Here is a 98,622-nt window from a genome sequence, read left to right as displayed (position 1 = left end):
ATACCATCAAAGAACATTTCAGCATCATCCGTGACGAACGACAAAGCGCAAAAGTGGACTACCCTCTGTTTGATATTTTGTTTGGCTCGATCTGCGCCGTGATAGCCGGAGGCCAAGGCTGGACCGATATTCGCGAATACGTTCTTGACCACCATGAGTGGTTTCTTAAACAGAACCTGTTTGAAAATGGGGTACCCGTTGATGATACCTTTGCTCGTTTGATTGCGAGTATAGATCCCGCTGAGTTTCGTGACTGCTTTCTTGCCTGGATGAAAGCGGTGTACAAGTTGACCAGTGGTGAGGTGGTTGCCATTGATGGCAAGACCTTGCGCGGCTCCTATGACAGAGACGACAGACAAAGCACCATCCATATGGTGAGTGCCTACGCCAGCGCCAACCAACTGGTATTGGGCCAACTCAAAACCGACAACAAGAGCAATGAAATCACCGCAATACCGGCGCTGATTAAGATGCTCGACTTGCGAGGCGCTATCGTGACGATTGATGCGATGGCCTGCCAGACCAAGATTGCAGAAGCAATCACCAGCAAGGGCGGAGATTACTTATTGGCGGTTAAGGGCAACCAGGGCAAGTTAGCGGCAGCCGTACAGACCGCTTTCGCCCCACACCGCCGCGCCCCAATAGAGAAGACCACGTGTCAAATTGAGAAGCAAAAGGGGCGGGTTGAAGCGCGTACTTGCCATGTATTGAATGCCAGTGAGTTGAAGGGGGACTTCTCCACTTGGAGCGGGCTGACCAGCATCGTGATGGTCGCAAACTACCGTGCGGCAAAAGGCAAAGAGCCAGAGTTGGAGTATCGCTACTACATCAGTTCAGCCGAACTGACCCCAGAGCAGGCCGGGAATGCCATCCGCGCCCACTGGGGCATTGAGTCAATGCACTGGATATTAGATGTGAGTATGCGAGAAGATGCTTGTCAGATTTACCGAGAAAACGCGGCTGAAAACCTGGCAGGGTTAAGGCACATGGCACTTAACATGCTCAGAGCTGAGCCAACCAAAATTAGCGTGCCGATGAAACAGAAACGCTGCATGATGAAACCCGCCTTTTTGGAGCAAGTCCTTGTGGCTGGATTTACGTCAATGGCTAAACCTTAACCATTCATGCGGACGCCCTGGTATTCAAACGAATCCACTAATAATCATCACACTAAAAAGTATGGCCGCGGTTGCGGCCATTTTTGTATTCAGACGTCGTACTCAATCATCCGGTGTACAGACCCGGATCCGGTGGCCGTCCGGATCCAGTGCGACAAAGGTCAGGCCGAAAACGGCTTCATGCAGGGGCTGTTCAATGGTCACGGACGGCTGCCATTGGTCGTAAAGCGCTTTTACGGTTTCGTCATCCGGCACCATGAACGACAGTTCGCAACGGTGGCCGCTTCCGCCGGAGACAAAGTTTTTCGCTTCTTCTGACCAGAGTCCCAGGCTCAGGCCATTTTCAAAATCGAATGCGGCATAGGTGGAAAGAACGGCAACCGGTTCGCAGTTGAACAGTTTCTGATAGAAAACAGCACTGGCTTCCGGGTTTTTCACATAGAGTAGCAACAGGTTCGGGATTAGCATGGTTGGTTTTCCTCGTATTCAGCGTTGGTTAGGAATGACCTCAGTCTAAACCGGCGGACTGTCAGAAACTGTCAGTAGCCTATTGCATATCTGTCACGTGATGATTACAGTCGAAGTTGTTCGCAATCCCCCCTGAACTGATGAAAAGGAAGTGATGAAAATCAGTGAATTACAGGCTCATGTTCGTGCCGTCGATCACCATCCGGAGAACCCGTCAGGCTATTTCCTCAAGCTGATCGAGGAGGTCGGGGAATTATCGGAAGCGATCCGAAAAGGCAAAGAGGGTCAGCCTGATCCTGACCATCTGAAAGGGACGATTGCCGAAGAATTGTATGACGTTCTTTATTACCTGTGTGCGCTGGCCAATTTGCACGGGGTTGATTTAACACAGACGCATTTTCTGAAAGATCAGCTCAATCAGCAAAAATACCGCAGCTTAATAGCTGCACCCACCCCATAAAACAAGGATGTATCGGTTCTCATGAACATTATTTTACCGCCAGCCCTGAAACCCGGGGATAAAATTGGATTTTTTTCGCCTTCCGCACCCGCGACAGTCTTTGCGCCGAAGCGATTTGAGCGGGCAAAACACTTTCTCGAAAGTAAAGGATTTCAGCTTGTGGCTGGCAGCCTGACCGGGTGTGCTGACCATTACCGCTCCGGTTCGATTCAGGCCCGGGCGGCAGAACTGAATGCCCTGATTCGTGACCCGGAAGTACGCTGTGTGATATCGACGATTGGCGGCAATAACAGTAACGCGCTGCTGCCTTATCTCGACTTTGATGCTCTGAAACGCGATCCCAAAATTATCATCGGCTATTCCGATGTCACGGCGCTGTTGATGGGAATTTACGCCCAAACCGGGCTGATCACTTTTTATGGCCCTGCGCTGGTGGCTTCGTTTGGCGAGTTGCCGCCCTTGGTTGAGCAAACCTATGACTCATTTTTTGATCTGCTCTGTTGCCCGGGAACATCCTCGTACCAGTACCAGATGCCGCCAGCCTGGACAGATGAAATGATTGACTGGGAAACGCAGTCTGAAGTGAAACGCTTATCGCAGAATAACTGGCAGTTTCTGGGAGACGGTGTGATCAAAGGCCGGGTGATAGGTGGCACCCTGAATACGATGGCTGGGATCTGGGGCAGTCCGTACATGCCGGCGATTCAGCCCGGCGATATTCTGCTGATTGAAGATTGCATGCTCGGTATCGAAACCATTGAACGTTCACTGACTCACCTGAAACTCTGCGGCGTGTTTGAGACGGTGTCCGCTGTGGTTCTGGGGAAACACGAGTTGTTTAACGACAGAGGCACGGGCAGAACCCCGCTGGATGTTTTACTGGAAGTGCTGAACGGCCAGCCGTTGCCGATTCTGGCTGGTTTTGATAGCTGCCATACCCACCCGATGCTGGTCACGCCGCTGGGTGCGACGGCAGAAATTGATTTTGATCGTGAAAGCATCCGTCTGACAGACCCATGGCTGGCAAAGTGATTCCAGGGAGAAAAAGATGTCATTTGTGATTCGAAAAGCAGTCAAAGCGGACGCAAAGGCTGCACATGAGATTCGTCAGCGGGCGATTTGGGCGAAGTGCGTTGATGATTATCCGGAAGCACAGTTAAAAATCTGGACGGAAGGCGGGATGTCAGAACGCTTCATCGCGGATATCGAGCGGGCCTTTTACGTGGCTGAGTCTGAACAGGGGGTGATCGGGACGGCCATGCTCAATACCGAAAATGGGATCGGGATGGTGGATGCCATTTTTGTTGCGCCGGACTGGATGGGCAAAGGCGTTGCCAAGGCCCTGATGGTGCATCTTGAAACCCTCGCCAGACAATCGGGCGTGACCGCGCTGAAACTGGACGCAACGCTGAATGCGGCCGACTTTTACCGTGCCAGCGGCTTTACGGGCGATGAAATTTCGGTCTATCGTTCGCCATACGGGCTGGAACTGGCCTGCGTGCCCATGGTGAAAAGTTTGAACTGAAGATGATGGACTTTGATGAAGTATCTGTGCTGTACTTCATCTTTTCCGCAACTCAGAGAAAAGTAATTTCGTTATGGCGATATTAGACATACTGACAGCACCGGATCCGCGCTTAAAAGAGAAAGCCGTTCCGGTCACCGACATAGACTCAGTGCAAACCCTGATTGATGACCTGCTGGAGACACTGTATGCCACCAGCAACGGCGTTGGTCTGGCTGCAACACAGGTGGGTCGTTCTGAAGCGCTGGTGGTGATTGATATCTCCGAAACACGGGACGAACCGCTGGTGCTGATTAACCCGGAAGTTGTCAGTGGCGAAGAGAAAGTCATGGGTCAGGAAGGCTGCCTGTCTGTACCCGATTATTATGCTGATGTTGAACGTTACCGTTCCGTCATTGTAAAAGCGCTGGATCGTCAGGGAAATCCGATCACGATTGAGCGGGATGATTTTCTGGCGGTGGTCATGCAGCATGAAATTGATCACTTGAGCGGGAATCTGTTCATTGATTATTTGTCGCCGCTGAAACGTCAAATGGCGATGAAGAAAGTGAAAAAAGCCGTGAAAGCCGTGGCAAAATCGGCCTGACCGGTTTTTATCCACAGTGGCAATGAATGCCGGAATAAAAAACAATGGACAATAAATGAAAAAGGAAGTGGTATTCATTGCTGCACTCTGGCTGGCAGGGTGTGCTTCTGAAGGGCGAACGCCGTCCCGTGAACAGGCGATTTAAGATGTGTTCACTGAAAAACTTGAAAGCAATGGCCCCCGGGTGATTTGTGATCAGCCGGTTTATCAGAAATGCTATCAGATTTCAGAGGCAAACTGCGTATCGGAACTGACACCGATTTCGCAGAAGTGCGCTTCCTATGCCCAAAAAAAATGGCCGATATCATCGCTGAATGATGCTGAAAAGCATGCAACGTATTATTTTAATTGCATGATCTTTAATCATTTTACGGTGCATCAAAAAGACTGGCATGAAGCCTATTACTGTCTTGAAGAAAACAAAGACAGTTTTGATCCAAATCGTTATTTACCTGTGCTTTTTGAGTAAGATTTTCGATACCGTCTGTTTGTAATATCGGCTGTCAGGGAACGCCTGAAACCTTTTTCCGCTTTCAAATACAGATTCGTTTAAACAAGGTCATAGAGACACGGAGGTCAAATGGCACTTGAATTTCGTCCCATCAATGCGGATGAACATTTCGCGTTTTGTATGGCTTTTCGGCGCGATGCTTATGTCTGTACATTTCATTCTGATCAAGGTTTTTCAGCGTTCATCGCCGATTATGAGGGGCGAATGCGTGCCCGGCTGGCTGATCCCCGCTGGTATTACATTCACATCTGGGACGAGAACCGAATTATCGGCCAGCTTGAGTTTAAAAGTTTTTCCGACGAGCCGGCCACAGGATATGTTCATCTGATTTACATCATTCCTGATTACCGTGGTTCAGGGGTTGCCGATGCGGCTCAGCGTTATATTGAAACCCGATTGCTGGCCGATGGGTGCCGGGCAGTTTTGCTGACTGTCGGGCAAAAAAATGAAAGGGCACGGCGACATTATCGGCGCTGGGGCTGGCAGCGGGTTGGCCGTGATCAGACTTTGCGGGGCACCGATATTTTCAGGCGTTCGTTGACGGTTCTGAATGAAAGCTATCCGGTGTAACCAATTTTTGTATCAAGTTTCTGAGACAGGCCCTGCGTATGCAGGGCCTGTTTGTATGGATTAAGCGCTGAGTTGTGGCTTCAGTTTTGCCAGCATCAACTGGGCAGTCTGTAAGGCCCCTTCAACCCATCCCTGACTGTGTGAGTATGCCTCACCACAGATATAGAAGTGCGTCTGCGGCAGTGGCTGAACAATCTGGTTTGCCACATTGCCACTCTGTACACCAATATTCCAGCTGTTCCAGCCGCCGCCGTATGGATCGTCTCCCCAGTCACGGAATGCTGCCTGCAAGGGCTGTGTCTGAGTGGCTTCTTCGGCTGTCACATTGTGGATCAGATCAATCTGTCGGGTGACTTCCGTCACCATAGACTCGGGCGCCTGATGCGCCAGCCATTGAGTATCGGCACCGCTTTGCTGTTGTTTCAGGCCGGTAAAAGCCCGGAATTCAGGCAAGGGTAAGACCTCCATCTGTTGCTTCCAGGCCAGACCCCGTTTTTGACGGTAACCATCCCAAAAGCCCACATTGACGCCATCGTCATAGCTGGCCATGAGAATGGCCGGACCCGATAGCGCGGGTTTTCCTTCATCGGTCGGCCAGTAGTAGGTCTGACGGACAGGCATGTTGGTCACACTGCGTCCAGACTCAATGCCGGATTGCTCGACCCACCAGGGGGAAGCGTAAGTCGTGAATAATTTGAAGAGTGGTCTGGGGGTGACACTGCCGGTCAGTGATTTCACGGCCGGTTGCTGTAGCAGCGGACAATTCGGCTCCAGCAAATCAATGGCGCGTCTTGGCATCGCAAGCACCAGATGGGTCGCCGTACACTGCAACGTATCGTGGGGGATGATCTCCAGTTCAGTATTGAAATTCAGCTCAAAAGCACCATTCACCTGAGTGAACGTGGTCAGTTTATGGCCCAGCATCAGTTCGCCGCCGATAGCCTGAAATTCTTCGGCCAGCGCGACAGGCACTTGCTGGAAGCCTTGCTTGAAACCGAAGTACTTCACATCATCCCCGAAATCGGTCAGAAACCAGGGAATGGCATCGGCGGCGTTCCAGTTGGACATGGTGGAGTTGTAACCGCCTGCATCCTGACAGTACAGGTAATCTTCACTGCTCATGACCTGTTGCAGCACATTCCAGAAGCCCTGTTCATACAGCATCTTGCCCTGAAACTCGGCATTCATCGCCATTACCCGGCGTTGCTCTTCGGTGAGATTCGGTGCCGTGATTCCGGGAACGATTTTATCCAGCGCATCGATCATCACACTGCCGGGGGTTTTTCCGAAGGCATCCGTGCTGTAGTTATACGGCAAGGCGTGTGGGTTATCCTGATAGTCTTTCAGACGCAGCCTGACTTCCCGCAGATAGGCAAAGTTGACCGGGGTATCGACCGGAAACGGATAGTACTCAATCGGATCCGGCAGAGAACTGAACTGATTGATTTGATCCAATAAGGCGTGGATCAGTGGCTGACGTGTCGCATCGAGAATGCGCATGCCACCGAGTTCTGCCACCATATTGTCTACACCCGGTGCTTTCACCGATAGCAGCCGCCCGCCGATCCGGCCGCTCCCTTCAAAGACGGCAATGCGTTTACCGGGAAATTGCTGTTTTAATTGCCAGGCACTGTAAACACCGGATACACCGGCACCAATAATGGCAACATCATAATGTTGACTCATAGGACGCTTCCTTGTGGTTTGATTGAGAGGGTTCAGGCCAGCGTGCTGAAGTGATTGGGATTGATTTCATCCAACACGTCCTTGTGGAAATAATTCAAAGACGGACGGCGTAATGGCTTTGCCGACGTCTTCAGGTTGGCGCTGGTCTGCACGGCTGCCGGGTCCCGCTCTGTTCGGATATCCAGCACATAAGGTTTTTTTTCATTCAAAACAAAGTGAATCGCTTCTTTGAGTGCAGCGTTCAAATCGCTGGTCTGGTCGACCACCCGCCCTTGAATACCTGCGCCTATCGCATCGGCAATCTGTTGAAAATTCAGTTGCGGATGTTGCAGCGACAGATAATCCACCTCGTAATTGTGATAACTGGCCGGATCTGTTGGGTCCGGCTCAACCGGTTTTTTCTTCGGTTCCCAGTTGTAGGAATCGATCACTTCTTCCAGCCCGTTTTGCAGTGTGTGATATTCCCGGTTATTCGTGATGATGTAGAGCACCGCCAGATTATATTTCGCTGCACTCCACCAGACCTGCGGGTAAAACAGTGATGAGCCATCGCCGACGGCATTGATCACCAGTTTTGGCGTGACGCCCTGAATGGCGGTGGGCTGAATTTTGATGCCGAGGGAAGCGGGCATTGACCAGCCCAGTGAACCGCCGGAGACACAGTAATAACTGACGGGCTGGCTCATTTCTTTGTTCAGCGGCATCAGATACTGAAAGCTGGGGCTGTCAGAAACGGCCTCATGCACATAGACAAACTGGTTGGCGAGCCCTTGTTCGGTGATGGCCTGAGATAAGTAATGCGGGATCAGCGCAGGATTGATACACGTGCCCGGGGCTTCTTCAGCCTGTTTCAAATAGGCATTCCAGTCCTGACGGCGTTGCTGACTGAGTTGGAGCAAGTGCTGGTTGCGCGCATCTCTGGCCTGTTGTTGCGCCGGTGTCACCGGCAGTTCCGCCATGACGTCGTTCAGTTTTTCAAGGCTGGCCCGGATACCGCCCAGAACGGCATGACTGCCGTAATAGTTTTTCCCGATATCCCAGGTGTTGTTCGACAGATAGAGAATATCGACTGAAGGCGGAATCAGCGGCCCATCAGCATAGTTAAAGACCGTGACCTGCGCCTGATTACTCCAGCCGACCAGAAACGCAACATCATGTTGCTGAAAAACTGCCTGCAACATGGCCTGATTTCCCGGTAACTCACCTTGCCAGTGGATGTCATCGTTCGGAAAATTGGCGAGGCTGCTGAAGGTTTGCAGGGCCACGGGCGCCCCGACGGTTTGTGCCAGAATGCCCAGCTGTTCAGTCGCATGGTCGTAACCTACGCCGTCTCCGGCAATGATGATGGGGTTTTTGGCTTCAGAGAAACGCTGTGCCAAGCGCTCAATTTCGTCTGTATCGCCTGTGAAGTTGGTGGGAATGCGCGTGATGCCCGGCAACTTTTGTGGCTGATTGGGCAAAGGGCTGACCATCATGAATTCCCAGGGGATGGAAATAAAGACCGGGCCACAAGCCGGTGCTTTCGCTTCTTTGAAAGCTCGCTGTAACACCATGGGGAATTCATAGGGCGTACGCAACTCATGAGACCATTTACAGTACTGTTTCGCAAGCTCAGCAATGTTGGATGACAACAATGGTTCTTGTGTGACCAATTCATTTTGTTGCTGACAGCAGAGAATGACCAAAGGCGTGTGAGACCGGTAGGCATTGAATAAGTTGCCGATCCCATGGGCGATGCCTGGGGTAATGTGAACCACCAGAACACCGGGCTCACCGGTCATGCGGGCTGCGCCCATCGCTGCCCCCATCGCAATGTTTTCATGTAAACATTCGACGTACTCTACCTTGTTTTCCGGGTAGGACGTCCCATCGATAATCGGAATTTCATTGGTGCCGGGGACACCGAATATTTGACGGATATTGAGCTGGTTTAATGCATCGTATAAATAATCACGCATGATGCGCGGCGGTAGGTCAGACATGATTTTTCCTTATCGAAATCGGGGACTGCGACCTCCCAATAGGTAAATAAAATGTTAAAATTGCTTCCGGCTTATCGAAGTTAGGTCAGAGGAATAGGGCTTACAAATTTCATTCAGCTTGCGTACAAGTTGAAATAATGCATCTTTGATTGCTGCACTTGAGTCGGGGATTTTGGCGGTGGATATCAGAGAACAAGATCACACTTTTTTGTAAACTGTTGTTTTTATGGTCGATATTATCTGAACTGAATGGTGATTAAAAAACTTCCTTTCATTATTGATGGATATTAAAAAACTTTTTATCGGTCACCGATGAATCTACCGATATTTCCCTGAGTCAGTGAATTCAGAATTAAGACGTTTTCAGATTAGAAAAAATATCGGAATTCAGAAAACGAACTGAAATTAAAATGAAAAGTATCAATTGAAGGGGTTCGACATGCAACGCATTAATGTGATCGGCACCAGTGGCAGTGGCAAATCAACGTTCAGCCAAAAACTGGCAGACGCTTTGGGGTATCCCTACATTGAAATGGATGCCTTATTCTGGCAACCGAACTGGGCAGAATCGACAGATGAGGCATTCTTTGCAACGCTGGAACAAGCCCTTGCATCACCGCAATGGGTACTGGACGGGAATTACCATCGTACGGTCCCGATTAAATGGCGTCAGGTTGATACCATTATCTGGGTGGATTATTCGTTGACCCGGACGCTGTTTCAGGCGGTCAAACGCGCAATCACCCGTTGTCTGAGTCAGCAGGAACTCTGGCCGGGAACGGGTAATCGGGAAACGTTTCAGAAAACCTTTTTAAGCCGGGATTCCATTGTCTGGTGGACAATGAAAACCTACAGCAAAAACCGGGCGCGCTATCTGGCCGTTATGGCGGATCCGAATTTTGCCCATATTCGATTTGTTCAGCTACGTACTCCGGCGCAGGCGAATCAACTGATTCAACAACTGAAAGAGAAGAAGACATTGGTTACTGAACCAAGGTCAAATGCATAAGGAAAGACAGATGATCCGAACTTTTACGACAGCAGATATGGAACCTGTGCTGAATATTTGGCTGGCTGCATCCCTCAAAGCGCACGATTTTATCCCGGCTGATTTCTGGCAGTCACAGGTCGAAAATATGCGCACCCTGTATTTACCTGCATCAGCTGTTTATGTGTATGAAGATGAAGAGACTGTGAAAGGTTTTTATGCGTTATATGACAACCAGCTTGCTGCGATATTCGTGACGCCAGAGGCACAGGGAAAGGGCATCGGAAAGACTTTGCTGAATCATGCAAAAATGCAGCGCGAGATGTTGTCGTTGAATGTTTATCAACGTAACCAGGCCAGCTACCAGTTTTATTTGTCTCAGGGCTTTGAGGTAACCGCAGAAAGCACCGATGAGCATACTGGTGAAGCGGAATGGGTGATGGCATTTTCTGTGTCATAGCGCGTGGCGGAAAGGATTCGGCATATAGCAACGCAGGTTTCAGTAAAATACAGCGATCAAAACATCTCTACTGAACTGCTGATGTCGAATCCTTCCTCCTGATATATCCTTACTCCTGATATCTAGAGAGTTTATCCGAATGAACTGGCAGTGGCGTTTGATAGATTGCCTCTTCCTTCCGGAACATCACTGGCAAAGTGCTGAACAATTTCGGTCAGATCTCGTTTCAGGTACGCTTGGGTATGCGGCTGTTGAAAATGAGCATGGTAATCCTCCTCGCTGTCATAACGTTCCCAAAGTAAGAATCGGGTCTCGTCATGTAAACAACGATGCAGCTGAAAAATGGAACATCCCGGCTCTTGAAGCGTCTGTTCGCATAAGTGTTGCAGCGATTCAAAAGCGGTGCGGATATTGGCTCGATCTTTTACTTTTAACTCTGCGGTAATGTAATAGCCTTGACTGAACATCATAAAAACGCCTGATTGTGGTTCGTGGAGTAAGGCTAACTGCTAGAGTTCACTCTAGCGCAAGTTGTTTTTGTGCATAAGCGTCCACTTTATATTCGACAATCGCCAATTCCTGATTCAGTCGTTCAATTTCGCGTTTGAGCGAGACCGCGTGCTTTGCCAATAAATCTTGTCTTTCTTTCAGTGAGCAATCGCCTTGCTGGCGCAGTGCCGCAAACACCTTAATTTCAGCAAGCGGCATGCCGGTTGATTTCAGGCGCTGAATCCATGCCAGCCATTCAAGATCAGACGCATCATAAATACGCTGTCCGGCAGGATTTCGGTGAATACTTCTGAGCAGTCCTTCTTTTTCGTAGTATCTCAGCGTGTGGATAGAGAGATTGGTTTTCTGTGCAACTTCTGAAATGAACACAAGGGCTCCTGCGGATGGTTTGCTGTGCCGGGCAATCGGCGATTTCTAACGTATCTAGATTGCCTCAATGTTCTATCAAGCGTGACATATTATCCATCATTTACGGTCATTGCAGGTTGAATCATCGTTGATCGTTGAGATACATCAGCATTGTTAATTTTATTTTCAATTTATAAACAATTTCATTTCAATGTGTAGACATTTATGTTGCATTAAGTTCATTAACGCAGTGAAATAAGTTGCCATTTAGGGAAATCTGTATTCAAAATGTTTCTATTGGACATTTTTTTGTAATTAAATGTTGATCTTTATGTTTCCAGTTGTATATTAATCCGCTCGCATGCTCACACCTGGCATATGCATCGTAAAGCGGATAAAAAATGAAGAGTTTTTACAAAAATTATACAAATCTATCCTCATTCATATGGGTCGTGTTTATCGGTACTTTTGTGACCAGAGCGACTTCAATGATGGTATGGCCTTTTATATCGATTATTCTTTATACGAAATTTAACTTCTCGCCAATTTGGGTTGGTGTTGTATTATCCGTTTCGATTGCGATCTCATCCATCGTCAGTTTTTACTCAGGATTCATTTCAGATAAAATTGGACGAATTAAAATTATCATGCTTGGGTGCGTTATTTCTGCATTGGCGTATCTGATACTAGGTATATCCGTTGAGTCTTTAGGATTTATCATTGGTACATTATTAGCCAACACATCCTGGGCGCTTGTGAATAACCCAATAAAAGCTGTGATTAGTGATCTGATTGATGAACCAAAATTGAAAGAGCAAGCAATGCATTTAAGATATCTCTTTCTTAATGCTGGTGCAGCGGTTGGTCCATTTATCGGTGTAAAACTTGGATTTGATGTTCATTCACTTTCATTTTTCATTGTTTCTGTTTCTTACATGATCTTCATGATTCCAATTTATGTCCTCGGTAAGAGCATCACTTTAGAAACAACCAACAAATTAAGTCTGAATAAAACAGTGAAAATATTATTGAATGATAGAGTATTTCTGCTTCTTGTTGTCAATAATATTGTAATGATGTTCATTTTTGGGAATTTTGATTCAACGCTGCCTCAGTTGATTACGTCATTACAGTTTTCAGGTTATGTTGAGCTTCTAGCTTCATTGATTATGCTGCATGCAGTCACGCTTGTGGTGATGCAACTACCTATCTCTATGATGATGAACAAATTTACTTTGGAAAGTAAATTAAAGATAGGTAGTTTTCTATTGATATCGGCAGAGTTAAACTACTTCTTTGCTGTAAAGTATTATGATGCCTATAGCTTATGGTATTCAGCCGTGTTTATCATGAGTCTGGCTCAGACTATTTTATTTCCATGCTTGAATATTTTCATTGACCGTTTAGCTCCAAATCATTTAAGAGGTGTGTACTTTGGTGCATCATCATTGTATAGCATCGGTTTTGCAATGGCTCCATTAGTCGGAGGCGTTATTATTGGATTATATAACGGTGAGGCTTTATATCAATTACTGACTTTATTGAGCTTTACAATGTTGGGTCTGTTTGTTTATATCTTCAAAATAAAGGATTGCAATGAGGTTAACATTAGAAAAGTTACCAGCTCTTAAACCAACGGAAGTACACTCTGCGACACGTTTAGATGAATTGGAAAAGAAAGTTTCTACGGAGGGTTTTTGGACAACACCAATTTGGATTGATGAAACGACAAAAATTGTAATCGATGGACACCATCGATTAGAACTGGCAAAAAGACTAAATTTGAATATTGTTCCATGCTTTAATTTTAACTATAAAAAAGAACTCTCGGTTTACTCAAGAGATGAAAATAAAATAATTAGTCATTCTGATGTGATTCATGCTGGTTTAAGTAAGACGCCTTTAGGCTATAAAAAAACTAGGCATGAATTTCATGGGAACATTTTTGAAACATATATACCATTAAGTATTTTAAGGTTTGTAGATGAATAAAAACTTATATGATGTTGTGATGTGTGGCGCTGGTCCAGCGAACACATCTCTTATTCCCGACATTATTGAAAATGAAGAAATAAAAAGCTGTCTGATTTTAGAAAAGACGAATGTCGTTGGCTCTGGTGAGCTGAAAAAATATCAGATTACAGCAAACTCATTAGGTTGCGTGTTTCTTGAGAAATTCGATGATTGTGACCGAGCATTAAGTCAGCATATTCGCGCGACTGAAGCGTGGAAATATTTGTCTGATCATCAGGACAAAGCGGTTGAACTGAAAGTTGTTGGTGAGTATTTAGAAAAACTGTCTGAGTTCATTCAGGAAGATCATGCTTGTTGTGAGAAATTCACGCTCATGACAGAAGCTGAGGTATGCAAGGTTAAGCATACAGACAGTGGGGTTTATGAGATTACCTATCGTAAAGGCGAAAAATCGCATACAGTGATTGCGAAAAAAGTGCTCTTTAATATTGGAGGTAAACCTAGAAAACCAAGGTTGATCCCAGATATTCAAACAGTGAACTCCAGTGAAATTATTAATTGTTCATACGATGAAGCCATCCAGGCTCAAAAGATGAATCGTATTTCAATTCTGGGAAGTTCACATAGTGCGGTTTCTTGTATGATCCGGCTCATAGAGCAGCTCAATTACCAAGGTAATATTGATCTGCTTGTGAATAAAGATTTTAAATTATTTTATGACTCTCCAGAAAGCGCAACTGCGGATGGATACAAGTTTTCTGAAGAAGATATGTGTCTTCAGAGCAAACGAATCAACCGTTATTCAGGTTTGAGATATGATTCATTTTCTTTTGCTCAAAAGTTGAATCATGGTCATTATCCAAATATTCATATTACAAATATTGAAGGTTTGTCTGATGAAGAGATTATTCAGAAGATAAACAGAAGTGACTTGCTTGTTAATTGTACAGGCTATGAGTCGAAATTAGTAAATATTGTTGATCAAAATGATACAGAAGTTGAATTTGAACATGATCGTTATGGATTGATTACTGATTCGAAATTAAGTCCTATCTTAAAATCAGGTCAGTCACTTTTGAATTTTCATACATTTGGTCTTGGTTCTGGTGTGAAAACCGGAGGCGATTGTGGTGGTGAATCAAACTTCGATGGCAGAATTGATGGCGTTTGGGTTTACCAGCATATTATTCCAAAAATTGTCTTTAGCAACGAACTAAAATAATAACGGAGAAATAATGAATAATCATACAGCTATCTTGCTTTGCGCAGGAAGGGGCTCCCGTTTGTCCAATAAAACTTTCAATAAGCCGAAACCCTTAGTTGAAACAAATGAACTATCTTTTCTTGATAATGCGCTGCAAAAAATAAAATCTGCAGGCATTAAAAAAGTAGCTATTGTTGTTGGTTATAAAAAAGATACGTTAATTGAACATATTCAAAGCCAGGCGTATGGGTTAGAAATTGAATTTATTGTTAGTCATGAATGGGAAACAACGAACAATATTTATTCATTATACTTAGCCCGTGACTGGATTAAGAAAGGTAGCTTGATTTTAGAAGGTGATATTTTCTTTAATCAATCTTGTTTGGATAAGGTCATTGAAAGTAATGGTGATATCAATGTGCTGATCTCTCCACTCAGTAAGCATATGGAAGGTTGCTACGCTGAAGTCGAGAAGGATAATATTGTTGCACTGAAATCTACAAAAGATGCTGACTTTAAACTTCAAGGTCAACAATACAAAACGGTTAATATTTATCATATTTGTTCTGATGAATTTGCAAATTACTGCATTGCTGAGTTGGAGCAAGCGATTCATCAGGGTGAAACTGGTGGATATTACGAAGAAATATTTAAGAAAGCGTTACATCATGGCTCTTTAGATATCAAGGCGAGTATCGTTCCTCATTCTGAATGGTATGAAGTCGATAACGCCTATGATTTGTCGATTTGTGACTATATTTCTAGTTCAAATAAATTAGAACTCATTCAAAACAGGCACGGTGGCTATTGGCGTTACCCAATGACTGATTTTGCTTTGATTTATAATTTCCACTTCCCAACGGAAGAATTCAAAAATGCCATGAAGAAGAACTTCGATGAAATTTTGCTAAATTATCCTGGTGGCAGAAGACTGATTGAAGGGTCACTTTCAGAATTTCTGGAGGTTAAAGCAAGCCAGCTTTGCATCGCGAATGGTGCTGCAGAAATCATCAAGTTACTGCCGAATATATACAAAGGTAAAGTGCTTGTTACTGTACCTTCCTTTAATGAATATGCGAATACTTTTGGTCAGGAAAGGACCATTCACCATTTCACATCGGCATCTGAAAATTTTGATATCAATGTGGATGAGATCTTAAAACAAGCAGAAGCAGAGCAACCGAATGTTGTGGTTATCGAATCTCCGAATAACCCAACCGGAAGACTAACGGCAATTGATAGTTTATTGTACTTAGCTGATGCGTTACATAAACTGGATATCGACCTTATTGTTGATGAATCATTCCTGGATTTCTCTAAATTCAGAGAAGAAACGACTCTGAAGCATTTAGAGGCACATCAAAATCTGTCTGTGATTCGAAGCATGAGTAAAACCTTTGGTATCGGAGGAATTCGGATTGGGTATATTGCGACAGCCAATGAGTCTTTGTTGAGTCAGGTGAGAACTCTCTTACCCATTTGGAACATCAATGGCTTCGCTGAAGAGTTCTTATTACGTTTGCCTCAGTACAAACAGAGTTACAAATTAAGTTGTGATAAGGTTTGTTCAGATACTTTAATCTTGCAAAAATCTTTGAGTTCAATCGAAGGTATTACCGCTTTCGAAACGGATTCAAACTTTGTTTATTGTAAGACAGAGTATGCGGATGCGAATACGATTTGTCATTTACTTTTAGATATTTATGGATTGTATATCAAAGACTGTGCTGGAAAAGGAAATCAGGGGTCGGATCTATACTTCCGTGTATCATGCAGAACGCAGAGTGAAAATGAAATTCTGATTCGATCACTCCAATCCGTGATGCAAAAAATAAGAGAAATCGAGAATATTCGCACTCGTGAAATAACAGAAGGCTTCGTGTCGTGAAAAAAACTAAAAGTGTCGTAATTTGTGGGAAAGGCGAACTGGCAATTTATATTTGTGATTATTTCTTGAATCATGATGAATACACGGTTTCTCATGTGGTTGCTGATCAGTTCGAGCCTGTGAATACAAAGCAGACATTAGCAGCGTTTTGTACTGAAAATGCGATACCAGTGACTTATGACAGTATCGATCATTTGCCTGGATATGAAGCGGATACATTTCAATGTGACTTATGTTTTGTTGTGTTTCATAAGAAAATTCTTCCTCTGAAGTTTATTCATTCATGCAAGCGAATATTAAATATTCACTTGTCACCTTTGCCAAAGTACAGAGGTGTAAGGCCAGTGAATTGGGCATTAAAAAATGGTGAAAAACATCATGGTGTGACAATTCATGAGATTAATGAAGGGATTGATGACGGGCCAATAGTCAATCAAGTTTCATTCTCGATTTATCCGGAGTTTGAAGAGGTTATTGAGACGTATACCAGATCTCTACATTTTGCGAAGCAACTTTTTCTGGATACAATGCCACGATTGGACAAAATTAATCCAAGACCTCAGATAGAATCTGAAGCGACTATCTTTTATGAGAAAGATAATCATAAACTAGAAGAAAGACTCACATTTACCAAAGAAGCTTCTTTACAAGCTTTGAATCGCAATTAATGCTGGACCGCCTTCTCTGAAGGCGGTTTTTTGTTTTGTGTCACATAGCGAACAGCCTTCCATAAACAGACTCTATCCTGAGCACAAAAATTTTTTGTGCCCGCGGCCGTACTTTTTTATTGCACTGGTTACATGATGACCTTAATATCGCGCCGCTTCTTGATGATAGCCAATCCGAGTACATCACAGCTGACATGTGGCAAGGCGATAGAGCAACTATCCAAGAGTGACTTTGACTGCGCATCTGCGCTTTTTTTGACGCTCCACTTTTCATCACACGACCATGAAAAGTGCTCATCTATGTTGGAGGCTGATGATGGCTCACGCCCATTCGGTATTAGATTTTCAATCGTTCACCCATCAAATCCTGTCTGCGGACGAAATTCATTTGATCGAATCGTCTGTGGCGCAATTCGGCGCCCCACTTCTGATGCTGGACTGCGATGTGGTTCGCCAGCAGTACCGTGCACTGAAGCAGGCTTTACCGACTGTGACACTTCATTTTGCGCTCAAACCGCTGCCGCTGCCGGCTGTGGTCAGAACGCTGCTGGATGAAGGCGCAAGCTTCGATCTGGCAACTACAGGTGAAGTTGAGCTGGTCGCGCAGGAAGGTGTTCCGGCTGAGCGCACCATTCACACGCACCCGATTAAACGTGATTCAGATATTCGCGACGCGTTGGCGTACGGTTGCAATGTATTTGTGGTCGATAACCTGAATGAGCTGGAGAAATTCAAACCTTATCAGCATGACGTTGAGCTGCTGGTGCGTCTGAGCTTTCGTAATTCCGAAGCTTTCGCGGATTTGTCGAAAAAGTTTGGTTGTTCACCAGAGCAGGCACTGACCCTCATTGAAACAGCGCAGACGTGGAATATTCGTATCAAAGGTCTGTCTTTCCATGTGGGTTCGCAAACGATGAATCCACAAAAATACGTCAGTGCGATCCGGACCTGTAAAGCGGTGATGGATCAAGTGGTTGAACGTGGCTTGCCGGCACTGAGCACACTGGACATCGGTGGTGGTTTCCCGGTCAGTTACACGCAGCAAGTGATGCCGATTGACCAGTTCTGTGTACCAATTAACGAAGCGCTCAGTGAGTTACCGGAAACTGTGCAGGTGTTGGCTGAACCCGGACGCTTTATCGTCGCGCAGGCCGTCACCAGTGTGGCTTCCGTGATGGGACAGGCGGAGCGTGAAGGCCAGATGTGGTACTACCTGGATGACGGTATTTACGGTTCATTCAGTGGTTTGATGTTCGATGATGCGAAGTATCCGCTGGTGACGCTGAATCAGGGGGGCGAATGTATTCCGAGCGTCTTAGCCGGGCCAACTTGCGACAGTATTGATGTGATTGCTGAAAACATCCTGCTGCCCAAGCTGGAGAATGGTGATCTGGTCATTGGCCGGATGATGGGGGCCTACACCAGTGCGACCGCAACTGATTTTAACTTCTTCAAACGGGCACAGACCGTGGTGCTGAATGAGTTTGCTGAGAACAGTGAACGCATGACAGGCTAAAAACTGAAAAAGCGCTCAACACAGAGCGCTTTTTTGTTTATTCGGCAGACCAGAGATGATCAAGACTGAATCGGTACTTATAGGCCACCACGACATTGTGCTCCTGAAAGTCATTTGTTTGATCACTCAAAATTGGACTGAAGTTATACAGCAGCAACATGTGGTTACCGACGTTACCTTCAAGGTAAATATTAATCGCCATGCCCAGTCCGTTCTTGTTCACCTTCCTGATTTCACCGGATTCTGCCTCTGTATTCGTGATCCTATAATTCCCGGTTAAATCTAAGTAACCCATCCCCAGTCCGGCACCGAGTTTGATATTCCAGTCTTTGGCGGCGTGTCGATTGAACTGATAAAACACCACGGGCACGGCTGTGATTGCGTAGGCTTTGATCGATGTGCCGAGATCAACACTGGATGCACTGTTTTTCAGGGCCTGCTGATCGGCTTTAAAATAGGACCAGTCGACCTGAAACTGAACGCCAAAGTTTGTGTCATCAGAAAAATAATAGGGATCGGAGATCAACGAAACCGTCGGAAAAAGCTGGTAATCACTGGTCATCACGGCCAATTCTTTGTCTTCGTTCGCGGGATCCTGGATTTCGATCTGGCTGAATGTACTTTGCAGGCCCACCGCAAGTTCAGTGGCTGTGCCTGTGAGCGGGAAAAGCGTCAGTGAAGCAATCAGGAAGGTGCGAAACATCGATTGTATACATCGGAAACGGAAGAGGGCGGAGTTTATCAGAGGCGCTCAGTATGGGCAACGTATTGAAACAGAAGCAGGAATAAAGGTTTTATTTTGCCTGCCGGGCGACCTGAGGATGTTCAGACACAGCGAATGGAAACAGTGCCGGACGAGTATTCCATTCGCTGTTTGGATGGTGATGTTTTGAAGGCAGGCGTCTTTATGACGATGCGTTTTCGATGCGGGTGCAGCCCGAAGGCAAATTTCTCCAAGCTATTTTCCGCTGTCGATGATGATTTCCAGACGATAATCTGCAACCTCATTGCGGCGTGCGGCGGAGCGCATCATATAGACCCGAACTTTGTAGTCGCCATTCGCCGGGAGTTTGCCTTCGAACTGGTTGCCGTTGACTGAACCGTTAAACATCGCGGCTTCGTTTTCTCCCGGCGCCATAATATTGAAATAGGTTGCGGTGTTTTTGGTCGCCATGCTGACGTTCATGTGTTGCCCTTCCCGGGCATTGAGGACGTAATCAACAACTTCATAGCCTTTAATCGTGTCTTCGACGACAGTGCCGGAAGTTCCTTTGTTAAATTGTACTTGTTCCGTTCGGATATCATCGGCTGCTGCAAACATCGTGATCATGAACAGAATAAGACCCAGGAGCAGTTTGATTGGCTTCAGAACAGCAAATTGAATCTTCATGTGATTTTCCTAAGGCTTGTGGGGATGAGTATGATACTTCTCCTGTCGGCCAATCGGGGGATCTGGCCGAAAGTTGGCATCATGGAAAGAGTATGGCCGCAGTGCCAGCGAAGCTGTGTCGAATGCACGAGACAGAATCGGAACCATCAGAACATGCGATCCCTGAAGTGATACTCCGAGCGTGCCTGAAAAGGGAGATGACCGGCTGTTTCATGAGAAATGAGCCATTCGTCACTTTCAGGGTCGTCCTGAATGCTGTGCCATTGCCTATGCTTAAAGCCAGAAATGACTGAGTTTTTAATCCTTTCGTGATTTTTTCAGTCGTTTGCCTGTGCTTGAAACAAGGCGGAGCCTGCGCAATGTGGGGTTGAATCAGCGTGCGGATCTGGGCTCATGGATTCAAAGACTGACAGAAGTGAGCGCATGAGATGAACAACTCCCCGAATCAGAAGATCGCCTACCAAATCAGTGGCCTGACGAAAACCTATACCACCGGCGAGATTGAGGTCAGAGCCTTGCGTGGCGTGGATCTGGCGATCCGACAGGGCGAGATGATTGTCATGCTTGGGCCGTCGGGAAGCGGGAAATCAACCTTTCTGAACCTGATTGGCGGACTGGATACCCCGACAGATGGTCAGATCCTGTTTGAAGGAAAGGAACTGACCGGGCAGGACGATCGATTTCTTACCCAATACCGCCGCCATTATGCCGGCTTTGTGTTTCAGTTCTACAACCTGATCCCCAGCCTCAATGCTCGGGAAAACGTTGCCCTGGTTTCAGAGATTGTGTCGGACCCGATGCCTGTGGATGAAGCGCTGGAGATGGTCGGCCTGAAAGCCCGCGCCGATCATTTTCCCTCACAGCTTTCCGGCGGGGAGCAGCAGCGCGTTGCCGTGGCGCGGGCGCTGGTGAAAAAACCCAGGGTGCTGCTGTGTGACGAGCCAACCGGCGCACTCGACAGTGCCACAGGCATTAAGGTACTGGACGCGCTTGCCGGGGTGAATGAAACGCTGGGTACCACAACCATCATCATCACTCATAATGCTTCGATTGCCGCGATTGGCGACCGGGTGTTGTATTTTGCCGATGGCCGGATCGCCAAAGAAGAACGGAACGAAAAACGCCAGCCTGCTTCGGCACTGATGTGGTAGGAAATCATGCGTGCGCTGGAGAAAAAACTGATCCGCAATCTCTGGCAAATTCGGGGGCAGGTGCTGGCAATCGCCCTTGTCATTGCCGCTGCGGTGGCCATGATGGTGCTTTCCTCTGGCACTTATCGCTCCCTTGAGCTGACCCGAAATCTTTATTACGAGCAATACCGCTTTGCCGATGTTTTTGCCAATCTCAAGCGGGCACCAAATCGCACGATGGCTGAAATCAGGCAAATTTCTGGCGTAGTCAGCGCAGACGCGAGTATTCGTCAATACGCGCTGCTCGACATGCCAGATGTGATTGAGCCGGTTCGGGGCCTGTTCGTTTCACTGCCGGAAGGAACTGCACCACTCAATCAACTGGTGCTGCGTACCGGCAAATGGCCGGCGGCGGATTCAGCCAGTCAGTTGTTGGTGCATGAGGCGTTTGCCGAAGCGCATGATTTGCGTCCGGGCGATCGGATTCAGGCGACGATTTACGGCAAGCGGCATGCTTTTACAGTCGCCGGTATCGCGTTATCGCCGGAATTTGTTTATGCGCTCGGTCCCGGCGATTTGATTCCGGATAACAGGCGGTTTGGGATTTTCTGGATGAACCGCGATGCTCTGGCATCGGCAGGCAATCTGGACGGGGCGCTGAATACGGTAGCCCTGAAACTCAGCCCCGCCGCGAATCCGGATGAAGTGATCGCTGAGCTTGACCAGATCCTTGCACGGTACGGCGGGACCGGTGCTTATACACGAAAAGACCAGTTGTCCGATTCCTTCATCGACAGTGAGCTGAAGGAATTGAAATCCATGACTCGCATCATGCCGCCAATTTTTCTGGTGATCGCGGTTTTTCTGCTGAATATCGCCATTGGCCGGTTGGTGGAAACAGAACGCGGACAGATCGGCCTTCTCAAAGCCATTGGCTATGGCGATATGGCGATTGGATTTCATTATCTGCAAACGGCGCTGATGATCGCCTGTATTGGGATTGGGATTGGCTGGCTTTCAGGGGGATGGATGGGCCACGGTATGGCGCAAATGTACATTGAATATTTCAAGTTTCCTGTGCTTCGCTACCATATCACGCCGGATGTTTTTCTCGGGGCGGCTGCCATCAGCATCGCGGCCGCAAGTTTGGGTGCCATGGCCGCCATTCGCAAGGCTGTCAGGCTGCCGCCGGCTGTTGCTATGGCACCACCGCCGCCACCACGTTACCAGACCGGGTTCGGAGAAAAAATGGGTCTGTTTCGGGGGATCACCCCATCCGGCCGTATGATCATTCGGCATCTTGTGCGCTGGCCGTTCCGTTCGGGGTTAACGGTTTTGGGCGTGACAATGGCGATTGCTTTGCTGCTGTCGACGCTGAATTTTTTCGATTCGATTGATGTCATGCTCGACTCATTTTTTCACCGCAATAACCGTCAGGATATGACCCTTAGTTTTACGGAAATCCGGCCCGACAGCGCTGCTGCGGATCTGCGTCATCTGGATGGCGTGCTGAAGGTTGAATTACAGCGCAACGTCTCTGCTCGCCTGGTTTCTGGGCATGTTTCGAAACGGACGGCGGTTCAGGGACTGGACCCGGGGGCAGAGCTGAGCTATCCGCTGGACATGTCCGGTCGGAAAATCTTTTTGCCTGCGGAAGGTGTCGTGCTGAACGCGTGGCTTGCACGGTATCTGAATGTCAGACAGGGCGATTTGCTTGGGATTGAAGTGCTTGAAGGCCGGATGCCAGAGCTTTGGATTCCCGTGACCGGCGTCAGCAAGGAATATGTCGGATTGTCCGCTTACATGAATCGAACGACGCTCAACCGTTATCTCCGCGATGGCCCAGTCGCCAATACGGCGATTGTCACGGTGGACGCTACAAAACAAAGGTCTTTTTATCGCAAAATCAGAGAGATGCCCTTTGTGGCTGGTGTCACCTCACTGGATGTGTCTGAGGCGCTGTTTCGCAGGCTGATCCAACAAAATCTGTTCACTATTGTGACCTTTTATGTGCTGTTTGCATCGGTGCTGGCGTTTGGTGTGGTGTACAACAATGCGCGGCTGACACTGATCGAGCGCTCCCGGGAATTTTCACTGCTGCGCGTGCTTGGTTTTCATCAAAGAGAAGTCGCCTGGATTCTGGGCGGCGAAGTTGCTCTGCTGACATTTCTGGCACTGCCACTGGGCTGTATTCTCGGATACGGACTGGTGAGGTTAATTGTGACTTTCTTTGCATCCGACCTTTACCGCATTCCTTTTGCGATTGAGGGATCGACTTACGGCTATGCCGTGATCGCGATCCTGATCGCAGCCGTCCTCAGCGGCTTGCTGGCACTGTATCGTCTGAGAGAGCTTGACCTGCTCAGCGTGCTCAAGGAAAGGGAATAATCGATGTCATTTCGGAAATACCGCTGGACACTGCTGTTTCTCTTTCTGCTGGTGGCGGGTCTGTTTTTTGCCTTCTGGCCACGTGCGATCGACGTCGAAATCGTGATCGTGACTGAAGGGCCGATGACCAAAACCGTGGACGATGATGCCATCACGCGTGTCAAAGATGTCTACACTCTGACCGCGCCGGTATCCGGTCGCCTGCTGCGGATTGAAAAAGATGCGGGGGACGAGGTTTCCGCCGGGATGGTACTGGCCGTCATGCGCCCAGTGGTACCGCCGCTGCTGGATGCCCGCACGCAGCTTGAGCGTGAATCCGCCATGCAGGCGGCGGAAGAGTCCCGAGATGCAGCCAGAGCACAGGTGAAGAGTGCTTTAGCCCGTCTTGAATATGCCCGGATCGATTTCAGGCGGGCTGGTCAGCTCGCACAAAAGGATGCGGTATCCCTCGACCGGCAGGATCAGGCGCGGCAGTTCCTTCGCGCGGCACAAGCAGGGCTTGCGGAGGCTGAGTCTGTCTTGTTGCAAAGAGAAGCGGAATTTCAACAGGCGAAGGCAGCACTGGTGCAACCTGCAGCGGTGGCAGCAGCCGCGAGCCATCACGTTCAGATCATCGCCCCAGTCAGCGGGAAAATTCTGCGGATGTTTCAGGAAAGCGAAGCTGTTGTGACTGCGGGCACGCCTTTGCTTGAAACCGGCGATCCGGAAAATCTCGAAATTGCTGCGGATTTGCTATCGCGTGATGCCGTGCGGATCACTCCCGGCGATCGGGTTGAGATTGAAAACTGGGGTGGTTCTGGTGTCTTAAACGGTGTTGTGCGGCGGATTGAACCGGCAGGCACGACTAAGGTTTCATCGCTCGGTATTGAAGAACAGCGCGTGAATGTGCTCATCGATTTTTCTGATCCGAAGGAGACATGGGCGGCGCTTGGTCACGGGTTTCAGGTGGATGTCAGCATCGCCGTCTGGCATGACGATCAGGCGCTTCGGGTGCCGATTGGGGCTATTTTTCGCCACGGCCGTGACTGGGCAGTATTTCGCGATGCCGATGGTCGCGCCCGTTTGCAGACGATTCAAATTGGCCATCTGACCGGTCAGTATGCCGAGGTGCTGGAAGGGCTCTCAGCCGGCGATCAAGTGATCGCCTATCCCAGTGACCGGATTCAGGATGGTGTGCTGATCCGAGCGATGGTGCAGATGCAGTGAATCGGCGTGAGCATGAACGGGGAGACATGGCAGAGAGCCAATAGATTCCAGTTGATTCAGGCGATTGCTGCTGATGCTTCCCACTCCGTTTTGCTGATTTGAAAGAGTAAACTTGCCGGTGCATCCATGACATCCTGAATTTTTTTCTCGTTCCTGAACCCTGATTTTTTCAGTACTTGAATGGATGCGAGGTGGTTTTCCCGGACTCTTGCTGAGATTTGTTCGAATCCTAATTCGACAAAACCAAAAGACAGTGCGCGTTTAGAAAATTCCGTTGCATACCCTTTCCCCCAAGAGGCCGTGCTTAGCCGGTAGCCCAGGTTATTCATCGTTTTTCCCTCAAACTGAAAGAGACTCAGGCCGCCAAAACCGATCACGTTTTCCGGCTCTTTCTGGGTTGCTATCGCCCAGACACCAAAGCCATGTTCATTCCAGTGCTTTAGCCAGCCGGCCATGACAGATTCTGCATACTGAATATTTGGAAAAGGCCCGGCAGGATTGAACCGATTGGTTTCCGGGTCTCCATAGATCGCAAATAAATCTTCAAGATCGGTCTGACATACGGGACGCATCAAGAGTCTGTCTGAATACAACACCATGATTTCCTTATAATGAGCGTGAGTGACGCACGAGTCCGTGGCAAGTGCGCATCCTACTGGGTTGTTGAATGTGTGTAAATTATCATTAGTTAAATCAGTGGCTTGAGTGAAATTTGGCTTCACTGCACATGGAGAAATAGCCGGCTGAACGGTGAGAAACCAGTGGTCAATTTTGAAGCCGCAGCACATCAAGTGCCGTAAATTGGAACACAGGTAAAGAAACCGGTCTTTTCTGGTTTAAATCATGGCGTTAAGCACTGAAGATAGTGTTGCGAAAAAGGTGAATGAAACAGATTTCAATGTCATGTCATCTTTGGCCTTCATCCCATGTTAAATCTTTATCCTCGAATTGCAGGTATCGTGTGAAAAAACTCAGTGTTGTCCTCCCCATCTCGCTCTTGTTGAGTCTCTCTTCAACCGTTTCAGCCTCGCCATTATCACCGGCTGGTGTGTGGTCTGGCACTATCGGTAAGTCGCCGATCAAAGTGTGTTTTCAGGATTCAGGTCAGCAGGCGGTTTACTATTATCAGCGTTACAAAACACCGATTACACTGACGCTGAAAGATGGATTCTGGGTCGAACAGGGAGATACCGGCCGCTGGGAACTGAGCGGGCAGCCCGGCAATCACATTGCAGGGCAGTGGTCTACCGTATCCGGTACCAAGTCTTTACCTTTGTCACTCAAATTTGAATACCATGACCTCGATAAAAATTGCGGAGAGGAGGAATTTCTTTCTGCGCTGCAAAAAACGCTCAAATGGAAAAAAGGAGCATGGAAAGACTGGTTTGGCTGGCAATACCGAGACGTCGCCTATGGTGGTGACAATTCAATTGAACTGGCCGCCAACTTTCCGAGCAGCAAGGTGATAAATACGATTTTCAATGATCGTGTTACGTCTGAGGAAAGGGCCGAACGGCAACTGGAGACGCTGGTGTATGCTTTGGAACATCCGGGTTCAGAAAAGTACGATGAAACTTATGTTGCGCCCGTTTTCCTGAATGGCTTATGGCTGGGGGTTCGTTTTTATGTGAGGCGGGCGGGCACAGGTGCGAATGGTACGAGTGATTACACCAGCTATTTTTCGCTGGCAACTGGCGAGATGATCAACCCCTGGCGTTGGTTTCTCTCATCACAGGTTAATCAGCCACATGAATACAGTGCTTACTCGCATCCGCTTCCTGAAACGATGCGGGCGAAGTATGGTCGAAAGGAATCAGAAGCCTCGGAATTTGAGGGGTGTAAACGTTCTGAGCATGGCTATTATCAAATCAGTTTGAGAAATAACGGCTTGTTGTTCTGGGAGAGGCCGAATGGAGATGGTTGCGAACGGGAGTTTCTCCTGACGCCTGAAGCCGCGATGCCATTCGCCAATGCGGAAGGGAAAAAAGCGCTCAGCGCATTTTCAAAATTGATTCGGCTTAATCTGAAGGGTTATTAAGCGTCATCATGGTGTGATTTTGAAAAGGGTGTGAAAATTATTGGAGGCACTCGATTTTTTGCTGAATGGGAAAGCGGCTGGATGCCGCTTTCCATGACGGGTTGTTTTGCCCTGTTGTCATTTTATGCCACGACAGACTGAAAAATATGTACAGCATGCAGTGTCGAGGTAAAAAAGTGACTACAATTGCTTACTTCGTCGTTAAAATAGCAAAATCCCAAGCATTTGAATTCCATAGCGTACATTCATCTAGATAGTATAACTCTACTTTTTGGTTTGCTGCTTTTGCCGCTAATGCAGTGCTGACAACGATATTAAATGCTGGGTGATTTGAGGTGATGGCCACTCGCTTATATTTGCCGGGGTTATTACAGGAAACAGGCAGTTCGTCCATGTGGATAAAAGCGATCGCTTCACCATTGGTGGTGTAAGTTTCGTAGTTCTTGCCCATAACCTGAACTTGATCAATTGTCCCAACGACAGATTTCATGTTTGCAGCGTATACATTCAATGAAAGTATTGAGAAAATTGCAGTTAAAATATATTTCATGATATTTTCCTATTGTTTAGATAATCAAATATATAGCGCATGAGACGACATGCTTGATAGTGATTCGTGCAGCAACGGCACTGGTGAATGCCGCACACTATAATCTTGGAATGTAATGATTTCCAGTCGGATAGATCGTGAAATTTTTCCTGAGGCAGGGGTATTTGAGCAGAGGCTTATTCGGTGGGATGCAATTGTATGTCGCGCATTAAGTTCACTGGGGGAATTCAATCGCTTTATACAATTCGGCGTTCTGGCCGAAAGATGGGGGCGATAACTGGCAAGGCTCAGTCCTTTTTATGGATTGATCGGATCATAAATCAAATCGCACAAATTGGACTGAGTTCCTTCTTTTCTGGAGAGCGCCGATAACGAGCAGCGATTGAATCAGCTACAAAGGCGAAACATGATTGTTCGCGAGACGGTTGTATTGTTCACTCTTTGCTGCGAATTCAAGCCCTTTGTCCCGTTGACGTTCACTGATTGCCGATACTCTCTGGTATTCATTGTTCTGTCTGTGAACATCCTCTCCTCTTTCTTCTAAGCTCGAATGAAGGCCAGCATACTCACTAATTAATCGATTCATGACATGGAAGCTTTTTAGTCGCTCCTCACTTGCTTGAAAATACTGATTGGCTGTCGTTTCAGAGCTTCCATATTGCTCAACCAGGGGCAATATATGGATTTGTCTGATTCTACGGCCCGCATCATCTGACCATATTGCAGAAAGGATTTGGGATTGTTCTCTGAAATTTTGAATCGCTAACGCGAATTTCATCAATTCATCTTCCAAATCCATATGGTTGCGCTGATAAAAAGCGGTATCAAATGTTGGTTGCATGATTATCCTAAAAACACGGGTGCATCAAACGCGGCTAACAAATTCACTTTGTTTTCTAATGCGTAACGAATCTTATAGATTTCATAAACCAGATCATCTTGGATCTGTTCATGATGACGCAACGTTGTCAAAGCCTTCGTATTCTGTTGGTGAAGATCACGTTGGCAACTTTGTTGGCTGGAAACACAGTTTTCAATACCTTTGAGCGTGTCGTCCATTTCCTCTAAAATTCTGCGCTCTTCATCTAATGTATATCTGGCATGAAGTGTGTTTGTTTTTGCATCTTCAGCATTTGTTAATGCGGAATAGGCATGTCGTGTTGCCACTTCCATATCAGCGACTGCGGTCAGGCTACCTTCCACTTGATGAGAAGCTTGCGCATATTCATTTCTGGCTGCGTTGAGCTCACTCTTTGCAAGACTTTCCTCGGATATAGCGCTTTGGAGGCTACTATAGGCAGAATTCATTGCATGACGCTCTGCGGTTGCCGGGTTAGGTCGAGATTCATACACATCTCTACCGTCTGAGTCTTTACCGACATAGACCGAGATCTTTTGCGCGCGCGCATACTCGTAAGCTGCCTTGGCGGAGTGGTAGCTACTTTCGGCACTGATTCTGTTATGCTCTGCAATACGTAGCGCTTGCTTGGCATTTTCCACTCTTGATTGAGCACGCGCTTTCCAATTTCGAGCCAATGACAACTGATTTTGCCAAAATGATTGGTGTTCCTTGGTGCGCTCAAGGTCTGTTTGAGCTTCCGTTAATTCTTGATCTCGCTCTTCAAGTGCTATCGCAGTTTGTTTATATCTGTGCTCGTAACTGTCCCAACGCTCTCGTTTGGCTTGCATCAGTTGCTCATACAGAACAGTAAAACGATAAACATCACTGTCGAGCCGATTGGTATGTTCTACGCCATGATTTTCTGTAAGCGTCAATACCTTACGAACTTCATCGCTCAGTGCTCTGTGGGATTGAGACAAGAAAGAGTACTCTTCAAGCTGTGCAATTAACCACCTAGGTTGCATGCGCCTCTCCTTTTTCTTTCAGCTCTGCAATCTCTCGTGAACATTGCATCATCAACTTTTCAAGTGTGTGCTGATATTCAGAAACTTGGCCTGCCAATAGCTGAAATTGCATATCGGCTTCTTCTGCACCTTGGCCTTCATAGCTTTCTTTTAGCCCGGCCCAAGCAATATGAAGTTCATGATACGCCTGCTCAAGATTCTTTAAACTTCGATGTGCGCGTAAGTCTAAAGTTTCAAGTGCATTGAACTGATGGTTATTCATGGAGATAATTCCTCAGCAGATGCAGGCGATATTCGAGGCCCGATTGTAAGCCTGGAGCAAGACTATGCGTCAGTTTAGAAGCAATGGTATCCAGCTCAGTTGAGAGCGAATGATAAGAATGAGCCTTCATGTGAGGTAACACAGCGGTGACCTCATCAAAAGGGGCTGAAAGCTCACGCTGGCATTGGCGGACAGCTTCAGAGAAGCTGTCCAATTGCGCCACAAACTGCTGTAGGTTTTGTTCTACATCGTTGAGTGACACGTTAGTTACTCCATGACTTCAGGTAGTTATTGAGCAGATTGAGTTCATTCATATGATCTTCTACATCGCGGTAGCAGTAAGGTTTAAATTTGACTGGGTAGTTTTGTGATGCGTTGGCATACAGTGCGTACACAGGAACTCGAGTCGTCTGCTGTAGCAAGGCCGCATGGCGCGACTTGATCACACTGAAGCTGTCATCTTCAGACATTTGCAGCACGATTTTGTGCTTGAAAAGATCAATATCGCGACGGTCAAACACCTTTGTCACCGCACGAACATTGTCAAAACTCATGACAATGTGGATACCGTATTCAGCGCCCTGTTCTAGTAATACAGAGATAATCGCACCTAGGTCGCCATGCTCTTTCACACCGTAGCGTCCAGACTGTTGCTGTAGTTCGGTTGCACGTTGAGCTTCGTTAACCACGATGTAAATCGTTGGCTGAGCAAGCATTTGCTCTTCATCCATCGATTGACGGCGTTCAAATTCTGCTTTGATATTGCCTAAATCGCTCGCAAATTCGCTGACGCTCTCACGGTAATGCACTTCTGAATGACAGCAAGTCTCAATTGTACGACTCATAATGCCGTGCCATGGTGAACCCTTAATGGCACGCTCTAACAGATACAGTTGGTAATCGTTTTGCGCGTGGTTGATCGGGAGTTGCCCTAACCAGTAACTCAACATCCCAGAACGCGCTTCGTTCGCTTCACCTACAAATAGTAGATGTTCGTTGGAACGGCGACGCATGACGATGCTCGCTTGACCATGAATATTCATTTCGCGGCCTAGCCAGAAGTTGGCTGGTTTCTCTACCGGATACCATTCCTTCTCACCCAGCCCTTGTTCGTGCTCAGGCTTATTTGCAAATTCAACCCAGTCGTCTTGTGTTGGCTGTGCAGAATAAGTACTGAAAAGCTTTTCTAGTTGCGGGTTCTCGCTGAGGTGTGGTTGCCCTGAGCCATCCAATAGAATTGAATGATGCAGATTCGCGAAGCCTTGCTGTTGCTGCCACTTCTCAGCCAGCTGTTTGATGAGATCAACGCGTAATTCATCAGATAGATAAGTCACGCGACCTGCACGGTTTTTATCGTCATTCGCTGCTGAATCATTCATAACCACTTGGCCTGCTTCTTTACATGCGCGAAGTAGACGTTTGCCATTCGGGCCAAATTCTTGCAGTGCTGTCACATCAGCTTCACTCATCTGCATCCCGATACGGAGATGAATGTTACCGAAGATGCTTTGCTGGTTCTGCATGCCAGAAGCTCCAAAACGCTGTGAGCCAACCAGCATGTGGATACCAGCACTTCGACCTTGAGTTGCCAGTTTTTCCATCAGATCTGAGCCGGAACCGTCTCGATCATCTTCAAATAGAGTTTGGTACTCATCGACAACCAGCAGCACTCGAGGTAGCTTTTGACCCGTTCTTCGACGGTAATCGCGTAAATTCTCATAACCTTCACGCTTGAACAGCTCATTTCGGCGGATCATCTCCTCAACCAGTTCGCTCAAGACACTGCGGGACAAATCTGGAGAAGTATTGAGTGAGACAACTTTGGCATGAGGCAGTGTGGGGTAGCATTTAAATTCTACCCCTTGCTTACCATCAATCAGGTAAAGTTCAAGTTCGTCAGGGCTATAGCGACAAGCTAGCCCCATGATAAACGCATGGTATAGGTTCGATTTACCGGCACCTGTCATTGCGCCCAACATACCATGCGCACAGATTTGACGGCCATTACTCTCACCAAACCATAGCTCAAGGTCGTCTTTCTTCGCACCCGTACCACCGATAGCGACACGGATCTCATGGTCGGTATTTCCCTGCCACCAGTGATTTGGATCGGTATCAGTAACATCAGTGAATTCTAGTTTGTTCTCTTTTGGTTTAGCCTTCGCGACACCATCTAAGATTGTGTTGATGGTTTCATCACAAATTGATTCCGAAGCAAGCATGTACATATCCAGCGATGGGATCGCTGGAATGTGGTTTTCACTTGCACGGATGTTCTTCAGTGACTCAAACCATTCCATTGACGCACCGTTTGGCAGTTCAATATCTTGGTTGTGCTGAAGTATGACGTACTTACCCGCGACCGAACCCGTGTTGGCGATTTGCGCGAGTAATTCGATTGAGCGACGGTCATAACCTTTCGGGAAGTTTGATGCGACAATAAACTCAAACTTCTCGTTACCCCGAATTTCTACATCGACGTCAATTAAGCGACGAGTGCGGTTGTCTAGGTAGTTTTGCTTGATACGTTTGATATCATCCAGTACTTCTTCCAGAGTGCGCGAGATATCATTGCTTAGAGGGCGCTTAAATGGGAGCTGTTTGATATATGGGAAGTTTTCCCCCATTTTTGCTGGGTCCAGTAAGCAAAACAGTGCTCCGTATGGCAACATCACGCTCAAACGCATAATGATGTTGTGTAGTGCTGCTTGCGTCCACTCCAGACTATCGGCTTGTACAGGATAGTAATAGGTATCATCACCGGACATAAAAGGAACCGTAACCGGCATTTTCAATGTCTCGCCGTCAATCACCAATTCCTGATAGCCGATGACAAGCTCATTAGGGATATATTGCGTATTAAAAGGAAAATCCAACCAGTTTTGGCTCGTTAGATCTGGGGTATCTATGGGTGACAATGACGTCACCGCTTGCTTGATTGTTGCTTTTGCTGCTTCCAACTGCTTTTGTTGTGAAGCCACTTCCTCAGCAAAAACGCATTCTGCGCGTTTTAACAAATCATCTTGTACTTTGGCATGTTCACGGATACTACTTTCAATTTTGGGGTATAAATCAGCTTGCTCGACAGTGTGCTTGATTTTACTGCTTGTCAAATTTTTGATTAATTTATTCATATCGAGTTACACGTGCCTATTTGTTGATCATGTCTTTGACAAGGTTGACGTAGTGTTCAAAAAGTTGAGGGTCTTTTGCTTTCAGCGCAAATAAGGAACCACCCGTACAGAGAAGCAGCACGATGATGATATTGCGAATAGAGCGGCGATTTTTCGATACTCTTTGTCTTTCAGTCTCGATTTGCTCACCAAGGATAGCCCTTTGTTGATGTGCATTTTTAACCGGCTCTGCAATATCTTCAAACTGCTTTGCAATACGCTCATCTTCCTTCGTCAGCAAGCTAAATTGTTCATCTTTTAACAAGACCCCTTTAGGGTGTTCAGATATGCTATCTAACTTAGACACTTTGAATGCCTGCGGCTTCATTTTGTCGCACTGTTCAAAGAACGCGTTGAGAGATTGCTTTAACTCGATAAGCTTAGGGTCATCCAGAGTTTTCGGGGTTTGCCCGGAGCTCTTCATTGAGTCGATTTGTTGACTCAACTGAGAGGACTGAAATGTCTGGGCATAGTTCAATGCTGATTGACTATTACTTTTTAGGGTTTGAAAACCTTGATTACATTCAGAAATACATTTTTCAGCGTTAACTTTCTTGTCGTAACCATGCTTAAAGATAGTTTGAAGTTCACGAATAGTGCGTTGATCTTCTATTTCTGCAACTGACATTTTATATTACCTACCCAAATATGTGGCATCATTTCATTTTCAGCAGTCGTCATTGTCATAGCGAATTGAGACTCTCATGTCACGTCATGTCGTACAGGTATATACGTATAATAAATCTACAAATATCACTATGTGCTACATAAAACCCTGCTAAACAGCAGCTTATATAATTTCTAAGGTGCCGTAAATGCTAATGTCATTTTATTGACGGTGAGTTGCTAATATCTGATCTTGATCAGACTCTCTTGTAAACGGGGCCTTGTCATGACACATGAAGATAAAAATCGTCTGTGGCTCGTTGTGAAAATTGCAGTTTGTATAAGAAAGAAATACTAAGAATACAGCATTATGTGGTTGTAAAAAGAAAGCACAGATCATTTATTATTTCGTCTGCGTTTTCTTAAAGTCACACTCAGGACGTCAAGTACAGCAAGGAAAAGGAACCTGATAGAGCTAACTATTGTGGGGGTACAACGCTTGGCTGTTTATATATCGCGCTTCACTCCAGTGTCTTTCTCAATCATTGTTGATGTGAAGTGATATTCTGAAAATAAAGCGCGACATGCAGAGCCCTCAAATGTTAATTCTCTTTTTTCTCACATCACCTGCGTCAACCGCGTAATCATCCCCTGAATCGCCTTCATCTGCGGCGCATCCTTGGTGTAGTAGTTGTACGGTGGTTGTCCCATAGTGCCGTAGCCCCAGAAGTCCCAGCAGCCGCGGGGGTTGTAGGGCACAAATTCAGATTTTTTCACCTGCGGAAAGAGCACGATGATGTTGTTGGTATCGGCGATTTCGAGATAGCCGGTTTCGGTAACATAAGTAGTCCCGATGACAGAAATGCCCTGACGGCAACCGTGCACAGAGACGTGAATTTTGCAGGATTCACTGCGACAGTTTTTGGGAATATACACATATGCCGTGTTATCCATGCTGGTGAGTGAAGAATTAAAAAACTCACTTTGATCAAAGGCCAGCAGCTCGCCGCTCAGGCTTGGGGCCGGGGCTTTTAACGGGCCGTAAATGTGCTGCAGAATACGTTCTGCCTGATGCAGATTGCAGTGATTGATATAGGGCGATTGGGTGATATCACAGGCGGTATCTGCCGGATCATTGGTGATAAAGGCATGTCCGGCATCAATGCTTTTGTCATAGTGGATTTGTGCATCTGGCACATCCAGTTTCTGATAAAACTCGGTGGCGGTATCGACCACCCCGGTCACTACGGTTTCATCCAGTCGCCCTGAGAAGAGATAGATCTGGTCGTCCCGGAGATTGTCGGTGTGGTCAATCCGGCCGTTTCTGGCTGTCACTTTCGCCAGTTCCGACAGGTAGCCGCTGTTGGGAAACAGGGATGACGGGCAAACCCCCAGTGCGTTTTGACACGGATTCATACAAGTGGTGGTGGCGTTGACCAATGGGTTGACGAAGGGGTTATTCCCCGCACAGTTCCAAGGGCCACCAGCGACAATGCCAACGCCCATCAGGGATTCTGAATAAGCGACATGAAACTGTGCTGCCATAAAGCCACCGGACGACAGGCCGGAGATAGAGGTTTGATCGGTTCGGGCGTTCAGGGGGGGCAGCTGTACGGTTGCAGCTTTCAGGTGTGCGCTGCAAAGTATGAGCATCAGCCCGAAGGTGAACAAGGTAAAGTGAGTGGGGGATTGCTGTCCAAACATGTGTGCCTCCTGCCGTTGAGTGACGTCCTGCCGGTTAAGTCAATATGCGTTAGGAGTATAGGAGCTCATTTGCATGATGCTGCGCAAATGTGAATTTCAGAATTGTCACCGGCGTTGGTAAGAGAAAAAGTGAGCTGAAGATGCATGATGTCTGAGCGAAAAAAAGCCAGCAGGAAGCTGGCTTTGGTTTGTCTTTGAATTGCTTAGGAAGCGATGGCTTCTTCGACAATATTTTCTGAGGTCGCCAGATGAAGGAAGTGCATGTGGCGCTCGTACTGGGTGACAGCATCGGCAATGATCTGGTCTTTGGTGTAACCCATCACATCATACTGCTGGCCACCTTGGAGCAGGAAGACTTCGGCACGATAGTAATCGTCGTAGGACTCATTCGCGTAGCTTGGCAGTGCGAAATGACGCAGACGAATACCATAGGCAAAGTCTTCCACGTCTTCTTTTTCGACCACCAGACGGACGCGGGATTCATCCAACACTTGTAGCTTCGCGGCCAGACCTTGTGCTTTCATTTCATCGACCAGCGTTTTCAGTGCCGGTGTCGCCGTGGACTTGATGAAGTGTTCAGCTTCATCCTGCTTCGGATGACTCACCAGGGCAGAAATGCGGTTTTTCCAGCTGACATTGGTCTGTGCATATTGCAGCGTGGTGTTATGCGTCTGGATACTGTTCTGCAGCATGTAGTCGTTGCGCAGTGCCTTGAACAGGCAGTAACAGAAGAGCAGCATCAGAATCATGATCGGGAACGCACTGGCAATGGTCATGGTCTGCAGCGCGGAAAGACCGCCTGCTGCCAGCAGGGCTGCCGCAACAATACCTTCAATCACGGCCCAGAAAATACGTTGCCAGACCGGTGGCTCAGCAGCGCCGCCGGAAGTCAGGGTATCAATCACCAGTGAGCCGGAGTCAGACGAGCTGACAAAGAAAGTAATCACCAGTGCCACACCGATGAACGACAGCACTGAAGACATCGGCATGTGTTCAAAGAACTTGAATAGTGCGACCGGCACATTCTCACCAACGGCTTTGCTCAGATAGTCGGCACCATGATTCATGATGGCGTCAATCGCGGTATTCCCAAATGCCGTGAACCACAGGAAACCGAACAGTGACGGGATCAGCAGTACGCCCACCAGGAACTCTCGGATGGTCCGCCCACGTGAAATTCGGGCAATGAACATACCGACGAACGGTGACCAGGAAACCCACCAGCCCCAGTACAGCAGTGTCCAGCCACCAATCCAGTCTTCTTTTGGCTGGTAGGCATACAGGTTGAAGGTCTTGCTCACAATTTCACTCAGATAAGAGCCGGTATTCTGAACAAAAGACTTCATGATCATTGCTGTTGGGCCAGCCAGAATGACAACCCCCAGTAACAGAACAGCCAGGAACATGTTGATGTTCGACAGGCGCTTAATGCCGCCGTCCAGGCCCAAGACAACCGATGCGGTGGCAATCAGCGTAATGGCTGCGATCAGACCAACCTGTACTGTCGTGGTCTGTGGCAGATCAAACAGATAGTTGAAGCCTGCGTTCACCTGAACTACACCAAAGCCCAGTGAAGTCGCGACACCAAACAGTGTCCCAATCACCGCAAAGATATCGATCATATGGCCGATTGGGCCGTAGATCCGCTCGCCAATCAGCGGGTAGAGGGCTGAACGAGGCAGCAGGGGCAGCTTGTGACGGTAGGCGAAATAAGCCATGGCCAGCGCCACCAGCGCATAAATCCCCCAAGCGTGCAGACCCCAGTGGAAGAAGGTGATTTTCATGGCTTCACGGGCCGCTTCCACGGTTTGCGGATCGCCCACCGGCGGTGAAGTAAAGTGCATGACAGGCTCTGCCACACCAAAGAACATCAGCCCGATCCCCATCCCCGCAGAGAACAGCATGGCCAGCCATGAGGTATAGCTGTAGTCCGGTTCGGAATGATCTGGGCCAAGTTTGATATCACCCAAACGGCTGAACATGACAAAAATAAGGAAGATCAGGAAGATAGCGACGGCCAGAATGTAAATCCAGCTCGCCTGGGCAATGATCCAGCCCTGAACGTTTTTGAAATAGGCTTCCATGGCCTGAGGCCACATCACACCAATGAAAGACAGTGCAGCGATAAAAATCGCCGAGGTAAAAAATACCGGTTTATTTAAATCTGACTTAATTCCCATAAATCCTTCAAATATTACGGTTAAGCGTCCGTTGAGGTACCAACGCTGTGGCAACGGCCAAAAATATCAATGCATGCAGATGGATGTACGGACAGCAAAGTTCTCTGCATGGAAAGCAAAAATTTGCTTATTGGCCTGTACTCAGACAGATAAACAAAACTATCTTCTGAGTCAAAAGTGTAGGGATGTTAACAATAAACCACTTAGTATTCAAAGTGTGATCTGGGTTGGTGTTGAGTAAAATGGTGCAATTATTGAACCAAGATATTGTTTTTATTGGGTGTAATCTGGATCTGTGCGAATGAAATAAACTTCGTACACAATTGTTTTGATCTGTAATCTTCAGGTCAAAAAAAGAGCGCCGAATGGCGCTCTTTTTGCGAAGGGGACTGAATCAGCCACCCCAGCTGCGACTGGATGAACTAGATGAACTGGATTTGCTGCTCCAGCTGGACTTCGCTGCGGCACTGGAGCCGAAACCACCCCGAGAAATGGTGCGGCTGACCGTTGGCTTAGGCTTCATCTGATCTTTATTGATGATGACTTTGGCATTCTTATAGCGGTAAGAGCCGAAGTCATACCCATCTGCCGTGGTCCAGCGGCCATAGTAGCGGCTGCTCGGGTAAGACGAGCTGAACATCGGTTGGCTATAGTAGCCACGGCCACCAGAGTAACTGCGTTTGTCCTCAAGTAACCGGGCGAACATAAAGCCGGCCATTGCAGGCATAAACCAGTTATTTTCCGGGGCGCTAATACAACTGTTCTGACCAAACTCTGCCACACAGTCACGTTGGGTCATGAATTTTGGTGCAGTCCGGGCCGCCTCTTTCAGCGCGCTTTCATAAGCGGCTTCACATTGGGCTTCGTAGCTCGGGTTATCCGTTTTACAGTCGTAAAGCGTGTGGTAAAGCTTGGCTTCTTCTTTCGGATCACTACAACCTGCCAGCAGCCCGGCAGAAATCGCGGCAGTCACAGGTGCAACGGCAAAGGGACGCCATTGCTTACGCATACCGGGTAGATTGACTTCTTTTGTCCGTTTCATTGCGCCTCCCTTAGTACGTCATGCAGGCAGCATTGAGCAGACCAACAGAGACAGAAGTCGCAGCCATTAACAGCGCGGCAGGAATTTCACCTGCGACAATACGTTCCGCAATGCGGGGCATGAAACCGAAGCGAACGATCAAATAAGCCAGCATCTGTGCCAGCAGAGCCACAACACCCCAGATCGCGAAATCAACAAAATTCACAGAGTTGCTGGCCGCACCAGCAATCGCCAGAGAATAACCCAGTACGGAACCAGACAGGGTAATGGCTGCCGCTGTATTCTTTTCCTCTTTGACCAGTTTCCACTCGTCATATGGCGTGATGCGAACAAAGATAAATTTGAACAGCATCAGGAACAGAATAGAAATCGCAAAATAGATGACAAATGAGCCTAACCCTGCGAGAGATTGTGTCAATAAAACCATGTAATTTCCTAAAATATATCGTTTTTATGTATTGATGTTTGATTTAGCCGATTAACTTAAAGTCGGTTGGACTAAGATCAAACCCTGTGCTCAACACCAGGCTTCGTTCGGCCCGGTTGTCGAAAATTTTTTCTTCCGCGGCAACGAGAAGCACTTCTTTCAGTTCGGGTTCTGCTTCTCTTTCATACAGCATCACGAATTGATCTGTATTACTGGTGGTGCCATTTTGCAGCCAGGTGGTTTCCGTCATGGCAACCGGGCGGCTGTTGTCCCAGATTTTCTGATAGCTGTAGTCTTCTAACTGCCACTGGTTCTTGACAATGCCTTGATCAAGCAGGTGCTGCCACTCACTGTCGGTGTCGACCGGTTTGCTTTCAAAGAAGTAAAACAGTTTGACTTCACTGACGTCGGCCTCACCTGTACCGTGCGTCAACACTTGAATGAATCCGTCGTCATCGGTGTAGTAGCGGACCAGACGTGTCTGCTCATCCAGCCAGACTTCACCGACTGCTTGAATTAGCTGGGTACGGGATGCCCCTTCAATCATCAGGGAAGATTCGGTCAGGCGCAGTTTCAAATCATCCAGTTCGAATGCGCCACCGAGGCGCAGGCCCAGAATTTCCGGGGCTGCCGGGCCACTGGCTTCAGGTTCTTTGCGTTTTTTAAACCAGTCAAACATACGTGCTCCTTATCCGATTAAACAGGCCAGTTGAAATGGTCGACCCGCTCATCGGCGATGTAGAAAATATTAGTGCCGGGTGTGACGTCCAGATTCAGGGATGGATTCAGTTCAATCCCCTGACCCCGGTCAATGGCAATCAGCGTGGCGTCGTGTGCTTCCTTAAACTGGGTGAACAGTTTACTGATTGACGTGGGTGCCATGCTTTCAGGAAAACGCACAGCGTACTGTGTCATGCCATGATGTGTGCTGAGCAGTTCGTGATGTAAGCCGCTGGAACCGGGATCCACGGCCGCTTTTGCCAGCATTTCGACCGCGACGGAAGGAATGCACTCGGCATTCGGACAGTGACTTTTCAGCAGAGCACTGAGGGCTTCATCGTTGAAGTAGGCCAGCAGGTGAGCATCTGGGTTGCGGCTGGCACAATACAGCGCTGCCGCCAGGGTGACGTCATCTTCTGCGTTATCAATGATGATACAGCTGGCTTTGCTGACGCCGGCTTTGTCCATACTCTGGGTGTCGGTAAAACTGGTCACCCGGACAAAGTCGATCTCACCCGGAAGCGGGTTTTCCATTTCAGGACGAACACAGAGCACGATGTGGCGGCGAGTGCGTTCTTCGTGCTGCAACATCTGGATCAGGTGCAGGGTGCGCTGGTTGTTCCAGCCGAGTACCAGAATATGGTTCTCCACGTTGATTCTCCGTTTGCCGAGCAGGCCGCTCTTCCAGTAACTGATAAACATTGTGGCCAGGCGACCAATGCCGATGGCAAATAAACTCAGACCGCCCGGAATCACAAACAGGGCGACAATCCACTGACCCGCAGCAGATTCCGGTGAATAGTCACCATAGCCGACAGTCGATGCAGTGACGACCAGATAATAAATGAAGCGGCTGAGCGAGTGTGTGAGCGCTTGCTCTCCAGCCAGTTCAAGCAATATCCAGCTTGCCCCGATGTAGATCAGCAGCGTAATGAGCAGATTTCGGCCAGTGAGTTGGTTGAATTGTTGATGGGCCCAACGGCGGACCCACAACCAGATTGACATGCATTTCTCCTCAATCCTTTGGGGGAGTTATACTCCCTTATTGGCGACCGAGAATGCGTGCCAGTTCATCTTCAGCTGAACCTTGTCCGCCGCTTTTGAGACCCGCGTCGGCAAGTTTTTTGTCCAGTGCAGAACCGGATTGTTCTGCGGCCATTTCTGCAGCCGCTTCCAGCTGTGCCGCTTTTTCTGTCTGACGCTGCTTAATGCGCTCCAGAGAAGAAACTGCGGTGTGCATTTTGGTGTTTGCACCAACCTGGCTTGCAGAAACTGCCGACTGTGCTTTCTGGACAGATTCGGTTGCTTTCACCACATCAACCTGTTGTTCCAGCTGACGCAGTTTGTCTTTCGCTTGTGCGATGTTTGAGCGCAGAGACTGCTCAGAACGCGCGAACTGATCCAGGTAGGTCTGCTCTGCTTGCTGTTCGTTGCGCAGGCTTGCGACTTTCTGGGCACATTCCAGCGCCAGATCCTGCTGTCCTTTATCCATTGCACTGCGGGCATGAGCTTCATACTCAGTAATACCCAGGTTAAAGCTATCTACTTTCTGTTGAGACAGCTTGCGCTTTGCGACAATGCCAACCAGGGCTTCGTCGGAGCGACGCAGTTCAGTTTTGGCTTCACGGATTTCCTGATCCAGGATTCGCAAGGCTTGATTATCGACAACCGCTTCAGCGGCTTCGTTGGCACCACCTTTAATTGCGGTAAATAGTTTTTTCCAGACACTCATGCAGTTTGCTCCTTGAAGTAATCCTGATACAGATCGATAAAGGCTTCTACGTTGCGGAATAGTGTCGCAACTTCAATGACAACACTTTCTGCTTTGGACTGGGAAGACAGTGAGCCAAAAGCAATGTAGTAATCGTTACCATTGATATTGTTGAGGCCAATGGTGGATAGCGGGAACATCTTATGAGTTCGCAGGATTTCAGCGTTCAGCGCATCTGTATCTTTGACCTGAGCAGCATCGAACAGCACGACTTCGACCAGAATCTGTTCGCCGGAGACTGCCAGAAAGGCTTCGATGTTGTCTTCGTTGCGGATCAGCAGAGCCTGACCCTGTAATTCGACTTGCCAGCCGTCATGTTCAGACAGCAGGGGAGCCAGATCGGAAAGTTGCCACATAGTCAGCATCCTTAGGTTAAGTAATAAGAAACCTTGTGACTCAGTCACACAAAGGCTTTCGACTGATATCACCCGATGAAGTTCCAGGTGAGCTGATAAAGTCACCAGGTTATTTTGGATGATAAAAATCTTACCGTTAATTAAGTCGGTAAGGCGACAGATTATGCCTTTGTACACATAAACAAAAGTCGTTTTTTTCGAGGTAAAGTGTTGTTTTGTGACATGTAGCTTAACTTTGGGGCCAAGTGAGCCCAATTCGACAATTTCTCACGCCCAAAAGTCGTCTCAATGGCATAACGCTATACTTAGCAGGTTCCCATGGTCTGCCTGCTGAGTAACCGCTATGACCAAGAAAAACTTGCTGTTGCGGTTCATCTTACCGCTGATGATTGCCATGATTCTGGGTGCTGTTGTGCTCAATTATTATACCTATCACACCCGGCCTGCTGAGCTTCATCTGACCAGCATTGAGCTGGCACCGTTTTCTGATGATAAATCTGTTTTACTGAAGCCTGAACTGATTGCCATGAGCCAGAAAGAGTACGATGCCCTGATTGCCATGAGCCAGAAAGAGTACGATGCCCTGATTGCAGAGCGCTCTGATGGTGGAGATGAAACTCTGGGTGGTGAATGTCAGCGCTGGACTTCTCAGCTGCCTGCCTGGCTGTTGTGTGGTGATCCCGGCTATCTGCAACATACGGATTTGACGGAGCGTTTTATACCCCCGTCAAAGCTGTCAGTCTCTGGTCTGCTGAAGGCAAATCCAATGCGAAATGCGCTCTATATTTACCGGATTTCCCGTGACCTGCAGGCTGAAGGCAGCCTGATCTCTCAACTGGATGTTTATACCCATGATGACGGTGTTGCCCATTATTATCGTTATGATGAGAAGGGCACGTTAATGAATCAGCCGTTAAGTGATCTGCCTCAACCTGTGGTGTATGTCGAGGATGTCATTAATACCGGTTTGCAGCCGACATTGCGGTTTACTTTTTCTAACCGGGGCGCTAGGGAAGCAAGGCTGAATGCTTTGCGAAGTGAACGGGTGTTCGTAGTGACGGCACCCTCACAGCATGATTATCAGGGAGAGCATTTGCCTTCCCGTTTGGCGATGCCTGCCAATGGATTTAATCTGGGACCGGACGAAGATGAGACGGTCTCACTGACCGAACCGGTGACTTTAGGCAGTCAGCAGGATAAAGCTGTTGAAGTACCGCTGAATATTCTGGATCTAGGAACCGGGACTTCTCCCGGGTATTTACTGGTGCGGTTTTATCTTGATTATTCTGATGGCAGCAAAAATCAGTCGATGCTGCTGGGCAGCTTTTTGTTCTCCGACCATGTTCATTTGGTTCTGGGGGAGTGAATGAAAATGAGCCCTGTCGGAACAGGGCTCTTGCGGATGTTCAGGCAATGGCTGCCTGAGCTGTCGTCTGGGTTGGATTCCGGCGGCGGCGAATGAGTCCCAGGCCCAGCATGCCCATGCCTAGTAAGGCCATTGACGTGGGTTCAGGCATATCCGTGACTTCACGGCCGAACTTCTGGATTAGCGCATCCTGAAATTCAGAGCCAAAGCTGCTGGCCTCCAGATAGAAACCCAATGGTGTATCGGAAGGGTTGATCCCCACCAGTGCTTCCAGGAAGGTTTGATCAACACCGCCAACCCCCAAAGCATTAATTGTCACGCCGAGGTCACGTGCGGCGTCTGCTGCGTTGAGTGCTGCTGTTGTGGCTGAACCGCCACTGTTGGAAGATGTCGGAACGCCATCGGTTGAAATATCAATGACAAATTTATAGTCCTGCATCGCCAGTGAAAATGCAGCGACAGCATCCTGTATGGCATCTTCCGTATTGGTGGAGCCACCGGCATAGGACGCACCGGTAGACAGGTTGCTTGCGAAGGTCGCTGCGGCTGAATCACTATCGAGCAGCGTCCAGTCAACAACCTGAACGGCCGAGCCTGAGAAGGTCCAGGCGCTGACATAGACCTGATCATAGGGGCTGGGCACAATGAAGTTATTGTAGAAGCCTGCTGAGTTTAAAATGTTGGTGTAGGCACTGATCTGATTACTGAAATCCGGAGCGCCGATACTACCTGAACCGTCGATTAATAATGCCAGTTCCAGCACATCCGCATTGGCTTGCATGCTGGTGCCCAGCGCGGCTGTCAGCGCAACCGGTAACAGGGCTTTCTTGATTGAAATTGAAAATGACATACTGCTACTCCTCACGTACGACTCAATCGGGGGTCAGGCACGGAAAAGCAAAATGGATGCCATTGTTTTAAGTGGTTCATTTCCTTCAATAATCTGGCTCGGCTGATGTGTGTTAAACTGATGCGTTGAAGTGGCGTGTAAAATAAACCGACACAAATTGAGCCCTGATGCGATTGGGGGCCGGATCGTGTAAAAAAAGCTGACGATATTATTTTCGTGCCAGTTTTCAGGACAGACGCCATGTCGGTCTTGTTATCGCTCGTGTGAACACTCTTGCTGCTGAAATTCACTGCGAAGCCAGACACGCAGGGACAGGACACTTTCCTGCGTCAGTTTCTCTTTGGCACAGACGAAATGATAAGCCTGATTTGGGTTTAAAACGGCGGGGCCAACTTCATGCAGCAAACCTTGCCGGATGTCATCTCTGACAAAGAGTTTGTGTGTCACCAGTACGCCCAGTCCCCGTAATGTGGCCTGTACCGCATGTGCCGAGGTGGTAAAGCACAGATTGCGCTGCCGGGAAGGCACTTTCAGGTGATTGGCGTCGCACCAGATTTGCCAGTCGTCCCGGCGTCTGGGGTTGGTCACAAAGATGGGCGAAAAGCGAGACAGGATGTCGCCGGGTGCCAGATCTTGCTTTTCGTTGAGCAGTGCAGGGGCGCACACCAGAATCAGCTCGTCATCGCCTAATTTTTCGCAGTGATAGCCTTTCCAGTCATCCGGCCGGCCGTGAATGAGTGCGACGTCAACCCCTTCTCTTTCCAGATCAAAGACATGGGTTAAGGTCGAGATTCGGATATCAATATGAGGCGCCTTGGCCTGAAATTCGGGAACGCGCGGGATCCACCAGTGCAGGGCCAGCGAATTCACCATATTCAGGGTCAGCCTGTGTTGGTGCTGTTGTTGTAAGGATTCACCGGCCGCCACAATCTGTTCCAGAGCGGGGGCGACCTGACGGTAATACTGGCGACCGTTTCGGTTCAGCTCGACCCGGCGTCCGACGCGCTGAAATAACGGCAGACCCAGTTGGGTTTCCAGCGACTTAATCGCCTGGCTGACTGCGGAATGACTGACGCTCAGCACTTCTGCGGCGTCCGTCATGCTGCCGGTCTCGGCAACGGCGACAAATGCATAAATGGATTTCAGGGGAACGAGCTTTCTCATTGGTCAGTTTTTCTAACAGGTTTGGTTAATATTATTCGCTTTTTTCTCAATTGTAACCTCGCTAGACTCCTCACCAGCTAAGGAGTCCCGATGACCAAAGAAACAAACACCGATTTACGTCCTCTCTTTTTGATGCTGGCTTCCACCTTCAGCCTGTCGGTGAATGGGCTGCTTTCCAAACTGCTGAGTGACCATTTCAGCATTGAAATGCTGAGCCTGCTGCGCTTTGCACTGCCCGCTGTGTTGTTTCTCTGGCTGATGTCACTGACGCAGTGGGCCGTGCCCGACAGCAAAAAACTCTGGCAGTCTCTCGCCATTCGCGGCTTTTGTGTTGCGGGGGCACAGCTTTGTTTCCTGTTTGCAATCAGCCACTTGAGCCTTGTAGAAACTGTTGTCCTTTTCAGTACAGGTCCGCTCTTTATTCCTGTATTAGAAAAACTGTTATTTCAGACCCGGATTCCGCCCATGACCCTCCTGAATCTGATCATCACTTTTCTTGGGGTGATTTTGATGGCGGGTCAGGCTGGTGGGTTTACCCTGCGACCTGAACTTCTGGTCGGGGTTGCGGCTGGCGTGTTCAATGCCGGTTCGCAGGTGAGTTTGTACCGGGTCAGCAAAGGCACGATGTCGGCATTCGGTCTGAATGGCTGGTGTTTCACGCTGGCAAGCCTGATGCTACTGCCGCTTGTGTTGTTCACTCATGACAATTCGATGCTGGCGGCAAGCTGGCAGCAGTTCACGGATATACAGTCGATGGTGTTACCCGCGTTGCTGTTACTGACGGTGTGCATCGTCAATACCCAGGTGTTCCGGGTGAAAGCCTATCGGCTGGTGGCCTCCGGCTCGGTGCTGGCACCGCTGATTTTCACCAACCTGATCTTCTCCCTGATCTGGCAGGTCACTTTCTTCGAGCAAAGTCTGGTGTGGAACAAAGTGCTGGGGATCAGCCTGATTGTGCTGGCGACGCTGATGAATACCTTCGGCCCGGTCTGGTTGAAGCAGCGGGAAATGCGGCTGAATCAACACGGCTAACACGGATAGCCTCACGATGACGATGAGAATGACGCCATGATGATTTCACCAAGGCTGTGCAGGAATGCACCGGAACAGGTCTTTTCAGGATGAGTCTTATTGGGGTTTCCGGAGGCGGTCTTGACTTAATCTGATGATTTTAAATGAATAAAACGATTGGCGAGAATTTGGCACACATCATGCAACGATGATCCCGTACACGACATTCAACACTTGATACTTTGGTTTTAGGCATTGCTGCCACGTCCTTTCCCGGGGACGTGGCTTTTTTTATGCCTGCATTTTGCGGTGGCAGCACCGTGAAGGAGAAGCGTATGAGCAACACGGCCGATCTGAGTTCAGGATGCCGGCAGCAGGCGGGCATTCAGTCGGCCTGCCCTTATTGCGGGGTAGGGTGTGGCGTGAGGGTTCAGCACCGATATCAGTCGGGCAATTTAAAAACAACAACAGACGTGGTGGGTGATCCGTCTCACCCGGCTAATTTAGGGGATTTGTGCGTCAAAGGGGCGGCCTTGAAAGAAAGCCTGAGCATCCCGAAGCGTCTGCTGTATCCCCGTGTACACGGGCAGGAAGTGAGCTGGGCACAGGCCACGGGTGTGATTGCTGAAAAGTTAAAGCAGACGGTGGCTGAGCACGGACCGGACAGTGTCGCGATGTACGTTTCCGGCCAGTTGCTGACCGAAGATTATTATGTTGCCAACAAGCTGATGAAAGGCTTCATCGGGACGGCGAATCTCGATACCAATTCCCGTTTGTGCATGTCTTCGGCGGTGGCAGCGCACAACCGCGCGTTTGGTGAAGATCTGGTCCCCGTGCATTACGAGGATATCGGTAAAGCGGGACTGATTGTGATCGTCGGCGCCAACACGGCGTGGACCCACCCGGTGCTGTTCCGCCGGATTCAGCAGGCCAGAGCAGCTAACCCTGATGTTCGGCTGGTGGTGATTGACCCCAGACGCACAACGACGGCAGAACAGGCCGATTTGCATCTGCCGGTTGCGAATGATGGCGACGTATTGCTGTTTCACAGCCTGCTGCGTCACCTGATGGATCATCAGGCGCTGGATCAGACTTTTATCAATGCGTACTGTCAGGGGTTTGAAGCACTGGCTCAGGAAGTCCGCCATGAAAAATACCGGCTCATGGCCTGTGCCGACGCGCTGGACCTGAACCGGGAGTCGCTCCACACCTTTTTTACCTGGTTTCAAGAAACCCCGGAGACCCTGACGCTGTTTTGTCAGGGGATTAATCAGTCGGCCAACGGGACAGACAAAGCCAACGCGATTATCAACTGCCATCTGGCAACCGGTCGGATTGGCAAGCCCGGTGCCGGGCCGTTTTCGCTGACCGGACAGCCGAACGCCATGGGAGGCCGGGAGGTGGGCGGACTGGCAAATCAGCTGGCCGTTCACCGGGGCTTTGATGCGGATTCCGTGCGGGAAGTTGGTGAGTTCTGGCAGGCGCCGAAGATGGCAACTCAGCCGGGTCTGAAAGCCGTCGATCTCTTTGATGCCATGTATGACGGCAAGATCAAGTTTGTCTGGGTGATTGCCACCAATCCTGTGGTGTCTCTGCCGGACAGCTGCAAAGTTGCAGAAGCCTTATCCCGGTGTGGCTGCGTGGTGGTCTCGGATATTTCGCCGGATGCGGATACCGCGGCCTTTGCCGACGTGCTGTTACCGGCTGCCGGCTGGGGCGAAAAAGACGGCATGGTGACGAACTCTGAACGCATGATGTCTCGGCAGCGGGCGTTTTTGCCGCCACCGGGCGAGGCCAAAGCCGACTGGCGGGCGATTTGCGAGGTGGCGCAGGTCATGGGTTTTCACGGTTTTGACTTTGCCAGCGTGGCAGATGTGTATCGGGAATATGCTGCACTGAGTGGGATTAACCGTGATGCGCCTTATCTGTTTGATATTTCTGAACTGGCATCGATGTCAGACGAAGATTATGCCAACTGGCAGCCGCAGCGCTGGCCGCTGGGAAGATCCTCGCATCTGTTCAGTGACGGCCGGTTTCCCACCGCCCGTGGCCGGGCCAATTTTGTGCTTCCGGCATCGGCTGAGGAAGCAGGGGATGAATCGTCAGAACACTGGTGGCTGAATACCGGACGCCAGCGCGACCAGTGGCACACCATGACCCGGACCGGCCATATTGCCCGGCTGGCTGAAAGTGAAACAGAACCCACGGTTTACATGCACCCGTTATCAGCCCGAAAGCACCAGCTGGAAGCCGGGCAACTGGTCTGTCTGAAGCACGCAGAACAAACGCTGCTGGCGAAGCTGGCACTGGATGAGGGTCTGTCGGCGAAGCAGCTGTTTATGTCGATGCACTGGGCTGGGCCGTTTGGCTTTGCCAGCCGGGTCAATCAGATGGTGGCGGCTGTGGTTGATCCGGTTTCCGGTCAGCCTGCGTTTAAGTCAGCCGCCGTTTCTGTCTCGGCTGCCGACGTCGCCAGTTACGGGGTGTGGTTCGGCGATCAGCCGCCGCCGTTTGATACCGATTTTCTCAGTTTTCAGACCGGCGCCCCGGTTCATCTGTGGCGGTTTGCCTGCAAGGCACCGCTTTCGAAAGCGCATCTCGGTGATCATTCAGAAACAATGCTGATCCTGGATGACATCGGGACGGGCGCAAGTCGCTGGGCGGGACTGCGGATGCAAGGCGACAAACTGAAGGCTTTATGTCTGGTTGGTGAGCAGCCACTGTCGTTCGATCCTCAGCCTTATGCCGCGTTGTTTGACGAGGCCTTTTCGATACAGGCGTTTTTGACGCTGACGTTACAGGGACAGACACCCTCCAAACTGGTGTGCAGTTGTTTCAGAGTGTCGGATCGCCAAATTCTCAAAACCATTGAACAGGATGGTATCACCAGTCTGAGTGGCTTACAGGCACAACTCAAATGCGGCACCAACTGCGGGTCTTGTCTGGGGGAAGTGCAGTCTCTGCTGAAGCAACAAGAGGCAGACCTACCCGGGCCGACGGCAGGTGCATTGCCGGTCAGGGCGTCATCCGTGACAGAAGGAGAGCAGGTATGAGCATGGAAAGTACAGCAACAGAGAGCAAAACACTCGTCACCCAGAGACATGGCACTGTCAGGGCGATTCAGCCGGTCAGCCCCCGGTTCTCTGCGCCCGGCCAGCCAGCCGTCAGTCTGGTCGGCGCCGGTCCCGGCGATCCGGAGCTGCTGACCCTGAAAGCGCTGAAAGCGATTCAGCAGGCAGAAGTGCTGGTCTATGACCGTCTGGTCAGTGACGCCATTCTGGCGATGGCGAATCCGGAGGCTGAGCTGATTTACGTGGGCAAGCGTTGCGGACAGCCCAGCATGAAGCAGGAAGCGATCAATCAGCTCTTGATCGACAAAGCTGAGACGGGGCGGTATGTCGTCCGCTTAAAAGGCGGCGATCCGCTGATTTTTGGCCGGGGTGGTGAAGAGGGACTGGCGCTGGCCGAAAAAGCAATTTCCTTTGAATTCGTGCCCGGCATTACCGCCGCAATTGGCTGTGCGGCGTCAACATCGATTCCGCTGACTCATCGGGAAATGTCCCGCTCGGTCACCCTAGTGACCGGTCATGTGGTCTCCGGCGCATTACCTGCCTGGGCGCAGCTGATCGGGGCCGGGCAGACCATTGTTTTTTACATGGGGCTGGAACAGGCCCGGGAAATTCAGAGCGGTCTGACGCTGGGTGGTTTGCACAAAGACACACCGCTGGCTGTGGTCATCAAAGGGTGTACGCCGGATGAGCAGGTGCATGTATCGTCATTGGGCAATCTCACCAAACTGGGGCAGATACTGAAGGGACAGTCGCCAGCCTTGTTGATCATCGGGGATGTCGTTGCACTGCGTGCAACCTTAAATCAGGCACTTATGGACGACAGTGAGACGGAAACTAACCCGAAAGGGGTATTTTTCGGCTGATTTTGACCAAGTGGCTGATTGCTTGCTTCTTTAATCACTGAACGGTGTGTTGAATCGTCGTGTACAGGGAAGTCGGTGACCAAGGTGAAGCCAGACATGAAAAAGATCGTGGTGTGCAGTGACTGCACCCGGGAGCAGGCCAGACTGACGGGAAAGCTGGCCGGTACTTATGATGACGTGACTGGCTGCGGCTTCAGTCGGCTGACCGAGCTGGTGAGTCAGGCGCAAAGCGCTGTGTTGGTGAAAAGCAGTGTTCTGGTGATTAGCTGGGCCAGAGCGGATGCCGAATTGCGGCACATGGTCTCGCAGGCCGGTTGTCTGGGCTGGCCGCTGGTGGTGATGATCCGTCAACTGGAACCTCAGGATATACAGCGGCTACCCGGACCCAATGGTTATGTCCTTCTGCCCGGTGACTCGGCAACGGCGCTGAGTGTCTGGGTAGAGCGGGCATGGCAGGTCCGGCAGGCGCAGTGTCAGCTCAAAAAAGAGCTGGTGACCCTGAGCCGGCGGCTGGAAGAGCGGCGGTTGATTGAGCAGGCTAAAGGGCTGCTGATGAAATTGCACGGGCTGGATGAATCTGAGGCTTACAAACTGCTTCGCAATGCGGCGATGCAGCAGAGCCTGAGTCTGGGACAGATTGCGAAGAACCTGATGATCAGTCTGAATCGTTAGTCGATTGCGGCGACTCAGTGTGACGGCCACGGGTTCAGAATTGCGTCTGATTGTTCCTGTCGCAATCTCAGTTTCCTCAGTCATCCCGGTTTTCCCAGTTATCCCTGCTTCTTCTGTTATTCCCGCTTCTTCTGTCATCCCCGCGAAGGCGGGGATCCAGTGACTTTAGAGAAATAATGCGCGGAAGATGAGGGAACAGAATAAATCTGGTCGGTTGCTCTCATCACGTGCTCAGTGGATTCCCGCCTGCGCGGGAATGACGATAATTGACTGATTTAAATTGAGAATTTATCGATTTCTCATCGAGGGGTTTGTGTCGGAAAGTCAGGCCAAGCTGGGAGCCAGTGACTTTAGTGGCAGAACTGCGCGGGACTGGCATCATCATGCAGGCCAGCCAACAGACAAATTGAATGAACCAAGCAACGCTGCTTTCCCCACCGGGGAGCGGCGTTTTTTTGTTTTGAACGAATTGATTTTCACAGTGATGGAAGAGGTTGAAGGATGAAAAGCGTGAAACGATGGATGATTACTGGTGTTGTCAGCGTCAGTTTGCTGTCGCTGCCGGTATTGGCCAACGTCGGGCCACCGGAAAAAGATGAACTGAAATTTGGCTTTATTAAGCTGACGGACATGGCACCGCTGGCGGTGGCTTATGAAAATTTCTTTTTTGAAGACGAAGGACTGTACGTCACGCTGGAAGCACAGGCGAACTGGAAAGTGCTGCTGGACCGGGTGATCGACGGTGAACTGGACGGCGCCCATATGCTGGCCGGCCAGCCGATTGGCGCCACCATTGGGATCGGCACCAAGGCCGATGTGGTGACCGCGTTCAGTATGGATCTCAACGGCAATGCGATCACGGTGGCCAATCATGTCTGGGAAGCCATGAAACCACAGGTGGCGAAAACAGCCGACGGAAAGCCTCAGCATCCGGTGAAGGCGGATCTGCTCAAGCCTGTGATTGCGTCTTATCAGGCGGCAGGCAAACCCTTCAATATGGGCATGGTTTTCCCGGTGTCGACTCACAATTACGAGCTGCGTTACTGGCTGGCCGCCGGGGGCATTCATCCCGGCTATTACGATCCCAGCCATGGTGACAACAGCGGCCAGCAACAGGCGGATGTGCTGCTGAGTGTGACACCACCGCCGCAAATGCCCGCCACCCTCGAAGCGGCAACCATACAGGGTTACAGCGTGGGTGAACCGTGGAATCAGCAGGCCGTTTTCAAAGGGATTGGTGTGCCTGTGATTACCGATTACGACATCTGGCGGAACAACCCCGAGAAAGTTTTCGGAGTCAGTCAGGTCTGGGCCGATGCCTATCCCAACACCCATATTCGGGTTGTGAAAGCGCTGATCCGTGCGGCGCACTGGCTGGATGAAGAAAACAATGCCAACCGTGAGGCTGCCGTGAAGATGCTGGCCCGCAGCCAGTATGTCGGCGCGGATGCCAAGGTGATCGCCAACAGCATGACCGGCACCTTTGAGTACGAAAAAGGGGACAAACGCCCGGCGCCGGACTTCAATGTGTTCTTCCGCTACAACGCCACTTATCCCTACTACAGTGATGCGGTCTGGACACTGACGCAGATGCGCCGCTGGGGGCAGATCCCCGAAGCCAAACCGGACGACTGGTATCTCGCGATTGCGAAGCAGGTTTATCGTCCGGAGATCTACCGGCAGGCTGCCGAAGCTCTCATTGCCGAAGGCAAAATGAAAGCCGCTGATTTTCCTGATTTTGACAAGGAAGACGGTTTCCGGCCACCCCAGAATGGATTCATCGATCAGATCACTTTTGATGGCTACCAGCCCAATGCGTATCTCAATCAGTTCGCGATTGGTCTGAAAGGCAACGAAAAACTTTGAGGAGAATGGCTGATGGCTTCAATTCTTTCGCTGCCTGCACTGCCGAAACCGGCGCAGGTGATGCAGCACAGCCGGCGGCTGGCGCTTCCGATGTTGGGGATTGCGGTTTTCCTGCTGCTCTGGCATCTGGCGGCCAGTCAGGTACAGACCTCGCTGGGTACACTGCCGGGACCGGTCCAGACCTGGCAGCAGTTCACGAATCTGGTCGCCGAACACCAGCATGAACGGGATCGTGAGGCGGCTTTTTATGTGCGTCAGGCAAAACGCAATGCGGAAAAGCTGGCCCGGGCCCCTCAAGCTGAAGTTCGTATCCGGGAATACACCGGGAAACCGACCTTCTTTGACCAGATCGGCACCAGCTTACTGACTGTGATGGCCGGATTCCTGCTGGCAACCGCGATTGCGATTCCGGTGGGCATTGTCCTCGGGCTGAACAAAGGGCTGTATGCCGCGTTTAATCCGGTGATTCAGCTGCTGAAACCGGTTTCGCCGCTGGCCTGGCTGCCGATTGTCACCATGGTGGTCAGTGCGCTGTATGTCAGTGACGATCCGCGGGTCGCCAAGTCGTTTCTCAATTCACTTTTTACGGTGGCGATGTGCAGCCTGTGGCCGACGCTGATCAACACGGCTGTCGGCGTGACAGGGGTGGATCAGGATCTGCTCAATGTCAGCCGGGTGCTCAAACTTTCCCGCTGGCAGCATGTGCGCACCATTGTACTGCCGTCCTCCGTACCCATGGTGTTCACCGGCCTGCGCCTGTCGCTGGGGGTGGCCTGGATGGTACTGATTGCCGCCGAGATGCTGGCGCAGAACCCGGGACTGGGCAAGTTTGTGTGGGATGAATTCCAGAACGGCAGTGCTGCATCACTGGGCCGGATCATGGTGGCTGTGGTCACCATTGGTTTCATCGGTCTGCTGCTTGACCGGAGCATGCTCAGTTTGCAGCGTCATTTTTCATGGAATCAACAACTGAGCCAGCACTGAGCCGGTTCAGGATAAGGAGAACACTATGTCGTTAAAAGCGAGGTCACGGGAATATTTATTACTCAGTTATCTGGGGATGCGCTTTCCGACGCCCAACGGTGAGTTTGTGGCCCTGAAAGATGTGAATTTCAGCATTGAAAAAGGGGAATTTATCTCTCTGATTGGTCACTCAGGCTGCGGCAAGTCCACGGTGCTGAATCTGGTCGCCGGGCTGCTGGAGGCGACCGATGGCGGCGTCATTCTGGAAGGACGGGAAATTTCCGGCCCCGGTCCGGAACGGGCGGTTGTGTTTCAGAATCACGCCCTGCTGCCCTGGCTGACGGTGTACCAGAACGTGGAACTGGCGGTGAAACAGGTCAGTAAAGGCAAAACGTCGGCAGCCATTCGGGAAGAGGTGATGCACTACCTGCAACTGGTGCACATGGACCATGCCCATGACAAACGGCCGGACGAAATTTCCGGTGGTATGAAGCAACGGGTTGGGATTGCGCGAGCGCTGGCGATGCAGCCGAAAGTGCTGCTGATGGATGAGCCGTTTGGCGCACTGGATGCCCTGACCCGGGCGCATTTGCAGGATGCGCTGATGGCGATTCAGGCCGAGCTGAAGAACACCGTCATCATGATTACCCACGACGTAGACGAAGCCGTGCTGCTGTCGGATCGCATTGTCATGATGAGTAACGGCCCTGAGGCCACGATTGGCGAAGTGCTGGATATTCATCTGCCACGTCCCCGGGATCGGGTTGCGCTGGCGGATGATCCGGATTATCAGCGCCTTCGCCAGAATGTGCTGTGTTTTCTGTACGAGAAACAGCGCAAGGTGGCACCGATTGCAGAGCCGGTTCCGGATTCGGTTCCGGACTCGGTGTCAGAGAAAAATCGCAACACTAAAGTGGCCTGATTCGGGACCTAAACACAGTTCAGGAGAGCATGATGTTGATGCAACGCGAAAAATTACTGGTGGTGGGTAACGGCATGGTCGGCCATCACTTTATCGAACAGCTGGTGGCAAAAAATGCCCATCAGTCTTACCAGATGATTGTGCTGGGCGAAGAGCGCTTTGTCGCTTACGACCGGGTTCATCTGTCGTCCCTCTTTTCCGGCAGTGATCATCAGGATCTACTGCTGAGCAACGAACAGTGGTATCTGGACAATGGCATTGAGCTGCTGCTGGGAGAGCAGGTTGTCGGCATAGACCGTGAAAAACAGCGTGTCACCTTAGCCAGTGACAGCCAGCTGGCCTACGACAAACTGGTGCTGGCGACCGGCTCTTATCCTTTTGTGCCACCGGTGCAGGGCAGTGACAGAGACAACTGTTTTGTTTACCGGACGCTTGATGATCTGTCTGCCATTAAAACGGCCTGTGCCGGTGCGAAAACCGGCGCGGTCGTCGGCGGCGGGTTGCTGGGGCTGGAGGCGGCCAATGCGCTGCGTCTGCTGGGGCTTGAAACCCATGTGGTGGAATTTGCGCCGCGATTGATGCCGGTTCAGATTGATGATGCCGGGAGCGCATTGCTGAAAAGTAAAGTCAGTGCGTTGGACGTGCAGGTGCACACCAGCCGGGCAACCACGGCGATTACGGATGGAGAAACCGCTTTTCACCGGATGAATTTTCAGGATCATGCGCCACTGGAAGTGGATGTGATCGTGTTTTCCGCCGGGATCCGCCCGCAGGATGCACTGGCTCGTCAGTGCGGGCTGGACATTGGTGAACGCGGCGGCATTGTGATCAACGATGCCTGCCAGACCAGCGACCCCAATATCTACGCCATCGGCGAATGTGCGTTGTGGCAGCAGCGGATTTTCGGGCTGGTGGCGCCGGGATACCGCATGGCGCGGATTGCAGCCGATCAGATTTTAGGGGGCGACAGCACCTTCAGTGGCGCGGACATGAGCACCAAACTCAAACTCATGGGCGTGGATGTATCTGCCATTGGTAACTCGCTCGGCCAGGGCGAAGGCTGTCAGGAAATGGTGTTACAGGACATGCGTGCCGGGGTGTACAAAAAGCTGGTGGTCAATGACACCGGCGACAAGCTGCTGGGCGCGATTCTGATTGGGGACAATCAGGATTATGATGCCCTGCTGCAATGTTACCTCAATGACATGCCGCTGCCTGCACATCCGGCTGAACTGCTGTTTGACTGTTCTGCGTTGCAGGGCAGCAAAGATGCCGGGGCGATTGTCTGCTCCTGCCATAACGTGACCCGGGGAGCAATTACGGCTGCGGTGCAGGCGGGGACGCATGACCTGTCTGAGCTGAAAAGCTGTACCAAAGCCGGGACAGGCTGCGGCGGTTGCAGCACCATGGTGAAATCGATTCTGGATGAAGAACTCGCAGCATTGGGTATGGCAGTTAGCAATCATCTTTGTGAGCATTTCGCTTATACCCGTCAGGAGTTGTTCCATCTGGTGCAGGTCGGGCAAATCAAACAGTTTGACGACTTGATCGCCCTGCATGGTCAGGGCATGGGCTGCGATGTGTGTAAGCCTGCGGCTGCCTCAATTTTTGCCTCTTTGTGGAATGAGCATGTACTCGAACCGCAGCATCAGCCATTGCAGGATACCAATGATGCTTTTCTGGCGAACATCCAAAAAGATGGCAGTTATTCCGTGGTGCCCCGGATTCCGGGCGGGGAAATTACCCCGGAGAAGCTGATTGTTTTAGGGGAAGTTGCCAGAAAATACGATCTCTATACCAAGATCACCGGGGGGCAGCGGGTTGATTTGTTCGGGGCACAGCTCGAACAGTTGCCGGATATCTGGCAGGCCCTGATTGATGCCGGATTTGAGACCGGCCATGCCTACGGAAAATCGCTAAGAACGGTGAAATCCTGCGTTGGATCAACCTGGTGTCGGTATGGCGTCGACGATTCAATCGGTCTGGCGATTATGCTGGAGAATCGCTACAAAGGGCTGCGTTCGCCGCACAAACTCAAGTTTGCGGTGTCTGGGTGTACCCGGGAATGTGCTGAAGCTCAGAGTAAAGATATCGGCGTGATTGCGACAGAAAACGGCTGGAACCTGTATGTTTGCGGTAATGGCGGGATGCGCCCGCGTCATGCCGATTTGCTGATGTCGGATCTGTCAACGGATGAGCTGGTGACCCTGATCGACCGGGTGCTGATGTTTTATGTCCGCACCGCTGACCGGCTGCAACGTACGTCGGTCTGGTTACAGAATCTCGATGGTGGGCTGGACTATCTGCGCAGTGTGGTGGTGGACGACAGTCTGGGCATCAATGCTGAGCTGGAAAAGCAAATGCAGCATGTGGTGGAGACCTATCAGTGCGAATGGAAAACCACGTTGTCGACACCGGAGAAACTGGCGCGTTTCCGCCGTTTTGTGAATGACAGCGGTGACACGGTCACGCCGGATTACCGTCGTGAGCGCGGTCAGCGCATTCCGGTGCAGGTGCTTGAACCGGTCCCTGAAAATCAATGTCAGGTAGAGCAGGAGGGCGTATGAACTGGTTAAAAGTTTGTCATCTGGATGATCTGATTGCGAATTCAGGGATGGGGGCTTGGGTTGATGGTACACAGTTGGCGTTGTTTTATGTGCCCGCGCTTCAACCGGGGGTTTATGCACTGGATAACTGGGACCCGATTGGTCAGGCTTTCGTGATGGCAAGGGGGATTCTCGGGGATATCAACGGCGAGTTGAGTGTGGCGTCGCCACTTTATAAACAGCACTTCAGCTTAAAGACGGGCCAGTGTCTTGAGCAACCGGAGGTTCGCATTCGGGTCTGGCCGGTCAAAGTAGAACACGGCGAAGTGTGGGTGAACACCATCGCGCCATCATTTCTTTCTAAGTCCTGAGCCCAGTTAGAAATCAGCCGTGATATTAGGGTATATGCCAGCCGATTCCGCCACCGGCTGGCATTTTTTCCGTCTGATCTCGTCAATTAATTGACGATGTTATCAGATCATAAATTCAGGAAAATACCAGAATCCGCCTGCAACTTTGTCGATAACTTGTATGAATTTTGAACACTCTCAAAAATTCGAAAGTCCTGTTTCTCAATACCCTCTGGCTCATCTATCCATACAGTGAGCGAATTAAAAATTAACGTATCTCTTTGTGAGCAGGTCGCCATATGGGTATTCATTTTCTTTCTACGATTGGCACGGTATGCACGGCTTTGCCCGCATTACCATGTTTGGCTTCAGGTCATGTGTCTCTAAATACCCCAGTGGGGAACTGCATTGATCATTTCGGGCACATCTGGCTGGCAGATACCGCGCATAATCGCCTGTTGATCTTCGACAAAGAGATGATGCATTTGTTGGCTGTGTTCGGTTCGACCGGCGACGGCGAACAGCAGTTTAATATGCCATTTCGCTTGTTACCTCACCCAGAGCGAAACTGGATCTATGTCAGTGATATTGGGAATACGCGTGTCCATATTCTTGAATATGATCAGGCGTTGTCCATTACGTCTGTCAAACGTTTTGGTAATGAACAAGATGTGGCTTTAAAAGGCCCGAATGGCCTGACTTTCTGGCGGGGCGAATTGTGTGTGGCTGATGAGTTCTATGAGGGACCGGGGGGTGCCAGTCGTCTGGTGATTTTTTCGGAAGACGGGGAATATCGTCGTTCGTTGCATGCGGTGGAAACGGAAAACGGGCCGATTCACTTTCTCTGGCCACAGGGACTGAGTCGGGACGAGCAGGGGTATTTGTATATTGCGAACACAGGGTTTGCGACCGTTGTGCGTTGCGACTGGCAAGGGAAAGGGGTGCCTTTTCAGGCGAATGGCAAATGCTATCTTGATGGTCTGGCGCTGGCGCGGGATGTCTCGGTGACCCAGAATCGCATTCTGATCCCGGGCGCGAAAAACAATGCGATTTCCGTGTATGACATGGCTGGCCACGCTCAGGGGGAGCTGGAAGGTTTCTTCTCCCCGATTCAGGTGACGGCTGTGCCGGACACCCACAAAATGCTGATTACTGAGCCGATTCTGGCCACCTTGCAGATGCATGAAATTGACTTGTCCCGTGTGGGTGATGGTGACGCGGCATCGACTCGGGTACTCGCCTCTGTGGGAGATGAACGGGATAATCCGGGCCAGTTTCATTTCATCACTGCGGTTGCCGGCGCACTGGATGCTGCTGTGAAAGCCGTGGTGCCGTCTCCTTTTGTGGCACTGTTTGAGCGCTGGTTTGCGCATCAGTTGTCATTGCAGGAAACTTGGCTGAAGGCGTTACAGCCGGCTGCGATGCCCGCCTGGTGGAATCTGGCAGTGACCACTCAACTGGAGTGGGTGCAGCGTTGGCAGCAGACCTGGCTGCGGGTGATGCTCAATGACAAATTTGATGATCCCAAAGATGTGCTGTGGATGGTCGATGCCGGGAACTTTCAGTTGCAGGCCAGTGAGAATGGCAAACAGGAATCGTCGATGCCGATTAGTCTGCCACTGATGCCTGGCTCGTTGGGGATTGCAGCTTACAAGCCGCAACAGCCATTACCGGGCCAACTGGACTTTGATGTCCCCATGATTGTGGTCGGTAATTATCTGAGCGGTATTGTCACTATTTTTCAGTATGACAACCGATTGGGAGAACTGGTGCCTTATACCAACTTCGGAGGGATGGGGAGTGCGCCGTGGCAATTGAATAAGCCGCAGGGACTGGCCATCGATCCGGTCAGTAACGATATCTTCATTGCAGATTCCGGCAATAACCGGATTGCTCGCTGGCGGCTCAGTCCTTCAGGCGTCGCGGGGTTGGTTGAAGTATTCGGTGAGCTGGGTCAGGCCAATGGCCAGTTCCATACGCCGACAGATATCACGGTTTGTGAACAGGGTCGACTCTACGTGACGGATCAGAATAATAACCGGGTTCAGATTTTCGATAACGGGATGAAATGGGTGCATAGTTTTGGTCAGCCGGGTTATAGCATCGACAGCGATCATTTTCTCCTGCCCACCAGTATTGATTACGATAATCAGCACCTGTTTGTTTCAGATCTGGTGAACCGGGCGATCAAAGTTTTCGATTTGAATGGAAACATTGTCGACAGTTTCAGCAGTTTTGGGGCGGATGCAAGCAAAGGGCAATTGTGGATGCCTTATCTGTTGCATGCCAATAATAACCATATCTACCTGCCGGATTGTGCGTTAAACCGTATCAATGTGTACCGTTTTGATCACCATGAGCAAGAAGGAACCAGATGATGGAAAACGTATTTCAGCTAGCCCAAAACAAGCGAATCAAGCATGCGAGCAACCGGGATACACCGGAACAGCAAGAAAAGCATGTCGCTCAGTCTCATGAATTGTTGGCTTCACTGGATGATGCCGTGAATCATTTTGTGGCGAATCAGGGTGAAGCATTGCAGCAAAGTCAGGCAAAGTTACGCGATCTGCATCAGCAGCATCATTCATGCCTTAAGGCTCGCGGGTTGAGCACACCTCACGAAAGCTAAGGAGAAACAGAATGAGAACCTGGTTGTCCGGTTTCAGCATTGCAGCGCGGATTTGGGCGCTGCTGGTGCTGTTTGCGCTCGGTTTACTGGTGAATACGCTGGTGAACGCGAACAAGACGCGTGACTTTATGAGAGATAATTATGAACAGGGAGTGGTGAATCTGGTCGACAGTGCGGTGGGGGTGATCGGTCATTTTTACAGCCTGAGTATTTCGGGTGATATGACAGAATCGCAGGCGAAACAGGCGGCGATTCAGGCCGTATCGGCGATGCGTTTTGATCAAGGAAACTATGTGTTTGTTGGGGATAGCAGTGGTGTGCAGTTAGCCAGTGGTGTACCGGCGATGATTGGTAAAAATACCCTCAACCTGAAAGATGGTGCCGGGGTGTATTTTGTGCAGCAACTCTATGAAAAAGCCAGACAGGGTGGTGGCTTTATGGACTATGAGTGGCCATCCGGTCAGGATAATACGGTTCTGGAACCCAAAACCAGCTATGCGGTGGAATTTGTGCCCTGGCAATGGATTGTCGGGAGCGGGATGAATATGGTCGCTTTACAGGAAGATATTCATCAGGCTGAAATTATATCGCTGACGAATGCCGGGGGAATGCTGATTGTGCTGGGCGTGCTGGTTGCATTGATGATTCGTTCCATCACAACCCCTTTGAAGCAAACTGTGACTGCGATGCAGGCGCTTTCGCGAGGGGAAGGCGATCTGACTCAGCGTCTGAATGAACAGGGGAGCGACGAGCTGGCCGTTTTATCGCGATATTTTAATCAGTTTGTGGCATCCATTCAGGGGATCATGCTGCAAATCAATCAGGCTGGAACCCAGGTTGCTACTGCTGCGAATCAGGTGTCCTCATCGATTCATACTGTGGATAGTAATCTGAATCAGCAGCAAAATGATGTGGAGCAACTGGCCGCAGCGATGACGGAGATGCTGGCAACCGTAGAGGAGGTCAGCCGACGCACTGTGGAAGCCAATGATGCCAGTTTGTCTGCTGCGAAAGGGACACAAAGCGGGAAATTGATTGTTGATAAGAACGTCGAGGAAGCCAATGCACTGGCAGAGAATATTGATCAGGCCAGTCAGGTGGTGGAACAGCTGGCGGCAGAGAGCCGGAATGTGGATACCGTCCTGGAAGTGATTCGGGGGATTGCTGAGCAGACGAATTTGCTGGCTCTGAACGCGGCAATCGAAGCTGCCCGTGCCGGTGAAGCCGGACGTGGTTTTGCGGTGGTCGCCGATGAAGTGCGCACACTGTCGCAGCGGACTCAGGAATCGACGCTGGAAATTCAGAAAATTGTCGAGCAGTTACAGCATGGTGCAGGAAATGCCGTCAAAGTGATGGAAACGGGGACGGAAAAAGCCAGAAATGCTTCCAAGATATCCGTTGATGCCGGTCAATCGCTGAACCATATTAACGGTGAGGTGCAGACGATTCAGGCCATGAATCAGCATATTGCGACTGCAACCGAGCAGCAGACACTGACCCTGAATGATATCAACAGTAATGTCGTCAGCCTGAAAGATATGTCGTTGTCGGTTGCGTCCGAGTCAAATCAGATGGCGCAGGCCAGTGATGAACTGATTCATGTTTCCGCTGATCTGATGAAGATGATTCACCGGTTTAAGCTGGCTTAACCTTGACGTTTCAGGGATCGTATATCGCCCGGTTTATCGATTTGATACCGGGCTTTTTTATTGATGAGTGGCTGAAATTTCAATGAATCTGTCTCGACAACGGGTTATTTTGATCGGTTCGAGGGGGAGGTCACGCATGAAATTAGTGCCAAACTTAGCGTCTGTTCACGCACGCCAGATGCTCTTTTCGGCACAATGTGTCGCCCACTCCGTTGTTGCAGCGATCTTATTACGGGAATGGTTTGCGCTCATGTATTTGTCATTGCCATGTATAGCGGGCTACCGATTCGATTATGGGTGTCGAATGTACTCAAATCAAAAAAGGTAACCCGATGACACATTGATTTATCGGCAAGTCCTGGAATCAGGACTTGGCTAAGAGTTCTCTCCGGACGATTTCTGCGCCTGCACTTAATGCATTGAGCTTGCCTCTTGCCACTTGACGAGACAGGGGGGCCATCCCACAGTTGGTACAAGGATAGAGCTTGTCGGCATCGACAAACTGGAGTGCTTTTCGCAGGGTATTGGCGACTTCCTCTGGTGTTTCAATGGTATTGGTTGCGACATCAATGGCCCCGACCATCACTTTTTTACCGCGAATCAGTTCAAGCAGTTCGATTGGAACGCGTGAGTTGTGACATTCGAGTGAGATAATATCGATATTCGATTTTTGCAGTTTAGGAAAAACTTCTTCGTATTGTCGCCACTCGGAGCCCAGCGTCTTTTTCCAGTCTGTATTGGCTTTGATGCCATAGCCATAGCAAATATGTACAGCAGTTTCGCATTTCAGGCCTTCTATAGCCCGTTCTAAAGCAGCAATCCCCCAATCGTTGACCTCATCAAAAAACACATTAAATGCAGGCTCATCAAATTGGATAATATCAACACCAGCAGCTTCTAATTCTTTGGCTTCCTGATTGAGAATTTTTGCAAATTCCCAGGCGAGTTTTTCACGGCTGTGATAATGGTCATCATAAAGCGTATCGATCATCGTCATGGGACCTGGCAGCGCCCATTTAATCGGTTGCTTGGTTTGCTGACGTAAAAATTTAGCATCCTCAACAAAAACTGGCTTTTGGCGACTCACCGCGCCAACGACTGTCGGTACACTCGCATCATAGCGATCACGAATTTTAACGGTTTTACGGTTCTCAAAGTCAACGCCGCTGAGGTGCTCAATAAAGGTCGTGACAAAGTGCTGGCGCGTTTGCTCACCATCACTGACAATATCAATACCTGCTTGCTGTTGCTCTTGTAATGACACACGCAAAGCGTCTTGTTTGCCTTCAGTTAATTCTTGATCTTGCAATTTCCATGGTGACCAAAGTGTTTCTGGCTGCGCAAGCCAAGCAGGTTTAGGTAAACTGCCTGAAGTTGATGTGGGTAATAATTTTTTCATCATACTGTTATGTATTTCCGTTCATTATAAAGCGTAATTCGCAGACCACTGCTCAAGAATCGTTTGGTATGGTTTGATGAAATGTTCTTCAGCAAATTTTCCCTGCTCAACCGCCAACTGACTACGTTCTTTTCGATCATAGACAATTTGCGTGAATGAATGGTCCTGATTCTTTAAATCGGGTTGATAGCATCGACCTGCTGATGCATTCGCATTATAAATTTCAGGTCGGTAAATTTTTTGAAAAGTCTCCATCGTGCTGATGGTGCTGATTAGCTCAAGATTCGTGTAATCATTGAGTAAATCCCCAAAGAAATAAAATGCCAAAGGCGCAACACTATTGGGGGGCATAAAATAGCGAACCTGTAGCCCCATTTTTTTGAAATATTGTTCAGTTAAAGAAGACTCATTTGGCTGATATTCAAAACCCAATACGGGATGCTGATTTTCAGTCCGATGATAGGTCTTGTTGTCTGAAACACTGAGACATATGACAGGTGGTTTACTAAAATTATCTTTGTAAGTCTTTGAATGAACAAAGCATTGAAACAGCTTTCCATGGAGATCACCAAAATCATCTGGAATGCTGAATTTGGGTTGATTCTTATTATGATTCAACAGTAATACGCTAAAATCATAATCTCGAACATAAGAGGAAAAATTATTCCCGACAATCCCTTCAATGCGTTCATTGGTCTGATGGTCAACAATATTCGTCTTTAATACTTCAATTGATGGGAATGTCTGGCCATTGCCTTCAATATCCATATCAACTGAAATTATTTCAAGTTCGACAGAGTAACGATCACCTTTGGGATTATCCCAATTCGCCAAGGCATTAAAACGATTGTCAATCATCTTTAAGGCGTTACGCAAGTTCTCCTGGCGGTGATTTCCTCTCGCCAAATTCGCAAAGTTGGTTGTAATACGGGTGTTGTCTGAAGGCTGATAATTTTCATCGAAGCTAATATGCTTGATTGTAAATTTAAAATCTCTATTCATGCTCATCTGGTATCCAATTGTCTGAGATATACTCGAATTTATTCCTTGTTATTTCTGGGGTTTACAATTTTATTTTTTATTTTCCCAGTCTGTTGTTTTCACAGTGGCTTTGATTTTCGCCTGAAGGCTTCACGGAGAATCAACAGTAATATTGTGTAGCGTTAACAACAGAGTGTATTTTTATACTTCGGCCATACCATGAATAAAAATGATATTATTTCATTAATCTATGAGCCATATTCATGATTTGTGATCATCGAGTGCTTTCATGAGGAAGCAGCCCTTGCTCAAAGCTGCGAGAAGGCTGAGTGGCAATGGCTGAAGCTGCATTGCTCTGACCCGCTGAGTAAAACCACATTTTCTTGCAGTTTTTCGAGAAACAGGCATCGAAGCATTGCACCAGTTACTTCTTTAAGGAACCGGTCGTTATTGGCTTCACGGTTGGTTCTGGTTGTTTGTGGGGCAATGATTACCAGATCATAAGTGAAGATTTTTTCTGTCTAAAATATGGGGTTAGGGCTAAAGATTTTGTCTATGAGGTGCAGGAGGCCGACCACGTTTGGGGAGATTCAGAGTGAGTCATTGGGTAGGACATGATGCTGTTGCTGGAACTCGAAAATGGCCAATAACGCGTCAGAAGTCATAGGCGTTTACACATGACCAGGGGAAAACTCATGCATAAACTTTTAGGTTGTCGGCGCCGGGAGGGGTAACAACCGTCCCGGACAACTCCAGAGATTCAAAAGGCATTTCTAGGCACTTTTTGCGCCTGAAAAGAGTATTTGGCGTGCATGAACAAGTGCTGAATTTGGAGCTTCATCAAAGTACGATATACCGACCAAACCTCAAAAACAGCACTTGCTGTTTTGATACTGTCTTTTTGGGAATTGCGTTAATTCATCCCAAAAATCGCCGTCAATAAAACGATAACACCAACCCCGTCAGATATAGCCCAATTCCATAGGAGGTATGCGCGAGCAGGCTGCGGAATCTGGCGGTATTCGGTTGAGGTGTTTTCGACGCGGCGACACCTGCGCCCATGCCTGGCTGCAAAATGAAAAATGGTGCGACCACGGTTACGATACCAACAATCAGTGCAGGTAACAGCGTTGGTGAAGCTGTCCATTCCAGCCCCCATCCCCATAGCAATACGAACGCGAAAGCGATCCCAATAAGGTAGTGTGCAGTCCAGCCAATCACAGCTTCACCGGCAATGGGGGCTGCTTGCCCAATATTCGGGTGGGTAAATTGACCTTTGGGTAAGTGACCGATCCAGCGTCCGACCATGACGTAATTCAGAGAAGGGATCTGAAAGCAGACTTTCAGGAACAGGGCCCATAAGTCCATGACCAGCGTGGCACCGATTCCCAGTAAGATAGCGTGAATCACGAAGCCTGGTTCCATATGATTTCTCCTTTTTGCTCTCAGGCGGGTATGTATTTGGTATATCTATAAAAATGTCAGCAAATGCGGTTATCACCATACCAATTCACTGATAAAGATATATAATTCAATAAATCGATTGAATGATGAGGCAGAACAATTTTTATGTCAATGATAAACAATCAATATCATATTTACTCAGAGTTGGCCGATCTTGCCCGACCGTTGGGGAATGCGCACCGCCTGATATTGCTGGAGCATATCGCTCAGGGGGAGAAACCTGTAGAAAAGTTAGCGGAACTGGCTGAACTGACCGTGGCCAATGCTTCTCAGCATTTGCAGCAGCTGAAACGGAATGGGTATGTTCAAACGCGACGGGAAGGAAAACATGTTTTTTATCGTCTGGGGGATGCCCCGATTGTGGAGTTGTTGATTGCACTGCGGCAATTTGCGGAGTTCAATCACTCCGAAATCAAAAAGCTGGTGGTGAGCACCTTAAATGACCAAAAGGACGCCGAAGCAATTTCACGGGAAGAGCTGCTCAGCCGGATGCATGAAAATAGTGTGACTTTGCTGGATGTGCGGCCGGAAGAAGAATTTGCTCAGGGCCATTTGCCGGGCGCGGTCAATATTCCCCTTACCGAGCTGGAAAAGCGTTTATCTGAGTTGCCGGAAGAACAGGATATTGTTGCTTACTGTCGTGGCCCGTATTGTTCTCTGTCAGTCAAAGCGGTTATTGCCCTCAGAGAAAAAGGATTATCCGCCCGGCGGTTTAATGAAGGTGTGCCAGAGTGGAAGGCTGCGGGTTACCCGGTTAACCGCTCATGATCTGAGATCGAATTCAGTTATCTGATTTTTTGTGAAGGGAGGTCTTCCGGACTTCTCTGATGCGGTTGTTCACATCATTTTTTGAATCATTTTCATGTTGACAGATATGAGATTACTCGCCTATGCTAATCGACATTCAATAATTCAATTGAATGATAAAACTAAAATATAACAATGTCAGTTGGCTTTTCCATTTGAAGGATCCTGTGAAGACCGCATTGGAGGAACAGAAAGTGCAAACAAGATGTACCGATACAAAACCACAGTTCAAGCTTGCCTTTACCTTGCTGGCTGTGGTGCAGGCAACACTGATTTTTACCATTGTCATGATTGGTATTCCTTTACCGGATATTGGCGTGGAGTTTGGGCTGAACTCGGCGGATTTACTACTGGTGAGCACCGCATATGGTTTGTCTTTTAGCGGACTGTTGCTGTTCGGTGGACGCCTAACAGATAAGTTCGGCGGCAGAAAACTCTTAAGCATCGGGTTATGTTTATTTGGTTTGGCGTCTGTGGGTGCCGCCTTTTCTTCTCATTTTTCCGTGATGGTCATGATGCGATTTCTGCAAGGCGCAGGTGCTGCAATGACAGCACCTGCAGCAGTGGCTGTCCTTCGGACTTTATTTCCTCAACCGGAAGATTTCATGCGTGCCATGGCAACCTGGGGCGGTGTTTCCGTTCTGGGTGGCGGTGTCGGCTTTCTTGCTTCCGGCGTGGTTACGACTTGGGTTTCATGGCGTTGGATGTTCGTTGCACCGGTGCTGGTCGCTCTGGTGGGTTTGGCTGCTGTTGCCTGGCTATTACCGAAGGATGATGAGCAAGCCGCCTCACATCAATCCGGATTGGATCCGATTGGTGCTTTGCTTGCCACTTTGGGGATTGCCCTTGGAAGTTATGGATTGATCGCCAGTGGAGAATTTGCTTGGTCATCGCCAATGGTATTCGGGCCTCTGATCTCTGGTGTTTGCCTGCTCAGTCTGTTTTTTTGGGTGGAAAGACGTGTGAAAGCACCTTTATTGCCGCCGGGCTTTGTCCGTGAACCTCACCGCATTGTAGGCTTGATTGGTATTCTTCTGGCTTCGGCCAGTATGGGGCTGGTGACTTTCTTGCTGTCTTTGTTTCTTCAAATCCAGCAAAACTGGACGCCGCTCGAAACTGCAGGTGCATTTGTTCCCTATACCCTGACGCTGCTGCTCATGAACCGAGCTGCCAGTGGTATTGTCAGCCGTTTTGGGCCACTGAAAGTCACCATCTTCGGGTTATTGATTGGCTCAGCAGGTCTGGCTTTGTTGTCTGGGATTCATCCGCAGGTCGTGTACACCTCAGGTTTGCTGCCGGGGATTGTGGCGCTGACAATCGGTACCTCAATGATGTTTGCAGGATCAGCCGTGCTGTCAACAATGCATGTGCCTCAGCAACAAGCAGGTCTGGCTGGCGGGGTGATGAATACATCGATGGAATTGGGTCCGACATTCGGTCTGGCATCACTGATGGCTGTTGCGGGATTTGCCCCGAATGTTGTCAGTGGATATGGACTGGCTTTTGGAACTGCATCAGGTGTTTATCTGTTTGCTGCGGGTCTGGCATGGTTCTTGACGCGTCGTAAGTCTCAGCTCATGAAAACTGTTGTGGCTGGTGAAGCAGGATAAGTGTGATAAAAAGCAATCTTTTACTATAGATAAACAGCATTATTTCTTAGGGGAATTGATATCGATCCAATTTATTCAAACAAAGCATAAATTAATCAATTGATTTCTTTATTGAGTGGTTCTTTTTCTTCTAGTTTGTAACCTGCACTCGCGTTGCATAGCAACCGGGTGCATTTAATTTGCGTTTCATATTCCAATAATTTTACGAAACGCGAAATATTACAAACGAACGAAGGACGCATGACCCACTATGAACCCTGATCACGTTGGCACACAGATAGTCAAAAAACATGGAAAATTGGGATTCCAGAAAGCCGAGCAAAGCTCACAGATTGCCCGGCAGCCAAATGAACACCTCGATACGCTGTATCGCGGTTACCTGCCATTACACGCCCCATTTTCTAAAAAGATCAACATCTTAGAAGGAGAGGAACAGCCGCTGACAGATATTCAGTATGCATATCTGATTGGCAGAAATACCGGGTTAGAGCTTGGCGGATTATCCAGTAGTTATTATTTGGAACTGGATGTTGACGCGCTGGATATCAGCCGATTTAAGCAGGCGGTGAACCAGGTGATTTCCAGGCATTCTATGCTTCGGGCTGTCACAGTCACCGGAGGTCACCAAAAGGTTTTCCCGGCTGGCACTTTATATAGCATTAAGACAAAAGATATTTCTGCCTGGGATCAGGCTGAACAAGACAGTTTCCTTGCGACATTACGTCATGAAATGGAAAAACAGCAATTGCCGCTGGACGAAATTCCTGCGTTTGAGGTTCGGGTGACCCGAGTGTCGGAGCGCACCTGGCGTTTGCATTTCCATTTTGACTTGATGTTTCTGGATGTAATCAGTGTCCGACTGGTTCTGAAAGACATGTGGCGGGAGTACCAACAGCAGGAACTCACGCCATCGGCCGAGCTTCCTGATTTTCTGGAGTATATTGCAGCAGAGCGCGTACTTCAGGGAGAGCCACAAGGCAGGGAGGACCAGCAATACTGGCTTGAACAAATTGAACATCTTCCTCCTGCACCTGAACTACCCCACAAAATATCTCCGCAGCAAATTGTATCACCCTCAATGAAACGTCTTTCCAGACTGATTCCAAACAACACTTTGAACGCACTCAGAACCGTTGCAGATCAGCATGGCCTGACGGCAGAGTCGTTGCTATTGGGATGCTATGCGGAAGTGATTCGTCAGTGGTCGAAGCGTCAGGATTTTACGCTGACACTGACACAATTAATGCGCCGACCGTACGAGGAAGGTATTGAAGGGACTGTCGGGAATTTTCTTCAACCGCAATTGCTCTCTGTCTCGGGGGATCCGGAAAGCACGGTTGAGCAGCGCTTGCTACAACTACAAACCACCTTATATCAGGGGCGCTTGCATAGCTCGTTTAACGGGGTTCAGGTCCTTCGTGAACTGACCAGCCGTAAACAGGAAAACCGTGCGGTGTCGATGCCTGTGGTCTTTAGTAATACCCTGACACCAGAGCTGGAAGATTGGGTCTCTGACTGGTACGGCGCGCTGGGTAAGCCGGTATATGCCAGTAATCAAACGCCGCAGATCTGGCTGGAGAACCAAGTCGATCTTCAACCGGAGGGCTTGGGGATTCACTTCAATTATGTCGACGATCTATTTCCGCATCATCTGATAGAAGACATGTTAACGGCTTACGTTCACTTGCTGGAAGAAGTCGTCAGTGACCCATCGATCTGGCTGCAAACCGGTTCAGTGGTGGATTTGCCGGAAACGGACGCGACAGAACGGCAAGTGGCCAATCAGACGCAGGTTGATTTTCCCCCTCGCTTGCTGCACGAGATGATCCTGGAGGCTGCTTCAAAGCGCCCGGATGCAATTGCCATTGAGCAGGGCAGCACGCGTCTGACATTTGGTCAGCTGGTTGCGCAATCGACCCGATTAGCGAAGCAATTACGGGCATCGGCCCAGATTGAAGCCGGGGATCTGATTGCCGCTTCTCTGCCGCAGGGGCCAGATTTGATTATCGGGCTACTGGGGATTCTCCAGGCTGGTGCCGCCTATGTATCGATTGATCCAACTCTGCCGCAACAGCGTCGTTTGCATCTGCTGCAACGTTGTCAGGCCAAAGCCGTGGTGACGGACACGGTGACCTTTGCAGATCCGGAAGAATATCAGCCATTTCTGAGGGTGAATCTGGATCAGTTATCTGAGCAGGCTGAACTGTCTGAACCGCTCGTTTCACAATCGCTTTCTTCGATACAGGGTCTGGATGATCTGGCTTATGTCATTTTCACATCCGGCTCAACCGGTGAACCGAAGGGGGTCATGATTTCGCATCGAAATGCGGCGAATACCGTTGAGGATATCAACCGACGTTTCCATGTGACTGCAGATGATGCGGTGCTGTCCATTGCACCGGCAGGATTTGACCTGTCAGTGTATGACTATTTTGGAGTGCTGGGTGCCGGTGGTCGTCTGGTGTTTCAGGAAACGGATGCCAGCAATGATCCGAAAGTCTGGTGCGAGACTTTGATCAGACATGGGGTGACTATTTGGAACAGTGTGCCTGCGCCAGTCAAGGTGATGGTTGATCGGGCCAGTGAATCACTGGCAAATAGTTCGCTCAGACTGATCCTGATGAGTGGCGACTGGATTCCGGTTGATTTGCCGGATGGGATTCGCAATGCGCTGCCAGAGGCCAAAGTGATCAGCCTTGGCGGCGCAACGGAAGGCTCTATCTGGTCAATTTGTTACCCCATTGAGCAGGTTGAAAAACACTGGGTCAGTATCCCTTACGGAAAGCCATTGGCGAACCAGCGTTTCCATGTTTTGAATACGTGGCTTGAGTCTTGTCCGAAGTGGGTGATCGGCGAACTATACATTGCCGGTGAGGGCGTGGCACAGGGTTACCTGGCTGATCCGGAAAAAACGGCACAACGCTTTTTTGTGCACCCTCAAACGGGTGAGCGGCTCTATAAAACCGGTGATTTAGGTCGGTATATTTCTGACGGTCTGATTGAGATTCTCGGGCGGGATGATAATCAGGTCAAAATCAATGGCTACCGGGTTGAACTGGGTGAAGTGGAATATGCCCTGCTTCAGTTGGATGAAGTCAGTCATGTGGTGATTGATGCGCCGGCTCATCCGCATTCCGGACAGCGCCAGCTGGTTGCGTATCTGGTGCTTCACGAGCAGGCCGCACACATCGATCAGGACATCATTCAGCAACGTTGCCGCGATCAGGTCCGGCAGTCCTTGCCGCCCTATATGGCACCGACATACTTCATTGTGCTTCCGCATATGCCTTTGACCGGAAACGGCAAGATTGATCGTAAAGCATTGCCGGCGCCCTGGCCTGAAGAAACCGGACTGCCAGCCAGTGCTGATGCGGCACCCGTGTCTGAGACCGAACAACGGCTGCTTCATTTGTGGCGTGAACTGCTCCAGCACGACGATGTGGATGTGAACGCGGGTTTCTTTGATGTCGGAGGGGATTCACTCATCGCTGTTGCTTTGCTGAGTACCCTGCGTGAAGCGTTCAATGTGACTGCAGTGCAAGAGCAGGACTTGATCGAAGGGCTGTTTATGAACACCAGCATCCGTCAGTTCGCACAAATTATCGAGTCGATGAAACAACCGGACGGAGTCAGCTTGTGATGAGTACGCCTCAACAAAAAGCGCTGGCGCAGGGCCAGTTTGATTACATCGTGGTTGGGGGCGGGGCGGCTGGCTGTGTGCTGGCAGCCCGGCTGTCAGAAGACAGTTCAAAACAGGTGTTATTGCTCGAAGCAGGCCCTGCGTCCGATACGCATTTACCGGATAGCCCGCTGAATGATGCATCCCGTTTGGTGCTGGAAAATTATAACTGGCATTACCAGGCGAAGCTGAAAGGGGAGCATCAGCCAGCGAGCGAAGTCATCCGTCAGGCGGCGGAAAATCCGGTGCAGGAGAAGCGGCCTCAGTATTTTGACTATCGGGTAGGCAAGGTCATGGGAGGCTCATCTGCTGTGAACGGTGCGGTTGCGCTGCGAACCTTTCCCCGGGATTTTACTGCTTGGGCTGAGATGGGCTGCACTCAGTGGACCTGGGAAAAAGTGTTGCCCTGGTATTGCCGGTTAGAAACCGATACTGATTTTCCGGGCTGTGCGCAGCACGGGAATACCGGGCCGATGGTCTTGCGTCGCCCGGCGCCGGAAAGCCTGCATCCTCTGGATGCAGCGTTTTCACAGGCTTGTCAGGATCTCGGTATTCCCTATGCAGCGGATCTGAATGCAGGTGAAGCACCGGCGGTTGGTTTGGTACCTGCCAATGTGACGCAGTTGTCCCGGCGGGTCGATGTGTGCCAGTCCTATTTGCTGCCTGTGATGGAGCGGCCCAATCTGATGGTACTGACTGAAGTGCTGGTTTCCTGTATCCGGTTTGAGGGGCGCTCGGCTGTTGGCGTCGAAGTGGTTCAGGAAGGCCGTTCACTTTCCTTCGACGCGCATGAAATTGTGGTTGCTGCGGGAGCCATTGGCACCCCGGCGCTGCTTCAGCGTTCCGGGATTGGTGATCCAGAGCACTTGCAGGCGCTGGACATTCCGGTGCGAGTGGCGAACCCGGCTGTGGGCAGAAACTTGCAGGATCATGCTTCTCTCGTGTTATGGGCATTACCCAAAGCTGGCGTCTGTCATTCCGGACTTCCCTGGCGGCAGATTGCTGCCCGGATTGCCAGTGGTGTGGATGATGCTGCGGATGTCCAGATTGGCTTGCTGAACAATGTTGAAAGCAGCACGGTGCCGAAGTTCAGAGACCGTGTCGATTATCCGATGCTGGTTGGTGCTTCCGCCATGCTGATGCAGCCGGTTGCTCGGGGACAGGTCTTCATTACCAGCCGCGAAGCAGAAGTGCTGCCGTCTATTCATCTGCCGTTGCGAGAGCATGATGAGGACATTGACCGGATGGTCGGTGCCGTGCGCCAGTTATGGCAAGCGCTGCATGCACCTGAGGTGGCATCATTTCTCGATGGTGTGCAGTTCTGGTCTGATGCAATGATCGGCAATGATCGTGTGATGCATAGCGCGGTGAAAAATATGCTGAATCCTGGATGGCACGCTTCCGGCACGGTCAGAATGGGACCGGAGACCGATCCGAACTGTGCTGCCGCCGAAGATGGCCGGGTGTACGGCGTTTCGGGGCTGACCGTGGCGGATGCCTCATTGTTTCCGGTGATCCCTTCAATGCCAACCAATCTGACAACCATCATGCTCGCAGAACGCATCGCCCATGCCCTGAAAACAGGGGGTCTCGATGTCAACGCATAAAACACGGGTGATTTATGCCTTCCCGCACGCCGGTGCAAGTGCTTCTGTCTATCGACCTTTTTGTAAAGAGCACGAAGCTGAGGGTTCCACGTTGCTTCAACCGGTTGAGATGCCAGGGCGGGGCGTGCTGGCCCGGGAGCCTGAAGTGACCAATCTGGATGGGCTGGCGGAGCAATTGGCCGACACGATTTACAGGGATTTCCGACAGAAACAACAGCAGGGCATTCATGAGTGGGCGACCTTTGGTCACAGTTTTGGCGGTGTGCTGAGTGTGGTAGTGACCAATGTGCTGGCAAATAAGTACGGTATGTACCCGGTATTCAGTGTTGTTTCTGGTTCGGTTCCCCCCAGTGAGCAGGCAGAGGACGATCTGCATTTATGGTCTGATGAATCGCTGCTGGAAAAAATGCGTGAAGATCAGGGCACCCCGGCCATTGTGTTAAACGAGCCGGTTCTGGCAAAACGCTATGTTGCCCAAATCCGTACCGATTTTCAGATCCGCAGTCAGTTTCTGCAACGGAAAGCCATGCAGGTGTCACAGCCGCTGATCCTGATTGCAGCATCGGACGACCCTCATGTAACGGAAGCGACGATTCAGGCGTGGCAGCGTCATACCGCAGGTGAAACGACTTTGCTCCACCTGAACGGCGATCATTTCGCGGTTTATCAACACTGGCCGGTGATCCGGCAGGTAATGGAAGTCGATGAGTCAAACCGGCTTGAAGAAGAAAACAGAATGGACAGTTGGAGTGTGTTTCAGTGAGTACGATAACCGATGAATTAAAGAACTTCCGGCTGTCTTGCCGGGAATGTTTTGAACATCATGCGAAACCGAATTTAGCAGCCTGGGAAGCGCAGGGTCTGGTAGACCGTGACTTCTGGCTCACGATGGGTGCGCATGGGCTGCTGGGTATGGGAGTGAGCCCGGAACTCGGCGGGCAGGATAAGCCCGATTATCGCTATGCGCTGGCACTGACGGAGGAAATGATCGCGGTTGGTATGACCGCCCCTATCGTCATTTCACACAATGATGTGATTGCCAGTTATATCAACCTGCTGGGAACAGAGGAGCAAAAGCGGCGCTGGCTGCCGGATTTATGTAGTGGCAGACGCATTGCGGCGATTGCGATTACTGAACCCGGTGGTGGCTCTGATTCTACAGGCCTCACCACGCAGGCGACCTTGGAAGGTGACCACTATGTCGTCAATGGCGGCAAAGCCTTTATCACTAATGGGGTGAATGCGGATCTATTTGTTGTCGCGGTGAAAACGGATGCCGGTGCACGCGGGCAGGGGATCAGCCTGATTGTCATTGAAAGAGATATGCCCGGTTTTACCCGTGGCCCGGCGCTGAAAAAACTGGGCTGGCACGCCAGTGATACGGCTGATTTGTTTTTTGATCAATGTGTTGTGCCAAAAAACAATCTGCTCGGGCGTGAAAATCTCGGCAGTTACTACTTTATGACGGCCATGACCCGTGAGCGGCTCAGTATCAGCACCGTGGCGATCACCAGTGCAGAAGCCATGATGGCCGAAACCCTGTCTTATGTGAAACAGCGCAAGGCGTTTGGTCAGCCGATTGGTTCTTTCCAGTACAACCGTTTTTTGCTAGCACAACTGGATACGCAAATCAAAGTGACCCGCAGTTATCTGAATGAGGCAATTGAACAGTTTAATGCCGGTTCTCTGAAACTGGAGGATGCAGCACGCCTGAAGTGGTGGGCGACGGAAGTACAGAACAAAGTCGCTGATGAATGTCTGCAATTGCATGGCGGCAGCGCTTACCTGAGCGATTCATCGATTGGCAAGTTATGGGTGAACAGCAGGGTTCAGAAAATTTACGGTGGCACCAGCGAAATCATGCTGGAAGTGATCAGTAAGTCCATGGGGCTTTAGAGAGGAAAAGATGGATATTGCAACAAACGAACAAGATGTACTGAACACATTGCGTATCGAGAATGCGGATCTGGCGCAGTGGCAAACGGTACTGGAATGGGCAAGGAATGAAGGCTGGGATATGGGCATTGGCGATGCGGATGCTTTTTTCGGGGTTGATCCACAAGGTTTTTTTGTCGGGTATCTTGATGACCAGCTGGTGGCAGCCGTCTCTGTTGTGAACTTTTCCTCAAGCTTTTGTTTTCTGGGTCATTATCTGGTGCCGCCAGAGTTCAGGGGACAGGGCTATGGCCTGAAAATATTTCAGCATGCACTTCGTCATGGTGGTAACCGTGTGGTTGGTTTGGACGGGATTCTGCATCAGACCGAAAATTACGCTCAATCGGGTTTTGTCGGTTATCGGAAAAATCATCGGATGGCGGGGGTTGTACAACAGGACGATGCGTGTCCGGCCGGGGTAGAGCCGGTGGAAGCTTCTGATGTGCAGGATATTGTGGAATACGATACCAGCTGTACCGGGGTGAGCCGTGGTGCATTGTTGAAAAACTGGTTTCTTGGAGCAACCCGGCACGGATTCATGATCCGTCAAGGAGGCAAGATCCAAGGGGTGATCGGTGTGCGTCAGTCCCAGGATGGATATCGCATTGGCCCGTTACTGGCGAATACTCCCGATCAGGTCGAGCCACTGTTGCAGGCGGCCTTATCTGTGATCCCTCGGGGAAGTCAGGTGGCGATGGATGTGCCTGAAAAGGAGGACCGAACGCTCCTGCATCTGGCCGAACAATATGGTTTTCAATCGGTATTTCAGACACAGCGGATGTATGTCGGTGAACCACCTCGGGAACAGGAACATCAAGTGTGGTGTATCACAACATTGGAGCTTGGATGAACATGAATAAGGACATTGAAATGGACGCAACGACAGAAGCAACTGTGACTGACAAAGAACAGGTGGATCAAGCTCAGCCGCCAACACTTCTGGAATGGATGGGTGGACGGGATGCTATCCGCAACTTGCTCAAGGTGTTTTACGCCAAAGTTGAGACAGACCCATTGCTTCAGCCCTTGTTTGAGCACATGCCACCCGATCATCATGTGCATGTTGCCATGTGGTTTGAAGAAGTGTTCGGTGGTGAGCCGCTCTATACCAATGAAAGAGGGGGGTTCAAGCATATGCTGAAGAAACATCGTGGCCGTTCAATCCAGTCTGAACAGCGGGATCGCTGGATCGCGCTGATGATGCAAAGTGCTGATGAAGTCGAACTGCCCAGAGATCCGGAATTCCGCTCGGCGTTCATGGCGTATATCGAGTGGGGTTCGCGAAGAGCGATGGCCAACTCACAACCGGGAGCGAAACCGTCCAAGCGGGATACCGTACCGCGTTGGGGTTGGGGTGAAGCGCCTCCGGGCACTTTGTAAGACATTTAGGAAGAAATGGGAGTTTCTGATGCTGATGGCTGCCAGTGACTTGCACGTATCCCATCCGGAGAACAGGCGGATTGTTGAATCTGTCCAGGCTGATCAAACATCAGACTGGCTCATTCTGGCTGGGGATGTTGCAGATGATTTGTCTGAATTTGAGTGGGCGATTCGCACGCTGGCAGCAAAGTTTTACCGGGTAATCTGGGTACCCGGTAATCATGAACTCTGGTGTACCGCCCGAGAGCCGTTGGCGCTCCCGGGCGAATTGCGCTATCGGCAGTTGGTGGATATTTGTCACCGTTACGGTGTCGTGACGCCGGAAGATGAATATCCGGTCTATACCGCTGCGGGCGGCCAGTCGTTTGTGATAGCTCCCCTCTTCGTTTTGTATGACTACTCGTTTCGCCATCCGGCAGATTTTACACCGCAGCAAAGCCTTGAAAGAGCGCGGCGTGCTGGTGTTGTCTGTGCGGATGAATATTTTCTGAAAACTTACCCATATCCGGATATTCAAAGCTGGTGTGATGAGCGTGTACGTTTCACTGAAGCGCGTTTGAGTGCAGTGTCCAGAGACTGTCCCCTTATCCTGGTGAATCATTTTCCAATGGTGCAGGGGCTGACCAAGCAATTACAGCCACAAGAGTTTTCGATTTGGTGTGGTACTCGCCGGGTAGAACACTGGCTGACACGTTTTCCGGTTTGTCTGGTGGTGTACGGACACCTGCACTTACAGGGCTCTAGCTTGATTGATGGTATTCCTCATGTGGAAGTGTCACTAGGGTATCCGAGGGACAGGCAGGAACGACAACCGTTTCATGTCGTAACAGCCCTTGATTCTTTGCTGACCTGAATGAACAGAGCGCTGAGATCACGCCGGGCGGGCGCATTGCCTGAATATGGGGGCAAACAATGGAAAAAAGGATTGCATGATGGAAAAGCAACAACAAGTAAACCAAGAAAAGAAGCCAAGGATACTGATAGGCGCTTCCGGCTCTGTAGATATCATGCTGTTGCCAAGATACCTACAGGTGATAAAAAGTGCGATTGATTGTGAACTGACCGTGCTGATGACGCCGACTGCGGAGACATTCATACCGGCTTCCAGCATGGCGCTGTATTGCGACAGAGTGATTGCCGGTGAGCGGCCGGGAGACTGGCCGACGGACAAGCCATCTCGTATTGTTGCGGATCACGATGTTCTGATGGTGATGCCTGCGACTGCGAATACTCTGGCTACGGCTGCTCATGGTGGGGCGACAAACCGTTTGACGACCGTGATTCTTGCCGCTGATTTTCCGGTTTATTTTTTACCGGTGATGGGTTCGGTGATGTGGAAAAAACCGGCCGTAGAACGCAATGTCCGTCAATTGCGTGAAGATGGCTATGTCGTCGTGGAGCCGGTCTGGCACGAGAATTTTGATGCGTCGCTTCAGCGTATGGTCGGGCACCCATCTTTGCCCGCGCCGGAAGTGGTTGCTGAATTGGTTCAACAGGCACTGGCAAACTCATAAGGCTGTGATGGGGGGAGCCTGCGGTGTCATCTGCCCCCGTCATTTTGTTTTTGCTGATTGTTGGTCATCGAATTGCCGGATGTCCAGTTCAGCCGGGAATGATTGCTGAAATAATGCGGCCTGCTGACGGATCCAGGCGTTAAAGATTTTAACTTTCTCTCGTTTAAAATAGCCTTCCGGTGCACACAGGTAGTAACTGAAATTGGGTTTTACGGCGATGTTGCCAATGCGAACTAGAGTACCTTCTTCAATATACCGCTGTGCCAGACTGTGGCGGGCCAGAGCGACGCCCTGAACGGAAAGCGCACCTTCAAGCACGTAGTTGACACCATCATAGGCCAGCGAACTGGAACCACCTTTCGCGCCGACTAACGCCAGCCAACGTTCCCAATCGACATCCGGCCAGATATCGCCAATCAGATCAGCCCGTTGTAAGTCATGGATGGTATGAATTTGATACTGCGCTTGATAAAGCGGATGACAAACCGGATACAGCAAATCGTCCATCAACCACTGACAATGCAGATTCGGGTAACAGCCTTCCCCATAGCGAACGCATAGATCCAGCGGCGACTGCTCGAAATCGGCCAGCTCGTTTTTTGACTCAATCAGAACCGATAGATCGGGATGCTCTGATCTGAATGACGTCATTCGTGGCACGAGCCAATGTTGTGAGAATGAAGGCAGTGTGGAAAGGGAAATGCGTTGTGGGTCCGGATCGTTGTTGATCAGCCAGACGCCACTTTGAATCTGCTGGAATCCTTTTTGTGTATGTTCGAACAGGATTTGTCCTTCCGGGGTCAGGACAACTTTCCGATGCTGACGGTAGAACAGCGGGGTGCCGAGCCAGTCTTCCAGAAGCCTGATTTGCTGGCTGATCGCTGCTGCAGTGACATGCAGGGTTTCAGCGGCCTGCTTGAAACTGCCATAGTGTGCGGCCTGATAGAAGTAGTACAAACCTTGTAATGGTGGCATGCGCTTATGCGGGTCTGTTGGGTTTAGCATAAGTTTTCCTTAACTGAATGTCAGAATCTATCGTTTGAGCAGATCACTGCGGTGAACAAGAATAAATCATACTTTTTATAACAACAGGCAGTAATGCTATGATGACGATGTATGATCCTGTATTCCCCACCGTGAAACAAGTTGTTGCTTCAGTTAAGCATGGTTTTTCTCAATTTCAAAGCTGGCGGCAAAAACGGCAAAGCCTTCAGGTTTTAAATGATATCCCTGAGCATCTCAGAGCAGATCTCAATCTCGACCAGAAGCACGTTCAGCAGCCTGTGTCTGCCAATGACGCGTATTACAAAACAACACTGAGATGGAAATAAGGGGAAGCGGTTTTCAGATCAGTATCGAGGGTATAAAAAAACCCGGCCAGAAATGGCCGGGTTTGATTGGGTTTGACTGTCTGGATTACGCCAGCAGTTCTTTCGCGGTTGCAACCACATTTTCAGTGGTGAAACCGAACAGCTTGAACAGTTCACCAGCTGGTGCAGACTCACCAAAGCTGGTCATGCCGATGATGCGGCCGTCGAAACCAACATACTTGTACCAGAAGTCCGCGATACCGGCTTCAATTGCGATACGGGCAGTGACGTCAGACGGCAGGACAGACTCACGGTAAGCTGCGTCTTGCTTGTCGAATGCGTCGGTAGATGGCATAGAGACCACACGCACTTGCTTGCCTTCTGCGCTCAGTTCGGCTGCAGCACTGACGGCCAGCTCAACTTCAGAACCTGTCGCGATCAGGATCAGTTCAGGTTTGCCTGCGCAGTCTTTCAGGATGTAACCACCTTTTGCGATATCAGCAACTTGCTGTTCGCTACGCTCCTGCTGAGCCAGGTTCTGACGCGAGAAGATCAGCGCGGTTGGCGCGTCTTTACGCTCAATGGCCAGTTTCCATGCCACCGCAGATTCAACCTGGTCACACGGACGCCAGGTGCTCATGTTTGGTGTCAGGCGCAGAGAAGCCATTTGCTCAACTGGCTGGTGCGTCGGACCGTCTTCACCCAGGCCGATGGAGTCGTGCGTGTACACCTGAATGTTCTGCACTTTCATCAGCGCGGCCATACGCATCGCGTTACGGGCATATTCCATGAACATCAGGAAGGTTGCACCGTAAGGGACGAAACCGCCGTGCAGTGCGATACCGTTGATGATCGCTGTCATCCCGAACTCACGGACACCGTAGTGAATGTAGTTACCGGATGCGTCATCAGCAGTCAGAGATTTAGAGCCAGACCACATGGTCAGGTTCGAAGGTGCCAGGTCAGCAGAACCACCCATGAACTCAGGCAGGATCTTACCGAAGGCTTCCAGCGCATTCTGAGAAGCTTTACGGGATGCGATGTTTGCAGGGTTGGCTTGCAGATCAGCGATAATCTTGCTTGCTTCTGCTTCCCACTGTGCTGGTAGTTCGCCGTTGACGCGACGTTTGAATTCTGCAGCCAGTTCCGGGTGAGCGGCTTCATAAGCAGCCAGTTTTTCATTCCAGGCAGCTTCTTTCGCTTCGCCAGCTTCTTTGGCATCCCACTCTGCGTAAACGTCGGCAGGGATTTCGAACGGACCGTGCTGCCAGCCCAGGAATTCACGGGCTGCTGCGATTTCGTCGTGACCCAGTGGCGCACCGTGACAGTCGTGAGAACCTGCTTTGTTCGGAGAACCGAAGCCGATGATGGTTTTGGTACAGATCAGGGTTGGACGAGGGTCTGCTTTCGCGGCTTCAATCGCTGCGTTAATTGCAGCAGCATCGTGGCCGTCAACCGCTGGGATGACATGCCAGCCGTAAGCTTCGAAACGCTTTGGCGTGTCGTCAGAGAACCAGCCTTCCACGTGACCGTCGATAGAAATACCGTTGTCATCCCAGAACGCGATCAGTTTGCCCAGACCCAGCGTACCCGCCAGAGAACAAGCTTCGTGAGAAATACCTTCCATCAGACAGCCATCGCCCAGGAAAGCGTAGGTGTAGTGATCAACGATATCGTGGCCGTCGCGGTTGAACTGAGCTGCCAGAGACTTCTCGGCAATCGCCATACCCACAGCATTGGTGATGCCCTGACCCAGTGGGCCTGTGGTGGTTTCGATACCCGGTGCGTAGCCGTACTCTGGGTGGCCCGGTGTTTTGGAATGCAGCTGACGGAAGTTTTTCAGATCGTCAATGGACAGCGCGTAGCCGCTCAGGTGCAGCAGGGAGTAAATCAGCATGGAGCCGTGGCCGTTAGACAGCACAAAACGGTCGCGGTCAGCCCAGTTTGGGTTTTGCGGGTTGTGGTTCAGGTGATCACGCCACAGAACTTCAGCGATGTCTGCCATACCCATCGGAGCGCCTGGGTGGCCAGAGTTCGCCTGTTGTACACCGTCCATGCTCAGGGCACGGATTGCATTCGCAAGTACTTTACGATCCATAATATTCTTCTTACTCAATTCAAGTTAATCATAAAAAGACAGAGAGCAGCGTTGTGCTGCTCTCAATATTTTGCGCAGGATTACAGGCGCGCTTCGATCATGGTTTCCAGTTTACCCTGATCGATGGCGAAGTTACGGATACCTTCCGCCAGTTTCTCAATCGCCATTGGGTCCTGGTTGTGATCCCACAGGAATTCTGCATGTGTCATTGGTGCTGGACGCTCTTCAGAAGCAACCTCAGCAGACAGTTTTTGGACAACTTCACCTTGAGCTTCAGACAGTTCCTGCAGCAACTGCGGGCTGATGGTCAGACGATCACAGCCTGCCAGTTCCAGAATCTCGCCCGTATTACGGAAGCTTGCACCCATGACAACCGTGTTGTAACCCAGTGCTTTGTAGTAGTTGTAGATCTTGGTGACAGACAGAACACCCGGATCTTCAGAAGCTTCAAAATCGCGGCCTTCTTTCGCTTTGTACCAGTCCATGATACGGCCAACGAAAGGAGAGATCAGGTAAACACCGGCTTCCGCACAAGCACGCGCCTGAGCAAAAGAGAACAGCAGGGTCAGGTTACAGTTGATGCCTTCTTTTTCCAGGACTTCCGCAGCACGGATACCTTCCCAGGTTGAAGCCAGTTTGATCAGAATACGGTCGTTGCTGATGCCAGCATCGTTGTACATTTTGATCAGCTTGCGAGCTTTTGCCACGCTTGCTTCAGTGTCGTAAGACAGACGTGCATCAACTTCTGTAGAAATGCGGCCTGGAACTACGTTCAGGATTTCTTTACCGATGTTTACGGCCAGCTTGTCACCAGCATCTTCGATTTGCTGTGCTTTGTCGTTGCTTTGTGCTTTCGCATAAGCAATCGCATCGTCGATGAGCGGCGCGTACTGTTCAATTTCTGCGGCTTTCAGGATGAGGGAAGGGTTGGTGGTCGCGTCTTGCGGTTGATATTTCTTAATCGCTTCGATGTCGCCGGTGTCGGCAACAACAGTAGTGAGTGCGCGCAGTTGTTCCAGTTTCGTGCTCATATCTCTCGACCTTTGCTGTGTTTGTGCAAGCTTTAAGTTTAGCCAGTTGACTGCTCTTGTCAGGATCCGTCTGCACCTGATCCAACAGGTATGAACATATGGATCGCTGTAGAACAATTGATGTCCCGATAATTGAATTTTTCAGTGTAAATGTCAATCTCAAAGCCCGGATTACTCGCTTAATCAGGCAAATTTTACACAATGAAACTCAAGTGCACGGGTTGGTGCAGATGTTGTCCAAAGTAACGATGTTTTCATTGTGTGACCATTTGTTTGGGGGTGTGAACAAATGTTCGGTGGTTTTTGAGGTTTTCATTGGACAGCAAGTCGCATGTCAGCTCATCACCACGGGGTGATGAGCCAGAAAATTATACAGAGGTTGTTGCTTCCGAGAGACTTTGAATTTCAGCGCAAAGTGCCTGTAACGCACTGGATAAGGCTGAAAGCTCTGCCTCAGATGGGGTTTGGCCTGCTTTCAGCTGCTTTTCAACGATCATCGCAGCATGGCTGAGTGGGTGTGCACAGAGACTGGCGGAGGCACCTTTTAAAGTATGGCTGAGTAAGATGGCTTGTTCCTGATCACCATCCAGAATTGCCTGACGGATTTTTTGGTCGTATTCCCGGTGATCATCAGCAAAGATGATGAGGAATTGTGCAATCATGCTCAAGTCCTGATCCAGCATCTCAGACAATTCATCCATGGCGATGAGGGTCAAGCGCGCTAAGCCGGTTTCCTGGTGCTCCGACGGTTCAGGGGCATTGATTGTATCGGTATTGAGAACTGAATCACTGAATATGGATTGATTGTCGAAATCGGATTGTGTGAGCGCATGCTGTCTTAAAGATGCCATGTAATCAATACGATGTCGGAACCGTTGCAGGGCATCCAGCAGTTTTCTTTCATCCAGGGGTTTGGTGATCACACAGTCAACACCGGCATTGAGCATATTTTGTTGCGTTTCTTCGAACGCATCGGCGGTACAGGCAAAAATGGGTACGATGCAGCCGGGTTCTGGCAGGGCCCGAATCAGGCGGGTGGATTCCAGACCATCCATGACCGGCATATGATTATCCATCAGGATCAGATCAAAGGTTTGGCTTTGAATCATCTCCAGCGCTTCGAGGCCGTTTTCAGCCGTAAAAGTGTGGAAGCCCCACTGTTTCAGGAAGCTTTCCATGATTAATACGTTCAGGTGGTTATCTTCAACCACCAGAACGTTTAGACCGGCAAATGCTTTTTTATCAATTTCAATCGGTTGCGCCAGTTCTTTCTGGGGAATCCCTTTTTCAAGGCATAAACTGACGGTGACATGGGTGCCTGTCCCGGGATGGCTGGTCAGCACGACATCGCCACCCATCAATTGGGCCAGTTGACGTACAATACTCAGGCCCAGGCCAGTACCACCGTAGCGACGACTGGTGGAGACTTCTGCCTGTGCAAAAGGATCGAAGATGTGGGTAATCCGTTCTGGCGCAATCCCTATCCCGGTATCTTCTGTCACGATGTTCAGCTGTTGTTTTTGTTCATCCGGCAAAGGCGTCAGACTCATGCGGACACGCACTTCACCTTTATCCGTAAACTTGATGGCATTACTGATGAGGTTGAAGAGAATTTGCCGGATACGGGATTTGTCCGCATAAAACCAGGTTTCCTGCGGGAAGCCGCAATCAATGTGAAATGACAGGCCTTTTTCTTTGGCCAGAGAGTAATAAGTGCTTTCGATCGCGCCAACCAGATCGGTAAAACGGAAATGGGTTTTATCCAGCTTGAGTTGACCCTGCTCAATTTTTGAGAAGTCCAGAATATCATTGAGTAGAGTCATCATATGTTTACCGGACTCAAGCAGCGTATGCAGATGATGCTCCTGCTCTGGCGTGAGTTCTGTTTTCAGCAGCAGCTGCGACAGACCCAGCATCCCATTCATGGGGGTACGGATTTCATGGGACAGGTTTGCGAGAAATGCCGATTTTGCTTTGTCGGCAGCTTTGGCTTTCTCCAGCGCCTGATTCAGCCGTTTGGTATCGGCCGAAATTTTGTCAGCACCTTGATTGAGCGCATCATGAAGTACTTGAAATTCATATGGGCCCTTGAAATGAGGGTGACGCTGATAATTTCCCAAACGGAACTGGGAGGCAAACCGGGTCAGCTTCGCAATGGGGTCGGTAATGCGTTTGGTCAGACCGATGGAAAGGACCACAATGAAGACACTGACCATGACTAATGCGAGCATCAGAAATTGATGGAGTTCATCAATCACACTGATGGCATTGTCTTGCGAAGTCAGGGTCACTAAAGTCCATATCGGTAATCCATTTGCATCCAGTGTCTGGGAAGGAACAACAGCGGCAATCATCGCCTCGCCGTCTGGATTGTTGTAATAGTTGATCCCATTCCTGAATGGCAGCACTGACGTTTGTTGTTCAGCCTCGGCCAGCAAATTCTCTTGATAGAATTGTTGAAATTGTTTTTGGGATAAGGGGGAATCTGCACTGGAGATAAGTAATTTCCCATCAATATCTGTCAGGTAAACATGATCGGTACTGCTGACTTCATTTCCTAATTTTTTCAGCTGATGTTTAATGTCATCCATTTTGTATTCGATCAGCAAAAAGCCATCGGGTTGATGACGGATTTTTTTGGCCAGAAAAACGGTGGCTTCATCGTTTTTGACCCGCGGTTTTGAAATATATCTTTCGCTTTGGTTTTCGGTGAGCGCCGTTTCAATGCTAGTGACATCAGGCGTATCAATGGCATCGAGGGTTGCCATTTCTTTTGAACTTGCGGCCAGGTAAAACTTCCCGTCTTGCTGTCGTACCTGATGCATTGCGGCAAATGATGTGTCGATCTGGCCAAAATTATAGAAGAACTGGCTGATTTGCGTTGCCGGCCGGGAAAACATGGGAGACTGGCTGAGTAAATACAGGTTTTTTAATCGGAGTGTGTAAGTCTGATCCAGACTTTGCGCTGCAATAATATTTCGTGCATTGATGCCGTTCGCGATTCTGTCCAGTGCGATTTCATTGAGTTTCTCACTGCTGATCCAGCCATAGATATAGGAAGGAATAATGCCGACAGCCAGCATACTGACCAGCAGAATCGGTTTAATTCGGTTGGGGACAATCCTTATCACCACTTGACCTCAATTGATTCACGACTTGATCGAAGAATACTCTGAAAGAAAGGCTATGCCAAAGAGAGAATATTTCAAAGGGGTGTTGTGTGATAAATAGAGCAGTTCAGGAATATTGTCGTTTTAAGGCGTATCAGATTCTTTTTGGCAGAATCAGGCGGCTGAGCTGAATCAGCCGCAAGGGTGTTGCGGCTAATTCAGCAATTGCTCCAGTGTCAACGGGGATCGCAATAAACCCAGTTGTTGCGCAGGGGTCATGCCGTTTCGATCCTGACGACAGAGGTTGTGCCATGCACGGTAAATATCCAGCAAAGGCAGCAGTCCACCGGGGCGTGCTTTGCGGCGCGGTTCATCGACTAATTGCGCAAACTGCTGATAAAAACGTTGCTGATATTGATCGACAGCCCGATGGGAAGCCAGTTGTAGCCATCGGGCTTCATTATCTTTTTCCCCGCCCAAATGACAAATTCCTTTACTGACCTGATCACTGCGTGTGAATGCCCAGCGGTCACGCCACCACCCAAGCAGGACGATATCAATTCTTCCAGCCGGCTGCCCTTGTGGCCAATCGGGATCTTCTTCGACATAGACTGGCTCAATGGTGCCGGAACGAATCCGGTCCAGAAAAACGGACAGGCAAGCGGATCGCAGCAAAGGTTCCTGCGGCATGAAAAGCATGAGCTGTGTCTCTTCACTCAGCAGTTCGTTTAATTGGAGAAAGTGTGCGTAAGTTGCATATTGCGGACGCACCAGTTTGCCTTTGGCCGGAAAGTGGCTCAGTTTCAAGGCGCTAGTTGGATCTTCCAGATGTGGCCTTGACAGCACTTCACGGTATTTCGCATCAACCTGAGCCAGTAAACCCTGGGTTGTGACGGGTTCAGGCGCTGTTCCTGGATGCGTTGGTTTCGTCATGAAACGGGCATTCGGGCTGTAAGGGTCATGCACAGCCGCAGCCTCACCCGTATCTTCCGGATGATAATTGATATGCTGACTGAGGACATACCCGGAATGTGCTTCACAGCTGGCGATCCAGTTCACGCCATTTTCAGCATGGGGTTGCAACGGACTGAGTGTACAGGCCAGTGCCAGCTGCGAGCGGCTTTGCAGCAGACGGGCATCGAAAACGGACAACTGCCGCCGGCACCGGCTGGCAATATGATTGAGCTGGTCATAAAAGGTTTTCGGATTCATGCTCAGACGCCGGCAAATATCCCGAATTGGGTGACCTGTAAACAGCAGCGCGAGTAGTTTTTGTTGAATCTGATGTTTGGGGTTAAAGCCCGACCAGCGATCGACAAAAGTTGTCTGACAGGATTTACAGCGATAACGCTGGCGATCACCACTGTAGCCAAAGGCATGATATAAATGGCGGTGCGTCAGCACGGGCAGACCCAGGTTTTCACAGTTGAGATTATTGCAGGCGGGTAATCCGTTACTTTGCTGAAGCTTGAGATATCGCCATTCGGCCACCACACTCTGATTACTGATCAAGGGTGGAAATGCACCGCATTCCTTACAGATAAATGAAGGACGGTTCGGGTTGGTCAGCTGAATGATGTAATCGTCGGGGTTATGCGAGCCAAAATTGCGGCAATGGACCGTTTTGCAATGATTGAACTGCCAATGGCCACTGGCTGGCGGCAATGATGCAGATTGTCTTTGGCTGGCTATCATCGAGTCCCACTCCGATAACATCATAGAAAAAGGTGCCGAGTCATTACCGCTTATGATGACTCAGCACCCATTAGTTGGCCCAAACGGTCAGGCATTGCAATGTCGCCCGGAATTACCCGCTTCAAATTGTGTAAGACGCCACATATTACAGAATGTTGAGCTGCGACAGGCGGTATGCCTTGCTTGAGCTGACTAATCCTTGGGTTGAAGGCGGTAACAGTGACCGCCTTTGCCATTCTGATTCGGTCCGGTGGACAGGTCAGAACGGTGCCGCATCAAATTTTGATCGCGGTTTCCAGAGCAACCTGCATCATGGCATGGAATGATTTCTGACGGTCGTCAGAGCTCAGGTGCTCACCACGGGTAATGTGATCGGAGACGGTCAGCATGGTCAGTGCTTTTGCACCCAGTTCTGCTGCTACACCGTAGATACCGGCAGCTTCCATATCTACACCCAGAATGTTCAGTTTGTTCATTTTGTCGAACAGATCAGCTTCAGGGCTGTAGAACAAATCGGCAGAGAAAACGTTACCAACACGAACCGGTACATTTTGCTCACGTGCTTCGCTGACCGCGGTTTCCAGCAGGTGGTAATCTGCGATCGCTGCAAAGTCATGGTTGTTGAAACGGATGCGGTTTACTTTCGAGTCGGTTGATGCGCCCATGGCGATGACGATATCCATCAGTTTGATGTCATCGCTCACCGTACCGCAGCTACCAATACGAATCACATTTTTCACACCGAAATCTTTGATGAGTTCGTGCACATAGATCGAGCAGGATGGGATACCCATACCATGACCCATGACAGAGAGTTTCTTACCTTTATAGGTGCCGGTGTAGCCAAACATGTTCCGGACGTTACAGACTTCTTTCGCATCTTCCAGGTAAGTTTCGGCGATCAGCTTCGCGCGCAGCGGGTCACCTGGCATCAGTACAGTTTCTGCGAAATCACCAAGTTCAGCATTGATATGCGGGGTTGCCATAGCGGACTCCTGACAAGTTATTCGTGAAAAAAATTATGAGAAGAAACGTTCAACAACTGCCTGGTACGCAATACCACCGAGGTAAACACCAACGATACCCATAATACCAGGCAGAACAGGTGGCGCTGGCAATGGCAGCTTCACCGCACTGAAGAACAGTCCTACAATTAATCCTGCAACAGTTGCGAGCAGAATCTCGTTCATGTGTTTACCCTCTGTATGTCGTACTCAGTGGTACATCTTGTCTGAAATAACCTCAACACAGCGGCGGCAAAAAAATAAACAATGCCAAAAGGCTGCCGTTGAATCTGGGGCCAGTCTAGGAAAGTTGTGCCCGTTAACTTTTGAAATCGATCACATTTTATTGATTATCTGCGGCGTAATCCAGACTTACTTACTCTTTGTGTTGAAAGCTTGAAGCGAATCGTTTGCTTTTTGTTCGGTTCGCATTGAGTCTCAATTGATGAATGAAAACACTCAATAAGCATTATTTCCTTTTTTAACAGGAAGATAATGCAATAACTTTGAATTTTAATCTCTTAGTCACCGGAATTGGCTGAAGGTTTGACTAATACATGGGTGTAATCGATTTCACTTTGCAGGAGGAAAACACTGTGTTTGTGACAGAACCATGAAAATTGTCAGTATCTGATTGTTTTTCCGGTGGCTTTAGTTGGTGAAAATGGAGAAATAGACTAAAGGTTGAATGGGCACAGACTGTTTTGGACTTTTTCTTCGAAGGGATCGTAAACATGAAAAAAGTAATGATGTCATTGGCTATCGGGATGCTCAGCCTGCCAGCCAGTGCAGATATTCTGGGATTGTCTGTTGGCGCGCATGCTGGTGCTGCGCGGCTTGAGTATGATGGTAATTCTGATTATGGCTATGAATATGGTGTGGATGCTTCCTATCGACTGACCAGTATTTTCAGCGTGAATGCTGGGTTGGCCATTGGCAGTGGGGAAGTGGATTCGGACTTAACTTCGGCAAAAAATGACATTGATTATACGTCTGTCCCGATCACGCTTCAGGCAGATATTCCGTTACTTGTTGGGAGCGTGTATGCGAAAGCCGGTGGGAACTATTATGACGTTGATCGCAAGCTCGCCGGTGTGAAACAAAGCGATGATGGTTGGGGATTTGCGGGAGGTGCTGGATTCGTATTAGGAATTATTCCATTGCTGGATGTCTCTTTAGGCTATGAATATCGCGATATGGGCGATGTAGACAATAATGCTATTTTGCTGAGTGTTGGTTTCAGCTTGTAATTCTGCCTGAATGCCTGCCAGGCTGTGTTTTCTGCATTGCGGGACACTCAGCCTGTATTACTGTACTGGACATGCCAGCAATTCCGCTCGCTTACTCGTCTCTTATGCTCTGTCGCGCAGACGTTTGCTTTTCGTACTTTATTCAGCAGGAGCATGCGTTCACTGCATGCCGCTTGTCGTGAGTTTGACCTCGCGGTTCATTTCAAGGTGATAGCCCTCAGGATCGATCGGCAAACTGAATGGTGGCTCCGGCCTGCGTCAGTGCGGTGCTGGCGGTCGCGATCTGAGGCTCACTCGGGCGTAGGCGGAGCTAGTATGTTTATGTGATGGATTTTTACGCTGTGCTTGCATGTGTCTCTGGCACTGAGCGGGGAAATCGGACATCTGCTGGGGGAGAGGAAGGATGAAAACCGTTCTTTTGGTGCTGTGCTGGGTCAGCCTGATGTTGCCGGGTGCTCATGCAGAGCCCTTTCAGTTGCGGCATGACGGCAAGCGGCTGTCGGGCCAGTATTTGCCGCCGTTGGGACAAAACACGCCGAGTGCTGCGGTGCTCTTTGTTCACGGCGACAGTGCCATGCCTTACGATGCCAATGGCTACTATCCGTTGATCTGGCAAACACTGCGACAGCAGGGGATTGCGGTGGTGAGCTGGGATAAACCGGGTGTCGGCGATTCGGAAGGCAACTGGCTGGCGCAAACCATGGCCCAGCGGCAACAGGAAGTACTGGCGGTGGCGAAGTGGGTCCAGGAAACTCATGGGATCGCGCCGCAGCGTACTGGGTTGTTCGGCTTTAGCCAAGCGGGCTGGGTGGTGCCGGCGTTGGCGGCACGTGATGACCGATTCGGATTCGCGATTGGAGTCGGATTTGCCACCAACTGGGTGGAGCAGGGGCGCTATTACACCCGAATTCAACACAGTCAAAACGGCGCAAGTCCGGCTCAAATCGCCGAGCAACTTCGCCTTTTCGATGCAGAAATCGCCTTTCTTCGCACCGGACCGGCGTATGCCGAGTATGTTAGTCGGGCTGGTGAAGATGCAATGTCCCCGGAGCGGTTCACCTTTGTGATGAAGAACTTTCTCACAGATGCGCGGCAGGATTATCAGCGCATCCGCATTCCGACTTTGCTCCTGTGGGGAGAAGACGATCTGAATGTCGATGCCCGCTATGAATATCAATTCTGGCAGCACCAGCCACACCCGAAGGTCACCACGGCGTTGCTTCGGCAAGCCAGTCATGGCCTGCTGAATTCGGATGTTTTCCCGCAGCAGCAGTTTGGGGTTTGGCAGTGGCTGAAAATGACATGGCTGCAGGAGGAGGCACTGACGGAAGCATTTTTGCCAACCTTGATGGGCTGGCTACGGGAGCAGGGCATTCCAGAAACTGAGGCAGTGCCGCGTCACAGAAATGGCCTGTCTCTTAATCACATCTGAAAGGTCATGAGACTTGGCGAAAGGGTAACCGCTCCTTCCTGTTGTCCCGCTTCTCTGTCATTCCCGCTTCCTTTTGTCATCCCCGCTTCCTTTTGTCATCCCCGCTTCCTTTTGTCATCCCCGCGCAGGCGGGGAGCCAGTGACTTTTGAGGAAGAACTACACGAGAAATGAGGGGGGAAATGATTCTGGCAGATTACTTTCATCTCGTGCCCAGTGGATTCCCGCCTGCGCGGGAATGACGATAGTTTGTTGATTTTTAAATAAAATATATCGTTTTATATCGAAGGGTTTATGTAGGAAAGACAGGAAATAGCAGGGCACTGATGGCTGAGTAAACGATATAGAAACGCAGGAAAAGACATTCCGAGAAGGTGCTTTGGACCCGAATGTATTTTCTCATCTGGTTTCACAAAAATTTCTCATATTTGTGAAATTCCCGATGAGATCAACGATCAACGGGTCAGGAACACTTACACTCATGGTAAACGGAGTCTGCGGAGGTGAATATGACAAATTATGAACGTTATCAGAAAACCTGCCAGGCTGTGTTTCTTGCATTGCAGGACACTCAGCCTGCACAGCAGTTCTGGCAACAGCAACACATTCGCTCTGAATATCAGCCGTTTGTGCTTCGTGGTTTGTCCCGCCTGCTGCCACTTCGCCAGAACATCTACCGTCATGCCATTCAGCCCTGGCTGGAAAGTGCGCAAAATGCGCTCCAGCATATCGGGATGCCTGTGAATCAGTTGCTGACCAGCGATCGGTATCCATTCCCTTGTCGGGTCGATATTCAGGGGAATTATTTACCTTGCTGGGTCTGGGGGGAGTCGGATGCATTGATGGTGATTAGCGTCATCGAACCGCGTACCGGACAATTCGGGTCGCCACGTCATGTACCGGCTGATCGTCTGGTTGATCGCCAGCGCTGGTTTGATGCGCAGGTGATTGATAGTGAAGAAGACTGTATCAGCGAAGGGCTGTCACAACTGAGCCAGGCGGGAACGGGGAGCGGACACACAGATGAACCGTCTGTCATGGATGCCATCCGGTACCCCAGCCAGCGCACACTGAATCCGGTGATCAGTGTGGCCCTGATCACTGTGGTTGTGGTTGTATTTACTTGGGTGGTGTCTACACATCTGGGGTTTTAGTTTAACTGTTTCGTGGTGTTTCTGAGGTACTTCTGTGAAAGGGAAAGGCTTCACATTCATGCGAAATCCGATACTATGACGCCCTTCCGCGACTGACTTCACTTTAGGGATACATCATGCATAATCTGTGTTTACTGTCAGATTCTGAGAAAAACCGTGTGGAACTGGATAAGCAGGCAGCCTATGCCGTTTGGCAACTGAAAAACGGCAAAGCTGGTCCTGAGGTATTTCTGAATCAGGCTGAAAAAATTGCTGACGATGATGAACGTGCTTTTTTTGAGCAGTCTGTTGAAACATACAAAAGCCTGATGGGGGTTGCCTGATCTCACCCCGCTCTTTGTCTGCGTAATTTTTTCAGTAGGTTACTATGACTGACCGGCAGCACTTCACTGGCAGCCAGCGCACCCATCACAATCAGCGCCATGGCCAGCATCGTCTGCTCTGACAGCGGCTCTGAAAATAAAGGGATCGCCATCAAGGCTGCCAAAACCGGCGTAAACGAACCCAGTGCCGCACTCACTTCTGCCCCCAGCCTTGAAATCGCCATGGTATAGCAAAGGCTGGACACAATACCCACCCCGACACCTTGCACCAGAAAATGATAAAACACCTCATGATGATCTGAAGACAGCAGGTTGAAGGACATTTGACCGCTGAGTGCACCCATCGTTAATAAAAGGCAGCCTGAAATGGCGATCACCGCAGCCCCTTCCATCGCAGAGAGTCCGGATAACCGCATGGCGATGGTAAACCACGCCCAACTGAAACTGGCGAACAGCAGAATACTGTAACCGAGCAGCATGCCAGGCTGACCGGCCGCGAATGATTTGGCAACAAATCCCACCACGCCAATCGCGATGAGGATCAGTCCCGCTTTTCGGGCCGGTGAAATCGTTTCCCGGTAACAGAAGACGGCGATTCCCGAAACAAACAGTGGCAGGATACCGGGGATCAGCGACGCGCCATCCGCAACGGGGACATACTGTAAGCCTTGTCCGGCAATCAGGAAATAAGGAAGCCCGGCTCCCCAGCAGATCAGGAGCAGGTAGCGTTTTGGCGTTTGAAGGATACGTTTGAACTTGTGCCGGCATAACCAACTGAACAGCAAAGCTGCCGGAACAAAGCGAATCAGCGCAATATCAGCTGTGGTGAGATTCGAGTGGCTGGAAGCGCGAAGCGAAAGGAAAAAACCGGACCAGATCAGTAAGGTGATTATCATCGCTGACAGCCCTGTCAGCAGCGTGGAGGCGGACTTTTGCATTGTGTGAATCCTGACAATTGAGTTATCTCCAGTATCAGTTATTGTCAGGGAGAAAAGTTGGCAAAATTGGCCTTCATCATGAGTATTTTTGGTAGGTTTTACTAATATTTTTGATAATTTTAGTTTGTTTTCCCTATTCTCGGCGAAAGGGATTTCAAGATTCAGCGACAGAATAAAGGCGGCAAGGAATATGGATAAAAAAGACAAGCAGATATTGCAGGAAATTCAACGGGATGCACGGCAAAGCACAGCGGAAATTGCCGACAAAGTGGGTTTGTCCGTGTCACCTTGTGCCAGACGAATTAAAAAACTGGAATCAGACGGCATTATCTCGGGGTATCAGGCGACGCTGGACAGACAAAAACTGGGATTGATGATGACTTTTTTCGTCAATGTCAGCCTGAATAATCACAATGATCAACCCATTGATGCGTTTGAAAAAGTGGTCGGTGACATGACGGAAGTGATCAGTGCGCATGTCATTTCCGGAGCTTACGATTACCTGCTCGAAGTGGTCGCCAGAGATTTGCCGCATTACGAGGCTTTCGTCCGTCAGCTTCAACTGTTAACCATGGTGAAGGATATCCATACCAATCTGGCCATCAGAACCGTGAAAACCGGGCAGCAGCTCCCTGTTTAATTCATTACGCGTGGTGGCGGGGCTATTTCTTAAGTGATTCTTAAGGAATGGCTGTCAGGATGGGGGCATTTTGAGATGGATGTTCTGACGAGAGACATTTGGGGCGTGTTAAACATCACAAAATGACGAAACAAGGTCAGCCTGAATTGGAGTAAGCTCATAACTAAGCAACTTACTGCTGACATCAAAGCAATTTTTCACTATTTTGTCCGACTTTAAAATTAGACAAGGAACACTATGAAGCCTGGTAACACTGGGGTCGTTCGCATCGTCAAGGCAACGGGTTATTCGATGCAGGGCCTGAAAGCGGCGTGGCAAAATGAAGCTGCGATCCGACAGGAAATTTGTCTGCTTGTGCTGCTTACTGCCATTTCATTTTTTCTGCCCGTCAGTTTCGTTGAACACATCCTTCTGATTGCCAGTTTATTTCTGGTGGTCATTGTGGAACTGCTGAACTCAGCGCTTGAAGCTGTGGTTGATCGGATCGGCAGCGAAATTCATGAACTGAGTGGACGGGCAAAAGATATTGGTTCTGCGGCAGTGTTTGTTTCACTGCTTCTTGCTGGTGGGATCTGGCTGGCGATTTTATTCAAGTTGTACTGGTAGTCCGTTTTTCCGGATGCCGTTTATTCGGATGTAGTTGTAATGCAAAAACTTAAACAAAAGACAGGGTTGCTGTTCCCTGTCATCCTGTTTTCCCTCATGTCTCTGGTTTTCCTGAGTCTTTCCCGAGTACTGCTGACGGCCTGGCAGGCTGAGCACGTGACGGGTTGGCAGGACTGGATGATGATTCTGGTACAAGGCGTCAGGATCGATATCTCGACGCTGTGCTGGCTCCTTTTGTTACCTTCTTTGCTGCTCACGCTCCTGCCGGTTCAGGGGATCGTTGGTAAATTCTGGTTGTTCCTGCTCAGAGTCTGGCTGGTGGCTGGCCTTTGGGTGCTGGTTTATATGGAACTGGCGACACCGACTTTTATTACAGAATATAACCTACGTCCGAATCGCTTGTTTCTGGAATACCTGATTTACCCGAAAGAAGTCTTCAGCATGCTCTGGGTTGGTTACAAGCTGGAACTGGCGATTGGCTTGCTGGGAACTTTGCTGACTTTGTTCCTGGGCTGGAAACTGAGTGGTTACGCTGTGCGTGATTTGAACGCACCGAAATGGTTCTGGCGTCCGGTACTGGCAGTCGTTGTGATTGTCGTTGGTGTCATGGGTGCCCGGTCAACATTACAGCATCGTCCACTGAACCCAGCTATGGTGGCGTTTTCGACGGACCCGCTGTTAAATGATCTGACGCTGAACTCGGCATACTCAGTGATCTTTGCAGCGAAAAACATGGGTTCTGAGAAAAATGCAGAAGAATTCTATGGCAAGATGCCACTGGATGAAGTCGTTGAAATGGTGCGTCAGGCATCGGGTCGTCCAGACAGCTTTATCTCTGACGATATTCCGACGCTGAATACTAACCTGCCCACATTCGAAGGGAAAAAGAATCTGGTGATTCTGTTGCAGGAAAGTCTGGGGGCGCGTTTTGTTGGTGCGTTGGGGGGACTGCCACTGACCCCGAATCTGGATCAGCTGATGCAGGAAGGCTGGAACCTGACGCAGGTCTACGCCACGGGAACCCGTTCTGTCCGGGGCATTGAAGCGATGACCACCGGGTTTACGCCAACGCCTTCGCGCGCCGTTGTGAAATTGAGTAAAAGCCAGACCGGTTTTTACACCATTGCAGAACTGCTGGCGCGCCAGGGCTACCATACCCAGTTTATTTATGGGGGGGAGAGCCACTTCGACAACATGAAGTCTTTCTTCCTCGGCAATGGTTTTGAGGAAATTGTCGACCTGCCTGATTTTGAAAATCCGAAATTTGTGGGGTCGTGGGGCGCGTCGGATCAGGATCTGTATCAGATGGCGGATCAGCAATTCACCCGTCTTCACAATACCGGTCAGCCGTTCTTCAGTCTGGTCTTCACCAGCAGTAACCATTCACCATATGAGTTCCCGGACGGTGAGATTGAGCTGTATGAACAGCCTGAGCACAGCCGAAATAATGCGGTGAAATATTCAGATAAAGCCTTGGGTGAGTTTTTCGCGAAAGCCAAACAGTCTGAATACTGGAAAGACACTATCTTTATTGTGATTGCAGACCATGACGCCCGCGCAGAAGGGAAAGTACCTGTGCCGGTGGACCGTTTCCACATTCCGGCCGTGATTCTGGGTGGGGATGTGCAGCCGCGTCAGGATGATCGTCTGGCCAGTAATATTGATATGGCGCCGACCCTGCTGTCACTGATTGGTGCGGAGAATACGTCACCGATGATTGGTCATGACCTGACAAAAGACGTGGCACCGGAATACCAGCGTGCCATGATGCAGTTTGATAAGAACTTTGGCTATCTGACCAAGGATAAGCTGGTCGTTCTGCAGCCGGGTAAAGCACCGATTGGTTATCACTATGATTTTGGTGCGCAGTCGATGACACCAGCTTCAGTCAATGAGGCCGAATCTAAGCGTGCGCTGGCTCATGCCCTGCTGGGTGGCAAGCTTTACCGTCAGGGAAGTTATAAGTTGCCACTGGCGACGGAGCAGCAGCTCGCCAGTGCTGACCAGTAAGTTCTGCATTCTGAAGAACTGGAAAGAAAGCCGCCTGTGATGGGCGGCTTTTTCGTTGGTTGGCAGGGGAATCAGATGCGAGTGAGCATTCTCGTCAGAATTGATAGGAAGCCGAGATCTTGATGTTACGTCCCGGTTCCAGATCCGCAGTATTCAGTCCGCGTGCGGTACCGGAGCGGGAGGCGTGCGAGACATAAGCTGCATCGAACAGGTTGTCGATGCCAAAGGTCACGACCAGTCCGTCGATTTGCTGTGGCGCCCACTGCGCGTAAATGTTGTGTACATCATAACTGTCTTTCACCGGTGTGCCCGGCAGGACGTTATCTTCTTCAAGGACGAACTGGCCCCGGTAGCCCAGATAGAGATCGTAATCATACAGGCTGTAATCCAGCGCGAGACCGATGCTGTCACCGACATCACTGCTGCGGCCATTGGAGGCAATGATTGGGGTGTTGTTGGTTGTATTTTTATTATCTGCCTTGGCGTAAGAGAGCTTCGCCATCAGCGCATCATAACCGTAATAGAAGCTGGCTTCGAAACCTTCGATTTCAGCATCGCCATTGTTAAAGAAGATATATTTGCCGTCGCTGTATCGGTCAGCCAGATAATCATCTAATTGGGTCTTGAACACTGTCAGGGTAGAACCATAGCTGCTGAGTCCCTGATGATAGTTCCAGCGCAGGCCTCCCTGAGTATTCTGGCCGGTTTCCGGCTTAATATCTTCAGCCAGGAAGGTGACGTCCTGGAAGTTCACGAAAGTTTCCAGCAGCGGCGGTGCTTTGAACAGGGAACGGGTGCTGGCAAACAGCGTCAGGTTCTCTGTCACGTCGTAATCTGCGGCCAGAGCCCAGTTGACATCATCAAAGGTTTTATCGCCAGTCAGGGCATCCCGATCGACAGCATCGTAGCGAAGGCCGGGTGTGACGGTGAACGCATCGGTGATCTGGATGCTATCTTCCAGATACAGTGCCCAGGCCGTGAAGGTTTCCTTCATCTTCGGTTGTGCGCCATACTGACTCTTGCTGTCCTGAATATTGCCTTCACCGCCATAGCGGAACGTATGTTGCGTGTTGCCCAGATTCACGCTGGAAACCGCCAGAATGGTTGTTCCGGTATTGATGTTTTCAGCGGTGTTGACACTCTGCCGGTTCGGCGGCCATGGCATCAGGCTGGATTCATCACGTTTGAGCTGAATCTGGTTCTGATACAAAGTCACAGACAGATCCAGTACATCCCCCTGATTCAGATGATAACGGGCACTGAAAGTATCGCGATCGTAGTGGGTCGGGGTCAGCTGATCCTGTGTCAGACCGTTGTTGGCAGCCGTTGACATATCCGGACGGGGGTTATAGTCGCCTTTATCGCGATAGCGGTCATAGGTGAACTGAAGGCGCTGGTTCGCCGCAGGTTCCCAGCCCAGTTTCAGCATCATATCGTCTACCGTGCCGTCATAGCCGAGCGTTTCTTTCCCGTTTCCGTCTTTGAAATTGTCCCGATCGATCTGGTAGGCATAGAAAAGTGCATCCAGTGATTCTGTGAGCTGGCCATACAGAGACAGTGAACCCTGGGTAAAGGCGTTGCTGCCATATCCGGCAAAGAACCGTGCACCGTATAATTCGCCGGGACGCAGCAAATCTTTGGCGGATTTGGTCTCAAACATCACTGAACCGCCCAGACCATGGTTCAGGACTGAGTTTGCCCCGACCTGAACATCGACGGCCTGAATGATGTCCGGGTTCAGTGTCAGGTTCCCCACGTGGTGGAACATATTGGCATACTGTGAAGCGCCATCTAAGCGAATATCCAGATCCGTTTCGCCGAGCCCCCGGATATTGATGCGCTGGTTCACTGAATGGGTGCCACCCACATCTACACCAGGGATATCCCGCAGTAAATCCGAGAGGTGATCGGCCTGACGGACGGAAATATCTTCATCGGTGATAAATTCAGACGAACTGGAGACTTTAGCACCCCAGACGACAACTTCGTCGAGGTGCTTTTCTTGTTCTGCCGCAAGTGTTTGAAAAGGCACAGAGAGTAAAGTGGCGATGGTAATCGAAAGTGTGGAAACTCTGAATGGTGAAACATCAAAATGTTGGTCATTGAACATGTGAGCTTGGTCCTACCTGTGACATAACCATAAGAATTATCAGTAATGATATTGATTCGCATTCATGATATTTTCGTGGGCAGATTTTGAGAAGGCAGGATCGTTATGCCAAATCGTCTAATAGTTATTGGCAAATGACACAGTGGAGATGGAGTTGATGAAAGTGACCAATCCTGAAAAGAACCCTTCGAATACGCTCAGAAAGCGTGTCGTGATGGCCAGATTGAGTCAACACAGTCACTGTGCAGATCGCATCCTGTCAGACAACAGGCAACCAAATGAGACGCTGTTAGAGGGGAAGTTTCAATACAGCCAGTTTCGCAGCGGACTGATTGTACAAGCCG

86 protein-coding genes (1 of these 86 cut by a window edge) are annotated in these 98,622 nt (G+C 49.8%); 49 read left to right on the top strand and 37 right to left on the bottom strand.

What is annotated here, in order from left to right:
* Positions 1-5 precede the first annotated feature (5 nt).
* Positions 6-1,118 (top strand): ISAs1 family transposase, encoded by a 1,113-nt coding sequence (locus tag EA58_RS19830; protein WP_036757124.1) that lies wholly within the window; start codon positions 6-8, stop codon positions 1,116-1,118.
* Positions 1,119-1,220: 102 nt separating this feature from the next.
* Here EA58_RS19830 and EA58_RS19825 read toward each other — a convergent pair whose 3' ends face one another.
* Entirely contained in the window at positions 1,221-1,586 is a 366-nt protein-coding gene (locus tag EA58_RS19825) for a VOC family protein (RefSeq protein WP_036757011.1), read from the bottom strand.
* 154 nt (positions 1,587-1,740) lie between these two features.
* On the opposite strand from EA58_RS19825, the gene EA58_RS19820 reads away from it, so the two are divergent.
* The 5 genes from EA58_RS19820 (at position 1,741) to EA58_RS19795 (ending at position 5,238) form a co-directional block, all read left to right on the top strand.
* Positions 1,741-2,046, top strand: coding sequence for a MazG nucleotide pyrophosphohydrolase domain-containing protein (locus EA58_RS19820; RefSeq protein WP_036757008.1), 306 nt, complete (start codon positions 1,741-1,743; stop codon positions 2,044-2,046).
* Between the two features lie 21 nt (positions 2,047-2,067).
* Positions 2,068-3,078, top strand: a complete 1,011-nt coding sequence (locus EA58_RS19815; protein WP_036757005.1) for a S66 family peptidase — start codon at positions 2,068-2,070, stop codon at positions 3,076-3,078.
* Between the two features lie 16 nt (positions 3,079-3,094).
* Complete coding sequence (locus tag EA58_RS19810) at positions 3,095-3,571, top strand: GNAT family N-acetyltransferase (protein ID WP_036757002.1); 477 nt, start codon at positions 3,095-3,097, stop codon at positions 3,569-3,571.
* A gap of 73 nt (positions 3,572-3,644) precedes the next feature.
* Positions 3,645-4,157, top strand: a complete 513-nt coding sequence (gene def, locus EA58_RS19805; RefSeq protein ID WP_036757000.1) for a peptide deformylase — start codon at positions 3,645-3,647, stop codon at positions 4,155-4,157.
* A 580-nt stretch (positions 4,158-4,737) separates the two neighbouring features.
* Positions 4,738-5,238, top strand: coding sequence for a GNAT family N-acetyltransferase (locus EA58_RS19795; RefSeq protein WP_036756995.1), 501 nt, complete (start codon positions 4,738-4,740; stop codon positions 5,236-5,238).
* Between the two features lie 60 nt (positions 5,239-5,298).
* On the opposite strand, the gene EA58_RS19790 is transcribed toward EA58_RS19795, so the two are convergent.
* On the bottom strand, positions 5,299-6,924 hold the full coding sequence (locus EA58_RS19790) for a flavin monoamine oxidase family protein (protein ID WP_036756993.1): 1,626 nt from the start codon (positions 6,922-6,924) through the stop codon (positions 5,299-5,301).
* Positions 6,925-6,956: 32 nt separating this feature from the next.
* Positions 6,957-8,906, bottom strand: a complete 1,950-nt coding sequence (locus tag EA58_RS19785; RefSeq protein WP_036756990.1) for a thiamine pyrophosphate-binding protein — start codon at positions 8,904-8,906, stop codon at positions 6,957-6,959.
* Between the two features lie 439 nt (positions 8,907-9,345).
* On the opposite strand from EA58_RS19785, the gene EA58_RS19780 reads away from it, so the two are divergent.
* Complete coding sequence (locus EA58_RS19780) at positions 9,346-9,915, top strand: shikimate kinase (protein WP_036756987.1); 570 nt, start codon at positions 9,346-9,348, stop codon at positions 9,913-9,915.
* A 10-nt stretch (positions 9,916-9,925) separates the two neighbouring features.
* Positions 9,926-10,354: an N-acetyltransferase gene (locus EA58_RS19775; RefSeq protein ID WP_036756984.1), complete on the top strand. Its 429-nt coding sequence runs from the start codon at positions 9,926-9,928 to the stop codon at positions 10,352-10,354.
* A 131-nt stretch (positions 10,355-10,485) separates the two neighbouring features.
* Here EA58_RS19775 and EA58_RS19770 read toward each other — a convergent pair whose 3' ends face one another.
* Both EA58_RS19770 and EA58_RS19765 read right to left on the bottom strand, forming a co-directional pair.
* Positions 10,486-10,824, bottom strand: coding sequence for a putative quinol monooxygenase (locus EA58_RS19770; protein WP_200872214.1), 339 nt, complete (start codon positions 10,822-10,824; stop codon positions 10,486-10,488).
* A gap of 46 nt (positions 10,825-10,870) precedes the next feature.
* Complete coding sequence (locus EA58_RS19765; RefSeq protein ID WP_036756981.1) at positions 10,871-11,233, bottom strand: MerR family transcriptional regulator; 363 nt, start codon at positions 11,231-11,233, stop codon at positions 10,871-10,873.
* Positions 11,234-11,613: 380 nt separating this feature from the next.
* On the opposite strand from EA58_RS19765, the gene EA58_RS19760 reads away from it, so the two are divergent.
* The 6 genes from EA58_RS19760 to EA58_RS19735 all read left to right on the top strand — a co-directional run bounded on the left by EA58_RS19760 (position 11,614) and on the right by EA58_RS19735 (position 18,462).
* Positions 11,614-12,843, top strand: coding sequence for an MFS transporter (locus EA58_RS19760; RefSeq protein ID WP_036756979.1), 1,230 nt, complete (start codon positions 11,614-11,616; stop codon positions 12,841-12,843).
* Positions 12,809-13,204 carry a ParB N-terminal domain-containing protein gene (locus EA58_RS19755; protein WP_036756976.1) on the top strand — a complete coding sequence of 132 codons (396 nt, stop codon included), beginning with the start codon at positions 12,809-12,811 and terminating at the stop codon, positions 13,202-13,204. The genes EA58_RS19760 and EA58_RS19755 overlap by 35 nt, the downstream gene beginning before the upstream one ends.
* Complete coding sequence (locus EA58_RS19750) at positions 13,197-14,408, top strand: SidA/IucD/PvdA family monooxygenase (RefSeq protein WP_036756975.1); 1,212 nt, start codon at positions 13,197-13,199, stop codon at positions 14,406-14,408. Before EA58_RS19755 ends, EA58_RS19750 begins: the two co-directional genes overlap by 8 nt.
* A gap of 13 nt (positions 14,409-14,421) precedes the next feature.
* Positions 14,422-16,278, top strand: a complete 1,857-nt coding sequence (locus EA58_RS19745) for an aminotransferase class I/II-fold pyridoxal phosphate-dependent enzyme (RefSeq protein ID WP_036756972.1) — start codon at positions 14,422-14,424, stop codon at positions 16,276-16,278.
* Positions 16,275-16,946, top strand: coding sequence for a formyltransferase family protein (locus EA58_RS19740; RefSeq protein WP_051642265.1), 672 nt, complete (start codon positions 16,275-16,277; stop codon positions 16,944-16,946). The genes EA58_RS19745 and EA58_RS19740 overlap by 4 nt, the downstream gene beginning before the upstream one ends.
* A gap of 316 nt (positions 16,947-17,262) precedes the next feature.
* Positions 17,263-18,462: a type III PLP-dependent enzyme gene (locus EA58_RS19735; RefSeq protein ID WP_036757114.1), complete on the top strand. Its 1,200-nt coding sequence runs from the start codon at positions 17,263-17,265 to the stop codon at positions 18,460-18,462.
* A 37-nt stretch (positions 18,463-18,499) separates the two neighbouring features.
* Here EA58_RS19735 and EA58_RS19730 read toward each other — a convergent pair whose 3' ends face one another.
* Entirely contained in the window at positions 18,500-19,165 is a 666-nt protein-coding gene (locus EA58_RS19730) for a hypothetical protein (protein ID WP_036756963.1), read from the bottom strand.
* Between the two features lie 255 nt (positions 19,166-19,420).
* Positions 19,421-19,852, bottom strand: coding sequence for a hypothetical protein (locus tag EA58_RS19725; protein WP_051642264.1), 432 nt, complete (start codon positions 19,850-19,852; stop codon positions 19,421-19,423).
* Between the two features lie 428 nt (positions 19,853-20,280).
* Here EA58_RS19725 and EA58_RS19715 point away from each other — a divergent pair, with 428 nt between their 5' ends.
* From EA58_RS19715 to EA58_RS19705, 3 genes are read left to right on the top strand one after another with little or no spacing between them, the layout of a single operon-like run.
* Positions 20,281-21,003 (top strand): ABC transporter ATP-binding protein, encoded by a 723-nt coding sequence (locus EA58_RS19715; RefSeq protein WP_036756957.1) that lies wholly within the window; start codon positions 20,281-20,283, stop codon positions 21,001-21,003.
* A 6-nt stretch (positions 21,004-21,009) separates the two neighbouring features.
* Positions 21,010-23,370 carry an ABC transporter permease gene (locus EA58_RS19710; RefSeq protein ID WP_036756955.1) on the top strand — a complete coding sequence of 787 codons (2,361 nt, stop codon included), beginning with the start codon at positions 21,010-21,012 and terminating at the stop codon, positions 23,368-23,370.
* Between the two features lie 3 nt (positions 23,371-23,373).
* Complete coding sequence (locus tag EA58_RS19705) at positions 23,374-24,576, top strand: efflux RND transporter periplasmic adaptor subunit (protein ID WP_036756946.1); 1,203 nt, start codon at positions 23,374-23,376, stop codon at positions 24,574-24,576.
* 56 nt (positions 24,577-24,632) lie between these two features.
* Here EA58_RS19705 and EA58_RS19700 read toward each other — a convergent pair whose 3' ends face one another.
* Positions 24,633-25,298, bottom strand: a complete 666-nt coding sequence (locus EA58_RS19700) for a GNAT family N-acetyltransferase (RefSeq protein ID WP_200872213.1) — start codon at positions 25,296-25,298, stop codon at positions 24,633-24,635.
* A 239-nt stretch (positions 25,299-25,537) separates the two neighbouring features.
* Here EA58_RS19700 and EA58_RS21185 point away from each other — a divergent pair, with 239 nt between their 5' ends.
* Positions 25,538-26,614 (top strand): hypothetical protein, encoded by a 1,077-nt coding sequence (locus EA58_RS21185; protein ID WP_152548130.1) that lies wholly within the window; start codon positions 25,538-25,540, stop codon positions 26,612-26,614.
* A 190-nt stretch (positions 26,615-26,804) separates the two neighbouring features.
* Here the strand turns inward: EA58_RS21185 and EA58_RS19690 are convergent, their stop codons facing one another.
* The 15 genes from EA58_RS19690 to EA58_RS19620 form a co-directional block, all read right to left on the bottom strand.
* Positions 26,805-27,164 carry a hypothetical protein gene (locus tag EA58_RS19690; RefSeq protein WP_036756938.1) on the bottom strand — a complete coding sequence of 120 codons (360 nt, stop codon included), beginning with the start codon at positions 27,162-27,164 and terminating at the stop codon, positions 26,805-26,807.
* 391 nt (positions 27,165-27,555) lie between these two features.
* On the bottom strand, positions 27,556-28,005 hold the full coding sequence (locus tag EA58_RS19685) for a hypothetical protein (protein ID WP_036756936.1): 450 nt from the start codon (positions 28,003-28,005) through the stop codon (positions 27,556-27,558).
* Between the two features lie 2 nt (positions 28,006-28,007).
* Positions 28,008-29,030: a hypothetical protein gene (locus EA58_RS19680; RefSeq protein ID WP_036756934.1), complete on the bottom strand. Its 1,023-nt coding sequence runs from the start codon at positions 29,028-29,030 to the stop codon at positions 28,008-28,010.
* Entirely contained in the window at positions 29,020-29,292 is a 273-nt protein-coding gene (locus EA58_RS19675) for a hypothetical protein (RefSeq protein ID WP_036756931.1), read from the bottom strand. Before EA58_RS19675 ends, EA58_RS19680 begins: the two co-directional genes overlap by 11 nt.
* Complete coding sequence (locus tag EA58_RS19670; RefSeq protein WP_036756929.1) at positions 29,285-29,554, bottom strand: hypothetical protein; 270 nt, start codon at positions 29,552-29,554, stop codon at positions 29,285-29,287. The genes EA58_RS19675 and EA58_RS19670 overlap by 8 nt, the downstream gene beginning before the upstream one ends.
* 1 nt (position 29,555) lies before the next feature.
* The gene (locus tag EA58_RS19665) at positions 29,556-32,426 is read right to left on the bottom strand and encodes an FtsK/SpoIIIE domain-containing protein (RefSeq protein WP_051642261.1); all 2,871 of its coding nucleotides are present in this window, start codon (positions 32,424-32,426) and stop codon (positions 29,556-29,558) included.
* Between the two features lie 16 nt (positions 32,427-32,442).
* Positions 32,443-33,093: a hypothetical protein gene (locus EA58_RS19660; RefSeq protein WP_036756923.1), complete on the bottom strand. Its 651-nt coding sequence runs from the start codon at positions 33,091-33,093 to the stop codon at positions 32,443-32,445.
* A gap of 596 nt (positions 33,094-33,689) precedes the next feature.
* Positions 33,690-34,775, bottom strand: a complete 1,086-nt coding sequence (locus EA58_RS19655; protein ID WP_200872212.1) for an extracellular catalytic domain type 2 short-chain-length polyhydroxyalkanoate depolymerase — start codon at positions 34,773-34,775, stop codon at positions 33,690-33,692.
* A gap of 203 nt (positions 34,776-34,978) precedes the next feature.
* Entirely contained in the window at positions 34,979-36,955 is a 1,977-nt protein-coding gene (locus tag EA58_RS19650; protein ID WP_036756918.1) for a BCCT family transporter, read from the bottom strand.
* A gap of 394 nt (positions 36,956-37,349) precedes the next feature.
* Positions 37,350-37,997: a DUF1190 family protein gene (locus EA58_RS19645; RefSeq protein WP_036756915.1), complete on the bottom strand. Its 648-nt coding sequence runs from the start codon at positions 37,995-37,997 to the stop codon at positions 37,350-37,352.
* Positions 37,998-38,007: 10 nt separating this feature from the next.
* Complete coding sequence (locus EA58_RS22265) at positions 38,008-38,424, bottom strand: DUF350 domain-containing protein (RefSeq protein ID WP_036756912.1); 417 nt, start codon at positions 38,422-38,424, stop codon at positions 38,008-38,010.
* Between the two features lie 43 nt (positions 38,425-38,467).
* Entirely contained in the window at positions 38,468-39,103 is a 636-nt protein-coding gene (locus EA58_RS19635) for a YjfK family protein (protein ID WP_036756907.1), read from the bottom strand.
* Positions 39,104-39,120: 17 nt separating this feature from the next.
* Positions 39,121-40,149 carry an ion channel gene (locus EA58_RS19630; protein WP_036756904.1) on the bottom strand — a complete coding sequence of 343 codons (1,029 nt, stop codon included), beginning with the start codon at positions 40,147-40,149 and terminating at the stop codon, positions 39,121-39,123.
* A 37-nt stretch (positions 40,150-40,186) separates the two neighbouring features.
* Entirely contained in the window at positions 40,187-40,876 is a 690-nt protein-coding gene (locus EA58_RS19625) for a PspA/IM30 family protein (protein WP_036756901.1), read from the bottom strand.
* A complete protein-coding gene (locus EA58_RS19620) occupies positions 40,873-41,271 on the bottom strand; it encodes a DUF2170 family protein (protein WP_235199658.1) in 399 nt (132 codons plus the stop codon). The genes EA58_RS19625 and EA58_RS19620 overlap by 4 nt, the downstream gene beginning before the upstream one ends.
* 343 nt (positions 41,272-41,614) lie before the next feature.
* On the opposite strand from EA58_RS19620, the gene EA58_RS19615 reads away from it, so the two are divergent.
* Positions 41,615-42,637, top strand: a complete 1,023-nt coding sequence (locus EA58_RS19615; protein ID WP_036756893.1) for a hypothetical protein — start codon at positions 41,615-41,617, stop codon at positions 42,635-42,637.
* 40 nt (positions 42,638-42,677) lie between these two features.
* On the opposite strand, the gene EA58_RS19610 is transcribed toward EA58_RS19615, so the two are convergent.
* Both EA58_RS19610 and EA58_RS19605 read right to left on the bottom strand, forming a co-directional pair.
* The gene (locus tag EA58_RS19610) at positions 42,678-43,487 is read right to left on the bottom strand and encodes a DUF1194 domain-containing protein (protein ID WP_036756890.1); all 810 of its coding nucleotides are present in this window, start codon (positions 43,485-43,487) and stop codon (positions 42,678-42,680) included.
* Positions 43,488-43,739: 252 nt separating this feature from the next.
* The gene (locus EA58_RS19605; RefSeq protein WP_036756889.1) at positions 43,740-44,651 is read right to left on the bottom strand and encodes a LysR substrate-binding domain-containing protein; all 912 of its coding nucleotides are present in this window, start codon (positions 44,649-44,651) and stop codon (positions 43,740-43,742) included.
* A gap of 90 nt (positions 44,652-44,741) precedes the next feature.
* Here EA58_RS19605 and EA58_RS19600 point away from each other — a divergent pair, with 90 nt between their 5' ends.
* The 12 genes from EA58_RS19600 (at position 44,742) to EA58_RS19540 (ending at position 61,193) form a co-directional block, all read left to right on the top strand.
* The gene (locus tag EA58_RS19600; protein WP_036756888.1) at positions 44,742-45,683 is read left to right on the top strand and encodes a DMT family transporter; all 942 of its coding nucleotides are present in this window, start codon (positions 44,742-44,744) and stop codon (positions 45,681-45,683) included.
* 314 nt (positions 45,684-45,997) lie between these two features.
* A complete protein-coding gene (locus tag EA58_RS19595; RefSeq protein WP_081819769.1) occupies positions 45,998-48,715 on the top strand; it encodes a nitrate reductase in 2,718 nt (905 codons plus the stop codon).
* Positions 48,712-49,596, top strand: a complete 885-nt coding sequence (gene cobA / locus EA58_RS19590; protein ID WP_051642259.1) for a uroporphyrinogen-III C-methyltransferase — start codon at positions 48,712-48,714, stop codon at positions 49,594-49,596. The genes EA58_RS19595 and cobA overlap by 4 nt, the downstream gene beginning before the upstream one ends.
* Before the next feature lie 96 nt (positions 49,597-49,692).
* Positions 49,693-50,268, top strand: a complete 576-nt coding sequence (locus EA58_RS19585) for an ANTAR domain-containing response regulator (protein WP_036757095.1) — start codon at positions 49,693-49,695, stop codon at positions 50,266-50,268.
* 522 nt (positions 50,269-50,790) lie between these two features.
* Complete coding sequence (locus tag EA58_RS19575; protein WP_412177952.1) at positions 50,791-52,134, top strand: CmpA/NrtA family ABC transporter substrate-binding protein; 1,344 nt, start codon at positions 50,791-50,793, stop codon at positions 52,132-52,134.
* Positions 52,135-52,194: 60 nt separating this feature from the next.
* Entirely contained in the window at positions 52,195-53,118 is a 924-nt protein-coding gene (locus tag EA58_RS19570) for an ABC transporter permease (protein WP_152548131.1), read from the top strand.
* Positions 53,119-53,143: 25 nt separating this feature from the next.
* A complete protein-coding gene (locus EA58_RS19565; protein WP_081819768.1) occupies positions 53,144-54,019 on the top strand; it encodes an ABC transporter ATP-binding protein in 876 nt (291 codons plus the stop codon).
* Between the two features lie 32 nt (positions 54,020-54,051).
* On the top strand, positions 54,052-56,586 hold the full coding sequence (nirB, locus tag EA58_RS19560) for a nitrite reductase large subunit NirB (RefSeq protein WP_235199656.1): 2,535 nt from the start codon (positions 54,052-54,054) through the stop codon (positions 56,584-56,586).
* Complete coding sequence (nirD, locus tag EA58_RS19555; RefSeq protein WP_036756883.1) at positions 56,583-56,936, top strand: nitrite reductase small subunit NirD; 354 nt, start codon at positions 56,583-56,585, stop codon at positions 56,934-56,936. Before nirB ends, nirD begins: the two co-directional genes overlap by 4 nt.
* 278 nt (positions 56,937-57,214) lie before the next feature.
* Positions 57,215-59,293 (top strand): NHL repeat-containing protein, encoded by a 2,079-nt coding sequence (locus EA58_RS19550; protein ID WP_036756876.1) that lies wholly within the window; start codon positions 57,215-57,217, stop codon positions 59,291-59,293.
* Positions 59,293-59,544, top strand: a complete 252-nt coding sequence (locus EA58_RS19545; RefSeq protein WP_036756875.1) for a hypothetical protein — start codon at positions 59,293-59,295, stop codon at positions 59,542-59,544. The genes EA58_RS19550 and EA58_RS19545 overlap by 1 nt, the downstream gene beginning before the upstream one ends.
* An 11-nt stretch (positions 59,545-59,555) precedes the next feature.
* A complete protein-coding gene (locus EA58_RS19540) occupies positions 59,556-61,193 on the top strand; it encodes a methyl-accepting chemotaxis protein (protein WP_036756874.1) in 1,638 nt (545 codons plus the stop codon).
* Positions 61,194-61,557: 364 nt separating this feature from the next.
* Here EA58_RS19540 and EA58_RS19535 read toward each other — a convergent pair whose 3' ends face one another.
* The 3 genes from EA58_RS19535 to EA58_RS19520 form a co-directional block, all read right to left on the bottom strand.
* Positions 61,558-62,592 (bottom strand): methionine synthase, encoded by a 1,035-nt coding sequence (locus tag EA58_RS19535; RefSeq protein ID WP_036757087.1) that lies wholly within the window; start codon positions 62,590-62,592, stop codon positions 61,558-61,560.
* A gap of 24 nt (positions 62,593-62,616) precedes the next feature.
* Positions 62,617-63,594, bottom strand: a complete 978-nt coding sequence (locus EA58_RS19530; protein WP_036757084.1) for a DUF1852 domain-containing protein — start codon at positions 63,592-63,594, stop codon at positions 62,617-62,619.
* A gap of 915 nt (positions 63,595-64,509) precedes the next feature.
* Positions 64,510-64,998, bottom strand: a complete 489-nt coding sequence (locus EA58_RS19520; RefSeq protein WP_036756867.1) for a DUF2938 domain-containing protein — start codon at positions 64,996-64,998, stop codon at positions 64,510-64,512.
* Between the two features lie 144 nt (positions 64,999-65,142).
* Here EA58_RS19520 and EA58_RS19515 point away from each other — a divergent pair, with 144 nt between their 5' ends.
* From EA58_RS19515 to EA58_RS19470, 10 genes are all read left to right on the top strand, one after another.
* Positions 65,143-65,805, top strand: coding sequence for an ArsR/SmtB family transcription factor (locus EA58_RS19515; RefSeq protein ID WP_036756865.1), 663 nt, complete (start codon positions 65,143-65,145; stop codon positions 65,803-65,805).
* A gap of 233 nt (positions 65,806-66,038) precedes the next feature.
* Positions 66,039-67,454, top strand: coding sequence for an MFS transporter (locus tag EA58_RS19510; RefSeq protein ID WP_200872211.1), 1,416 nt, complete (start codon positions 66,039-66,041; stop codon positions 67,452-67,454).
* 250 nt (positions 67,455-67,704) lie between these two features.
* The gene (locus tag EA58_RS19505) at positions 67,705-71,094 is read left to right on the top strand and encodes a non-ribosomal peptide synthetase (RefSeq protein ID WP_036756864.1); all 3,390 of its coding nucleotides are present in this window, start codon (positions 67,705-67,707) and stop codon (positions 71,092-71,094) included.
* Complete coding sequence (locus EA58_RS19500; RefSeq protein WP_051642255.1) at positions 71,094-72,740, top strand: GMC family oxidoreductase; 1,647 nt, start codon at positions 71,094-71,096, stop codon at positions 72,738-72,740. The genes EA58_RS19505 and EA58_RS19500 overlap by 1 nt, the downstream gene beginning before the upstream one ends.
* Positions 72,727-73,503 carry a thioesterase II family protein gene (locus EA58_RS19495; protein WP_051642253.1) on the top strand — a complete coding sequence of 259 codons (777 nt, stop codon included), beginning with the start codon at positions 72,727-72,729 and terminating at the stop codon, positions 73,501-73,503. Before EA58_RS19500 ends, EA58_RS19495 begins: the two co-directional genes overlap by 14 nt.
* The gene (locus EA58_RS19490; RefSeq protein WP_036756860.1) at positions 73,500-74,636 is read left to right on the top strand and encodes an acyl-CoA dehydrogenase family protein; all 1,137 of its coding nucleotides are present in this window, start codon (positions 73,500-73,502) and stop codon (positions 74,634-74,636) included. Before EA58_RS19495 ends, EA58_RS19490 begins: the two co-directional genes overlap by 4 nt.
* A 10-nt stretch (positions 74,637-74,646) precedes the next feature.
* A complete protein-coding gene (locus tag EA58_RS19485; protein ID WP_036756849.1) occupies positions 74,647-75,525 on the top strand; it encodes a GNAT family N-acetyltransferase in 879 nt (292 codons plus the stop codon).
* Entirely contained in the window at positions 75,522-76,055 is a 534-nt protein-coding gene (locus EA58_RS19480; RefSeq protein ID WP_200872210.1) for a group II truncated hemoglobin, read from the top strand. The genes EA58_RS19485 and EA58_RS19480 overlap by 4 nt, the downstream gene beginning before the upstream one ends.
* A 28-nt stretch (positions 76,056-76,083) precedes the next feature.
* A complete protein-coding gene (locus tag EA58_RS19475) occupies positions 76,084-76,908 on the top strand; it encodes a metallophosphoesterase family protein (protein ID WP_200872209.1) in 825 nt (274 codons plus the stop codon).
* A gap of 79 nt (positions 76,909-76,987) precedes the next feature.
* Positions 76,988-77,569, top strand: coding sequence for a flavoprotein (locus tag EA58_RS19470; RefSeq protein ID WP_036756848.1), 582 nt, complete (start codon positions 76,988-76,990; stop codon positions 77,567-77,569).
* A gap of 39 nt (positions 77,570-77,608) precedes the next feature.
* Here the strand turns inward: EA58_RS19470 and EA58_RS19465 are convergent, their stop codons facing one another.
* From EA58_RS19465 to EA58_RS19425, 7 genes are all read right to left on the bottom strand, one after another.
* Entirely contained in the window at positions 77,609-78,574 is a 966-nt protein-coding gene (locus EA58_RS19465; RefSeq protein ID WP_036756846.1) for a LysR substrate-binding domain-containing protein, read from the bottom strand.
* Positions 78,575-78,985: 411 nt separating this feature from the next.
* Positions 78,986-80,977 (bottom strand): transketolase, encoded by a 1,992-nt coding sequence (tkt, locus tag EA58_RS19455; RefSeq protein ID WP_036756840.1) that lies wholly within the window; start codon positions 80,975-80,977, stop codon positions 78,986-78,988.
* An 80-nt stretch (positions 80,978-81,057) separates the two neighbouring features.
* On the bottom strand, positions 81,058-82,008 hold the full coding sequence (gene tal, locus EA58_RS19450; RefSeq protein ID WP_036756838.1) for a transaldolase: 951 nt from the start codon (positions 82,006-82,008) through the stop codon (positions 81,058-81,060).
* Positions 82,009-82,376: 368 nt separating this feature from the next.
* Positions 82,377-85,139 carry a hybrid sensor histidine kinase/response regulator gene (locus tag EA58_RS19440; RefSeq protein WP_235199654.1) on the bottom strand — a complete coding sequence of 921 codons (2,763 nt, stop codon included), beginning with the start codon at positions 85,137-85,139 and terminating at the stop codon, positions 82,377-82,379.
* A gap of 192 nt (positions 85,140-85,331) precedes the next feature.
* Positions 85,332-86,813, bottom strand: coding sequence for a lactate dehydrogenase (locus EA58_RS19435; protein WP_036756832.1), 1,482 nt, complete (start codon positions 86,811-86,813; stop codon positions 85,332-85,334).
* Positions 86,814-87,088: 275 nt separating this feature from the next.
* Positions 87,089-87,799, bottom strand: coding sequence for a purine-nucleoside phosphorylase (gene deoD, locus EA58_RS19430; protein ID WP_036756830.1), 711 nt, complete (start codon positions 87,797-87,799; stop codon positions 87,089-87,091).
* A 33-nt stretch (positions 87,800-87,832) separates the two neighbouring features.
* Positions 87,833-88,003, bottom strand: a complete 171-nt coding sequence (locus EA58_RS19425; RefSeq protein ID WP_036756827.1) for a XapX domain-containing protein — start codon at positions 88,001-88,003, stop codon at positions 87,833-87,835.
* A 548-nt stretch (positions 88,004-88,551) separates the two neighbouring features.
* Here EA58_RS19425 and EA58_RS19420 point away from each other — a divergent pair.
* The 4 genes from EA58_RS19420 (at position 88,552) to EA58_RS19405 (ending at position 91,974) form a co-directional block, all read left to right on the top strand.
* Complete coding sequence (locus tag EA58_RS19420; RefSeq protein ID WP_036756826.1) at positions 88,552-89,067, top strand: porin family protein; 516 nt, start codon at positions 88,552-88,554, stop codon at positions 89,065-89,067.
* 403 nt (positions 89,068-89,470) lie between these two features.
* Positions 89,471-90,499, top strand: coding sequence for an alpha/beta hydrolase family protein (locus EA58_RS19415; protein ID WP_051642251.1), 1,029 nt, complete (start codon positions 89,471-89,473; stop codon positions 90,497-90,499).
* Between the two features lie 507 nt (positions 90,500-91,006).
* The gene (locus EA58_RS19410; protein WP_036756825.1) at positions 91,007-91,651 is read left to right on the top strand and encodes a hypothetical protein; all 645 of its coding nucleotides are present in this window, start codon (positions 91,007-91,009) and stop codon (positions 91,649-91,651) included.
* Positions 91,652-91,764: 113 nt separating this feature from the next.
* Complete coding sequence (locus EA58_RS19405) at positions 91,765-91,974, top strand: DUF3283 family protein (protein ID WP_200872216.1); 210 nt, start codon at positions 91,765-91,767, stop codon at positions 91,972-91,974.
* Between the two features lie 2 nt (positions 91,975-91,976).
* On the opposite strand, the gene EA58_RS19400 is transcribed toward EA58_RS19405, so the two are convergent.
* A complete protein-coding gene (locus EA58_RS19400; RefSeq protein WP_051642250.1) occupies positions 91,977-92,912 on the bottom strand; it encodes a DMT family transporter in 936 nt (311 codons plus the stop codon).
* A gap of 190 nt (positions 92,913-93,102) precedes the next feature.
* Here EA58_RS19400 and EA58_RS19395 point away from each other — a divergent pair, with 190 nt between their 5' ends.
* From EA58_RS19395 to EA58_RS19385, 3 genes are all read left to right on the top strand, one after another.
* A complete protein-coding gene (locus tag EA58_RS19395) occupies positions 93,103-93,552 on the top strand; it encodes an Lrp/AsnC family transcriptional regulator (RefSeq protein ID WP_036756823.1) in 450 nt (149 codons plus the stop codon).
* A 237-nt stretch (positions 93,553-93,789) separates the two neighbouring features.
* Positions 93,790-94,158, top strand: coding sequence for a diacylglycerol kinase (locus EA58_RS19390; protein WP_036756821.1), 369 nt, complete (start codon positions 93,790-93,792; stop codon positions 94,156-94,158).
* Positions 94,159-94,197: 39 nt separating this feature from the next.
* Positions 94,198-96,168, top strand: coding sequence for an LTA synthase family protein (locus EA58_RS19385; RefSeq protein ID WP_036756818.1), 1,971 nt, complete (start codon positions 94,198-94,200; stop codon positions 96,166-96,168).
* 94 nt (positions 96,169-96,262) lie between these two features.
* Here the strand turns inward: EA58_RS19385 and EA58_RS19380 are convergent, their stop codons facing one another.
* A complete protein-coding gene (locus EA58_RS19380) occupies positions 96,263-98,278 on the bottom strand; it encodes a TonB-dependent siderophore receptor (RefSeq protein WP_036756816.1) in 2,016 nt (671 codons plus the stop codon).
* Positions 98,279-98,435: 157 nt separating this feature from the next.
* Between EA58_RS19380 and EA58_RS19375 the strand changes: the two genes are divergently transcribed.
* Positions 98,436-98,622 carry the beginning of a helix-turn-helix transcriptional regulator gene (locus EA58_RS19375; protein WP_161781083.1) on the top strand. It continues 869 nt past the right edge of the window, so the window shows 187 of its 1,056 coding nt (coding positions 1-187); it begins with the start codon at positions 98,436-98,438; its stop codon lies off the right edge, out of view.

Origin of the sequence: Photobacterium galatheae, from assembly GCF_000695255.1 — a bacterium.
GTDB lineage: Bacteria > Pseudomonadota > Gammaproteobacteria > Enterobacterales > Vibrionaceae > Photobacterium > Photobacterium galatheae.
Note: the sequence above shows the minus strand (reverse complement) of the source record. Positions and strands in the feature narration are given on the sequence as shown.

Coding starts and splice junctions, on each gene's coding strand:
- EA58_RS19760 (WP_036756979.1), top strand. CDS start 11,614: ATGAAGAGTTTTTACAAAAATTATACAAATCTATCCTCATTCATATGG.
- EA58_RS19565 (WP_081819768.1), top strand. CDS start 53,144: ATGTCGTTAAAAGCGAGGTCACGGGAATATTTATTACTCAGTTATCTG.
- EA58_RS19715 (WP_036756957.1), top strand. CDS start 20,281: ATGAACAACTCCCCGAATCAGAAGATCGCCTACCAAATCAGTGGCCTG.
- EA58_RS19585 (WP_036757095.1), top strand. CDS start 49,693: ATGAAAAAGATCGTGGTGTGCAGTGACTGCACCCGGGAGCAGGCCAGA.
- EA58_RS19380 (WP_036756816.1), bottom strand. CDS start 98,278: ATGTTCAATGACCAACATTTTGATGTTTCACCATTCAGAGTTTCCACA.
- EA58_RS19530 (WP_036757084.1), bottom strand. CDS start 63,594: ATGAATAGAGATTTTAAATTTACAATCAAGCATATTAGCTTCGATGAA.
- EA58_RS19475 (WP_200872209.1), top strand. CDS start 76,084: ATGCTGATGGCTGCCAGTGACTTGCACGTATCCCATCCGGAGAACAGG.
- EA58_RS19750 (WP_036756975.1), top strand. CDS start 13,197: ATGAATAAAAACTTATATGATGTTGTGATGTGTGGCGCTGGTCCAGCG.
- EA58_RS19470 (WP_036756848.1), top strand. CDS start 76,988: ATGGAAAAGCAACAACAAGTAAACCAAGAAAAGAAGCCAAGGATACTG.
- nirD (WP_036756883.1), top strand. CDS start 56,583: ATGAACTGGTTAAAAGTTTGTCATCTGGATGATCTGATTGCGAATTCA.
- EA58_RS19435 (WP_036756832.1), bottom strand. CDS start 86,813: ATGATAGCCAGCCAAAGACAATCTGCATCATTGCCGCCAGCCAGTGGC.
- EA58_RS19575 (WP_412177952.1), top strand. CDS start 50,791: ATGATTACTGGTGTTGTCAGCGTCAGTTTGCTGTCGCTGCCGGTATTG.
- EA58_RS19690 (WP_036756938.1), bottom strand. CDS start 27,164: ATGAAATATATTTTAACTGCAATTTTCTCAATACTTTCATTGAATGTA.
- EA58_RS19600 (WP_036756888.1), top strand. CDS start 44,742: ATGACCAAAGAAACAAACACCGATTTACGTCCTCTCTTTTTGATGCTG.
- EA58_RS19425 (WP_036756827.1), bottom strand. CDS start 88,003: ATGAACGAGATTCTGCTCGCAACTGTTGCAGGATTAATTGTAGGACTG.
- EA58_RS19790 (WP_036756993.1), bottom strand. CDS start 6,924: ATGAGTCAACATTATGATGTTGCCATTATTGGTGCCGGTGTATCCGGT.
- EA58_RS19680 (WP_036756934.1), bottom strand. CDS start 29,030: ATGCAACCTAGGTGGTTAATTGCACAGCTTGAAGAGTACTCTTTCTTG.
- EA58_RS19770 (WP_200872214.1), bottom strand. CDS start 10,824: ATGATGTTCAGTCAAGGCTATTACATTACCGCAGAGTTAAAAGTAAAA.
- EA58_RS19815 (WP_036757005.1), top strand. CDS start 2,068: ATGAACATTATTTTACCGCCAGCCCTGAAACCCGGGGATAAAATTGGA.
- EA58_RS19465 (WP_036756846.1), bottom strand. CDS start 78,574: ATGCTAAACCCAACAGACCCGCATAAGCGCATGCCACCATTACAAGGT.
- EA58_RS19415 (WP_051642251.1), top strand. CDS start 89,471: ATGAAAACCGTTCTTTTGGTGCTGTGCTGGGTCAGCCTGATGTTGCCG.
- EA58_RS19755 (WP_036756976.1), top strand. CDS start 12,809: ATGAGGTTAACATTAGAAAAGTTACCAGCTCTTAAACCAACGGAAGTA.
- EA58_RS19650 (WP_036756918.1), bottom strand. CDS start 36,955: ATGGGAATTAAGTCAGATTTAAATAAACCGGTATTTTTTACCTCGGCG.
- EA58_RS19570 (WP_152548131.1), top strand. CDS start 52,195: ATGCAGCACAGCCGGCGGCTGGCGCTTCCGATGTTGGGGATTGCGGTT.
- deoD (WP_036756830.1), bottom strand. CDS start 87,799: ATGGCAACCCCGCATATCAATGCTGAACTTGGTGATTTCGCAGAAACT.
- EA58_RS19785 (WP_036756990.1), bottom strand. CDS start 8,906: ATGTCTGACCTACCGCCGCGCATCATGCGTGATTATTTATACGATGCA.
- tkt (WP_036756840.1), bottom strand. CDS start 80,977: ATGGATCGTAAAGTACTTGCGAATGCAATCCGTGCCCTGAGCATGGAC.
- EA58_RS19535 (WP_036757087.1), bottom strand. CDS start 62,592: ATGAAAAAATTATTACCCACATCAACTTCAGGCAGTTTACCTAAACCT.
- def (WP_036757000.1), top strand. CDS start 3,645: ATGGCGATATTAGACATACTGACAGCACCGGATCCGCGCTTAAAAGAG.
- EA58_RS19730 (WP_036756963.1), bottom strand. CDS start 19,165: ATGTTTCGCACCTTCCTGATTGCTTCACTGACGCTTTTCCCGCTCACA.
- EA58_RS19675 (WP_036756931.1), bottom strand. CDS start 29,292: ATGAATAACCATCAGTTCAATGCACTTGAAACTTTAGACTTACGCGCA.
- EA58_RS19630 (WP_036756904.1), bottom strand. CDS start 40,149: ATGTCAATCTGGTTGTGGGTCCGCCGTTGGGCCCATCAACAATTCAAC.
- EA58_RS19820 (WP_036757008.1), top strand. CDS start 1,741: ATGAAAATCAGTGAATTACAGGCTCATGTTCGTGCCGTCGATCACCAT.
- EA58_RS19635 (WP_036756907.1), bottom strand. CDS start 39,103: ATGTTTGACTGGTTTAAAAAACGCAAAGAACCTGAAGCCAGTGGCCCG.
- EA58_RS19390 (WP_036756821.1), top strand. CDS start 93,790: ATGAAGCCTGGTAACACTGGGGTCGTTCGCATCGTCAAGGCAACGGGT.
- EA58_RS19685 (WP_036756936.1), bottom strand. CDS start 28,005: ATGCAACCAACATTTGATACCGCTTTTTATCAGCGCAACCATATGGAT.
- EA58_RS19420 (WP_036756826.1), top strand. CDS start 88,552: ATGAAAAAAGTAATGATGTCATTGGCTATCGGGATGCTCAGCCTGCCA.
- cobA (WP_051642259.1), top strand. CDS start 48,712: ATGAGCATGGAAAGTACAGCAACAGAGAGCAAAACACTCGTCACCCAG.
- EA58_RS19625 (WP_036756901.1), bottom strand. CDS start 40,876: ATGAGTGTCTGGAAAAAACTATTTACCGCAATTAAAGGTGGTGCCAAC.
- tal (WP_036756838.1), bottom strand. CDS start 82,008: ATGAGCACGAAACTGGAACAACTGCGCGCACTCACTACTGTTGTTGCC.
- EA58_RS22265 (WP_036756912.1), bottom strand. CDS start 38,424: ATGGTTTTATTGACACAATCTCTCGCAGGGTTAGGCTCATTTGTCATC.
- EA58_RS19645 (WP_036756915.1), bottom strand. CDS start 37,997: ATGAAACGGACAAAAGAAGTCAATCTACCCGGTATGCGTAAGCAATGG.
- EA58_RS19385 (WP_036756818.1), top strand. CDS start 94,198: ATGCAAAAACTTAAACAAAAGACAGGGTTGCTGTTCCCTGTCATCCTG.
- EA58_RS19520 (WP_036756867.1), bottom strand. CDS start 64,998: ATGGAACCAGGCTTCGTGATTCACGCTATCTTACTGGGAATCGGTGCC.
- EA58_RS19515 (WP_036756865.1), top strand. CDS start 65,143: ATGTCAATGATAAACAATCAATATCATATTTACTCAGAGTTGGCCGAT.
- EA58_RS19545 (WP_036756875.1), top strand. CDS start 59,293: ATGGAAAACGTATTTCAGCTAGCCCAAAACAAGCGAATCAAGCATGCG.
- EA58_RS19745 (WP_036756972.1), top strand. CDS start 14,422: ATGAATAATCATACAGCTATCTTGCTTTGCGCAGGAAGGGGCTCCCGT.
- EA58_RS19395 (WP_036756823.1), top strand. CDS start 93,103: ATGGATAAAAAAGACAAGCAGATATTGCAGGAAATTCAACGGGATGCA.
- EA58_RS19505 (WP_036756864.1), top strand. CDS start 67,705: ATGAACCCTGATCACGTTGGCACACAGATAGTCAAAAAACATGGAAAA.
- EA58_RS19725 (WP_051642264.1), bottom strand. CDS start 19,852: ATGAAGATTCAATTTGCTGTTCTGAAGCCAATCAAACTGCTCCTGGGT.
- EA58_RS19795 (WP_036756995.1), top strand. CDS start 4,738: ATGGCACTTGAATTTCGTCCCATCAATGCGGATGAACATTTCGCGTTT.
- EA58_RS19825 (WP_036757011.1), bottom strand. CDS start 1,586: ATGCTAATCCCGAACCTGTTGCTACTCTATGTGAAAAACCCGGAAGCC.
- EA58_RS19710 (WP_036756955.1), top strand. CDS start 21,010: ATGCGTGCGCTGGAGAAAAAACTGATCCGCAATCTCTGGCAAATTCGG.
- EA58_RS19620 (WP_235199658.1), bottom strand. CDS start 41,271: ATGTGGCAACTTTCCGATCTGGCTCCCCTGCTGTCTGAACATGACGGC.
- EA58_RS19705 (WP_036756946.1), top strand. CDS start 23,374: ATGTCATTTCGGAAATACCGCTGGACACTGCTGTTTCTCTTTCTGCTG.
- EA58_RS19610 (WP_036756890.1), bottom strand. CDS start 43,487: ATGTCATTTTCAATTTCAATCAAGAAAGCCCTGTTACCGGTTGCGCTG.
- EA58_RS19480 (WP_200872210.1), top strand. CDS start 75,522: ATGAACATGAATAAGGACATTGAAATGGACGCAACGACAGAAGCAACT.
- EA58_RS19775 (WP_036756984.1), top strand. CDS start 9,926: ATGATCCGAACTTTTACGACAGCAGATATGGAACCTGTGCTGAATATT.
- EA58_RS19595 (WP_081819769.1), top strand. CDS start 45,998: ATGAGCAACACGGCCGATCTGAGTTCAGGATGCCGGCAGCAGGCGGGC.
- EA58_RS19495 (WP_051642253.1), top strand. CDS start 72,727: ATGTCAACGCATAAAACACGGGTGATTTATGCCTTCCCGCACGCCGGT.
- EA58_RS19605 (WP_036756889.1), bottom strand. CDS start 44,651: ATGAGAAAGCTCGTTCCCCTGAAATCCATTTATGCATTTGTCGCCGTT.
- EA58_RS19500 (WP_051642255.1), top strand. CDS start 71,094: ATGAGTACGCCTCAACAAAAAGCGCTGGCGCAGGGCCAGTTTGATTAC.
- EA58_RS19615 (WP_036756893.1), top strand. CDS start 41,615: ATGACCAAGAAAAACTTGCTGTTGCGGTTCATCTTACCGCTGATGATT.
- EA58_RS19410 (WP_036756825.1), top strand. CDS start 91,007: ATGACAAATTATGAACGTTATCAGAAAACCTGCCAGGCTGTGTTTCTT.
- EA58_RS19400 (WP_051642250.1), bottom strand. CDS start 92,912: ATGCAAAAGTCCGCCTCCACGCTGCTGACAGGGCTGTCAGCGATGATA.
- EA58_RS19485 (WP_036756849.1), top strand. CDS start 74,647: ATGGATATTGCAACAAACGAACAAGATGTACTGAACACATTGCGTATC.
- EA58_RS19540 (WP_036756874.1), top strand. CDS start 59,556: ATGAGAACCTGGTTGTCCGGTTTCAGCATTGCAGCGCGGATTTGGGCG.
- EA58_RS19780 (WP_036756987.1), top strand. CDS start 9,346: ATGCAACGCATTAATGTGATCGGCACCAGTGGCAGTGGCAAATCAACG.
- EA58_RS19810 (WP_036757002.1), top strand. CDS start 3,095: ATGTCATTTGTGATTCGAAAAGCAGTCAAAGCGGACGCAAAGGCTGCA.
- nirB (WP_235199656.1), top strand. CDS start 54,052: ATGTTGATGCAACGCGAAAAATTACTGGTGGTGGGTAACGGCATGGTC.
- EA58_RS19550 (WP_036756876.1), top strand. CDS start 57,215: ATGGGTATTCATTTTCTTTCTACGATTGGCACGGTATGCACGGCTTTG.
- EA58_RS19735 (WP_036757114.1), top strand. CDS start 17,263: ATGGCTCACGCCCATTCGGTATTAGATTTTCAATCGTTCACCCATCAA.
- EA58_RS19665 (WP_051642261.1), bottom strand. CDS start 32,426: ATGAATAAATTAATCAAAAATTTGACAAGCAGTAAAATCAAGCACACT.
- EA58_RS19660 (WP_036756923.1), bottom strand. CDS start 33,093: ATGTCAGTTGCAGAAATAGAAGATCAACGCACTATTCGTGAACTTCAA.
- EA58_RS19655 (WP_200872212.1), bottom strand. CDS start 34,775: ATGTTTGGACAGCAATCCCCCACTCACTTTACCTTGTTCACCTTCGGG.